95 protein-coding genes, 4 tRNA genes, 2 pseudogenes, 2 CRISPR repeat arrays and 2 riboswitches (2 of these 105 running past the window's edge) are annotated in these 115,022 nt (G+C 56.9%); of the genes and pseudogenes, 66 read left to right on the plus strand and 35 right to left on the minus strand.

The window, feature by feature from the left end:
• The 3 genes from cas1 to IEV00_RS08505 all read left to right on the plus strand — a co-directional run.
• Positions 1-100, plus strand: partial view of a type II CRISPR-associated endonuclease Cas1 gene (cas1, locus tag IEV00_RS08495; RefSeq protein ID WP_188359935.1) — the 3' portion only. Its footprint begins 806 nt before the window's first position; 100 of the gene's 906 nt are visible here — the last part of the coding sequence; its start codon lies off the left edge, out of view; the stop codon is at positions 98-100.
• The gene (gene cas2, locus IEV00_RS08500; RefSeq protein ID WP_188359936.1) at positions 93-410 is read left to right on the plus strand and encodes a CRISPR-associated endonuclease Cas2; all 318 of its coding nucleotides are present in this window, start codon (positions 93-95) and stop codon (positions 408-410) included. Before cas1 ends, cas2 begins: the two co-directional genes overlap by 8 nt.
• A gap of 227 nt (positions 411-637) precedes the next feature.
• A CRISPR array of direct repeats spans positions 638-1,057; the repeat unit is 36 nt; unit sequence TAAGTCTACCTGGGATCAGAGGTGAAGATTCCCAAC.
• A 327-nt stretch (positions 1,058-1,384) separates the two neighbouring features.
• Positions 1,385-1,720: a ribbon-helix-helix protein, CopG family gene (locus IEV00_RS08505; protein ID WP_188359937.1), complete on the plus strand. Its 336-nt coding sequence runs from the start codon at positions 1,385-1,387 to the stop codon at positions 1,718-1,720.
• Between the two features lie 256 nt (positions 1,721-1,976).
• On the opposite strand, the gene IEV00_RS08510 is transcribed toward IEV00_RS08505, so the two are convergent.
• On the minus strand, positions 1,977-3,014 hold the full coding sequence (locus IEV00_RS08510; RefSeq protein WP_188359938.1) for a FecCD family ABC transporter permease: 1,038 nt from the start codon (positions 3,012-3,014) through the stop codon (positions 1,977-1,979).
• Positions 3,011-4,063: a FecCD family ABC transporter permease gene (locus IEV00_RS08515; RefSeq protein WP_188359939.1), complete on the minus strand. Its 1,053-nt coding sequence runs from the start codon at positions 4,061-4,063 to the stop codon at positions 3,011-3,013. The genes IEV00_RS08510 and IEV00_RS08515 overlap by 4 nt, the downstream gene beginning before the upstream one ends.
• 88 nt (positions 4,064-4,151) lie before the next feature.
• Here IEV00_RS08515 and IEV00_RS08520 point away from each other — a divergent pair, with 88 nt between their 5' ends.
• The 6 genes from IEV00_RS08520 (at position 4,152) to IEV00_RS08545 (ending at position 10,031) form a co-directional block, all read left to right on the plus strand.
• Entirely contained in the window at positions 4,152-5,183 is a 1,032-nt protein-coding gene (locus IEV00_RS08520; protein ID WP_188359940.1) for an ABC transporter substrate-binding protein, read from the plus strand.
• 142 nt (positions 5,184-5,325) lie between these two features.
• Complete coding sequence (locus tag IEV00_RS08525) at positions 5,326-6,450, plus strand: ABC transporter ATP-binding protein (RefSeq protein WP_188359941.1); 1,125 nt, start codon at positions 5,326-5,328, stop codon at positions 6,448-6,450.
• The gene (locus IEV00_RS08530) at positions 6,451-7,125 is read left to right on the plus strand and encodes an ABC transporter permease (protein ID WP_188359942.1); all 675 of its coding nucleotides are present in this window, start codon (positions 6,451-6,453) and stop codon (positions 7,123-7,125) included.
• The gene (locus tag IEV00_RS08535; protein WP_188359943.1) at positions 7,122-7,790 is read left to right on the plus strand and encodes an ABC transporter permease; all 669 of its coding nucleotides are present in this window, start codon (positions 7,122-7,124) and stop codon (positions 7,788-7,790) included. The genes IEV00_RS08530 and IEV00_RS08535 overlap by 4 nt, the downstream gene beginning before the upstream one ends.
• Positions 7,787-8,707, plus strand: coding sequence for an ABC transporter substrate-binding protein (locus tag IEV00_RS08540; RefSeq protein WP_188359944.1), 921 nt, complete (start codon positions 7,787-7,789; stop codon positions 8,705-8,707). The genes IEV00_RS08535 and IEV00_RS08540 overlap by 4 nt, the downstream gene beginning before the upstream one ends.
• Positions 8,708-8,786: 79 nt before the next feature.
• Positions 8,787-10,031 (plus strand): ATP-binding protein, encoded by a 1,245-nt coding sequence (locus IEV00_RS08545; RefSeq protein ID WP_188359945.1) that lies wholly within the window; start codon positions 8,787-8,789, stop codon positions 10,029-10,031.
• A 73-nt stretch (positions 10,032-10,104) separates the two neighbouring features.
• On the opposite strand, the gene IEV00_RS08550 is transcribed toward IEV00_RS08545, so the two are convergent.
• The 4 genes from IEV00_RS08550 to IEV00_RS08565 all read right to left on the minus strand — a co-directional run bounded on the left by IEV00_RS08550 (position 10,105) and on the right by IEV00_RS08565 (position 15,893).
• Complete coding sequence (locus IEV00_RS08550; RefSeq protein WP_188359946.1) at positions 10,105-12,156, minus strand: PTS sugar transporter subunit IIABC; 2,052 nt, start codon at positions 12,154-12,156, stop codon at positions 10,105-10,107.
• 69 nt (positions 12,157-12,225) lie between these two features.
• Positions 12,226-13,869, minus strand: coding sequence for an alpha,alpha-phosphotrehalase (gene treC, locus IEV00_RS08555; RefSeq protein WP_188359947.1), 1,644 nt, complete (start codon positions 13,867-13,869; stop codon positions 12,226-12,228).
• A 26-nt stretch (positions 13,870-13,895) separates the two neighbouring features.
• A complete protein-coding gene (treR, locus tag IEV00_RS08560) occupies positions 13,896-14,606 on the minus strand; it encodes a trehalose operon repressor (RefSeq protein ID WP_188359948.1) in 711 nt (236 codons plus the stop codon).
• 93 nt (positions 14,607-14,699) lie between these two features.
• Positions 14,700-15,893 (minus strand): cobalamin-independent methionine synthase II family protein, encoded by a 1,194-nt coding sequence (locus IEV00_RS08565; protein ID WP_188359949.1) that lies wholly within the window; start codon positions 15,891-15,893, stop codon positions 14,700-14,702.
• 210 nt (positions 15,894-16,103) lie between these two features.
• On the opposite strand from IEV00_RS08565, the gene IEV00_RS08570 reads away from it, so the two are divergent.
• Positions 16,104-16,871 carry a hypothetical protein gene (locus IEV00_RS08570; protein ID WP_188359950.1) on the plus strand — a complete coding sequence of 256 codons (768 nt, stop codon included), beginning with the start codon at positions 16,104-16,106 and terminating at the stop codon, positions 16,869-16,871.
• On the opposite strand, the gene IEV00_RS08575 is transcribed toward IEV00_RS08570, so the two are convergent.
• Positions 16,866-17,639, minus strand: a complete 774-nt coding sequence (locus tag IEV00_RS08575) for a transposase family protein (protein ID WP_188359951.1) — start codon at positions 17,637-17,639, stop codon at positions 16,866-16,868. The two genes, IEV00_RS08570 and IEV00_RS08575, sit on opposite strands and share 6 nt — an antisense overlap.
• Before the next feature lie 230 nt (positions 17,640-17,869).
• Between IEV00_RS08575 and IEV00_RS08580 the strand changes: the two genes are divergently transcribed.
• The 5 genes and pseudogenes from IEV00_RS08580 (at position 17,870) to ilvD (ending at position 25,186) form a co-directional block, all read left to right on the plus strand.
• Positions 17,870-20,068, plus strand: a complete 2,199-nt coding sequence (locus tag IEV00_RS08580; RefSeq protein WP_188359952.1) for a glycoside hydrolase domain-containing protein — start codon at positions 17,870-17,872, stop codon at positions 20,066-20,068.
• Positions 20,069-20,393: 325 nt separating this feature from the next.
• On the plus strand, positions 20,394-20,990 hold the full coding sequence (locus IEV00_RS08585; RefSeq protein ID WP_188359953.1) for a hypothetical protein: 597 nt from the start codon (positions 20,394-20,396) through the stop codon (positions 20,988-20,990).
• Positions 20,991-21,151: 161 nt separating this feature from the next.
• Positions 21,152-21,343, plus strand: a complete 192-nt coding sequence (locus IEV00_RS11265; RefSeq protein ID WP_373868240.1) for a transposase family protein — start codon at positions 21,152-21,154, stop codon at positions 21,341-21,343.
• A gap of 763 nt (positions 21,344-22,106) precedes the next feature.
• Positions 22,107-23,156, plus strand: a pseudogene (locus tag IEV00_RS08595) (amino acid permease); the annotation flags it as partial.
• 182 nt (positions 23,157-23,338) lie between these two features.
• Positions 23,339-25,186, plus strand: a complete 1,848-nt coding sequence (ilvD, locus tag IEV00_RS08600; protein ID WP_188359956.1) for a dihydroxy-acid dehydratase — start codon at positions 23,339-23,341, stop codon at positions 25,184-25,186.
• Between the two features lie 53 nt (positions 25,187-25,239).
• Here the strand turns inward: ilvD and IEV00_RS08605 are convergent, their stop codons facing one another.
• From IEV00_RS08605 to IEV00_RS08620, 4 genes are all read right to left on the minus strand, one after another.
• Complete coding sequence (locus IEV00_RS08605) at positions 25,240-25,989, minus strand: Rossmann-fold NAD(P)-binding domain-containing protein (RefSeq protein ID WP_188359957.1); 750 nt, start codon at positions 25,987-25,989, stop codon at positions 25,240-25,242.
• A gap of 78 nt (positions 25,990-26,067) precedes the next feature.
• Positions 26,068-26,361 carry a putative quinol monooxygenase gene (locus IEV00_RS08610; RefSeq protein ID WP_188359958.1) on the minus strand — a complete coding sequence of 98 codons (294 nt, stop codon included), beginning with the start codon at positions 26,359-26,361 and terminating at the stop codon, positions 26,068-26,070.
• Positions 26,362-26,391: 30 nt separating this feature from the next.
• Entirely contained in the window at positions 26,392-26,682 is a 291-nt protein-coding gene (locus IEV00_RS08615; RefSeq protein ID WP_188359959.1) for a putative quinol monooxygenase, read from the minus strand.
• 7 nt (positions 26,683-26,689) lie between these two features.
• Entirely contained in the window at positions 26,690-26,983 is a 294-nt protein-coding gene (locus tag IEV00_RS08620; RefSeq protein WP_188359960.1) for a putative quinol monooxygenase, read from the minus strand.
• A gap of 168 nt (positions 26,984-27,151) precedes the next feature.
• Here IEV00_RS08620 and IEV00_RS08625 point away from each other — a divergent pair, with 168 nt between their 5' ends.
• The 10 genes from IEV00_RS08625 (at position 27,152) to IEV00_RS08670 (ending at position 38,039) form a co-directional block, all read left to right on the plus strand.
• Positions 27,152-28,222 carry a DUF8462 domain-containing protein gene (locus IEV00_RS08625; protein ID WP_188359961.1) on the plus strand — a complete coding sequence of 357 codons (1,071 nt, stop codon included), beginning with the start codon at positions 27,152-27,154 and terminating at the stop codon, positions 28,220-28,222.
• A 47-nt stretch (positions 28,223-28,269) separates the two neighbouring features.
• Positions 28,270-29,466, plus strand: coding sequence for an RNase H family protein (locus IEV00_RS08630; RefSeq protein ID WP_188359962.1), 1,197 nt, complete (start codon positions 28,270-28,272; stop codon positions 29,464-29,466).
• Between the two features lie 386 nt (positions 29,467-29,852).
• Entirely contained in the window at positions 29,853-30,995 is a 1,143-nt protein-coding gene (locus IEV00_RS08635) for a trans-sulfuration enzyme family protein (RefSeq protein ID WP_188359963.1), read from the plus strand.
• Between the two features lie 40 nt (positions 30,996-31,035).
• On the plus strand, positions 31,036-31,860 hold the full coding sequence (locus tag IEV00_RS08640) for a transporter substrate-binding domain-containing protein (RefSeq protein ID WP_229723155.1): 825 nt from the start codon (positions 31,036-31,038) through the stop codon (positions 31,858-31,860).
• A 12-nt stretch (positions 31,861-31,872) separates the two neighbouring features.
• On the plus strand, positions 31,873-32,547 hold the full coding sequence (locus tag IEV00_RS08645; protein ID WP_188359964.1) for an amino acid ABC transporter permease: 675 nt from the start codon (positions 31,873-31,875) through the stop codon (positions 32,545-32,547).
• Positions 32,540-33,289: an amino acid ABC transporter ATP-binding protein gene (locus IEV00_RS08650; RefSeq protein WP_188359965.1), complete on the plus strand. Its 750-nt coding sequence runs from the start codon at positions 32,540-32,542 to the stop codon at positions 33,287-33,289. The genes IEV00_RS08645 and IEV00_RS08650 overlap by 8 nt, the downstream gene beginning before the upstream one ends.
• 196 nt (positions 33,290-33,485) lie before the next feature.
• Positions 33,486-35,081 (plus strand): alanine/glycine:cation symporter family protein, encoded by a 1,596-nt coding sequence (locus IEV00_RS08655; RefSeq protein WP_188359966.1) that lies wholly within the window; start codon positions 33,486-33,488, stop codon positions 35,079-35,081.
• 210 nt (positions 35,082-35,291) lie between these two features.
• On the plus strand, positions 35,292-36,686 hold the full coding sequence (locus IEV00_RS08660) for an O-acetylhomoserine aminocarboxypropyltransferase/cysteine synthase family protein (protein WP_188359967.1): 1,395 nt from the start codon (positions 35,292-35,294) through the stop codon (positions 36,684-36,686).
• Positions 36,686-37,186, plus strand: a complete 501-nt coding sequence (locus IEV00_RS08665) for a CoA-binding protein (RefSeq protein WP_188359968.1) — start codon at positions 36,686-36,688, stop codon at positions 37,184-37,186. The genes IEV00_RS08660 and IEV00_RS08665 overlap by 1 nt, the downstream gene beginning before the upstream one ends.
• A 58-nt stretch (positions 37,187-37,244) precedes the next feature.
• Positions 37,245-38,039, plus strand: a complete 795-nt coding sequence (locus IEV00_RS08670; RefSeq protein WP_188359969.1) for a CPBP family intramembrane glutamic endopeptidase — start codon at positions 37,245-37,247, stop codon at positions 38,037-38,039.
• Positions 38,040-38,085: 46 nt separating this feature from the next.
• Here IEV00_RS08670 and hutC read toward each other — a convergent pair whose 3' ends face one another.
• A complete protein-coding gene (gene hutC, locus IEV00_RS08675) occupies positions 38,086-38,838 on the minus strand; it encodes a histidine utilization transcriptional repressor HutC (RefSeq protein WP_188359970.1) in 753 nt (250 codons plus the stop codon).
• 217 nt (positions 38,839-39,055) lie between these two features.
• On the opposite strand from hutC, the gene hutU reads away from it, so the two are divergent.
• From hutU to hutH, 4 genes are read left to right on the plus strand one after another with little or no spacing between them, the layout of a single operon-like run.
• A complete protein-coding gene (gene hutU / locus IEV00_RS08680; RefSeq protein ID WP_229723156.1) occupies positions 39,056-40,735 on the plus strand; it encodes a urocanate hydratase in 1,680 nt (559 codons plus the stop codon).
• On the plus strand, positions 40,735-41,943 hold the full coding sequence (gene hutI / locus IEV00_RS08685) for an imidazolonepropionase (RefSeq protein ID WP_188359971.1): 1,209 nt from the start codon (positions 40,735-40,737) through the stop codon (positions 41,941-41,943). Before hutU ends, hutI begins: the two co-directional genes overlap by 1 nt.
• A complete protein-coding gene (gene hutG, locus IEV00_RS08690; protein ID WP_188359972.1) occupies positions 41,936-42,952 on the plus strand; it encodes a formimidoylglutamase in 1,017 nt (338 codons plus the stop codon). The genes hutI and hutG overlap by 8 nt, the downstream gene beginning before the upstream one ends.
• Positions 42,945-44,486 (plus strand): histidine ammonia-lyase, encoded by a 1,542-nt coding sequence (hutH, locus tag IEV00_RS08695; protein WP_188359973.1) that lies wholly within the window; start codon positions 42,945-42,947, stop codon positions 44,484-44,486. Before hutG ends, hutH begins: the two co-directional genes overlap by 8 nt.
• Before the next feature lie 1,157 nt (positions 44,487-45,643).
• On the opposite strand, the gene IEV00_RS08700 is transcribed toward hutH, so the two are convergent.
• Complete coding sequence (locus tag IEV00_RS08700) at positions 45,644-46,465, minus strand: trimeric intracellular cation channel family protein (protein WP_188359974.1); 822 nt, start codon at positions 46,463-46,465, stop codon at positions 45,644-45,646.
• Between the two features lie 186 nt (positions 46,466-46,651).
• Here IEV00_RS08700 and IEV00_RS08705 point away from each other — a divergent pair, with 186 nt between their 5' ends.
• The 4 genes from IEV00_RS08705 to IEV00_RS08720 are packed head-to-tail and all read left to right on the plus strand — an operon-like array spanning position 46,652 to position 49,296.
• Complete coding sequence (locus IEV00_RS08705) at positions 46,652-47,743, plus strand: hypothetical protein (RefSeq protein WP_188359975.1); 1,092 nt, start codon at positions 46,652-46,654, stop codon at positions 47,741-47,743.
• Entirely contained in the window at positions 47,736-48,725 is a 990-nt protein-coding gene (locus tag IEV00_RS08710; protein WP_188359976.1) for a hypothetical protein, read from the plus strand. The genes IEV00_RS08705 and IEV00_RS08710 overlap by 8 nt, the downstream gene beginning before the upstream one ends.
• Positions 48,722-49,033 (plus strand): PadR family transcriptional regulator, encoded by a 312-nt coding sequence (locus IEV00_RS08715; RefSeq protein WP_188359977.1) that lies wholly within the window; start codon positions 48,722-48,724, stop codon positions 49,031-49,033. The genes IEV00_RS08710 and IEV00_RS08715 overlap by 4 nt, the downstream gene beginning before the upstream one ends.
• 47 nt (positions 49,034-49,080) lie before the next feature.
• On the plus strand, positions 49,081-49,296 hold the full coding sequence (locus IEV00_RS08720; RefSeq protein WP_188359978.1) for a hypothetical protein: 216 nt from the start codon (positions 49,081-49,083) through the stop codon (positions 49,294-49,296).
• A gap of 15 nt (positions 49,297-49,311) precedes the next feature.
• Here IEV00_RS08720 and IEV00_RS08725 read toward each other — a convergent pair whose 3' ends face one another.
• Positions 49,312-50,469 (minus strand): alpha/beta hydrolase, encoded by a 1,158-nt coding sequence (locus IEV00_RS08725; RefSeq protein WP_188359979.1) that lies wholly within the window; start codon positions 50,467-50,469, stop codon positions 49,312-49,314.
• Between the two features lie 190 nt (positions 50,470-50,659).
• On the opposite strand from IEV00_RS08725, the gene lysX reads away from it, so the two are divergent.
• The 3 genes from lysX to IEV00_RS08740 all read left to right on the plus strand — a co-directional run bounded on the left by lysX (position 50,660) and on the right by IEV00_RS08740 (position 55,407).
• Complete coding sequence (lysX, locus tag IEV00_RS08730; RefSeq protein WP_188359980.1) at positions 50,660-53,983, plus strand: bifunctional lysylphosphatidylglycerol synthetase/lysine--tRNA ligase LysX; 3,324 nt, start codon at positions 50,660-50,662, stop codon at positions 53,981-53,983.
• Positions 53,973-54,683: a hypothetical protein gene (locus IEV00_RS08735; RefSeq protein WP_188359981.1), complete on the plus strand. Its 711-nt coding sequence runs from the start codon at positions 53,973-53,975 to the stop codon at positions 54,681-54,683. Before lysX ends, IEV00_RS08735 begins: the two co-directional genes overlap by 11 nt.
• A gap of 157 nt (positions 54,684-54,840) precedes the next feature.
• Positions 54,841-55,407, plus strand: coding sequence for a phosphatase PAP2 family protein (locus IEV00_RS08740; protein WP_188359982.1), 567 nt, complete (start codon positions 54,841-54,843; stop codon positions 55,405-55,407).
• A 487-nt stretch (positions 55,408-55,894) separates the two neighbouring features.
• On the opposite strand, the gene IEV00_RS08745 is transcribed toward IEV00_RS08740, so the two are convergent.
• From IEV00_RS08745 to IEV00_RS08765, 5 genes are all read right to left on the minus strand, one after another.
• Complete coding sequence (locus IEV00_RS08745) at positions 55,895-57,109, minus strand: glucose-1-phosphate adenylyltransferase family protein (RefSeq protein ID WP_188359983.1); 1,215 nt, start codon at positions 57,107-57,109, stop codon at positions 55,895-55,897.
• A gap of 93 nt (positions 57,110-57,202) precedes the next feature.
• On the minus strand, positions 57,203-59,389 hold the full coding sequence (locus tag IEV00_RS08750; protein ID WP_188359984.1) for an AMP-binding protein: 2,187 nt from the start codon (positions 59,387-59,389) through the stop codon (positions 57,203-57,205).
• 17 nt (positions 59,390-59,406) lie between these two features.
• Entirely contained in the window at positions 59,407-60,309 is a 903-nt protein-coding gene (locus tag IEV00_RS08755; protein ID WP_188359985.1) for an ABC transporter permease, read from the minus strand.
• Complete coding sequence (locus IEV00_RS08760) at positions 60,309-61,349, minus strand: aliphatic sulfonate ABC transporter substrate-binding protein (protein WP_188359986.1); 1,041 nt, start codon at positions 61,347-61,349, stop codon at positions 60,309-60,311. The genes IEV00_RS08755 and IEV00_RS08760 overlap by 1 nt, the downstream gene beginning before the upstream one ends.
• A 39-nt stretch (positions 61,350-61,388) precedes the next feature.
• A complete protein-coding gene (locus IEV00_RS08765) occupies positions 61,389-62,189 on the minus strand; it encodes an ABC transporter ATP-binding protein (RefSeq protein ID WP_188359987.1) in 801 nt (266 codons plus the stop codon).
• 7 nt (positions 62,190-62,196) lie between these two features.
• Positions 62,197-62,304, minus strand: a riboswitch (SAM riboswitch).
• Between the two features lie 169 nt (positions 62,305-62,473).
• Positions 62,474-62,582: riboswitch (SAM riboswitch) on the plus strand.
• Positions 62,583-62,680: 98 nt separating this feature from the next.
• Here IEV00_RS08765 and IEV00_RS08770 point away from each other — a divergent pair.
• The gene (locus IEV00_RS08770) at positions 62,681-64,171 is read left to right on the plus strand and encodes an LLM class flavin-dependent oxidoreductase (RefSeq protein WP_188359988.1); all 1,491 of its coding nucleotides are present in this window, start codon (positions 62,681-62,683) and stop codon (positions 64,169-64,171) included.
• 186 nt (positions 64,172-64,357) lie between these two features.
• A complete protein-coding gene (locus IEV00_RS08775; RefSeq protein ID WP_188359989.1) occupies positions 64,358-65,086 on the plus strand; it encodes a hypothetical protein in 729 nt (242 codons plus the stop codon).
• Between the two features lie 10 nt (positions 65,087-65,096).
• On the opposite strand, the gene cls is transcribed toward IEV00_RS08775, so the two are convergent.
• Positions 65,097-66,584, minus strand: a complete 1,488-nt coding sequence (cls, locus tag IEV00_RS08780) for a cardiolipin synthase (RefSeq protein WP_188359990.1) — start codon at positions 66,582-66,584, stop codon at positions 65,097-65,099.
• A 94-nt stretch (positions 66,585-66,678) separates the two neighbouring features.
• Here cls and IEV00_RS08785 point away from each other — a divergent pair, with 94 nt between their 5' ends.
• The 6 genes and pseudogenes from IEV00_RS08785 (at position 66,679) to IEV00_RS08810 (ending at position 74,918) form a co-directional block, all read left to right on the plus strand.
• A complete protein-coding gene (locus IEV00_RS08785; protein ID WP_188359991.1) occupies positions 66,679-67,341 on the plus strand; it encodes a TetR/AcrR family transcriptional regulator in 663 nt (220 codons plus the stop codon).
• Between the two features lie 270 nt (positions 67,342-67,611).
• Positions 67,612-68,574 carry an NAD(P)-dependent oxidoreductase gene (locus IEV00_RS08790; protein WP_188359992.1) on the plus strand — a complete coding sequence of 321 codons (963 nt, stop codon included), beginning with the start codon at positions 67,612-67,614 and terminating at the stop codon, positions 68,572-68,574.
• A gap of 246 nt (positions 68,575-68,820) precedes the next feature.
• A complete protein-coding gene (locus tag IEV00_RS08795; protein ID WP_188359993.1) occupies positions 68,821-69,804 on the plus strand; it encodes an ABC transporter permease in 984 nt (327 codons plus the stop codon).
• Positions 69,804-70,823, plus strand: a complete 1,020-nt coding sequence (locus IEV00_RS08800; RefSeq protein ID WP_188359994.1) for an ABC transporter permease — start codon at positions 69,804-69,806, stop codon at positions 70,821-70,823. Before IEV00_RS08795 ends, IEV00_RS08800 begins: the two co-directional genes overlap by 1 nt.
• A pseudogene (locus tag IEV00_RS08805) lies at positions 70,820-72,955 on the plus strand (dipeptide ABC transporter ATP-binding protein). The gene IEV00_RS08800 and the pseudogene IEV00_RS08805 overlap by 4 nt, the downstream one beginning before the upstream one ends.
• A 241-nt stretch (positions 72,956-73,196) precedes the next feature.
• Positions 73,197-74,918 carry an ABC transporter family substrate-binding protein gene (locus IEV00_RS08810; RefSeq protein ID WP_188359995.1) on the plus strand — a complete coding sequence of 574 codons (1,722 nt, stop codon included), beginning with the start codon at positions 73,197-73,199 and terminating at the stop codon, positions 74,916-74,918.
• Between the two features lie 87 nt (positions 74,919-75,005).
• On the opposite strand, the gene IEV00_RS08815 is transcribed toward IEV00_RS08810, so the two are convergent.
• The gene (locus tag IEV00_RS08815; protein ID WP_188359996.1) at positions 75,006-75,671 is read right to left on the minus strand and encodes a VTT domain-containing protein; all 666 of its coding nucleotides are present in this window, start codon (positions 75,669-75,671) and stop codon (positions 75,006-75,008) included.
• A gap of 171 nt (positions 75,672-75,842) precedes the next feature.
• Here IEV00_RS08815 and IEV00_RS08820 point away from each other — a divergent pair, with 171 nt between their 5' ends.
• The 10 genes from IEV00_RS08820 to IEV00_RS08865 all read left to right on the plus strand — a co-directional run bounded on the left by IEV00_RS08820 (position 75,843) and on the right by IEV00_RS08865 (position 87,093).
• Positions 75,843-78,032 (plus strand): RecQ family ATP-dependent DNA helicase, encoded by a 2,190-nt coding sequence (locus tag IEV00_RS08820; RefSeq protein ID WP_188359997.1) that lies wholly within the window; start codon positions 75,843-75,845, stop codon positions 78,030-78,032.
• Positions 78,033-78,042: 10 nt separating this feature from the next.
• Complete coding sequence (gene tadA / locus IEV00_RS08825) at positions 78,043-78,534, plus strand: tRNA adenosine(34) deaminase TadA (RefSeq protein ID WP_188359998.1); 492 nt, start codon at positions 78,043-78,045, stop codon at positions 78,532-78,534.
• Positions 78,535-78,698: 164 nt separating this feature from the next.
• Positions 78,699-79,418, plus strand: a complete 720-nt coding sequence (locus IEV00_RS08830) for an ABC transporter ATP-binding protein (RefSeq protein WP_188359999.1) — start codon at positions 78,699-78,701, stop codon at positions 79,416-79,418.
• Positions 79,415-82,186, plus strand: coding sequence for a YhgE/Pip domain-containing protein (locus IEV00_RS08835; protein WP_188360000.1), 2,772 nt, complete (start codon positions 79,415-79,417; stop codon positions 82,184-82,186). Before IEV00_RS08830 ends, IEV00_RS08835 begins: the two co-directional genes overlap by 4 nt.
• Positions 82,186-82,854, plus strand: a complete 669-nt coding sequence (locus IEV00_RS08840) for a TetR/AcrR family transcriptional regulator (protein WP_229723158.1) — start codon at positions 82,186-82,188, stop codon at positions 82,852-82,854. Before IEV00_RS08835 ends, IEV00_RS08840 begins: the two co-directional genes overlap by 1 nt.
• 59 nt (positions 82,855-82,913) lie before the next feature.
• Positions 82,914-83,001: transfer RNA gene (locus IEV00_RS08845), tRNA-Ser, on the plus strand.
• Between the two features lie 406 nt (positions 83,002-83,407).
• On the plus strand, positions 83,408-84,046 hold the full coding sequence (upp, locus tag IEV00_RS08850; RefSeq protein ID WP_188360001.1) for a uracil phosphoribosyltransferase: 639 nt from the start codon (positions 83,408-83,410) through the stop codon (positions 84,044-84,046).
• An 873-nt stretch (positions 84,047-84,919) separates the two neighbouring features.
• Positions 84,920-85,705, plus strand: a complete 786-nt coding sequence (locus tag IEV00_RS08855; protein WP_188360002.1) for a winged helix-turn-helix domain-containing protein — start codon at positions 84,920-84,922, stop codon at positions 85,703-85,705.
• Positions 85,706-85,781: 76 nt separating this feature from the next.
• Positions 85,782-86,558, plus strand: a complete 777-nt coding sequence (locus tag IEV00_RS08860) for an alpha/beta fold hydrolase (RefSeq protein WP_188360003.1) — start codon at positions 85,782-85,784, stop codon at positions 86,556-86,558.
• Between the two features lie 10 nt (positions 86,559-86,568).
• Positions 86,569-87,093 carry a SixA phosphatase family protein gene (locus tag IEV00_RS08865; RefSeq protein WP_188360004.1) on the plus strand — a complete coding sequence of 175 codons (525 nt, stop codon included), beginning with the start codon at positions 86,569-86,571 and terminating at the stop codon, positions 87,091-87,093.
• Between the two features lie 183 nt (positions 87,094-87,276).
• Here the strand turns inward: IEV00_RS08865 and IEV00_RS08870 are convergent.
• Both IEV00_RS08870 and IEV00_RS08875 read right to left on the minus strand, forming a co-directional pair.
• A tRNA-Ser gene (locus IEV00_RS08870) sits at positions 87,277-87,365 on the minus strand.
• Between the two features lie 141 nt (positions 87,366-87,506).
• Positions 87,507-87,594 (minus strand) — tRNA-Ser (locus tag IEV00_RS08875).
• Between the two features lie 94 nt (positions 87,595-87,688).
• Here IEV00_RS08875 and IEV00_RS08880 point away from each other — a divergent pair.
• The 5 genes from IEV00_RS08880 to IEV00_RS08900 all read left to right on the plus strand — a co-directional run bounded on the left by IEV00_RS08880 (position 87,689) and on the right by IEV00_RS08900 (position 93,473).
• The gene (locus tag IEV00_RS08880; protein WP_188360005.1) at positions 87,689-88,681 is read left to right on the plus strand and encodes an NAD(P)H-quinone oxidoreductase; all 993 of its coding nucleotides are present in this window, start codon (positions 87,689-87,691) and stop codon (positions 88,679-88,681) included.
• A 101-nt stretch (positions 88,682-88,782) separates the two neighbouring features.
• Complete coding sequence (locus IEV00_RS08885; RefSeq protein WP_188360006.1) at positions 88,783-91,065, plus strand: carbon starvation CstA family protein; 2,283 nt, start codon at positions 88,783-88,785, stop codon at positions 91,063-91,065.
• Positions 91,066-91,341: 276 nt separating this feature from the next.
• Complete coding sequence (locus tag IEV00_RS08890) at positions 91,342-91,548, plus strand: YbdD/YjiX family protein (RefSeq protein ID WP_188360007.1); 207 nt, start codon at positions 91,342-91,344, stop codon at positions 91,546-91,548.
• Between the two features lie 85 nt (positions 91,549-91,633).
• On the plus strand, positions 91,634-92,128 hold the full coding sequence (locus IEV00_RS08895; protein WP_188360008.1) for a dehydrogenase: 495 nt from the start codon (positions 91,634-91,636) through the stop codon (positions 92,126-92,128).
• 142 nt (positions 92,129-92,270) lie between these two features.
• A complete protein-coding gene (locus IEV00_RS08900; protein WP_188360009.1) occupies positions 92,271-93,473 on the plus strand; it encodes an acyltransferase family protein in 1,203 nt (400 codons plus the stop codon).
• A gap of 10 nt (positions 93,474-93,483) precedes the next feature.
• On the opposite strand, the gene IEV00_RS08905 is transcribed toward IEV00_RS08900, so the two are convergent.
• Together IEV00_RS08905 and IEV00_RS08910 are read right to left on the minus strand one after the other, a co-directional pair.
• Entirely contained in the window at positions 93,484-94,116 is a 633-nt protein-coding gene (locus tag IEV00_RS08905; protein ID WP_229723172.1) for a response regulator, read from the minus strand.
• Complete coding sequence (locus IEV00_RS08910) at positions 94,110-95,378, minus strand: sensor histidine kinase (protein WP_188360011.1); 1,269 nt, start codon at positions 95,376-95,378, stop codon at positions 94,110-94,112. Before IEV00_RS08910 ends, IEV00_RS08905 begins: the two co-directional genes overlap by 7 nt.
• Positions 95,379-95,570: 192 nt before the next feature.
• Between IEV00_RS08910 and IEV00_RS08915 the strand changes: the two genes are divergently transcribed.
• Complete coding sequence (locus IEV00_RS08915; protein ID WP_188360012.1) at positions 95,571-96,674, plus strand: ABC transporter permease; 1,104 nt, start codon at positions 95,571-95,573, stop codon at positions 96,672-96,674.
• A complete protein-coding gene (locus IEV00_RS08920; RefSeq protein WP_188360013.1) occupies positions 96,674-97,426 on the plus strand; it encodes an ABC transporter ATP-binding protein in 753 nt (250 codons plus the stop codon). The genes IEV00_RS08915 and IEV00_RS08920 overlap by 1 nt, the downstream gene beginning before the upstream one ends.
• Before the next feature lie 5 nt (positions 97,427-97,431).
• Here IEV00_RS08920 and cas2e read toward each other — a convergent pair whose 3' ends face one another.
• From cas2e to casA, 7 genes are all read right to left on the minus strand, one after another.
• A complete protein-coding gene (gene cas2e, locus IEV00_RS08925; RefSeq protein ID WP_188360014.1) occupies positions 97,432-97,785 on the minus strand; it encodes a type I-E CRISPR-associated endoribonuclease Cas2e in 354 nt (117 codons plus the stop codon).
• Entirely contained in the window at positions 97,782-98,717 is a 936-nt protein-coding gene (gene cas1e / locus IEV00_RS08930) for a type I-E CRISPR-associated endonuclease Cas1e (RefSeq protein WP_188360015.1), read from the minus strand. The genes cas2e and cas1e overlap by 4 nt, the downstream gene beginning before the upstream one ends.
• Before the next feature lie 71 nt (positions 98,718-98,788).
• Positions 98,789-99,469 (minus strand): type I-E CRISPR-associated protein Cas6/Cse3/CasE, encoded by a 681-nt coding sequence (cas6e, locus tag IEV00_RS08935; protein WP_188360016.1) that lies wholly within the window; start codon positions 99,467-99,469, stop codon positions 98,789-98,791.
• Positions 99,466-100,173 (minus strand): type I-E CRISPR-associated protein Cas5/CasD, encoded by a 708-nt coding sequence (gene cas5e, locus IEV00_RS08940; RefSeq protein WP_188360017.1) that lies wholly within the window; start codon positions 100,171-100,173, stop codon positions 99,466-99,468. The genes cas6e and cas5e overlap by 4 nt, the downstream gene beginning before the upstream one ends.
• A complete protein-coding gene (cas7e, locus tag IEV00_RS08945; protein WP_188360018.1) occupies positions 100,173-101,294 on the minus strand; it encodes a type I-E CRISPR-associated protein Cas7/Cse4/CasC in 1,122 nt (373 codons plus the stop codon). Before cas7e ends, cas5e begins: the two co-directional genes overlap by 1 nt.
• Positions 101,295-101,312: 18 nt before the next feature.
• A complete protein-coding gene (casB, locus tag IEV00_RS08950) occupies positions 101,313-101,924 on the minus strand; it encodes a type I-E CRISPR-associated protein Cse2/CasB (protein ID WP_188360019.1) in 612 nt (203 codons plus the stop codon).
• Positions 101,911-103,641 carry a type I-E CRISPR-associated protein Cse1/CasA gene (casA, locus tag IEV00_RS08955; protein ID WP_188360020.1) on the minus strand — a complete coding sequence of 577 codons (1,731 nt, stop codon included), beginning with the start codon at positions 103,639-103,641 and terminating at the stop codon, positions 101,911-101,913. Before casA ends, casB begins: the two co-directional genes overlap by 14 nt.
• A 564-nt stretch (positions 103,642-104,205) precedes the next feature.
• On the opposite strand from casA, the gene cas3 reads away from it, so the two are divergent.
• Entirely contained in the window at positions 104,206-107,142 is a 2,937-nt protein-coding gene (gene cas3, locus IEV00_RS08960; RefSeq protein WP_188360021.1) for a CRISPR-associated helicase Cas3', read from the plus strand.
• Between the two features lie 72 nt (positions 107,143-107,214).
• Positions 107,215-108,586: direct repeats of the CRISPR family, unit length 28 nt; unit sequence GTGCTCCCCGCGTAGACGGGGATGAGCC.
• 168 nt (positions 108,587-108,754) lie between these two features.
• Here cas3 and IEV00_RS08965 read toward each other — a convergent pair.
• Entirely contained in the window at positions 108,755-110,650 is a 1,896-nt protein-coding gene (locus tag IEV00_RS08965; protein WP_188360022.1) for a hypothetical protein, read from the minus strand.
• Between the two features lie 182 nt (positions 110,651-110,832).
• Positions 110,833-111,792 (minus strand): aldo/keto reductase, encoded by a 960-nt coding sequence (locus tag IEV00_RS08970; RefSeq protein ID WP_188360023.1) that lies wholly within the window; start codon positions 111,790-111,792, stop codon positions 110,833-110,835.
• A gap of 135 nt (positions 111,793-111,927) precedes the next feature.
• Between IEV00_RS08970 and IEV00_RS08975 the strand changes: the two genes are divergently transcribed.
• The gene (locus IEV00_RS08975) at positions 111,928-112,779 is read left to right on the plus strand and encodes an HpcH/HpaI aldolase/citrate lyase family protein (protein ID WP_229723159.1); all 852 of its coding nucleotides are present in this window, start codon (positions 111,928-111,930) and stop codon (positions 112,777-112,779) included.
• 62 nt (positions 112,780-112,841) lie between these two features.
• On the opposite strand, the gene IEV00_RS08980 is transcribed toward IEV00_RS08975, so the two are convergent.
• A tRNA-Thr gene (locus IEV00_RS08980) sits at positions 112,842-112,913 on the minus strand.
• A 249-nt stretch (positions 112,914-113,162) separates the two neighbouring features.
• Between IEV00_RS08980 and IEV00_RS08985 the strand changes: the two genes are divergently transcribed.
• The 3 genes from IEV00_RS08985 to IEV00_RS08995 all read left to right on the plus strand — a co-directional run.
• Positions 113,163-113,897 carry a DsbA family protein gene (locus IEV00_RS08985; RefSeq protein ID WP_188360024.1) on the plus strand — a complete coding sequence of 245 codons (735 nt, stop codon included), beginning with the start codon at positions 113,163-113,165 and terminating at the stop codon, positions 113,895-113,897.
• 33 nt (positions 113,898-113,930) lie between these two features.
• Complete coding sequence (locus tag IEV00_RS08990; protein WP_188360025.1) at positions 113,931-114,755, plus strand: nitrilase-related carbon-nitrogen hydrolase; 825 nt, start codon at positions 113,931-113,933, stop codon at positions 114,753-114,755.
• 99 nt (positions 114,756-114,854) lie between these two features.
• Positions 114,855-115,022: the beginning of a DASS family sodium-coupled anion symporter gene (locus IEV00_RS08995; protein WP_188360026.1), read on the plus strand. It continues 1,311 nt past the right edge of the window; the window shows 168 of its 1,479 coding nt (coding positions 1-168); its start codon is at positions 114,855-114,857; its stop codon lies off the right edge, out of view.

Genomic DNA, 115,022 nt, shown 5'->3' on the forward strand with positions numbered 1-115,022 from the left:
TGAAGATTTTTGCCAAGAGTTTGCCTTATATGTTGAAGGCACTCGTGAAAACTTGAATGTTCCTATATGGAACGGGCGAGAAATTACAAAAGATGGCTAAATCGATGTGGCTTTTAGTGATGTTTGACTTGCCTGTGAAGAGCAAAGAGCAGAGGACGAGGGCAAATCAATACAGGAACTTGCTGAAAGATCGTGGGTTTGACATGGTGCAACTTAGTGTCTATTGCAAGTATTATCTGAACGGTAACTCATCTGAGCGAGATATTGGAATCTTGAAGCAGAACGTTCCAGTAAACGGCTACGTGCGTGTATTGAAAGTAGCTGATCAACAGTGGGCTTCTACCTTGTTATTTAAAGGTCCACGGCAAAAGAAAGCTGAAGCGCCTCCGGAGCAACTGACTATTTTTTGAATTTGATAAAACATAACCCCACACGTGCTATGCACGCATGGGGTTGATAAATCACATACTTTCGTATGCTTGTTAGGAATCTTCACCTCTGATAAATCCTAAAGAAAAATCTATCAGATTTTTCTTCGAGATGCATAAATCGTTATGTTGGACACGTAGGAAATTCATTTTTTCTGTTGAAAAAGTCGGAAAAAGATGCTTCTCACTAGGTGTTTTATGTAGTTATTTAAGTCTACCTGGGATCAGAGGTGAAGATTCCCAACTTCGGCCCTAATCATGATGTTGCGCCGGTAAGTCTACCTGGGATCAGAGGTGAAGATTCCCAACCTCATTTTGGCATAGCGTGTCGCCTGATTAAGTCTACCTGGGATCAGAGGTGAAGATTCCCAACTGCTCACTGATGATGGAGTGAAGCACCTTAAGTCTACCTGGGATCAGAGGTGAAGATTCCCAACCCAGCTTTGACCGTGTACCGGGCAATCTTAAGTCTACCTGGGATCAGAGGTGAAGATTCCCAACAGCGAGTGGCCCGCATGTTCCCTAAAGCTAAGTCTACCTGGGATCAGAGGTGAAGATTCCCAACTGCCGGGCTCTGTGGCGCCTGCCGGTGCTAAGTCTACCTGGGATCAGAGGTGAAGATTCCCAGCTGACGCTATCCTGGCTGCGTCAGCGGACTATAAGCCTATCTGGATTGAAAATGGAACTTTCATGGGTGGTTGGTTCTGGGCGTTTACTCGCCTGTATCTATCGTAGTTTTAATAACTGTAATACAATTAAGAAATGGAAATAGTCATCGCAGCTTCCGCCCTCAAACACGGGATCACTCGTGATGAGATTTTTGAAGCACTGGAGAACCACATCTATGTGATTGACAACTTCGATGAGTCCAGAATTCAAGGTTTACCTTCCCCTACTCTGCATATCGGGAAAACCTATCTTCGAGCAACGACAGCACTGAATGAGAGGTGAGCAAAGTGGAACAGAAAATGACTCCCCAAGACATTGAAGAGCTCAGCGAGAAAATGGCGGATTGGGCTGAATCTGATGACTTTTTTGAGGCATTTAAAGGTGCCCGGGTAAGAGCTAGAGATGAGAAAACTGTTGAGGAGATGAATAGACTTCTGGAAACTATCAGGCCGGGGCGTCCAGCTCATCAAGTTGAACAGAACCGAGCAGGAGCTTCTCCGACTGTGCAGTTTCGCATTCCGCCAGAAATCGAAGAGCTTCTTGAAAGGCGTGCCGCAAAAGAAGATAAAAGCAAAAGCGAGGTTGCCCGCCAGGCGCTCATTCAGTATCTTGCCACTGCCTAGAATGTTCGCCTATCCTACACTGTGTAGAAAATTTACTTGTAAAGTTAAAATGCTTGACTCATCAAGTAAATATGGCTTAGTGTTGGATGTAGGGTTTCATGAAGTGCTGAAGTTCCCCCTAAGTTTCAGCACAATCTAGATTTATATAGATTCCCCCATATATATGAATCCCCCGTTTCCGCACAGGAAACCCAGCGGGCCCCGGCACAGTTGCCGGGGCCCGCTGTGGTTAAGGCACCACTCGCGCAAAAGTGAGTTATCCCTTTCTCACAATAATCCACAGCAGATAGGCTCCGCCCAGCGCCCCAGTCACCAGACCAACCGGAATCTGGAATGGCGCCAGCGCATGCCCTGCTACATAATCAGCGGCAACTAGCAGAAGCGCACCGGTGAGAACTGACTGCCAAAGCGCAGCTCCGGGTGTTCTCCATACTCGGTGGGATAGTTGCGGGGCAATGAGTGCTACAAAACCAATGGGTCCTGCCAGTGAAATGGAAAGTGCGGTCAGCAGCACTGCGCCGGTCATCAAAATTCGAGTGGCAGCCTGCACCGGGAGCCCCAGGCCGGCCGCTAAATCCTCCCCGAGCTCTAAAACCCTCAGCATGCGTGAGAAGCAGAGCGCCAGGGGTACCGCAAGGCAGATAAGAACGGCGGGTAGCCACACGGAATTCCAGGTGAGCGCATTAAGAGAACCATAAAGCCAGGTCTTAGCAGATTCAGCCTGCTCTAAGTCCGCGCGGGTTAAAAGGAAATCGTTGAAGGCTGAGAGCATGGCCCCCACTGCAATGCCCACGAGTACCAGTTTGTGCCCCGCTGAAGAGGTTCCGCTTCGTGCAGAGAGCAGGAGAACCAGCGCGGCGGTCAGAAATCCGCCCGCTATAGCTCCCAACCCTGTTCCAATTCCCCCGCCTGTAGCGGCGGTTTCGGCATCTGCGCCAGCCTGGGTCAGCACCAAAACCACAAGCAGGGCCCCGGTAGCAGAACCGGTGGTGAATCCAATAATGTCTGGGGAGCCGAGCGGGTTACGGGAGACCGATTGAAAAATCGCGCCCGCTAAACCGAGGGAAGCACCTACCGCCAGTGCTGCCACCAGTCGTGGCAGGCGTTGATTGAGAACGATGTATCGATCGAGCCCTTCGCCGCCACCGGCAAGTACCTGCCAGACTCCGGCGGGGGTGATTTCGTAGGTTCCGAAAATTAAGGTGATGAGTGAGAGAGCAATGAGAAGGACGAGCGCTAGGCTCGTTATTGTGCGCGGGCTGCGGTAGGTGCCGGGTAGGGGAGTGCGGGTCATTGGTCCTTCCCCTCGGAGCGAGAAATTCTCTTGATTTTTCGTGCCCTGTGTGCGCCTGCTGAGTCAAGTCGGAGAACTAGGGCCAAGAGAAGTGGTGCTCCAATAAAAGCGGTTACGATTCCTGCTTCAACCTCTGAGGGAATGGCAATCACTCTACCCACAATATCTGCGGTAAGTACCAGAATGGGGCCACCAATCACAGAGAGTGGAAGCAGGCGAGAAAGCGAAACTCCTACGAGAAGCCGTAGCACATGCGGCACTACCAAACCCACAAAAGAAAGCGGCCCTGCAATAGCCGTGGCGGTTCCGCACAGTAGCGTAATTGAGAGTAGAGTGCCCGCCTGCACTAGCGGAACGGGCACGCCCAGCCCAGCGGCGGCGTCCTGCCCTAAGGCCAGTGCACCGAGGGGACGAATCAGCACAAACCCCAGTATCAGCCCCGCCAGCAGAAGCGGGGTAGAGGTGAGGACTACGGAGAGTTCTCTGCTCTCAAAGCCACCGACCACCCAGAAACGGTAGGAATCGAAGGCGCGAGAATTAAACATGGTAATAATTCCGGTGACTGCCGAGAGGCAGGCATTGAGGGCAATGCCTGCCAGTAAAAGGCGGGCAATGGATTCGCCTTTACCCGTGGCGCCAATGTAGAACACGGCGGTGGCGGCAAGTCCGGCGCCGAAAAGGGCCATCCACATTTGCCCGCTTGCATCGGTAATCCCCAGGGCGGCAATGCCGCTCACCACGAAAACCGCAGCACCAGAGTTGACCCCGAGTAGGCCCGGCTCTGCCAAGGGGTTGCGGGTTAATGACTGCATAAGAATACCCGCAACTGCCAGTGCAACTCCCACGGCGATAGCAGCAAGAGTGCGCGGAATGCGCAGTTGCCACACGATAATCGATGCGCTGCCGCTACCCGGTGTAAAAAGTCCGCTCAGGGCATCAATCGGGGAAATCATACGGGACCCCACCATGAGTGACAGAATAATCAGTGCCGCCAAAACAAGTAGTCCGGTGGTCAAAACCAGGGACGAGCGCGGCGCGTGGGAAATCATTGAACCTTCTGAGAGCTAATCAAGGCAGAGTGCTACCACAATAGTAATAAAGAGCTGGCTAACCTCAAAGTTAGGGTAGCCTATATAAATGCACGCTAATAAAAATGTAATACCAGCTCAGATGTCCCGCCGAGCTTTTGGAGGACTGGCGGTTACGGGTCTCGGCGCCCTCTTGCTGACCGCCTGCGGATCTTCCACCGAATCCGAGAGCAGCTCCGGCTCATCGGCATCGGCCGCCCCAGCGCCGTCCACGCTCCCCGACGGCATGGGAACTGACGCCGCTTCGGGCGAATTTCCGCGCACCGTTAAGCACTTTCGCGGCGAAACCACCATTGACGCTAAGCCCGAGAAAGTCGTGGTGATTGCCACCGGCCAGCTTGACGATGTTCTCGCTCTGGGGGTTGTGCCCATCGCCGCGGCAGCCGCAAAGGACGCCGACATTGTGCCCCAGTACCTGCGCGATGCCTACCCCGATTTTGACCTTGGCAAAATTGAGGCGGTCGGAACTCGCAACGCCCCCGATACCGAAGCGATTGCCAACCTCAAACCCGATTTGATTCTTCTCAACAATACCCAAGACGATGAATCGATTTACGAAGCTCTCTCTGCTATCGCACCCATTGTGGTAACCGAGGGAACCGGCGTGAACTGGAAGCAGGATTTCCAGTTGCTCGCCGCCGGTGTGGGCGATACTGACGCCGCCGCGAAGGCTCTGCAGGAATATCAGGATGACGCCGCAAGCCTGGGCGAAGCAGCCGATGATTCCACTACCTTCTCTTTCCTGCGCCAAAATTCAGGCCGTACCCGCATTTGGGGAGTTTCTTCTTTTGTGGGCTCGATTTGTGAAGATGCGAGACTCGCCCGCCCCGAGCCTCAGCAGATTGATAAGACTTCGGTGGATATATCGGCTGAGCAGTTGGATCAGGCCAATGGAGACTGGCTCTTCTATAGCGTGCAGGGCGGCGATACCTCAGCGCTGACTTCTGAAGCACTGTGGGAGACTCTGGAACCGGTGGCCAATAACCGGGCGGTTGAGGTTGATGACGAAATGTTCTTCATTAACGCCGGCATTACCGCAGCTCGGGGTGTGGTTGAGGCAATCAGGGAGAAAATAGGCTAGCTTCTAAATCGGTGCCGAGAGGTGGATTTTAGGCTTAAAATTGCGGGATTTAAGCCTAAAATCCACCGCTCGCGCAGAAACCGCAAATCTAAAAGTGCTACGGTTGCTTAGGAAACTTACTTACTATTTCTAAGGACCCCTCATGGACAGTCTCGTGCAAGAAAATGGGGACTCACAAGCTAGCCAAGCAGACCGACAGAAAGATCGCTCAGAAACCGGGGCTGCTATCGAATTCCGGTCGGTCACGAAAAAATACGGTTCCCACACCGTGGTGGAGAACCTCAGCCTGACCATTCCCAGCGGCAAAATCACCGTATTTGTGGGGCCCTCGGGCTGCGGCAAAACCACCTCGCTGCGCATGATTAACCGCATGGTGGAGCACACCTCCGGCGAAATTCTAGTCAAGGGGCAGCCCAATACGGAAAGTTCCCCGCACGAGCTCCGTCGCAGTATCGGCTACGTGCTCCAGCAGGCGGGGCTGATGCCGCACAGGAAAATCATCGACAACATTGCCACGGTTCCCTACCTGAAAAATGTGCCCAAGAAGCAGGCGCGGGCACAGGCAAAAGAACTGATGAAAACGGTGGGGCTCAGCGAAGACCTTGCCAATCGTTACCCCGCCCAGCTCAGTGGCGGCCAGGCCCAGCGGGTGGGTGTTGCCCGCGCCCTGGCCTCGGAGTCAGACATCATTCTCATGGACGAGCCTTTCTCAGCCGTTGACCCCGTGGTGAGGGCAGATTTGCAGCAGGAAATCCTGAGGCTGCAAGAGAAGTTCCACCGCACCATTATCTTTGTTACCCACGATATAGATGAAGCAATCCAGCTGGGCGACTACATTGCCGTTTTCGCCACCGGTGGCCGCCTAGCGCAGTTCGGAACGCCGGAGGAAATTCTGCGCGAACCCGCTGATGACTTTGTTTCGGGCTTTGTGGGCCGTGACCGCGGTATGCGCCGGCTGACCTTTGCCTCGGCGCAGAACCTGCCCATTCATCCGCTGGAAGCTCAGGATACTCCCTGGCAAAAGTGGCAGCTCAAGATCAAAGACGGTATGCCCGCCGGCTGGGAAACCGAGGGCCGCACCATTCCCGGTGGCTCCCTCTTTGTGGAGGGCGGTACCCTGCGCGATGCTTTGGACTCGGTGCTCTCCTCGCCCTCGGGCTGGGGCGTGGTCGTTGATAGGCAAGGTAAAGCCATTGGTCTGCTCAACTCCGACGATGTTCTCGATGCCACCGAAGAAGAACGCTACCGCCGCTACGGGGTTGCCTAGATGAACTGGTTTCTCAATAACACCGAATACGTGGGGCAACTGACCCTGCTACACCTGCTCCAGTCGGTGATTCCGGTGATTGCCGGTACGCTCATTGCCCTGCCCCTCGCGCGCTTAGCTGTAGGACGACGTCGTGACGGCCGCTCCACCGCGGTCGCCACGGGCGCGGGGAAGGCGCGCCGCGGCGTCGTCGTCAATTCGGCGGCTCTGCTCTACACGGTACCCTCGCTGGCGCTCTTTGTGCTGATGCCGGTGGTGCTGGGTACTTCGATTACCTCCCTGCTGAACGTTTACGTGGCGCTGACCCTCTACGTGGTGGCGATGATGACCCGCTCCGCCGTAGACGCCTTCGATTCGGTATCGCCGGTGACTCTTGAGGCCGCCACCGCCATGGGCTACCGCCCCACCCGCCGCTTCTGGGCGGTTGAGATGCCTCTGGCAGTGCCTGTGATGCTGGCGGGCCTGCGAGTGGCGCTGGTGTCTAACATTTCAATGGTTTCGGTAGGCGCGGTGATTGGAATTCAGTCTCTGGGCACCCTCTTTACCGACGGTCTGCGCCGCGACCTTCCCGCCGAAATCATAGTGGGCATCGTGGGTATCGTTCTGCTGGCCCTGGTGCTTGACCGCCTGTTAGCCCTGGTAGGCAAAGCCCTAACCCGCTGGAGGGCAGCATGAATATCTTTGAGAAAACCTGGCTCTTCTTCACTCAGGACGGCGCCTGGGCGGGCACCGGCGGTATCTGGCAGCGGGTTGCCGAGCACCTGGGCTACAGCGGGCTGATTCTAATCTGCGCGGCAGTGATTGCGGTGCCGATTGGTCTGCTGGTGGGCCACACCGGTAGGGGAGAAAACGCGGTGGTGGCGGTGACCGGTGCCCTGCGCTCGCTGCCCACCCTGGGTTTGCTGACCCTCTTTGCCCTTTGGCTTGGGCTGGGGCTTACCGCTCCGGTGCTGGCGCTGGTAATCCTGGCAATTTCACCCCTGCTTGCCGGGGTCTATTCGGGCATAGCTGCGGTGGATCGTGTGACCGTAGACGCCGCCCGCGCCCAGGGCATGACAGAATCTCAGATTCTTTTCCGGGTGGAACTACCGCTGGCACTACCCCTGATTTTTGGCGGCATTCGTAACGCTGCCCTGCAGGTGATTGCCACCGTCACTATCATGGCCTACATCAACCTGGGCGGGCTGGGCCGCTACCTTATCGACGGCTTGGCAGTGCGGGACTACCCCCGCATGGTCGCCTCGGTGATTCTGGTGGCAGCGCTGGCGCTGATTGTTGATTTGATTCTTTCTCTGATTCAGCGGGCAGTTACACCCGCAACCTCCAAGGAGCTCTCATGACCTCTCTCAACCGCCGCCGTTTCTTTGGCCTTGCGGGTGTTTCAGCTTCTGCTTTGGCACTCTCCGCCTGCGGAATTTCCGGAGAAACAGCCTTTGGCTCAGGCTCTACCGATGGCACCGTGGTGATCGGCTCAGCCGACTTTACCGAGTCGCAGATTATCGTTGAAATCTATGCTGCTGCCCTCAAAAAGCGCGGCTTCACCGCTGAAACCCGCCCCGCCATTGGCGCCCGCGAGGCCTTTATCGGCGCCCTGGAAGAGGGTGCCGTGGGGGTGGTTCCCGACTACACCGGTAACCTGCTGCTCTTCTTAGACACCTCCGCCACCGCGGTTACCGCCGAGGAGATTCTTTCTTCCCTCAAAGATGCCCTGCCCGAAGAGCTTTCGGTGCTTGAACCTGCTCCTGCCGAGAACAAAGACTCTATGGTGGTCACCTCTGAGACCGCCTCTTCGCTGGGGCTGCGTTCCATGGCCGACCTCTCCGCCCACCCCGAGCTCAAACTGGGTGCTCCGCCCGAGTTCGCCGAGCGCTCTTACGGTCTGCCGGGGCTGAAGTCCAAGTACGGTTTTGAGCCCGCCGAGTTTAGCCCTATTAATGACGGCGGCGGCCCGCTGACCGTGCAGGCGTTGCTGGACGACGATGTCCAGGTAGTCGACCTCTTCTCCACCGATCCGGCGATTAGTCGCAACAACCTGGTGATCTTAGAGGATCCAGGGAACAACTTTATTGCCCAGCAGGTGGTGCCGGTGGTCAACGGAAAACTGGTGTCGGTTGCCGCCGCCGATGTTCTCAACGAGGTTTCTGCCCTGCTCACCACCGAGGACCTAGTGGCCCTCAACGACAGGGTCTCGGGCGAGGAAAAGGCTAATGTGGCCACGGCAGCGGGCGACTGGGTAGAAGAGAAGTTCCCGAGCTAGTCCGAGAGGTTCTGCTAAAGGTAGCGTAGAAACCCTGCTAAAGGTAGTCTAGGAGCTCTGCTAAAGGTAGTCTAGGAGTATGAACTACCTTGCGAGAAGCCTAGATTTGGAGCTGGATGAACTGCTTCCTTACGTCTCTGCAGTTGCCATTGACGGACCGAAAGGCGTAGGAAAAACCGATACAGCGCGTCGTCGGGCTAAGCATCGTTTTTTTCTAGATAATCCCGATCAACGCCAGGTTATTGAGGCTGATTTAAATTTCAGTTTTATCAAGGACAATCAGCCCGTATTGCTTGATGAATGGCAGAAAGTTCCGGCTGTCTGGGATTCCGTGCGTCGCAAGGTAGATTCGGGGGCTACCCCGGGACAGTTTCTGCTTACCGGTAGCGCAACTCCCACTGAAGAAAACGATACTCACAGCGGGGCCGGAAGAATTCTTTCGCTCCGCATGCGACCGTTGACCTTCTATGAGAAATATAGGAACGAAGAAGCCATTGGTTTAGCAGACCTGCTTCAGGGAAGGGCTAAGATTGCGGGGAAAAGCACAGCTGGTCTTACAGACTATTTTGATGCCATTGTAGAAAGCGGTTTTCCCGGAATCTACTCTCTTCCGCCTCGTGTCCGACGGGCTCAGCTCGATGCCTATATTCAAAGAATCATCGATAAAGATCTGCTGGAATTGGGATATAAGGTCAGGCGCCCAGAAACCTTGCTCAGGTGGTTGAGAGCTTATGCTGCTGCGAGCTCAAGTACTACTGCTTACTCCAAATTGCTCGATACAACCACAGCTGGTGATGGCCACCAGCCAGCTAAGACAACCACTATTGCTTACAGGGATTTCTTGAGTAAGCTCTGGCTACTTGACCCGGTTCCTGGTTGGTTGCCCGTGGGGAACGAGTTTACGAGACTCGCTACTGCCCCTAAACATCAACTTGCTGATCCAGGCCTTGCTGCCCGGCTCTTACAGGTTTCTTCTGCCCAACTTGTCGCCGAAAAATCTCACCTAGCAGGGCCTCTTTTTGAGTCTTTAGTTACTCTCAGTGTAAGAGTTGCTGCTCAGGCAGCTGAAGCTACGGTGAGCCATCTAAGAACTAAAAACGGTGATAGGGAGGTTGATCTGATTGTTCAGGGAGCGGGGGGAGAGGTTCTCGGCATCGAGGTAAAGCTGACACCGCAGGTTTCAGACGAAGATGTGAAGCATCTGCTGTGGTTGAGGGAAAACGTACCTCAGGTTGTAGATACCGTGGTGGTTACCACGGGTGCCCAGGCCTATAGGAGACCCGATGGGGTTGCTGTTATTCCTCTAGCTTTGCTTAGTGATTAAAGAGCCGAGTGGTGGATTTTAGGCTTAAAATCGCGAGATTTAAGCCTAAAATCCACCGTTCGAGGCAGAGGGGCTAGCGCTTACCCAGGCGCTTCTTCTCTACGGTGCGGCCGTGAGCGAGGTCGGTGTCTTTGAAACCGAAGAGGTAGACCAGGGTAAAGGAGACAATCACGGTGGCTGCCGAGGCAATCCAGAAGCCGTACCAGGAGTTGTCGAAGCCGCCGTCGGGGTTAATGAAGCTGGTAAAGCCAATCAGGGAGCCTACGAAGCCCCACATGTTCACGTTCATTAGGCCGGTAATAAAACCGCCTACCGCTGCGCCCACAGATGCCAGCATGAAAACACGGCCGTACTTGAGGTTGATGCCGTACATGGCGGGCTCGGTAATGCCACAGAAACCGGCAATGGCAGCGGAGCCGGAGAGGCCCTTCATCTGTTCGTTCTTGGTCTTTGCAAACACAGCCAGCGCACCAGCACCCTGTGCCACCATGGTTGCTGAGATGATTGCGTTCAGGTAGGAGTAGCCCTGCGAAGCAATGGAGTCAGCAATGAGCGGGATTACTGCCCAGTGCAGGCCGAAGATCACCAGGCACTGGTAGAAAGCGCCGATAATGAGACCGGAGATAGCGGGGTTGAGGTCGTAGACCCACTGAATGCCAGCTGCCAGACCGTTGGAGATAAACATGATGATGGGGCCCAGGACCACCAGAATCAGGGCAGAGACCACAAAGACTTCAATCAGAGGTACGAAGATCATGCGCAGAACTGCGGGAATCGCCTTCTTCAGCGCGGGCTCAATCTTGGCACAGAGCCAGGCCGCCACGATCATGGGGAAGATCGAGTAGGTGTAGGAGGCCATGGGGAAGGGAATTCCGAAGAATTCCGCGTTGGTAGAGACGCCCAGAATTGATCCTGAGGGGTCTGACGCCGCCATCTCGACCAGGGCGGGGTAGGCCAGTACGCCACCGATAATGGAGACGATAATCGGGTCTGCTCCCAACCGCTTGGCCGCGGTGAAGCCCACGAAGATGGGCAGGAAGTAGAAGACCGCATCGCCCATAGCGTTAATAATCTGGTAGGTCTGTGACTCTACGTCAACGACTTCGTAGATGGTCAGCAGGGTCAGAATACCCTTGAGCACACCCGATGCCGCCAACAGACCGATTACGGGCATCATGGAGCCGGTGATTACGCCAATCAGTGAGGAGAAGCCCCACTTGAGCCAGCCCAGGGCACCCGAGGGGCGTTCTTCCGGTTCGACTTCTGATTCGGTTTCGCCACCTGCCTTGCCGCTGGGGAGCTGCTTGACCACGGCGTCGTAGACATCTTCCACAGCGGGACCAATCACTACCTGGTACTGGCCGCCGGCGCGGGCAACATCAATCACGCCGTCGAGATTAGAGACAACCTCATCCTTGGCCTTGGAATCGTCTTTGAGGTAGAAACGCACGCGGGTGATGCAGTGGATAACGCTCTTGACGTTCTCCGCACCACCGATGTTGTTCAGAATGTCCCAGGCCAGGGCATCGTGGCCCTTGAGGTGGCCGGGGCGTTCTGCGCCTGCGGCGCTGGTTGAGGACGACGCCGCTGCGGCGCCTCCTGCTGCGGCGGTGGAACCTGCCCCTGCCGAGGTAGCCGAGTCAGCGGCATCCTGCCCCTTAACAGTGGCGGTTGCCGCCGAATCGCCGGCGCTTACGGTGCCGGTGTGAACGTCAAGGTTTTCTAGGGCCTTGGGGGTGTTGGTGACCGCGAGAATTGCGGTGGTGCCCTTACCCGCCTGGCGTACCTTCGCTAGATCCATGGTGGCAATGGGCTGGCCCGCTTCAACGCGGTCGCCCTTACCCAGATCGTTGATGAAGGGCAGACCGTCGAGCTCAACGGTGTCGATACCCAGGTGCAACAGAATCTCCAGGCCGGAATCAGCCTTGATACCGATAGCGTGCTTGGTGCCCGCCACCATAGAGACCTTGCCCGAGACCGGGGCAACAACCTGGTCGGCGGTCGGATTCACACCAAAGCCTGAACCCAGCTTGCCGCTAGAGAAGACCGGATCGTCAACCTGATCCAGGGGAACAACCTCGCCCGCCATGGGAGCAAGAATGGAAACAGTCGGCTCATTCGCCATGACTGTACCTCTTTTCTGGTGAGTGTGACCGGAAGCGGTGGTGCTCCCGACTGTGCGGTTTATAAAGTTTTAGAGCTTAATCGCTAGGGTCTGGTAGGGCGCCAGCTTAAGCTTTTCTTCCAGTTCAACGGAGTCGTAGTTAGAAATTAAGACTTCTCCCCGCGCAAACTCGGCAGGAATCTCAATCTCGGTTTCTTCACCGTAGAAGTTATTGAGCACCAAAAGGCGGGTTCCCTCATGCTCGCGCAGGTAGGCATAGACTGCCGGATGCTCCAGCTGATAGGGGGCGTAGGAACCGCGAGAAATAACCGGTTCTTCGTGGCGCAGCTGCACCAGGCGGCGGTAGAAGGGCAGAACCTTGCCGCTCTTCTCTTCTGCCTCAACGTTGATGGTCTCAAAGGTGGTGGGGCGCAGCCAGGGCTCCCCGGTAGTAAAGCCGGCATTCTCCTCAGCCGACCACTGCATGGGGGTTCGCGAATTATCCCGTGCCTTGGAATGAACTATCTCGAAGGCACGGTCTGCATCCACGCCGTCCTCAGACACCAGCTTCTTGAAGGCGTTGATAGCTTCCACATCCACGTAGTCGCCCATGTGCTCGTAGGCGGGATCAACCATGCCGATCTCCTCGCCCATGTAAATGTAGGGGGTACCGCGATGCAGGTGCACCATAGCCCCCAGCATGGTGGCAGACTCAGCATGAAAATTCATCGGGTCGCCAAAGCGGTTAATAGCGCGCGGCTGGTCGTGGTTATTGAGGAACATGGCGTTCCAGCCATTGCCCGCTTGCATACCCTCAGCCCAGCTATTGAGGAGAGACTTCAGCTGCTCAAAATCAAAGTCAGTCTTAGACCACTTCTCACCGTCCTCATAATCCACCTTCAGGTGGTGGAAGCTGAAGACCATAGAGAGCTCTTTGTTCTCGGGGTTGGTATAGCCGATGGAATTCTCGATGGTGGTCGAAGACATCTCGCCCACCGTAATGGCGTCGTCATACCTACCGAAGGTCTCCCTGTGCATCTCCTGAATCCAGGGATGGACGCGCGGGGTGTCGGTGTAGAGGGCCTTATCAACTGTTCCCGGAGCGGCGTCCTCAAGGAACTCTGACTTGCCGATCACGTTCAGCACGTCAAAACGCAGGCCCTTTACGCCCTTCTCGAGCCAGAAGTTCACCACCTTGTAGAGCTCCGCGCGAACCTCGGGATTGTGCCAGTTGAGATCAGCCTGGGTGCGGTCGTAGAGGTGCATGTAGTAGAGGTCGGTATCGCCGAAGACCTCCCAGGCGGGGCCACCGAACTTAGACTCCCAGTTAGTGGGGTAGGAGCCGTCTGCCTGGCCCTCGCGCAGGTAGAAGAAATCCTGATACTTCTTTTCCCCCGCCAGGGCGTGCTGGAACCACTCGTGCTCGGTGGAAACATGGTTGAGCACCATATCGAACATTACGCCAATGCCATGCTCCTTGAGGCCGGCAATCAGCTCTTCAACATCCTCCATGGTGCCCATATCGGGGTTGATGCGGTAATAGTCGGCAACGTCGTAGCCGTTGTCATTCTGCGGTGAGACGAAGAAAGGATTGAACCAGACCATGTCTACGCCGAGGGACGCAATGTAGGGAATCTTCTCGATGACGCCGCGGAGATCGCCCAGACCATCGCCGTTGGAATCATAGAAAGACTTGGGGTAGACCTGATAGATCACTTTGTCGTGGAAACTCATAAAAATCCCTTTCGGGGTTGGTTGCTTTAGCGGCGGCGCGCGAAATCCTGGTAAATGAACTTATCGGCTCTGTGGCGGGACTCGGTGTACTCGAAGGTGGTGGTGTCTTCAAGGCTGGTAATAGAGACGGTCACCGCCACGTACTCACCCTTGGCAAGTTTCATGAGCTCGCGGTCGCGGGCTGTGGCGGGTTCAACCTTAATCTGCTTGGATGAGTAGGCAATATGCAGGCCCAGGCCGTTCTCGAAGTACTCGTAGAGGGAATCTTCGGCAGCTTCGCGCGGGATATTTGGAACCACCGAGGAGAGTACGTAGGTGTTGTCAACAATGGCGGGTTCGCCGTCCAGATAGCGCACGCGGCCCACATGGATGGCGGGCAGGGGTTCTAGGTCGGGCGCAAGGTCTTTGAAGGGGGCCGTGGGAAGGTTGGTTTCCTCCAGGGCAAAGACGTCGCTGCGGGAGCCGGTTCCGGTGTTCGCCGAGAACTCCTTGTAGCTGACAATGTTGCTCACCGGCAGGGCATACTGCGAATGGTTGATCACCACTGAGCCCTTGCCCATGATTTTTTGAATATAACCGCGGTCGGTCAGCAGGGCCAGTGCCTTGCGGGCGGTTTCGCGGGAGACTCCGTAGGTCTCCGTTAGCTTTTTCTCGCTGGGGAGGAGGCTACCTACCGGGTAGGTGCCGTCGTCAATTTTTGCTGAGAGGTCTTCAAAAACCCGCTCGTATTTTCCCATGCTAATCCTTAAAAGAAGCACCTGCCTGTACAGGACTTAACTATAATCCTGTACAGACAGGTGTGTCTATTGCGATTCCCGCGAGAGGAAAATTTAGAAGAGGCGTTCGCTCGCAATCGCCGCTCCCTCGGTGAGCGAGCGTAGCTTAGCCCAGGCAATATCTTCGTGCAGGCGGCCACCCAGGCCACAGTCGGTGGAGGCAACGATGTTCTCCTTGGGTACCACCGAGGCGAACTGCTCAATGCGCTGAGCCACCAGTTCGGGGTGCTCAACCACGTTGGTGGAGTGGGAGACGCAGCCGGGGTAGAGGATCTTCTTGCCTAGGTCGACCTTTTCCCATTCTTTCCATTCGTGGGCGTGGCGGGCGTTGGCAGCTTCGAAAGTGAAGCCGCCTACCTTGAGTTCAAGTAGGGTGGGCAGAATGTGCTTGAGTTCAATATCGGTGGAGTGGGGGCCGTGCCAGGAGCCCCAGCACAGGTGAAAGCGCACCTGGTCTTCGGGGATATCTGCCAGTGCGTAGTTCTGTGCTTCAACTGCCAGTTCGGTGAATTCGATGTACTGCTCAATGGTAGGTTCGGGCACCAGCTGGTCCCAGGATTCAGCGAAAGAGGGATCATCAATCTGGATGCTTAGTCCGGCACCGGCGATAGCCTTGTACTCTTCCTTGAGTACATCGGCCCAGGCAAAGAGCCACTCTTTATCGGTCTTGTAATACTTATTGCCGATGCGGGCAGCGGAACCGGGAGAGAGGGCTGCGACAAAGCCCTCGGTTGCGCCGGTTGACTTGACGGCATTTGAAACGTTGCGGACGTCGGCGGCTACGTCCTCCTGTCCGATGTAGGTGAGCGGGCCCGTAGCAACGGGGAAGACACCGTCATTCTCATTACGCAGGTTTAGAGTGGAATAAAAATCAGCATACTTGTTCCAGTCCCGACGTACCTTAAAAGAGTTCAGTCGGCCGTTGCCGGGTGTAGCAAACAGCTCTTCTTCGCTGGTGTCAGTTAGTTCCAGGCCGCCTGTGCGTAGGAAAGAGTAGGTCCACCATGAGCCAAAGTCATTGTTGCGGGTAGTAGAGTGCCCGTACTCGCCGTCATTGACAATATCGATGCCGGTTTCAACCTGCTTCTTCACCACGGCTTCGACTTCTTCTGCGAGAACCTTCTGAAAATCATCTTCGCTCAATGAACCGTTCTGGCGGTCTGTGTTAGCGCTGAGCAGACGCTCGGGGCGGGGCAGGGAACCCACGTGGGTGGTCAGAATACGGTCGGTGCTGTGGTGTAAGGCCATGATGCTTCCTTAATGTCTGTGAAATCGAGCCGGCTAGCTCTAGAAATTAAGGTAGCCGGTGAAAATAGCCCGTGCCACAGAAAAAAGAATTGAGTAGCCATATTGCAAGTGAGTCAGTTTATGACAGGTCTGAGTCATAAAAAGAACGCTGAGGGAACTCAGCCGGTGTTACTTTAACTTTTGGAAACAGTAAATTCACTAAGGTAGCCCATGAAAAAACCACTTACTTTTGCCGTGCTCGGCCTTCTTGTTCTTACCGGTTGTGGTGCTCATCAGACAGCAGAAGAACCAGCTAATTCTGAAACAAACACTGCTAACCCTTTCGAGCAAACTTCCGCGGAATCGTCTGAGGCTACCGAAGAACCTTCAGCAACTTCATCCTCAAGCTCTGGCGCAGCAAGAAGCTCCTCAGCCGGTTCAGGTATGGACGAACTTAGTGCCCTGTTAGAAGAGGACCCTCAGGTGCCCGAGTCTGCCTCGGCAGAGGATAAGAAAGTGCTTGAACCCCTCATGAAAACTTATGATGAGCTCAATGAGCAGGGGCTCAAAATGAGCGACAATAATCCAGACCCAATACTTGAATTCGTAGATAATTTGGTTGCCGATGTGGACAACGGCATTAAGGCTAAAGGGGAGCAACCCGGTAGCGATGTAATAACTTATACCGACCTCTACGCCTTTCTTGCGAGTAACACCGGTGAAAAGAAACTCGACCTCAAAGGTTATAACGGTGAAGCACTAAAACACCTGCCACTGCGGGAATATATCTACTATTCACCCGAGATGAGCGACATTGAAGTAGCCGCCTTCAACTTTTACTGGGGAGAGCTTATGGCCTATACCTACTCAGCAGACGAAGAAGGAAACCCCTCAGACCGCTTCTACACCGACCCTGTTCTGATTGAAGGTAAGTACCAGGTGGTTGATTCAAACACGGTAATTATCAACAAAACTCAGTTCACCGAGGCTTATTCATAAGGGGTCCAAAGCCGTAAAAAATATCAGCCTCCACACCACCGAAAACACCCGCAAATAAACACCGAGCGGCCGACGGAAGCCCGTATGTAAAACCCGCCAGGTCTTCACCTGCGCAATCGTCCGTTCAACCACCAAACGTAACCGATTGATCCTACGATTATTCTCCTTCACCCTAGCCCTCATCCGTGCACCCGCTTTTCGTTTAGTCGGTGTGAGCAACCCCAGCCCGATGTACCCCTTATCTGCCAAAGTGGACTCATCCAAGAACCTCCCTAGCTGGTGAAAGCGAAAAGCATAAACATCATGCCTAGCCCCCGGCACCGGGTCGGTAATGGCTAGCAATCTCCCGTCTAAAGTACAGATGACTTGGTGATTGAAACCGGTTCTTCTGTGCTTCCCTGAAAACAGTATTTGCCCTTGTGAAGACCAGTTCCAGATGGGAATTAAGGTGCCGTCTACTACGAGTGAGCCAGGGACATTCTTGAGTGATTCAAGCTCGGGAACCTTCAACTCAGTCAGCTTCAATAAGGCACTTTCGATGCGGTTGATGATTCTAGAAATGGTGGCTTGAGAGAGACCAAAGATATCAGCTAAGAGGTCTTCGGTGATGTTGTGGCGTAGATAGATGAGGGTAATTTTCAGGGCTTGTGTCAGGCTGGTTTTGTGAGGTCTGGTGCCTGGTTGATTCCAGATAAGGTTCTTGTTCAGGGCTGTGGTGAGTGTGGCGAATTGTGCGCTAGTGAGCCCGGTTGTACGATTGTTGTGCAACGGTTCTTCCGGTTTGGCTTGAGGTTATTTGTGATGATTTAACGCTCATTTTTGCCTTCGGTGGGACCGTTGTCTAGTTGGTGGGTTTTGCCCCTTATGAATAAGCCTCAATATATTTGATCCCCAGACAACGTGCGACAAGTTTAAGCTACTAATCATCTCAGATCAGCTCGCATACGACCTACACCACGTATCGTTAACTCTAATCAATCTAAAAATCTGGAGGCTCAATGAGCGACCTAATGGTACTAAAAGCACAACAATTCATCAATTCCACCTATAACAAGGGCGCTACGCTCGGAATCGCAGCTGTACCAGAAAACGGAAACACCAGCTGGACCGTCATGTACGCTCTCACGAGAGCACTACAACACGAACTAGGAATCACAAATTTATCCGACGGCTTCGGCCCAACGACCCTTTCTACTTTGCAAACAAAGTTTCCCGTTATCAATGCAAGTACAAAAACCCCCGAAAATATCCTCAAAATTATCCAATCAGGTCTTTACTGCAAAGGTTACGACGGAGGAAAAATCGACGGGACGTATAATCCCACCGTCCAAGCTTCAGTGACTCAATTAAAGAAGGACATGGGTGTCTCCAGCGCTCTGCCAGGATCAGGAATAGAGCCTAAAGTATTTAAAGGGTTACTTAACATGGACCCTTATGTCTTAATCTCCGGAGGAAATCCTTCCATCCGTCAAATTCAACAGTGGTTGAATGGACGATATGTTAAAAGAAGAGATTTTCAAATCATTCCGGCAGAAGGCTATCACTCCCGAACCGTAGCGCAATGCATGCTGTTCGCCATTCAATATGAGGCTGGAATGGCTGATGGGGTAGCGAATGGAGTCTTTGGCCCTGGTACCCAGAGTTCTCTGAAAAATCACGTACTTCAAGTGGGCAGCACTGGTATCTGGGCTCAGCTGTTCACAGCAGCGATGATTCTCAATAAAAGAAGTGTAGCGTTTGGATCTTTTACAGCAGAGGTCTCAACAGCTGTTACTGCGTTCCAGACATTCGCTAAGCTTCCAGCAACAGGGAAGGCTGATTTTGCCACATGGAGCTCTTTGCTTGTTTCCTATGGAGATCAGAGCAGAGCAGGTTCTGCTTGTGATGGCGTTACTAAAATTACTGATGCCAGAGCTAAAGCTTTATATGCGGCAGGGTATAGATATGTAGGGCGCTATCTCTATAATCCTTCTACAAAGAATCTCTTAGAAAAGCAGATACAACCTGGGGAACTCGCTACGATTGCATCAAATGGTTTGAGATGTTTCCCCATCTATCAGACCTTTAATAACTCTGTAGACTATTTCACCCCTGCTCAGGGTGCTCAGGATGCTGAAGATGCAACTTTCTGGGCTAAGAAGTTTGGTTTCAAAGACGGAACGATAATCTACTTCTCGGTTGATTATGATGCTTTAGACGGTGAAGTCACCTCTAATGTTCTTCCGTATTTCCGAGCACTCAATAATGCGCTTCTTTCAAGTTCGGGTTACAAGGTGGGCATATATGGTGCCAGGAATGTCTGCCAACGAGTTTCCGATGAAGGGCTCTCTTCGACTAGCTTTGTGTGTGATATGTCAAGTGGATTCTCCGGTAACTTAGGGTACCCTTTACCCACTAACTGGGCTTTCGATCAGATTGATACAGTAAGTGTTGGAACTGGTGACTCTTTGATTGAGATTGATAAGAATATCTCTTCAGGTCGAGATATTGGGCAAAATACCTATAACCAAACTTCTGTTTCATCAAAACTTGATGTTTTCTTTAACGAAAAACTATATAAAGATGCGCTACTAAAAGATTTACAAAAATATCTAGTATCCATTGGAGTGCCTGAAATTGGGGGCGATGGTTGGACAGACAGAGATTGGGCTACTTTAGGTGGAGTGACTACCACCATGGCCTTTAACCGCATCCTCTCAAAGGATATTTTAATTACAAATCTAGCTCGAGAGCTGGGTATCAGAAAGGCCTTGATACAAGCCCCGGTTCTTTGGGAGTCACGTAAGTGGAATCCTACTGATATCGCAGCTGACGATGCAGTCATCGTGGGTGCCAAAAGTGAGTCGTCAACCGGATGGGGACAAATTTTTGCATCTTCAGCAATATCTGGGTGGAATTATTGTGTATCTAAGAAAATAATAAGCGGTAATTTGTTCGATCCAATAAAAGACTTAAGAACTGTTTGGTTTAAATTAAAAGATGATATTGATTTTAATATTAAATGTACTGCATATTTGCATTTTTGGGATGCGAACGATATTGGGGTTCCCAGACCTAGTCTCTCCATGAAGCCAGCGGATATTCAAGCGCTCATTGGACGCTATAACGGAGTCGGACCTAAGGCCGAAGTGTACTCTAAAGAAGTAAAAGGCGTTTATGATGTTCTGGAAAATTATAATACTCTTTGCCGAGGCTAATTCGCAATGAAAATAAGATATGCTTTAGGTTGGGTATTAGGAAATATAGCTTCCAGCTTATTACTCATTATTCCATCTTTTATACTAGTCCAGTATTATATAGAATATATTGGTCCTTTGAATAATTACTATGTGTCCGACAGGTTAGAGAATCCTGTTTTATATATTTTTGTATTCTTCTTACCCTCTCTCCTCTTGGCAGTAAGTGTTTTTTACATCGCCAATAGAAAAATTTATAAAATATATCGAAATTTATTCATAAAACTACTGGCTTATATAATTTTTCTAGCTCCCTCAATTTTTCTTATTTGTAAAGGTGTTGCAAGTGTTTCTTAAATATTTAGATCGTAGACAATTTATTGCGGGTTCATTGACTGTTGCAATATGCTCAGTTGTTTCTTCTCAACCCCCTGCTCAGGCGAGCCAGTTAAATCAAGATAATTATGAATTTTCGCTCAATGGATGGCCCGTGCAAAATCCAGCTGATGAAGTTTCGACAATTGAAAAATGTGATATTTCAGGGATCAGCTCCAGCTGTGAGATGAGAATCGGGGATGTGAACATCATTCTTTCGGATTTGGTGCGTCAGATGCATTACCGAGTGAAAGATATTAAACCCGGGGAAATTTCGGGATGGAAAGCTAAAACCGAAGAGGCGATTCAAACCCCTTACTCTAATTTATCATCCGGTACTGCGCTTCAAATCCGACCTTCTATGCCTATTGACTCCTATTTTGCATATGAAATTAAGATAATTCAAGAAGTACTCAAAGACTATGAAGGGATAGTTTCCTGGGGTGGAGATATGACTAATAAAGATGAGTCTCTCTTTTATATAAATGCTTCACCTGAGGACCCTCTGTTTTTAGAAGTTGCTGAAAAAGTAAGGGTGAGAAACTTTGCAGACGTGAGAATTAATTAATTCCCAACTCAGAGGCTTATTCCTAAGGGGTGCCCCCAACTAAACATCGGCCCCACCAGTGGCACAATGAGAGTTAAATCTTCGACTAAATAAACTCAGCCAACCAGAGAAGACCATTGCCACACCAGCGTACAACCGGCCTCATCCACCAGCAATTCACCATGTTGCTCACAGCCCTCACCCACCACATCACCTGGGGCAAGCCAGGCGGCAGCCCAACAGCACTCACCCTGCCTCAAGCTCAGAAAGCGACTCTGCTCTATCATCGGAATAACATAACCGAAGAGCTCCTTGCGGAACTGTTCAACACCTCCCCGCCGACCATCTCTCGGACCATCAACACTCTTGAATAAGCTTTGAAGAAAACCCTCTCTCCGATGGTCAATTCTTTGCAGGAGGAATTGGGGCCAGCTATATGATTACGGGCGAAATTCCTCTACCTGTTTAAATTATTAGTCATTCATTATATAAAGGTTTAGTGATGTTAAATCCTTTCAAATATGTAAATCTTCCATTTTTTCCTTAGTTGGCTAGGGTTTATGGGATTATCTTTTCTTTTGCTTCCTAGAGTCCCTGTGGGAAGTACTGGGTACTATGTGGGGCTATGCGGAGTAATTATCTGCTTCTTATTTTTTATATGGCAGTGCGTACGTGGATTCATGAAGTTGGCAAAAGATGCTACAAGAGGCGCACAGAAACCAGGAGGGAAAGATTAGAAGCATATCTCTAGAAGGAATCTTCTTGATTATTGAGGAGATACCTTCGGGGTGTTAGGAGGACAGCTAAAAGATGGTGATATGGATAGGATGATTTCCGCTATAGGGAATTAGATCATATAAAATAAATTTTAATAAATCGTCTAGCAAAAAAGAAAAACATCAGAAATACTGTTAAATATATTATATTTAACGCATTTGTTATTATAATATTTCAATATATATCTTTTAGATAATATTTAGTTAAGCGAGCATCATGTAATTCAATGATGCTCGCTTTTATTTTTCTAAGCGGTTTATTTGAGTGTAAAAAGACCTGTCTGACACGGCTGTTTCCTAATGGATGATGGGTTGGTGGGTTTTGCCCCTTATGAATAAGCCTCACCGTCATCGTGAAAGAAGCGTACATTCCTCTCTGATCTCTGTGAAGGTCTTTGGCGAGCTGGAATTCTGGTTCGCACTGATCAAGGTTGCCGCTCTGGTGATCTTCCTGATTCTGGGCATTTACTTCGTAATTTTTGGAACCCCCACTCACTCCGAAACCGGCCTGCACCTGATTACCGATAACGGCGGCTTCTTCCCGAACGGCATTATGCCCGCCCTGGTGATTATGCAGGGTGTTGTTTTTGCCTACGCCTCCATTGAGCTGGTGGGCACCACTTCGGGCGAAACACGCGATGCTCGCAAGGTGATTCCTAAGGCAATCAACACCGTGATCTGGCGTGTTGCCATCTTCTACGTTGGCTCGGTAGTTCTGCTGACCCTATTGCTGCCCCACACCGCCTACTCGGCAGACGAGTCGCCCTTCGTGACCTTCTTCTCCAGCATTGGCGTGGATTTTGCCGGCCCCATTATGGAACTGGTGGTTATCACCGCGGCACTGTCTTCTTTGAATGCTGGCCTCTACTCCACCGGCTGTATTCTGCACTCCATGGCGGCTGCTGGCTCAGCCCCCAAATTCGCCCTGAAAATGTCAAAGAGCGGTGTTCCCTTCGGCGGCATTTTGCTCACTGCGGGCGTGGCTTTTCTGGGCGTTCTGCTGAACATGGTGGTTCCCGCTCAGGCCTTTGAGATTGTGCTGAACCTGGCTTCACTGGGTATTATCTCGGCGTGGGGTGCCATTGCAATCTGCCACCTAAAGTTCGTTTCGCTGGCTAAAAAGGGCGTATACGCTCGCCCCGCCTACCGCATGCCCGGTTACCCGGTCACCGACTGGATTGTGCTGGTATTCCTGGCAGGTGTGCTGGTACTCATCGGTCTAGATTATCCCGTGGGCACCTACACCCTGGGTTCGCTCATCATCGTGATTCCTCTGATGATTATCGGTTGGTTCGCCTGCCGCGATAATGTTCGCCGCATTGCTGCCGAGCGCGAAGGCTACACTGGTATTGCTCCGGTGGTAGCTAGCCGCCGCGATGCCGAGTACCTGAAGAACCGCAAGTCCCGTTAACCTCAGTTAGGTAGGTAAGGACGGCGCCACCCACCCCTCGCGATTCCCTCACCGGGCGCTGGGAGCGAGCGAGCGCCGTCCTTGCCCTTTCACATAGTGATACGCCGTAATACTCTCTGGAAGCCCCTGCGCAGGCAGGCGTAGACTAAACCCCAAGCATCACAGTAGAAGGAAGAAGTATTATGCCTGAGTTACGTTCACGCACTTCAACCCACGGTCGCAACATGGCGGGCGCTCGCGCGCTGTGGCGGGCAACCGGCATGGGAGACGGAGACTTTGGCAAGCCGATTATTGCCATCGCTAACTCCTTTACCCAGTTCGTGCCCGGCCACGTGCACCTGAAAGATATGGGCTCTCTGGTGGCCAGCGCGATTGAAGAAGCCGGCGGTGTTGCCAAGGAGTTCAACACCATCGCCGTGGACGACGGTATCGCCATGGGCCATGACGGCATGCTTTACTCCCTGCCCTCCCGCGATTTGATTGCTGACTCGGTGGAGTATATGGTCAATGCCCACCGCGCCGATGCCCTGGTCTGTATCTCTAACTGTGACAAGATCACCCCCGGCATGCTGCTGGCGGCAATGCGTCTGAACATTCCCACCATCTTTGTTTCCGGCGGCCCGATGGAGTCGGGCGAGGGTATCGAGGGCGTGGTGGAGCACCGCCTTGACCTGGTGGATGCCATGGTCATGGCCGTTGACGAGTCTGTTTCTGACTCTGACCTGGCTCAGATTGAGAAGAACGCCTGCCCCACCTGTGGCTCCTGCGCCGGTATGTTCACCGCTAACTCCATGAACTGCCTCAACGAGGCAATCGGTCTTGCCCTGCCCGGTAACGGCACCACCCTGGCAACCCAGATTGCCCGCAAGGATCTCTTCCTGCAGGCGGGTAAGAAGATTGTTGATCTCGCTAAGCGCTACTATGAGGGCGACGACGACTCGGTTCTTCCCCGTTCTATTGCCACCAAGGCTGCTTTTGAGAACGCTATGGCCCTGGACGTCGCTATGGGCGGCTCCACCAACACCGTGCTGCACATTCTGGCTATTGCCAATGAGGCTGAGGTGGACTTCACCCTTGACGACATCGACGCTATCTCCCGCCGGGTTCCCTGCCTGGCCAAGGTGGCGCCCAACTCCACCAAGTACCACATTGAGCACGTGCACCGGGCCGGCGGTATTCCCGCCCTGCTCGGGGAGCTCGACCGCGCCGGTCTGCTGAACCGCGACGTCCACTCTGTTCACGCCGACTCCCTCGAAGAGTGGCTGGGCGCCTGGGACATTCGCTCGGAGTCGCCCTCGCCCGAGGCCGAAGAGCTCTTCAAGGCAGCCCCCGGTGGTGTGCGCACCACCCAGGCTTTCTCCACCGCCAACAAGTACGAGTCGCTGGAGAAGGACGCCGAGAACGGCTGCATCCGCTCGGTGGAGCACGCCTATACCAAGGATGGCGGTCTGGCGGTTCTGCGCGGAAATATCGCTGAAGACGGGGCTGTTATTAAGTCCGCTGGCATTGATGAAGAACTTTTCCACTTTGTGGGTAAAGCCTTTGTGGTGGAGTCCCAGGACGAAGCGGTCTTTGAGATTCTTTCAAAGAACGTGAAGGAGGGGGACATCGTGGTGATCCAGTACGAGGGCCCCAAGGGTGGCCCCGGTATGCAGGAGATGCTCTACCCGACCTCCTACCTGAAGGGCTTGGGCCTGGGTAAGACCTGCGCTCTGGTGACTGACGGCCGCTTCTCTGGCGGTACCTCAGGTATCTCCATTGGCCACGTTTCCCCTGAGGCTGCCGCCGGTGGAGCCATTGGTCTGGTGCAGACCGGCGATGAGATTGAGATTGACGTTCACAACCGCATTCTGCGCGTGAACATCTCTGATAAGGAGCTTGAGGCTCGCCGGGCTGCTAAGGGCCCCGCCCCCTGGAAGCCCACCAAGCCGCGGGAGCGCCAGGTATCTAAGGCTCTGAAGGCATACGCCATGATGGCATCCTCTGCCGATAAGGGCGGCGTGCGAGTGCTGCCGGAGGAGTACCGTTAATTTTCTCTCTCGCCGAGCGGTGGATTTTAGGCTTAAAATCGGCGAATTTAAGTCTAAAACCCACCGTTCGCCTTTGTAGCAAGGCCAAAGAGTTTCATCACCAGCAGGTGTACCTGGGCCTGAGTCAGCACGTAGAGGGGCCAGGGAAGAGCCGGCTCAAAATCGTGGATGCTAATAAAGACCTGGTCTTGGCGCAGAATCTTGCGGAAGGTTAGCCGTGCCCTGCTTCCTTTACGCGCCCGGGCAAGCTTTCCACCGACTATGCGATAGATAAAATAATCCTCGCGACTCTGCTCTGAGTCGTGTTCGAGCTTTAGCAAAGGCTCTTTGAGAAAACGCAGACCGATTTCAGCTGTCTCGGAATCGGTGCGGATTTTAACCAGCCTCAGACCGGTGCGAGCCAGCCAGTGCAGGTAGTAGTCTGCGGTGGCCTCGGGGCTCCAGTGGGAGGGCACCGTGATTCGCTGAATCGAGCGAACGCCCCTGCGGGGTGTGTGGACGCCGCTCTGCTTGGGTGGCGCTGCTGGCTCGGCTTCACGCGTGGTAAGGGGAATTCCTTGAGCAGCCAGAATTTCTTTACACTCTTGGTTTTCAGGGCTGTCTTGAGCTACATAGATAATCTCTCGCGCACCCTGGTTTTTGGCTGCGCGGGCGAAATTATCTGCAATGAGGGCTAGCATATCGGCTCGCCGGGCCTGGGTGAGCTTTGCCTGCGAGAGGTGCTCGGGAACCTGGAACACCGCCCGGTCAACGCCGTGCAGGCTTCGCTCAAGATCCTCAGGGTCAAATAGGTCAGCTTTCATGAATTCCTTGCCGAACGGTGGATTTTAGGCTTAATTCATAAGAATTTAAGCCTAAAATCCACCGTTCGGCAAAGTCTCCTAGTGCTCGTAGTCGTAAATGCGCACCTCGGGCTCGCCCGCCAGATACTCGGCCCATTCCTCGTTAGCTCGCACGTGGTGCTCTGCTGCCATGTGGGCGTCTAGGGCCTCCCGGGTCATCCAGCGCTCAAGAAAGGCATATTCGCCTTCGGGGCCGTCTACTCGCTTGCCAAAATCGTAGAAAACACAGCCTTCGTCGTGGGCTACGGTGTCTTGAACCAAACGCTGGGCGATGCTCTCCCAGGCCTGGGCATATTCGGGTTTGACGGGTATGACTGCGTAAACGCCAATCATGGGGTCTCCTTTGACCTTAAGAAATATGTATTAGAACTGGAAGATATTAACTTCTAGCGGTTCTGCTAAGTAATTCTCCCACTCTGCGGTGGCGGTGGTGAAGTGTTCCTGGGCCATGTGGGCTTCAAGGTCGGCTTCGCTGTGCCAGCGCTCGATGAAAGCGTATTCGCCTTCTGCACCTTCTTCTACGAGGGCGCCGAAGTCGTAGCTGTCGAGCCCGGCGTCTTTGCTTCGGGTTGCTTCTACGAGTTTTGCTGCTGATGCCTCAAAGTCTTCGATGGACTCTGCTTTGATAGAGGCTTTTGCGAACACACCAATCATGGTTCTCCTAAATTTCGTAGATGCTAATTTGCATGGGGGTTGCTAGGTATTCCTGGCACTGGGCATCAGCTTGCACGTAGTGGTCGGTTTCAAGGTGCGCTTCGAGTGCTTCGATGGAGTCCCAGCGTTCTATGAATGCGTACTGAGGGTCTTCGGGGCTCTCGGGGTTGATGAGCGGGCCTACTTCGTAGCTGACGACTCCTTCTTCTTTGATAGATGCCTCAGCAAGTTTTTCAGCCAGTTCTTCGAAGTTGCTCACGTGCTCGGGTTTAACGTGGGCGTGGGCGTAGACGCCGATCATGGGTGCTCCTTTGTGAGGATTTGTGGTGGTTTCACGCTACCACTGAGCCGCACGGGGTGCGACGTTCATATCAGTGGGTGGAATCGCAACGTGATGTAACAGCTATTGAAGAGCCAAGATATAAAAGTTATAAAAGATATAAAGGATTTTTAAGAAGATTGGGAGCTCATGAACGCACAGCCTACCGTTGAGTACGCCGGTGTTGCCTACCCTCTCAAGGGGCGCGACGCCGAGCTTTCTGCGTTTGAAGCCCGTTTCGATACCGGCAACTGGTCTACCCCCGTGGTGGTCACCGGCCCCGCAGGTATTGGCAAGACGGCGCTAGTGAAGGCTTTTGAGGCAATTGCCTGCGAGCGCGGCTGGCGTGCGCTCTATGATGCCCCCAGCAAGGGGCTTACCCAGCGCATGAGCGGAATCTACCTGCCCGGCATCCATGAGAATCTCACCGGTAAAATCTGCGATGACTTCGATTGTATGTCGCTGGAAGAGCAGCTGAAAATGGTCGCTGAGGGCCTGCAAACCTTGGGTGAGGGTCTGCTGATTACCATCGACACTCTACCCCGCGGAGCAGCGGCGAACCTGCGCGAGCTGGTGAGCGCCGTCGTCCGTGTAACGGAGCTTGGGTTGCCCGTGCAGCTGGTGCTGGCCGGTCGCGGGCAGGACGCGCGGGACCTCCTGGCTGCCGAGGGTATGGAGGCTCTCGCCTCGGCTGAGCAGATTGACCTGGGGGCGCTGACCCGGGCGCAGACTGAGGAGACTCTGCGACAGGTGTGGGAATCCTGCCGGGTCCACAGCGGTAAAACCTGCGAGGTTACCCAGGAGCTTCTGCAACGGGCCAGCCTTGCCACCTACGGCTACCCCTATATGGTGCAGCTGGTGGGGGAGAGGATTCGCCGCAAAGCGGTTGATCAGCAGCTCACCGAAGAGCAGCTCATCTGTGAACTTGCCGCCGCCCAGGAGGCTCTGGGCGCTCTGGTTCTGGGGCCCCTTCTTGAAAAACTTTCCGCCGGCGACCGCGCTTTTCTTGAGGCTATGGCTGAGGACGACTCTTCCAGCAAGATGAGCGATATTGCCGCGCGGCTGGGAAAGAACCCGCAGTACGCCGGGGTCTACCGCAACAGGTTGGTGGAGGCGCAGATTATCCGTGCGGCCTCCTACGGCAAGGTCACTTTTGTGATTCCCCACTTGCGTGACTACCTGCGTGCTCACCGTGCCGAAGACAGCTTCGACACTTTTTAGATTTGCAATAAGAAAAAAACAATAGAGAAGAAAAGGAGGTGGAAATAATGAGCATATCGCCAGCACAAATCAAGAAATGTACCCTCACGTGGGAGGCTCCTGACTACACTTCGAGCTACCCGGCAGGTTTCGTGGATCAGGGTGTGGCAGTGGTTGCCATCATGATGGAGACTGTTCAGTCTAAAAGCATGTGTTACACCGGGCTTTCCAGCATGATTTTTATATCGCGGGAAAACGGTGATCGCGAGGTAATTGAGACTGAACCCATTACGGATTCGGTGGCCCACTCTTTGCTGGACCCCTGCGATGAGGTGCATGTTGACATGCTCGGGCGCGCGATTCTGCGGGCTTGGGAAGTAATTCCTGAGGAATATAAGCAGAATCTTATTACGGTGGCAGCCGATAGGCACTACCTGAAGTTGCTCTTCCGCCAGTTTGGATCTCTCAAAGAGATCATGGAGTACCGTTCCATTGATAAGGTACTCAACCCCTATGAGTCCCACTCCTTGGGTGAGCAGCACGTGAAGCTGGTGGGTACCCCCGCCGGTGAGATTCTGCCGCACTACATGGAGGAGGCCTCACGGCTGGCCTACGCCGAGCAGGAGCGCGACCAGGCCCAGCAACCGGTGGAGAAGCTGGTGGACTATAACGTCTTTACCGACTGCTCATTCCGTTCTACCAACAACAAGAAATTTGCCCGCGGTGGTCGCATGGGAATTGGGGGTGTGGCTGAAGACGGTTTCTACTTCCACTCCCACTACGATGCCACCAACATTATGACCGGCGAGCTTTCTGCCATGTTGGCTGCCTTTACGCTCTTCTACCACGGTGGTCGGCGCCTGGTGATTCATACGGATTCCCTGGGCGCGCTGACTTTCGTGCTGAGGCTGGCGCACAACCGCTGGTCTTTTGAGCACTGGGCTAATGAGGGCGTGCAGGATCCCCGGGTGCTGGCCGAGATGACCTCTCTGACCGAGGCTATTCGGGAGCGCCGCGTGATCGTCAAGCACGTGCCCGGCCATACCGGACACGGCCTGCAGGAGGCCTCTGATTCGGTTTCGAAGATGCACCGGCATTTCCCCGGTCAGATTGTTGAAAAGTGCAACCTGCTCGAGTTCAACCGCCGCTGCGATTCCATCATTACCGCGCTTTCGGGTTGCGAGAAAACCTTTAGGCTGGACTGCCCCGAGTGGATGCAGATTCGCCCCTCGGCTATCCACGCCCGCAACCGGCTCTGGAAGTAGGTAGATGCCCGAGTGGCCATTTTTATACCGTTTTTCTTTGATATTCGGTACAAAATTGGCCTCTCGGAGGAACCCTGGTAGGGAAGGTACAAGCTCATCCTTGCCGGGCTACCGAAGGTACACGTGAAGTCCCTAGGTACAAGTATTGTCTTGTACCTAGGGACTTCACGTGTACTTTTGGCATCTCAGTTGGCCTTTGCTTGTACTAAGAGCCTGTTGTAGCGCAAATATAGAAAGTAGGTTCGGGGGGCACTCAAGCCTGCGTTACGCAGTGTTACAAAGGCGTGAGACCCACCGCAGATGGCTCCCAAAACCTACCTGTCTAGTCACCAACCGGGTAGTGTTGAACCGTAAGCTCAAGCAACTTGAAAGAGAAAGTAAAAGCAATGGCAGGTTTCAACACCACCGCGATTCATGCAATTGACCCTCGAGACAATGAGTATCGGGCAATTGTGCCCCCGGTTCACATGGCATCGACCTTCGGCCAGCCCACCGAGGGCGGCGAGGGACCTTTCGAGTATTCCCGCGGTGGCAACCCCACCCGCTCTAAGCTAGAGGAATCCCTGGCCAAGATTGAGGGCGCTAAGCACGCCTCCGCCTACGCCACCGGCATGGGAGCCTCCGCAGCCGCTATGGGCATTTTGAAGTCGGGCGAGACCCTGCTGATGGGCATGCCCGTCTACGGCGGTAACTACCGCTTTGGCACCATCGAGCTACCCAAACGCGGCGTAACCACCCGGTTTGTGGCCGACATGGCCGAGCTCTCCGATGAGGACTTCGACGAAACCGTCAAGATGGTCTTTCTCGAAACCCCCACCAACCCCACCCTGCGGGTTTCAGATATTGAGCGTATTGCCGAGCTGGCCCACCGCAACGGTGCCCTGCTGGTCGTAGACAACACCTTTATGACCCCTTATCTACAGCGGCCCCTGGAGCTGGGCGCAGATATTACCGTGCAGTCCGCCACCAAGTACCTGGGCGGCCACGGCGATCTGCTGGCTGGCGTGGCTGCCACCAACAGCGATGAGCTGGCAGATGAGCTTTTCAAGTCTCAGCTCATCAACGGCAATATCATGGCACCCACCGAGGCCTACCGCCTGCTACAGAACGTCAAGACCCTGGGTATCCGTATGGACCGCCAGCAACAGAACGCCCTGAAGGTGATGGACTTTCTCAAGGGGCATGACGGCGTCGCTGAAGTCATCTACGCCGGTTCGGCTAACGAGCGGGAGCGGGAAATCCAGCAGCGCCAGGCCCAGGGTTTGGGCGCCCTCTTCTCCTTCAAGCTGGCGCCGGGTGCTAACACCAAGGCCTTCTTGGACTCCCTGGAGGTCTTTACCTTTGCGGTCTCGCTGGGCGGCATCGAGTCGCTGATTTGCCTGCCCGCCACCATGACCCAGGGTGCCTACTCCGAGGAGCACCTGAAAGAGTTTGGCGTGGACACCGACCTGATTCGAGTAGCCGTGGGTATTGAAGATGTAGAGGATCTCATTGCAGACCTCGACAAGGCCCTGTCAGCTGCCTTCTAATAGCTTTTATAAGAAAAAACTCTCTGATAAGGAAATCACCATGAACATGTCATCCTCCATGACTCGCCGTTCCGCCTTTGCCCTGACCGGCGCTCTCTCGCTGGCGGGCGTTCTCGCCGCCTGCTCGCCGTCCTCGTCCTCATCGTCTTCCGAGGATAAGCTGCAGGCCATTAAGGACGCCGGCACCATCCGCATCGGTATGGAGGGCACCTTCCGCCCCTGGGGTTACCACGACGAAAAGACCAACGAGCTGGTGGGCATGGAAAAGGAAATCGGCGATTTGATTGCCGCCGACCTGGGTGTCGAAGCCGAGTACATTGAAACCCAGTGGGACTCCCTAATTGCCGGTGTGGACTCAGACCGCTATGACATCGTGATTAACAACGTTGCCCCCACCGAAGAGCGCCAGCAGAAGTACGACTTCTCCACCACCTACGTGGCCTCTAAGGGCAAGGTTGCCGTGAAGAAAGACTCCGAGCTGCAGAAGGTGGAGGACATCGCCGGCCACACCGCGGCGTCGTCCGAGACCTCTAACTTCCGCACCCTGCTGGAGGGCCAGGGCGCAACTATCGTGACCGTGACCGGCTTTGACGAGGCGATTGAGCAGGTGCTCTCGGGCCGCGTGGACTGCTGCGGTAATGACGCGGTGACTTTCGCAGCCTACGACCAGGAGCACCCCAACGCTGACTACCGCCTGCTGGAGGGCGAGCTGGGCGATGCCTCTGAGTCTGCAATCCTTATGCCCAAGGGCCAGGACGCCCTGAAGAACGCCATCAACGACTCTCTGAAGAAGCACACCGATAACGGTGACCTCAAGGCAATCTACGAGAAGTACGTTGGTATGGACCTCACCCCGAAAGCCTAGGTCTAGCACTTTATGGATCGGTATATAGAACTCTGGGTGGACTCCCTGCCGCAGTTGCTCTTGGCAACCGCCAAGATTACGCTGCCGCTGTCTGCTATCGCCTTTGTGCTGGCGATTCTCATCGGCATTATCTCGCAGGTCTTTCGCTCAAATAAGTTCCGGCCGTTGGCATGGTTGGCCAACGTCTACGTGTGGCTCTTTCGCGGCACTCCGCTGCTGGTGCAGCTCTTTCTGGTCTTCTACGGCCTGCCGCGGGTGGGGATCACCCTTGACCCCTGGACCTCGGCAATTATTGCCCTCTCGCTCAACACTGGTGCCTATGTGGCAGAGACCTTCCGTTCGGCGGTAGCCTCGATTCCCCGGGGCCAATTCGAGGCGGCAAGAACCCTGAACTTCACCAAGATGCAGACCTTACGCCACGTGATTATTCCCCAGGCGGTGCGTATCGCGCTACCGCCGCTGGGCAATGATCTGATTGACCTGATTAAGGGCACCTCGCTGGTCTCTACCATTTCTCTGGTCGATCTCTTTCAGTCGGGCAAGCAGGTGGCGGCGGCTAACTTTGAACCGCTGGCCATGTACCTTGAGGTTGCGGCAATCTACCTGGTGATCTTCACCGTGCTGTCTTGGTTGCAGTCCCTGCTAGAGAAGCGCAGCAACCGCTACATGAGGAGCGTTCATGCTTAGAGTTGATTCCCTCACCAAAAGTTTTGGCAGCCAGACGATTCTGCACGACATCTCGCTTTCTCTTGAGGACGGCGAGACCACGGTGATTCTTGGGCCTTCGGGTTCCGGTAAGTCCACCCTACTGCGCTGCCTGAACCTGCTGGAAACCCCCGAGTCTGGTTCTCTTACCATTGAGGGCGACACCGTGGAATTTGGCGGGAAGCTCTCCGACGATCAGGTGCGCACCATGCGTCAGCACTCGGCCATGGTCTTTCAGCAGTTCAACCTCTTTCCCAACTACACCGCCCTGAAAAACGTGGCGCTTGCCCCGGTGCTCAACGGCAAGATGGGTAAGGCCCAGGCCGATCAGCTAGCGCGGGACCTGCTGGTCAAGGTGGGGCTGGAACACCGCATTGATTCCTATCCCGAACACCTCTCTGGCGGCCAGCAGCAGCGCGTGGCGATTGCCCGGGCGCTCGCCGTCTCGCCCGACTACCTGCTCTTTGACGAGCCCACCTCAGCCCTTGACCCCGAGCTTGAGGCGGAGGTTATCAAGGTGCTGGTAGACCTGGCGCGGGAGCGGCGGTCTCTGGTGGTGGTCACCCACAATATGGCCTTTGCTCAGAAGGTGGCAGACCGGATTATCTTCCTTGACGGCGGGCAGGTGACCTACAACGGAGCGCCGTCCGGCTTCTTCTCATCCGATGACGAACGAATCCGTAAGTTCCTCAACGTCTACGAGATGGTGGACTACACGATGTAGGATTTTTCGGACGACGCCCGCGCGGGTGTTTGTTTGCAAACAAATAGCAGGCGATGTGTTGCCCTCTCGTACGAGAGGGCAACTTTTTTGCCCGAAAGTATTGACACTTTTTGTATAGACAGGCGAAACTAAATGTCATTGCATATGGTGACTTGAGTCACTTCAATATCATCACCTCATCGATGGAGTTTGAACGGTGTCAGCATTTTTCGAGACCCTCAACGGTCTAATCTGGTCACCCGCCCTGGTTTTTCTCTGCTTGGGCGCGGGTATCTACTTCACGATTGTTACTAAGTTCCTGCAGATTCGCTGCATTCCAGACATGCTCTCCCAGCTCAAGGGCGGGGATAAGTCAGAAAACGGTATTTCCTCTTTCCAGTCGCTGATGATCTCTCTGGCAGGCCGTGTGGGCGTGGGTAACATCGCAGGTGTTGCCACCGCTATCGCTTTCGGCGGCCCCGGCGCTGTCTTCTGGATGTGGGCGGTGGCCCTGCTGGGTTCAGCCACCTCCTTCATCGAATGTACCCTGGCTCAGATTTACAAGGAGCAGGATAAAGATAGCGGTGAGTACCGCGGTGGCCCCGCCTACTACATCGAGAAGGCCTACCGCCACACCAAGGCAGCACCCCTGTGGCTGATTTACGGCATTGTCTTTGCTGTATCTATGGTGCTGGCCATGTCTTACTTCATGCCCGCTATCCAGTCCAACTCGGTGGCAGCGGCAATCGACCAGGCCTGGGGCTTTGACGTGGTGTGGAGCGGCGTCTTCATGACCGTCATTCTGGCAATCATCGTGATTGGCGGCGTCAAGCGTATTGCAAACTTCGCCTCGCTGGTGGTTCCGCTCATGGCGGTTCTCTACATCGCCTTCGCCGTGGTGATTATGGTGGTCAACTTCTCGCAGATTCCCGAGGTCTTTGGTCTGATCTTCAGTTCTGCTTTCAACATGAACGCAGGCTTTGGCGGCATGATGGGCGTGGCAATCATGTGGGGCGTGAAGCGCGGCATCTACTCCAACGAGGCAGGCCAGGGCACCGGCCCCCAGTCGGCAGCAGCTGCTGAGGTTTCCCACCCCGCTAAGCAGGGCTTCGTGCAGGCTTTCGCTGTTTACGTAGACACCCTCTTCATCTGCTCGGCAACCGCCTTCATGATTATCTCCACCGACATGTACAAGGTCTTCGAGGGTGAATCTGAAGAGGGCGTTGTCCGTTACGCAGGCTCCATTGCAGACGGCATTGCGGTAGGCCCCGGCTACACCCAGGAAGCTCTCAATACCCTGTTGCCCGGCTTTGGCCCCTCCTTCATTGCCTTTGCCATTATGTTCTTTGGCTTCACCACCGTGCTGGCCTACTACTACATGGCAGAGGTCAACCTCTACTACTTCAACCGCTGGATTAAGTCCCGCGTAGCCCGCCGCGCCCTGATCTGGATTATGCGCGTGCTGATTCTCTGGGCAACCTTCAACGGCGCAATTTCTACCAGCACCGACTCCTGGATCTTCGGTGACATCGGTGTGGGCATCACCGCCTGGCTGAACGTGATTGCGATCCTGATTCTGCAGGTTCCCGCCCTGAAGGCGCTCAAGGACTACACCCGCCAGAAGAAGGCAGGTCTGGATCCCGTCTTCGATCCCGAGGCACTGGGTATTCGCAACGCTGATTTCTGGACGGCTCGCAATGCTGCTTCCTCCCGGGCAGGTTCAGCCCCTGCTGGCGTGGCTAGCGGCTCGGCGGCAGGTTCAGCGGCTGGCTCTGTTGCCGGTTCGCAGCGAGGTGACCGCCCCGGCGAGTAGCCTGCGCCAGTCTAAGGTACACGTGAAGTCCCTGGGTACAAGTATCGACTTGTACCCAGGGACTTCACGTGTACCAAAGCGGGGTAGAGCCCGACACATTGCGCAACCTTCGCAACCTTCAGACACAATGGTGACCCTTTCAGGGATTTCCAGCACTATGGAGACTAACCATCCCTGTGTGTGCAGGGGAGCCTAGTCAAGGAGTTGCTTGTGGCTGAACATACCTTTGGTTTCCGCACCCGCGCGCTACATGCCGGTGGCACGCCCGATGCTGAGCACGGGGCGCGGGCGGTGCCGATTTACCAGACCTCGTCCTTCGTTTTTAAAGACGCCGACGACGCCGCCAATCTGTTTGCCCTGCAAAAGTACGGCAATATCTACTCGCGCCTTTCTAACCCCACCGTTTCTGCGCTGGAGGAACGTATTGCTTCCTTAGAAGGCGGTATCGGCGCGGTGGCAACCGCCTCGGGTATGGCAGCCGAGTTCATTACCTTTGCGGCCCTGTGCCAGCAGGGCGACCACATCGTCGCTTCGTCCCAGCTCTACGGTGGCACCGTAACCCAGCTGGACGTTTCCCTGCGTCGCTTTGGTATTGACACCACCTTCGTTGCCGGTACAGACCCGGCCGATTTTAAGGCGGCACTGACCGAGAACACCAAGGCAATCTACACCGAGATCGTGGCAAACCCCTCGGGCGAAATTGCCGACCTCGAGGGTCTGGCCGAGGTCGCCCACGAGGCGGGCATTCCGCTAGTGGTTGACGCAACCCTGTCCACGCCCTACCTGATTCGGCCCTTTGAACACGGGGCAGACATCATCATTCACTCGGTCACCAAGTTCCTCGGCGGCCACGGCACCACCCTGGGCGGCGTCGTCGTTGAATCGGGTCGCTTTAACTGGGGTAACGGCAAGTTCCCCGCTATGACAGAGCCGGTGCCCTCCTATAACAATGTTTCCTGGTGGGGCAACTTTGGCGAGTACGGTTTTCTGACCAAGCTGCGTTCTGAGCAGCTACGCGATTTTGGCCCCTCCCTGCAACCCCAGGCAGCTTTCAACCTGCTCCAGGGCGTTGAAACCCTGCCCCAGCGCATGGATGCCCACCTGGCCAACGCCAAGGCCGTGGTGGAATGGCTCAATACCGACCCGCGTATTTCCTACGTGAACTACGCCGGACTAGAAGACCACCCCCACTTTGAGCGCGCTCAGAAGCTGCTGCCCCTGGGTGTGGGCTCGGTCTTTTCCTTCGGTGTTGCCGCTACCGAGAAGGCAAGCGGCCGCGACGTAGGTGCTGAATTCATCAAGAACCTGCAGCTGGCCTCGCACCTGGCCAACATTGGCGACGCCCGCACCCTGGTGCTGCACCCGGCGTCCACCACCCACCAGCAGCTCACCGCCGAACAGCTGGTTGCCGGCGGTGTGAAAGAAGACCTGATTCGTATCTCGGTGGGACTTGAAGATACCGAGGACATCATCTGGGACCTTGACCAGGCACTGACCATTGCCTCGGGCCGCGACCGCTCCGGCGCCGTCGTCGGCGAAGCAAGCGCAGATACCCGCGCTGCCGAGCGCGCCGCCGCGGAGTCCGGTGAGAAGGAGGAGAAGTAATGACTGAACGAAACTGGGAAGGCCCCTCAGCACCTGAACGTCTGGCGATTCTGCGGGCTACCAAGTCGATTGCGATTGTGGGCATGTCAGATAAAATTTCGCGCGCCTCGTATTTTGTGGCGACCTATCTGCTGTCGTCCTCCCGTTACAAGGTTTATTTTGTGAACCCGATTCTTGCCGCCAAGGGCAAGGAGGTGCTGGGCCAGCCGGTCTACGCCTCGCTGGCTGACCTGCCCGAGGCCCCCGACATGGTGGATATTTTCCGCCGCAATGAGGATTTGCCCTCGGTGGTGCAGGAGTCTATTGACGCCGGTGCTAAGACTGTCTGGATGCAGCTGGGGTCGTGGAATGAGGACGCCGCCGCCCTGGGTGAGTCTGCCGGGCTGAACGTGGTGATGGATCGCTGCGTGAAAATTGAACACGCCCGTTTCCACGGCGGATTGCACCTGGCGGGCTTCAACACCGGGGTGATTAGCTCTAAGCGGCAGGTGCTGGCTTAGCCCGCGCCGCTCTAACGCCGAGCCACCAGCAACTGACTGAATCACCAGTTGGTTGCTGGTGGCTCGGTCACTTTCCGGTGGTTGGGTAATCTGCGGGATGAGGACGGCGCGGTGGCGGCTGGGCGCGAAAAAGCTTGATAATTTGGTGGGCATGAGTAATTTAAGAAGCACACCTCATGTCACTGGAAAGCAACTTTTTCTAGCAATTCTTGCTCTGCTCTTCGTTTTAATTTTGGGCTTTGGCAGCTACATCGTATTTGCTCTGACTGCTGGACTCTCAGGTGAAGAAGTAACCCAAACGATCGTATGGTCGATTCTGATAGTCAGTGTTCTTGCTCTTTTGGGGCTCATCGGAGTTGCCTATAAATGTAAGATTTCCTGGAGCTCACTCGGTATCGTGAAGCCTCGGCTCCGGCTGCTTCATGTTCTATGGCAGATTCCGGTTTTGTTTCTGGGGATACTCGCTGTCCAAACTATCTTCGTGTTTTTATTTTTCAGCGGGAATCCGCCTGAAACAAATTCTAGTTCTAAGATGCTTCCGCATCTTGGGGCTGGTGCAAAAATCGCCCTAATCTTTGCAACAGCTATCATTACACCGCTGTGGGAAGAACTCTTCTTTAGAGGGTTCCTATGGAGCTATTTGCGAGGCAAGTTCTCCATAATCTGGGCTGTACTCCTTACTGCGGTTATCTTCGCGCTAGGCCACGGCATTCCCGTCCTTCTGCCCTACATGATTTCGGTGGGGCTGTGCTTAAGCTACCTACGATGGTTCCACCAATCAATCTGGGGAGGAGTCCTCTTGCACATGTTTATTAACGGGCTGATTTCCTTATTGGGTCTATTAGTTCTCTAGCTTCTTTGTTGTGTAAGGAACACCCCAAGGCCGAGCCACCCAAGCCCTAGTTCCCGAACTCTCCTTCCAGGCGGATCCGCGAGCCAGGGTGCAGCAGACGGGCGGCGGAAACCAGCCCGGCATCTGAGTAGGTGTAGCGCTCAATGCGCAGGCAGGGCTGAGAGGGGTCGATACAGAGAAGCTCACTCTGGGGATCAGAGGCCAGCACCGCCTCCACCACGTGCTTTCCCCGGGAGAGGGGAGCTACCCGGGTGAGGTAGTCGTTGGGGGTGGAAGTAGAAAAATCCTGGGCCAGGTAGTCTGGCGCCAGCTCCGGGGAGACAAAGCGTTCTTCCAGCTGAAAAGGCTCCTCGTTCTCATAGTGGAGGATGACCGAGTGAAAGGCGTGGTCGCCGAGTTCGGCGGGGATTTGGCCGGGACCCCACCCGGCGTCGTCCTCGGTGAAAAGTTCTTCGAGCGCAATCACGCGGGTGGAGTGTACGTGGCCGCGCTCTTTGATTTCGTCTGCGATGTTGTGGACTTCAAAGAGGGAGCCGGGGGCCTTGGGTGAGGCGATGAAGGTGCCGACGCCGCGGGAGCGGGTGAGTATGCCTTCGCTGGTGAGTTCGCGCATGGCGCGGTTGACGGTCATGCGGGAGATTCCCAGGGCGTCTACGAGTTCATTTTCTGAGGGAATCTGAGAGCCAGGAACCAGGCTGCCCTGGGAAACCAGCTGCAGAATCATGTCTTTGATGCGCTGGTAGGCGGGCAGGGCAGTGCTGGTCTGCTCGTAGTGCGGAGCAAAATCTTGAATTTTCATGGGGCTCCCTTGACAGTCAACGAAACATCTAGTTGTATATACAATATATGCAGTGTGACGCTCGCCTCAAAAATGGGCGGTGCTTACCCAACAGACTAGCTAATTAATTGACTCACCTGCGGAATTGTGTCCAGAAAGCAAGAAAATGGCGCTCAATAGGCGCGAGACAGCGCCGCGACACGGCTTCCGCACAGTGCAGAGCAAGGAAAGGAACGCCATGATGAATGTTTCTTCTGAAGGCCACGAACCCCGCCCCGTCTCCGCCCCGCGCGGTACTGAACTCAACACCAAGGGCTGGCAGCAGGAAGGTGCCCTGCGTATGCTCATGAACAACCTCGACCCCGAGGTGGCCGAGCACCCCGATAACCTGGTGGTCTACGGTGGCACCGGCCGCGCAGCCCGCTCCTGGAAAGCATTTGACGCCATTGTTGCCTCTCTAAAAGATCTCGAAAAAGACGAAACCCTGCTGGTGCAGTCTGGCAAGCCCGTGGGCATTTTCCGCACCCACGAGTGGGCGCCCCGCGTGCTGATCGCTAACTCTAACCTGGTGGGGGACTGGGCCAACTGGGAGCACTTCCGCAAGCTGGAATCTGAGGGCCTGATGATGTACGGCCAGATGACCGCCGGGTCCTGGATTTACATTGGCACCCAGGGAATTTTGCAGGGAACCTATGAGACTTTCGGCGCGGTTGCCCGCAAGCGCTTCAACGGCACCCTGGCAGGCACCATTACCCTGACCGCCGGTATGGGTGGCATGGGTGGCGCCCAGCCGCTGGCGGTGACCATGAACGAGGGCGTGGCTATCTGTGTGGACGTCGATGAGTCCCGTATCGACCGCCGCATTGAGCACAAGTATCTCGATACCAAGGCAAAAGACATCGACCACGCCCTAGAACTGGCTATCGAGGCCCGCGATAAGAAGCAGCCCCTCTCAATCGGCTTGGTGGGCAACGCCGCCGAAATCTTCCCCGAGCTGCTCAAGCGTGATGCTCCCATCGATATTGTCACAGACCAGACCAGCGCCCACGACCCCCTGAGCTACCTGCCCCTTGAGGTGGAGTTTGACCAGATGAAGGCAGAGGCCGCCCGCGATCCCGAGCTCTTCACCAAGCAGTCCCGCGAGTCTATGGCCCGCCACGTTGAGGCAATGGTGGGCTTTATGGATAAGGGTGCTGAAGTCTTTGACTACGGCAACTCGATTCGCGATGAGGCCCGCAAGGCAGGTTTCCAGCGAGCCTTTGACTTCCCCGGTTTTGTGCCCGCCTACATCCGCCCCCTCTTTGAGGAGGGCCTGGGCCCCTTCCGCTGGGCAGCGCTCTCCGGCGACCCCGAGGATATTAAAAAGACTGACCAGGCAATTCTCGAGCTCTTCCCCGAGAACGAGCACCTGGCCCGCTGGATTAAGATGGCCGGCGAGAAGGTACACCACGAGGGTCTGCCCGCCCGTATCTGCTGGCTGGGCTACGGCGAGCGCCACAAGGCCGGTCTGAAGTTCAACGAGATGGTCAAAAACGGTGAGCTCTCGGCTCCGATTGTGATTGGCCGTGACCACCTGGATTCGGGCTCGGTGGCTTCTCCCTACCGCGAGACTGAGGGCATGAAAGACGGCACCGATGCCGTGGCTGACTGGCCCCTGCTCAACGCCCTGGTCAACACCTCTTCGGGTGCCAGCTGGGTTTCCCTGCACCACGGTGGCGGTGTGGGCATGGGCCGCTCCATTCACGCGGGTCAGGTGTGCGTTGCCGACGGCACCGACCTGGCTGCCCAGAAGATTGAGCGTGTGCTCACCAATGACCCCGGTATGGGCGTGATTCGTCACGTGGACGCCGGCTACGAGCACGCTGCCGAGGTTGCGGCTGAGCGCGGGGTTCGTATTCCGATGAAGGAAGCGGACTAATGTCTACTACTCTTCTCACGGGTATCAAGACCCTGGTGACCAATTCGCCCGAGCTGGGCGATGCCGGTTCAGAGACCGACAGGCTGGGCATTATTCACGATGCCGCTGTGGTATTGGACGGCGAGTCTGTGGCCTGGGTGGGTCGGGCGGCTGATGCTCCGGCGGCTGATAGCGCTCGGGACCTTGAGGGCGGGGCGGTGCTGCCGGGCTTTGTGGAGTCGCACTCGCACATGATTTTTGCCGGGGATCGCTCCGAGGAATTCTCGGCGCGCATGCAGGGTAAGAAATACGAGGCGGGCGGTATTCGCGGTACGGTGGCAAAAACCCGCGCCGCCAGTGCAGAGGAGCTTCATTGTAATTACAAGAACTTGCTCAGTGAGTCTCTGCGGCAGGGCACCACCACGGTTGAGGTGAAGTCCGGCTACGGCCAGTCCACCGAGTCTGAGCTGCGCAGCCTGCAGGTTGCTGGCAGAGAAACCGATGAGGTTACCCTGCTGGCGGCCCACGTTGCCCCGCCGGAATTTGCCGGCCGAACCGACGACTATGTTCAGATGGTTGTCGACGAGATGGTACCCACCTGCGCTCCCTATGCCCGCTGGATTGATGTTTTTTGTGAGAAGGGTGCCTTCAACGAAGAGCAGTCCCGCGCGGTTCTCACCGCGGGGATCAAGCACGGCCTCACCCCGCGCGTCCACGGAAATCAGCTCAACCCAGGCCCCGGCGTGCAGCTGGCGGTGGAGTTGGGCGCGGCGTCCGTAGACCACGTGGTGCACCTGAGCGAGGCCGACATTGACGCGCTGGCGCAGTCCGCAACCGTGGCCACGGTTTTGCCCGGCGCGGATTTCTCCACGCGCAACCCTTATCCACCGGCTCGGAAGCTCCTCGACGCGGGGGCTACCGTTGCCCTGGGTGCTGACTGCAACCCGGGCACCAGCTTCACCACCTCTATGCCCTTCTGCATTGCCATTGCGGTGCGGGACTTGCATATGAGCCCTGATGAAGCTGTTTGGGCGGCAACCGCCGGGGGCGCGGCCGCCCTGCAACGCGAGGATGTTGGCGTGCTCCGCCCCGGAGCCCGCGCCGACCTGAGCGTGCTTGACGCCCCCAATCACTTGCACCTGGCTTACCGACCGGGGGTTCCTCTGGTGTCCTCGGTGTACTCGCACGGTGAGCTTGTCTACCGGGCAGCGGGGGTGCTCAATGGCTAAAGTCTCTGACTTCATTGATGCGCCACCCGCTGCCTGGACTGGAAGACACGACGGCGCGGGTGAAGAGCACCTGCGCTGGCACGAGCGGGTGCGTCTGCTGGGGGAGGACTCTCAGAATGACGCCGCTGATGTTACGGTACTCGGCTTCGCCAGCGATGAGGGGGTAGAGCGGAACCAAGGACGCCGCGGGGCAGCTGAGGGCCCGGCGGCGATTCGGTCTGCGCTGGGGTCGCTGTCTCTGCTGGCCCCGGTGGCTTCTATTGACCTGGCTGATGCCGGAGATGTCACCGTCACTGACGATCGCTTGGAAGAGGGCCAGGAGCGCCTGGGCCAGGCGGTGGCTGCCGTAATCGATAGTGGCTCACTACCGATTGTTTTGGGAGGTGGCCACGAGATTGCTTTTGGAACCTACCGGGGCGTGGCCCGGTCGGCCCGCCGCAGCGCGCCCGGGCAGGGGAGCGAGAACAAACCCGCCAAATTCGGCGTCCTGAATCTCGACGCCCACTTTGACCTGCGCTCGGCACCGCGGGCAACCTCGGGCACGGGCTTTCGCCAGCTGCTGGAACTCGAAGAAGAGCAGGGCAGCGAGGTCAGCTATGCCGTAGTGGGTATCTCTGAGGCTGCCAACACGCAGACCCTCTTCGACACCGCAGAGAAATACAGGGTGAAGTACCTGCTCGATACTGACTGCGGTGTCACCCGCCGGGCAGAGGTCCTGGACTTTGTGCAGAGCTTCCTGGCAGAAAACGACCTCATCTACCTCACCGTAGACCTGGACGTTCTTCCCGCCGCTACCGCCCCCGGCGTGAGCGCCCCGGCGGCCCGCGGCGTCCACCTAGAAATCATCGAGGCCGTGTGCGACCTGGTGGCCGCCAGCCCCAAGCTCGCCGCCGCCGATATTGCCGAACTCAACCCCGCCTTTGACCTTGACGGGCGCACGGCAAAGACTGCCGCCAGACTTGCTCATCGTATAGCAACCCACCACTTTGAGAGGAAAATCCATGACTGAAGTAACCGTAGGAATCGGCCCGGTCAGCTTTGAAGAGCTGCTGGCGGTTGCCCGCGAGGGTGCCACCGTAAAAATCTCCGAAGAAGCCCTGGCCGCCATTGCCGACTCCCGCCAGCGCATTGAAGAGCTGGCCGAGAACCCCAAGCCTGTCTACGGGGTCTCCACCGGCTTTGGCGCCCTGGCAACCCGCCACATTCCCCAGGAGCTCCGCAAGCAACTACAGCGCTCGCTGATTCGCTCCCACGCTGCCGGTTCTGGCCCCGAGGTGGAGCGCGAGGTAATTCGTGCCCTGATGCTGCTGCGTCTCTCGACCCTGGCCACCGGCCGCACCGGTGTGCGTGCCGAAACCGCCCAGGCCTACGCTGATTTCCTCTCTGCCGGCATTACCCCGGTGGTACACGAGTACGGTTCGCTGGGCTGCTCGGGAGACCTCGCGCCCCTGGCCCACTGCGCGCTGGCCATTATCGGTGAGGGCGTGGTGCGCGATTCCTCCGGCGAGTATATGCCCGCCGCCCAGGCACTGGAAGCAGCGGGGCTGAAGCCCGTTGAACTGGCAGAAAAAGAGGGGCTGGCTCTCATCAACGGAACCGACGGTATGCTGGGCCAGCTGGTGCTCGCCCTGGATGATCTGCGGCAGCTCTTCAAGCTGGCAGACCTCGCCACCGCCATGAGCGTGGAGGGCCAGCTGGGCACCGACCGGGTCTTTGCCCAAGACCTGCAGGAGCTGCGCCCCCACCCCGGCCAGGCGTCGTCCGCGGCAAATCTGCGCACCCTGCTGGCAGACTCGGGCATCGTGAAGTCGCACCAGGGCGAGCACTGCGCCTTTGTTCAGGACGCCTACTCGCTCCGCTGCTCACCCCAGGTTGCCGGTGCCGCCCGCGATACCGCTGACCACGCTCAGCTGGTGGCGGAGCGTGAGCTGCGCGCCGCCGTCGATAACCCGGTGGTGACCCCGGACGGTCGCGTGGAGTCCAACGGCAACTTCCACGGCGCTCCGGTGGCCTACGTGCTGGACTTCCTGGCGATTGCTGCCGCCGACCTCGCTTCGATTTCTGAACGTCGTACCGACCGCTTCTTGGACGCCGCCCGCAGTCGTGGCCTGCCGCCCTTCCTGGCCGATGACGCCGGGGTGGACTCGGGCCACATGATTGCCCAGTACACCCAGGCGGCGATTGTCTCTGAGCTCAAGCGGCTGGCGGCTCCGGCTTCGGTGGACTCGATTCCTTCGTCGGCTATGCAGGAGGACCATGTTTCCATGGGCTGGTCTGCTGCCCGCAAACTGCGCAAGTCGGTGGACGGCCTGCGCCGGGTACTGGCAATTGAGATTCTCACTGCCGCCCGCGGTATTGAGCTGCGGGAGGGGCTGGACGCCGCCCCTGCCACCGCCGCCGCTATTGAGGCTATTCGCGCCGCAGGTGTGCAGGGCCCCGGAACAGACCGGTTCCTGGCACCCGAGATTGAAGCGGTAGTTCAGCTGCTGGAAACCGGCGACCTGTTAGCTGCCGTAGAGAAGGTAGCGGGAAAGCTCGCCTAGCGTTTTGCCGTGAGCCACCAGAAAGTGACCGACCCGCTTTCAAGGTGCTGGTGGCTCAGTCACTTTCTGGTGGCTCGGCGCTGAGAGGTAATCCGCGAAAGGCCATTTTTATACCGAAATTCCACGAAAAATGGTCTAAAAATGACCTCTCGGCAATCGAGACGGCCCCTACAGCTAACCTTTTTCATCGAGTCGCCGGTATGGGACCGGCGAAATGTCGCTGAAACGGCGACTCGGTAAATTCGTGCCTTTGGGTACAAGCAAGTTCCTGCCGATTTTCCTTCAATGTACAAGCACAGTCCGTAGGGTACAAGCATAGTCCCCAGGTACAAGACAATACTTGTACCTGGGGACTATGCTTGTACCTTCCTCACAGAGCTTTTGCGAGAGGCCAATTATTGACTGTTTTTCGTGGAATTTCGGTATAAAAATGACCTCTCGGCAGGCAAAGCAACTTGAGTAGCTACCCAGCATATTAAAGAAGGCGCTTTTTGCTCTCCTCTCGGGTGACATGCCCGGGAGGGGGACATACTTTTTGCTCTATAACTTGAGAGGTAAAAGGAAAATGGCCTGCTTCATCTCGATGAAGCAGGCCATTTTCATGGTGGGAACCGCGAATATCCCCCGATAACACGGTTCTTCAAGACGGTTTGCGCTCTAGCTAATCCCCTAGACGCTACAGCGTGCGAGCCGGGTCAGATCCCCCAACCTTTACCGACTACCAAACCGTGATAGAGCATAAAAACTAATTGTCTGTTTCTTTGCTCGCCTCCTATTGAGGCTGTGTCAGTCGTTTGACTGACCAAGAACTAGTTTACATATTTACAAAGGCTCTGCGTAGAACCCCTTTTACCGGTAGACAGGGCAAACAGCGCCGGGGGAGAAGATAAAAACCTGTCCTGGCAAGTAGTTTTATTTCAAATTTTATATATCCTGGAGGGGAGCTGGGAGATTCTCGTTGAACCTGTGAGTTTGAGCTGTAAAGTATTTTTACGTTCTGGCGCATGCGCCATAAGGGTGTTTGAGCTGGTCAAGGTTTGGTTTGAGCTCGGGAATGTGAAGTTGAGAAATTGTCTAGAAATTTTCAAAAAATTTTTCATTTTGAAGACATTCTGTTCTCAAGTTGGCAACATTTTGTTAGGTATCTGTCTAAAAAACTAGAAATCTTTGGGGGAGTGACGGTGTTGTTGAATCTGCTCATCGGTCAGCACCTCAAGATTTTCTGTCAGCGGCTGGCCGGGTTCCCAGGTGCGAACACTGCGACCTGCCTTTTTCTGCCCCGGTGCAGACCAGCCCTTGCGGAGGGGGCGGGAGGAGCGTCGTCCTGACATAAACCGCGGGCGGGGCACCTTCAGCGTAATCGGCTCGGGAAGCTGCCAGTTGCGGGTGCGGGCCGCGATACCAAAAATGAGGCAGGAGGCGATAGAGACCGCCATAGCTAAATTGGGTCGGTGGAAAACCTCGCTGATAATCGCGGTCTCGGCGGCTCCCACAAAAGCAACCGTGGCGTAGAGGGAAGAGCCTCCCAAAATGGAGGGGATACGGTTGACCATGATGTCGCGCAGTACGCCACCGCCCACCGCCGTGACAATACCCAGGGCAATGGCGGGCAGCCAGTGCAAGCCAAAATTCAGGGCCTTGAGAGTGCCGGTGGCAACCCAGCAGCCCATACCCAGAAAGTCCACAATCATCAGAAGCCAGTTGGCCCAGCGGGTGCCAAGATCAATGGTATAGGCAAGCAGGGCGGCGGTGAGCGCTCCCGCCCAGTAGGCCGAGTCGGTGAGGGCGATAGGAAAGTCGGCGTTGAGTAAAACATCGCGGATAATGCCGCCGCCCATGCCGGTAATTACCGAGAGCAGAATAAAACCCACCATGTCGAAGCGGAAAGCACGGGCGACTGCTCCGCCGAGTAGCCCCGAAGAGACAATCGCGGCAACATCGACAATGCGGAATACCGTGGTGGGGTCGAGGGATTCCATGAGGCTCCTGGGGTGAAAGTTTCCATGTTTTAGAGAGTTGGGGGCAGGCAGTTGCAACTCTCTGGGCCGGGAATCTTATTCTACCGAGAGGGCTTGCCTAAAAATCCATACTAGGTAAGAATTTTACTTAGTAGAAGTTTTAACTTAGGCCACCGCAGTCTTGAGCTAAGCAAGGAGCTGATTCCCATGACAGCTGACCAGACCCCCGGCGCCCCGGAGGAAAACCGACTGACCGACTATTCGCTGTGGAAGGAGCAAGACCGGCAGTGGGCAGCCCGTTTCACCTATGTGCTTGCCTTCAAAACAAACCTGCCCGCAGGCAAGATTGAGACGGTGGTTGAGCGTACTCGAAGCACCACCTTGGATGCTGACCTTCCTGCCCAGAAGCTATTTGGCGATCCTGATAAGGCTGCCCGGCTCGCCGCCTTTCAGGAAACCAGCCACGAAGACCGCTCTGAGACCCGGATTCTGCCGGTGACAGAGGCTACCTCGGCGGCTCTGATGCAGGTGGGTTTTTTAGTTTTTTTGATGACCTGGTTTGTTACCGACTACGGTTCCTGGCGGGTTGTACATCCCTATAACCTGGCCTTTGTGGCGGCTATGGGTCTGCTGATGGCTCTGGGCGGCACCCTCGTTTGGTCTGGTATCTCCCGCGGTAGATTGCTTGCCGCGACTGTGATTGGTGCCCTGGCGCTGGCCGGCTTTGTGGTGCTCGCGTTCACCCTGGGGCCGCTGATGGAGAGTCCTAACCAGCCTTCTCTTCCCATGTTCCTTGGACTTCTGCTGGGGCTTGCTCTGGGTGGAGGCGGCCTGCTGCTGGCTGTTGCTGGAGGGTGGGCTTCTGCCCGCCAGCGTGAAGATAGTCGCGACTGGTTTACCCAGCTTGAGGGCTATCTGCGCGGTCAGCACGCCTTCCGCGCTCGGGAGGCGCGCGGCGTCGTCCGCGAAACCCGCGATCATTTGGTTTCGCTTCAGGACGCGCGGGGTACGGCGGTGGACCCCGAGACTGAGTTTGGCCCCGCGGCGGCTTTCGCGCAGGCCTATGCGGGGAACTCGGTGCAATCCATTAGGCGTAAGGGTTGGCTGAAGCAGACTTTTATCGCCCTGCAGTTTCTGATTTTTGTGGCGGTGATGCTGAGCCTGATGTGGGATTCTGGCTGGCTTGGCTCTATCTTCTGGGGAGTGGGAATTCTATTTTTTGCCCTCCGTTTCAGAGGGCAGTCTCGGGATAATAGGCGGCAGGTTAAACAACGTTTGAAGGAAGCGCGGGATGACTAAGTTACCCTACCCGGGCTTTTCACCCCGGGACAACGACTGGCTCTATGTCTATGACCGGCAGCTGGTCTACTACGGTGATAACACCTCGGCGGGGAGCCGGAACCTTCTGCTGAAAGAGACTATGCAGCAGATCAAAGATTCGGGGACTGAGGCATATGAGCTCTTTGGCGACCCCGCGGCTAAGGCTGAGCAAGATTTGGCGCAGAGAATCCCCGCGCGGCTCAAAACCCGGTATGGCCTGGTTGCTTCACCGGCAGCGGTGCTCGGTGCGGGTGCTACCTATCTGGGGATGCTGGGGCTTTTTGCCAGCGTCCGCCTGCTGATTTATTCGGGACTTAGCTTTGATTTAACAGCCCGCGATCTTGCTGTTCCGCTGGTGCTCACCCTCGGGATCACCACCCTCTTGGGTTTCTATGCCCTGCTCACTTCTGGTCTGCCCACACATGCTTGTGCGGTGTTGGGAGTCGGGGCAGTTCTGGTGAGCCTGGGCCTTGCTGTCGTGAACAACTCTGTGCTGGTTTCGGGCTTTCCCACCCCGGTATTCTTCCTTCTTCTTGCTCTTCCGGCGGTTCTCTGGTGGCGCTGGCGGGCTGTCGGTCCGCAGTTTGCCCCGGTCTTGGATTCCTCTGCCTGGTACCGCCGTTTTGCCGGAGTTTTACGGTTTCGTTACCGGGTTTCTCCGCAGAAATACCTGGCTGAGGTGCGCGAGCACTGCTCACTTACCGCTGCAACCCCTCAGGAGGAATTTGGCCACCCCGAGCTCTACGCCTACGAGCTAGAGGGAGTCTATCCGCAGTGGGGCAAAAAGCGTCGAACTACCGCAATCGCTACCGTGACAGTGCTGGCCTTGGTAGCCCTGGTGGGCTTTGGCTTCTTGGATAACGAATGGGCTAATCCGGCCTTCTTTGCCCTGACCAACCTGCTCTTCTTTGGCCAGTACACCAACCTCAACCGCAAAATTCCCGAGGTGAGCGCACGATGAACTCGCCCGAACCTTCTTCCTGGCAGCGCGCCGTCCTGCCCCTGCTCTTGCTCCAGGAACTTTCAACCGGGCCCGCCCACGGCTACGCCCTTGGTCGGGCTATTGCTGAGCGCGGTTTTGCACCGCTGAAGGGGGCTACCCTCTATCCGGCGCTAGCCCGACTTGAGGAGTCTGGCCTGGTCAGCACCCACTGGGAGCAGGGCGAGGGAGGGCCCGGCCGTAAGGTCTACGAGATTTCGAGTGCAGGACGTCGCGAGCTTGAGTCCCTGAGCGCCGCCTGGGCTACCTTCGCGGCGCGGGTAGGCTGATAGAAAGCATACTGTTTATCTAAGATAAGTATGCGTATGATTGGGGTATGGGATTTTTTACTAGAACTTTTCTGCCAAACAAGGTTCGCCGGGTCATCAACCCGGTGGGCCACGCTAAGTATTCTGCCCGTCGCAAGTTTGTGCCGAAGCCGGTGCGCCAGTTCCAGCACCTCACGAGTGCTTTTCGGAACCCCACCGGCTACGCCAAGCGCCGGGCCAGCTACTCGCTGTCTAATGCAATTCGCCGGCGGCTCTTCAAGTAAGTTGCAGAGCCGGAACTAACTGGCGTGCGCAAAGTAGGGGGAGCGGTGGGCAAGCCAGTCTAGGCCCTGGCCAATGCCGGGAATCCAGACATCTACGCGGTGGCCCCCCACCGGCACCGTTGCCACCACTAATTCGGTGGGTGCCTGCACTGCCTCTTTAAAGGTTCCCAGGGAAGCTTTGGGAAGATCGTCTTCGGCGCTGGTGTAGAAATAGATACCAACTTCAGGTTTATCTTTGGCAACAATATCTCCCAGCAGGTAGCGGGGATCCTTGGAGTCAAGCCACTGCTGGCCATCGGTGTAGATGGGCTCGAAATAACCTGCCTGTACCAGCGCCGAGCCAAAAATATCGGGGTGTTTGACCGTAAACATTGAGGCGCACCAGCCTCCGGCACTGTAGCCGCTGGTAGCCCACGCCCCGCTATTCTCAATGGCGCGCAGGTTATTTTTGATCCAGGGAACGAGGTCTTGGGTCACGTAGGTTTCGGTGTGGGGTGGCTCCATGGTTGAGGTACCGGCATCGGAGTCTACACACTCGCTGTCAAAGGTACCGGGGTAGACATCGGGAACCACCAGAATTGCCTGCCCCATCTCCCCGGAATTGAACTTGTCTTCCAGCATTTTTCCGTAGTCGATGTCCTTGCTATAGGTGGTAGACGAGCCCGGAAAACCGGGAAACCCCATAATCACGGGGTAAAACTGATCGCTGTTCTGAAGGTAGCCAGCGGGTAGGTAAACCATCACGTCCATGCTCCTGGAAGAAGCTGATCCCGGAACTTTAACCGTAAAATACTGCCCCTGGTCTGTATTCTTCACCTGCCCGCTAAAAGCCGGGTTGGTGATCGGGTTTTTCTGAATTTCGCTGGCGGTCTGATTGACGTGAGCTGCGGGGAGAACACTATCGGCCGCCCCAAAGTTTTCCACGCTGGAAGTATGGGCGGCAGAAGGGTCAAAGAGCTCCTGCCAACTGGTGTACCACTGGTTTTCCTGGTTGAGCCAGGCGGCAACCGAGGCAATGGCTAGCACTATGGTCACTAGAAAAACGAGGGCCTGAGCCAAGTATTTTTTCAGCCCCGGCCTACGGCGGCGGGGAAGAACCAGCACCCCAAAGAGAAAGAAGAGGGCGCTGATAACGGTTATTCCCCAGACAAAGGGGGCATCTGTGATTCCCATGAATGGTTGAGTTCCTTTGAAAATAATGAGGGTGCTCTCAAGCTAAGAATGCTTGTTCAAACTGTGAGTCTGCTGTGTGAAAGCAGGATGTTTAGAATGAGCACTTACAAAAACCGCTTGAAAACAATGAAAGGGCGTATTCTCAAAGCAAGATAAAGAACCGCATCCATAACGCTAGGAAAGAAAGCCCATGCCGAATCGGTCAAACAAACCCAGCAGGGTAGCTCCTGAGAGAGTCGCAAAAATTCTGATTGCCGTCTACGCGGCGGGCACCCTGATTTCCGGTTTTGCCTGGCTACTTTCACCCCTTCGTGGACACCGGGGCTTCACCTGGTGGGAGTCAGTTTTCAGCCTGCTCAATATACCGGTAACTCACACCCTGCTGTCTGCGGTGGTCATGGCTTTGATAACCACCGCGCTGATTCGGCGCAAGCGCATCGCCCTCTACGTGACTATGGCCTTTCAGGTTCTGGGCACCCTCTGGAGCGTGCTGAGTTTTATCTACCACGTGCAGGTGGAAGTTCCTAACGAGCTCTTCACCAGCCTGTCTTTCTACAATCCCATCCTCGATGCTTTCTCCGCCGTCTGGGGTATTTTTGCCCTGGTGATGCTGGCTAAGGCAAGGAGTTCTTTCCCCGCAAAAGTCCACCGCACCTCCTGGCTGGGCGCGGCACTTACCCTACTGATCGGCGTCGTCATTACGGTGGGCGCTATCTGGCTTTTCGCGCCCACCCAGGGCCTTTTACCCTGGCAGATTAGCCTGCATACGCTGGGCCTGGCCCCCTCGCCAGTGCAGCGCAACCACCACGGGTACTGGGTGCTGCAACTTGCCTCAACCCTGCTGGGCATTACCCTGCTGCTTGCTGCCATTATCTTTCTGCGTTCGCCCGCTCGCGAAACCGAGCAGACCGCCTGGAACCAGGAGCGGGAGGTTCAGCTACGCTCCCTTCTACAGGAATTCGGTGGGCAAGATTCGCTGGAATACTTTGCTACCCGCCGGGAGAAGTCCCTGGTGTTCTCTCCGGACGGGAAGGCAGCGGTTGCCTTTCGAGTGATCAACTCGGTCTGCCTAGCCTCGGGCGACCCGGTGGGTAAGAAATCCTCCTGGGCGGCTGCGGTCGCCGAGTGGAAAGCTCACGCCCGCGAAAACGGCTGGGTGGTTGCGGCGCTGAGTGTGAGTGAGGCCGGCGCCCGCGTGTTCGCCGATTCGGGTCTCTCCATTGTGACGATGGGGGACGAGGCGATTCTTTACGCGGATCGGTTCAGCCTCAACAACACTTCTCTCACCGAGGTGCGCCACGCCGTGAACCGCCTGCGCAAGGCGGGACTGAGCGCCGATATTAGCTACCACGCAGACCTCACCGAGGCTGAACGCAGTGAAATGCTCACCAAGACTGATGCCTGGCGCCACGGAGCCACCGAGCGCGGGTTCTCCATGGCTCTGGGCCGTTTGGGTGACCCCGCAGATTCCCGCTCGGTTCTGGTGGTTGCCCGCGATTCCTCGGGTGCGCCGGTGGGCCTGCTCTCCTTTGTGCCCTGGGGTAAGACCGGGCTGTCCCTCGACGTCATGCGCCGATCACCCGAGGCCCCCAACGGCGTGGTGGAGTTTATGGTGGCGGAGCTGATGGAGGCTGCCGCCGACTTTGGTATCTCGCGGGTCTCTCTCAACTTCGCCATGTTCCGCGAGGTCTTCGCTAGCGCCGAAAAGTTCGGGGCGAGCCCGCTGACCCGCCTGGCGTCGTCCACCCTGGGCGTGCTCGACCGCTTTCTACAGCTGGAACGACTCTACACCTTCAACCAGAAGTTCGCGCCCGAGTGGCTACCGCGCTACCTGGCTACCGACTCCACCGTTTCGCTGGCGCAGGTGGCCACCGCCGCCGGTATCGCTGAGGGCTTTCTGCCCGCCTGGTTCGACCGTGCCTCGAGAGAGACCCGTTCGCTGGACGACGCCGCCCTGGCGCAGGTGCGCGAGATTGAGCGCCGTCGGGTGGAGGCGGGGGATTTGGAACCGCGCTGGTCTGATCAAACCAAGCACCGAATTCGCCACCTGCGCGCGATGGAGTCTGCGGGCATGAGCCCCTATCCGCTGGGTCTGCGGGCGCGTTTTACGGTGGAGCAGCTGCAGGAATTTGCTACCGCGGTGGCAGCCCCCTGGGCCGCAACAGTTAGCCTGCCGAGCCAGCAGATTACCGTGGCGGGCCGGGTGCGGTCGTTGCGTATTCACGGTGGCGTGGTCTTTGTGACCTTGGTGGACGGCGCTTTCTCGGCGCAGGTGGTGTGCGAGCGCTCGTCCTTTGAAGCGGAGAACTACGGGCTGCTGCGCGCCAACCTCGATACCGGCGATATTGCCGCCTTTACCGGCCGGGTGGGAGTCTCGCGCAAGGGCACCGGCTCCCTGCTGGCAACCAGCTGGACGATGGCGGCTAAGGCCCTGCACCCGATTCCTTTCACCGACTTCTCAGACCCCGAGGCGCGCCTGCGCCGCCGCTCAACAGACCTGCTGGTGAACCTCGACCAGGTTTCCAACCTGAAGGTGCGCTCGGCAACCATCTCTTCAATTCGTAAAACCCTGGATTCCGACGGTTTTACCGAGGTGGAAACTCCGATTCTCAACACCGTGCACGGTGGCGCTTCGGCCCGGCCCTTCAAGACCTTCATCAATGCCTATGGCGCTGATTTGACCCTGCGCATTGCCCCGGAGCTCTACCTCAAACGCCTGGTGGTAGGCGGCATGGGAGCGGTCTACGAACTGGGTCGCGACTTCCGTAACGAGGGAGCTGACGCCACCCATAACCCCGAGTTCACCGTGCTTGAAGCCTACAAGCCCTATGCCGACTACACCACCATGCGCCTGCTGACCGAGATGCTCATTAAGAACGCTGCCTACGAGGTCTTTGGCGAAGAGGTTCTGCCCCTGGGCGCTAAGAATTCCACCGAACGGGTGCTCACTGACGTCTCCGGCCCCTGGAAGGTGCGCAGCGTATTGGAGGCGCTCTCCGAGGCTGTAGGCTTTGAGGTCTCGCTGGAAACCGACTTTGAGGTCTTGCTCCGCCTGGCACGGGAGAACGAAATCCACGTGCGCGACGACATGGGCCCCGGCGCCGTCATCGAAGAACTCTACGGCGAACTGGTTGAAGCTAACACCGTTGAACCCACCTTCTACACCGACTTCCCCGAAGAAACCTCACCCCTGGCAGGGCCCCACCGCTCCAAGCCCGGTCTGGTGGAACGCTGGGATCTGGTCATCAACGGTATGGAAATCGGTACCGCCTATTCTGAAATGGCCAATGCCCTTCAGCAGCGCAAGCGGCTCACCGAACAGTCGCTGAAAGCCGCCTCGGGCGACCTCGAAGCCATGCAGATTGACGAAGACTTCCTCTACGCCCTAGAAACCGGCATGCCGCCCACCGGCGGGCTGGGCATAGGCATTGACCGCTTGGTGATGCTCCTGGCCCAGACCCAGATTCGCGGAGTACTGGCCTTTCCCTTCGTGAAACCCAGTAATGTCAACTAGCTCCTTTCTCGGGCTCCTTTTTCCGCTGGGGCTGGGTGGCTTTGACCCCGCCCCTGCCCTCATCGCGGCCGTCTACCTGAGCGGCGGCGGTGGCTCTGCGCTCGTAAGCCGCCGCCGCGGCGTCCTGCTCTTTGGGCTAATCCTCATGGGAGGCACCGCAGCCTGGGGGTTGGCGCTGACTGCACTTGTGGGTGCCTCGATCGCGCAGATTCCCTGGTCGGATATAGTTCACCTGGTGCTTCACGCAGGGGTCTGGACGGCGCTCGGCAAGGGCCTGCTGGCGGTGGGGCTGGTTGCGTTTGGGGTCTATAAACTTCGGTCAAAACCGAGCCCTGAAACCAAGAGCCGCGGCCTCTGGGGCCTGCTGCTGGTTGCCTTGGGTTTCATAGCTATTGTCACCGCTGACCTGCCCTTCATCGCCACGGTGGCCCTGGCCGCCGAACAACCATTGTGGATGAGTGTGCTGGCCTTTATTCTTTGGAGCCTTATCTCCCAGTCGCCCCTTTTTCTTCTGTGCCTGGCAGTGCTTCTTCACCGCGATGCTGTGTTCACGGTCTGGCTCAATAGAGTTTGGTCTAGGGTGGCCCCGCTGGTGGGCCTAACTGTTGCGGTGCTCTGCCTGGGAGTCGGAATTAGCCTGGGAATTGATGCCCTGCTCTATCCGCTATGGGGTAATGCTTTACCAGGGAACTTCCAGTAAATGCATGCCCCGGGCATAGGAGAAACCGGGCTCTTCTCTGAAAGGCCGGGGGCATGATGGAAATATGAACTTTACCGAGCAAGCTTTGAAGAAACCAAGGGCACTTTTACTGCTGGGAATTTGTTTTCTAGCAGTGGTAGTGGTTCTTGGGTTTTTCTTGAAAAATAGTCTGATTAGCGCCGAAGACACAGACGTTCTCGGCGACTTCGTAGTCCGGCGCTCCGATAACGCGACCTCCTTCTTCACCTTTGTTTCCAGTATCTTTGACCCTCTGGGCACCATTATTCTGTCGATGTTGGCAGCAGGAATCTTCTGGCTTGTTACCCGAAACTGGCGCTACCCCGGTTTTATTTTTGGCTCGGTGGTGGCCTCGGCCGCATTCACCTACGCTCTGAAGTTCGCCTTTCACCGGAGCCGCCCGCCCCTGCTCGATCACCTGGTAGATGAGACGGACTTTAGCTTTCCCTCGGGACACGTTACCGGTACAAGCGCCCTGCTCTTTTCCCTAGCGGTGGTTCTTACCCTGCGGGCAAGCTCGCGTAGCGTTCGCATTCTCACCTGGCTAGCGGCTGCTTTACTGGTGGCCGCGGTGGCGGCATCCCGCCTCTATCTGGGCGTTCACTGGTTTACCGATACCGCTGCGGGAGCGCTGGTTGGCACCGGAACCGTGGCGATCATGAGCGCAATACTGTTTTCGCAGACTAAGCAAATCCCGGCTTCTTGAGAGGGAGAGGCATGTGGAGAAAGAGTCAGTTGGAGGGGAATATAGCCGAGAATCTGCTGGTAGACAGGGGAACCTGCATCTTCTAAACTGGTAGCAAGCTTTTGAAACATAAAGCGGGGTAGCCCCTCGCGCTGCAACGCGAAGAACTACCCCTAATGCCGGGAGAGCTATCGAGATACCTTAACCTTCGATAGCCTTCCAGAGTTCAGCAATAGCCCGTAGGAGCTTCGCAATAGGGTCAATCCAGTTGCGAGCTTCGCGGGCTATTTTCATGCCTTTGCCCTTTTTCACAGCACTCACCCCCTTATCTGGTCTCTCTAGACGGCGAGTTCAGTATTTTTGATCCGTAGAGAGCCGTTAAGAGGGGGTAGGTATATTTTACTTACTCGTGTTGGTAACTGCCTCGAGCCACCAGCAAGCGACCGAGCCCACCAGTAATGTGCAAGTGGTTCGGTCGGTTTATGGTGGCTCGGCGCCGCTGGGCAGCCTAGCCTCCCAGGGTCTGGTCTTCCCCGCCAGCTTCAGGACCTCGCCGGGCTGGTTCAAGCACGGTGAGATTACCGGGGCCGGGTTTCGTCTCCCCCACCTTCGCGGCGGGAACCTCAGCGGCGACGTCCGCAATAACAGACTCCAAATCCGCACCCGAAGGAACCATCGTATCGCCCAGCAGCACCGACCGGTAGACGCGGGCGCCAGCCTCTACCACCACGCCCGGGCCAATAATAGAGTGCTCAACCTCGCCGTGGATCACCGCGCCGTGGGAAATCATCGAGTTCTTCACCGAGCCAGAAGAAGAAACCCGGGCGGGGGAGTAGGGCTCGGGGTGGGGAATAATCTGCCAGCCGGGGCGGTCGAGCTCCAGGCCCTGATTTTCCAGAAGATCCATGTGGGCACGGTAGTAGGAATCCAGGGTGCCAATGTCGCGCCAGTAGCCCTCCATCCGGTACTCAAAGGCTTTACCGTCGGCCACCAGGGCAGGAACGATGGTCTCGCCGTAATCACCCAGCGAGTTACCCTCTGGGTTATCGGAATCCTCCCGGTGGTTGAGGGCAGAAACCAGTTTCTCCGCAGCCTTCTTGAGCGCGGAAACCCTAAAGATAAAGACCTCGGTGGCCACCAGGTTGCCCTGAGGGTCAGAGGGCTTGTAGTCGTAGGCGGTCACGGCACCGGAAGAATCGGTCTGCACCACCCCGTAGCGGGAGACATCTTCGGAGTGCTCGGTGGTCACAATGGTCAGATCGGCATTGGTCTCTTGGTGCTGGGCCAGGGCGGGGCGATAGTCCATCTGGTAGAGGTGATCGGCGCTGAGCACCATCACGTTCTCGGCACCGAAAGCCTCAAGAAGCGGAATCTGCTGGTAGAGGGCATGCCCGTTGCCCGAGGCAAAGCCCTCTTCATCGCGGCCCTCGGAGGGAGGAAGAATCCGCAGGCCGTGGCGGGTTCCGTCTAAATCCCAGGGGCGGCCCCCGGCCAAATGTTGGTTGAGGGTGAAGGGCCGGTACTGCTCAACAATCCACACATCGCGTAGCTCGGAGTGGGCAAGGTTCGAGAGCACCACGTCAATAATGCGGTAAATTCCGGCAAAAGGAACCGATGGCTTAGACCGGGTATCGGTGAGCGGCGAGAGCCGGGAACCCTTACCGCCCGCTAAAACCAGCGCAACAGTTTTGGGAGAGTGAGTCTTGGGAAACGGATCAGCCATGGGTGCCTCTCGGTTGGTCTTTTACACAGATAAAGCCTTACCCAGAGTCTAACGGCTGGTTCTTGGAAAGAACATACCGGCCGCTAACAGAAGCTACCGCGCCGCCAGCACCTTCTCGATAGCTTCCAGAGCCTCTTCATTTTGTAAGGACGAACGATCCCCCAGTGCCTGCCCCTGGTAGAGCTGGCCCAGCAGGCGGCGGGTAATTTTGCCCGAGCGGGTCTTGGGAATATCCGCTACAGCTACCACGTCCTTGGGTTTGGCGATGGGGCCGATTTCCTTACGAATGTGCTCGCTCAGAGCCTTCTTCAGCTCCTCTGCACTGAGCGCCTGGCCCGCCTCGGTCAGGGTCACAAAGGCAACTGCCTGGTGGCCGGTCAGCTCGTCTTCCACCGGGCAGACTCCGGCCTCAACTACCGCCTCGTGGGTAACCAGCGACGACTCAATCTCAATGGTGGAGAGGCGGTGGCCCGAAATGTTAATAACATCGTCAATTCGGCCCAGAATATAGGTATCGCCCTCTTCGTCCACCTTGGCGCCATCACCGGCAAGGAACCAGCCGCGTTCACCGTAGTGCTTCCAGTAGGAATCCAGGTAGCGCTGCGGGTTGCCCCAGACGGTTCGCGCCATAGAGGGCCCAATTTTATCGACCACGATAAAGCCCTGTAGCCCGGGGGCAACCTCGTTGCCGTACTCATCGACCACGCGGGTTGAAACCCCCGGAACCGCCCGCGTGGCACAGCCGGGCTTTACGCGGGTGTGGGGGGCGTCGTCGTCATAGGTGCCGGACGGCGCGAACTGCGGGTCGTGCGGGCGCGGCGAGCAGATGGTGGAGCCGGTCTCAGACTGCCACCAGGTATCGATAAAGCTGGCGGTGCCTCCGCCCACGTTCTCTCGCAACCAGCGCCAGGCCTCGGGATTGATGGACTCGCCCACAGAACCCAGCAGGCGCACCGAAGAAAGATCAAACTTACCCTGCTCAATACCGTTGGGGAAAGCTCCCATGAGCGAACGGATCAGGGTGGGGGCGGTGTAGTAATTGGTCACACCGTAGCGTTCAAGAACCTCAAAGTGGCGCTCGAAGGTGGGAGTGTTGGGGGTGCCCTCGTAGATCACCTCGGTCACGCCGTTGACCAGCGGCCCGTAAATCTCATAGGTGTGGGCGGTGACCCAGGCGAGGTCGGCGGTGCACCAGTGAACGGTGGATTCGACCTTGGCGGGGTCATTGACGGCGGAGAGCTCGTCGGGGCGCAGAACGCCCTGCTCATCTTCATAGTCCGGCAGCAGGTCATAGAGCAGAGCGTGGGTGTAGGCGGTCTGCACCAGGTAGCCGCCCATGGTGTGTACCAGTCCCTTGGGCTTGCCGGTGGTGCCCGAGGTGTAGATGATAAAGAGCGGATCCTCAGCATCGTGCAGGGGAGCATCGTGGCTGTCAGGCACATTGGCAATAAGCTCGTGGTACCAAACATCGCGGCCCTCAGTCCAGGGAACCTCAGCCCGCGCAGCCTCGGTCTGGGCGGTTCTATCCACCACAATCACGTGCTCAATCGCGTTCTCGCCAGCACAGGCATCGTCAGCATTGACCTTCACCGGCACCACGGTGCCGCGGCGGTTCTGGCCATCGGTGGTAATGAGCACCTTGGCGCCGGTATCTTCAACGCGGAACTTGAGGGCCTCGGCGGAGAAGCCACCAAACACCAGCGAGTGAATCGCACCAATACGGGCACAGGCCAGGGTGAAGATGATGGTCTCGGGAATCACCGGCAGGTAAATCACCACCCGGTCGCCCTTCTTGACTCCCAGTTTCTCTAGGCCGTGGGCTGCCCGAGCAACACGACGCTGGAGCTCGGCATAGGTGATAGCCTCGCGGTCACCTGGCTCACCTTCAAAATAAAGGGCAACCTTCTCGCCCTTGCCCGCTTCTACATGCCGGTCAACACAGTTAAAGGCAACGTTGAGCTTGCCGCCGGCAAACCACTTGATTTCGGGTACCGAAAGCTGCTCCACGCCGTCCTCATCCACACCGATTACCTCGGGCTTCTTGAAGCTGTGGGTGAGCTCCTCGGGCCATTCCTGACCCCAGGTGATGCGCTCGCGGGCCTGCTTGGCCCAAAAGGCAATGCGCGCCTCGTCAGATTCCAAGGCGGGGTTAGGCGTGGGGTTATAGGGGTCTGAGTAGGAAAAGTGCTGGGGCTGTGCCACGGGAACTCCTGAAAGTTTGTAAGGGGTCTGCGCGCGAGCGGCCAAAAATGTACCGTTTTCTGGGGAAAAACGGTACATTTTTGGCCTCTCGGTACCTAGTTAGAGGGGAACTTTTTCTTTACCCAGCCCTCGAAGAGACCAACGAGAGCATCGGTAATTTTGCCCAGAATTGCCAGAAGAACAATTGCTAATAGCAGGCGGTCGGTGCGGCCGTTGTTCTGGGAGTCGGTGAGCAAGAAGCCCAGGCCCATTGAGGCGCCCAGTAGCTCGGCAGCAACCAGAAAGAGCCAGGCCTGGGCCAGAGCTAGTCGTAGACCCGAGACTACCGAGGGAAGAACCGCCGGCAGCTGTACGCTGCGAAAGAGGGAAATCCCTCGAACGCCGAAGGAGCGAGCCGCCTCAACCAGCTTGGGATCAACGTGGGCCAGGGCCGCTGAGACGGTGGTATAGACCGGGAAGAAGGCGCCGATTGCCACCAGAGTCACCTTGGAATCTTCGCCAATACCAATCCAAAGCAGAAGCAGGGGAACCCAGGCCAGCGAGGGAACGGCGCGGAAAGCTCCGATAATCGGGCCTCCTAAGGTTTTAGCCCAGCGGGAGAGGCCAATCAGCGCGCCCAAGACCAGGCCCAGTACAGCACCAATAACAAAGCCGAGCACTACGCGCTGGGTTGAAATTGCTATGTGAAGTCCCAGGTCTCCGCGAGTCCACAGGTCTGCTGCGGCGGCGAGAACCTTCGAGGGTGCCGGCAGCTGAACCGCTGAAAATACGCCGGTTGAGCTGAGAAACTGCCAGAGGGCCAGCAGGGCAATCGGCAAGAGAGCGCCGAGAATCCATGACCAGCGAGACTCCAGCAGGGACTTTCGGGGCTTGCGTGAGGGGGCTGTATTTTTGAGGACGGCGCTCTGCGGCTTTTGCTCAGGCGCCGACTGCCGCTGCGTTTCGGGTGCAGGGGAGGGCCGGGAGACAGGGGCTTTATCTAGGGTGGAGGTCTTCATTACTCAACCACGCTCTCAACCTTTGAAGCGTCTGCTGCTTCGGCGAACTTGGGCTCAACGATGCTTTCCAGGGCGTTATCAACGTCGTCCTGAGAAGCTACATCGCCGGATTCCACCAGAATGGGGCCTACACCTTTAAGCACTGAGATTTGCTGGTCACCGGGTACAGGGTCGATGTCTAGATGGGTGCGTTTCCAGACAACCTTGGCGGTTTCGGGGGTAATTCCGGCTTCTTCGGTGAAGATAGCCAGTGCCTCTTCCTGGTTATTCAGGGCCCAGTCTCGTGCATAGGCGTAGACATCTACCACGGTCTGAGCAGCCTCAGGGTCTTCAGAGATGAAATCTTCGGTGGCATTGAGAAAACCGTAGGTGTTGAAATCGAGGTTGCGGTAGAAAAGCCTGTCTGATGATTCAACCTCGGCGGAGCCCATGATGGGGTCGAGGCCGCTCCAGGCATCGACTTCGCCATTATCCAGGGCGGTGCGACCGTCGGCGTGCTGTAGGTTTTCAATGGTGACATCATCTGCTGAGACCTCTGCTTCATCCAGGGCCTGGAGCAGCAGGAAGTAGGGATCGGTGCCTTTGGTCACTGCCACAGACTTACCGGCGAGATCTTCTACCGAATCAATATCGGAGTTTTCGGTGGTGACCAATGCTGACCATTCGGGCTGGGAGTAGAGGTCAATCACCTGAATGGGGGAGCCGTTAGCGCGGGCCAGTAGGGCGGCCGAGCCCGCGGTGGATCCTACATCGATGTTGCCAGATCGCAGGGCTTCGTTTGCCTTATTAGAACCGGCAGAATTAACCCATTCGAGGTCTTTGCCCTGGTCTTCCAGCGCGGTTTCCAGCCAGCCCTTTTCCTTAATAATCAGGGAAAGGGGGTTGTAGGTTGCGTAGTCTACGGTCACAGTGGAATCCCCGCTGGCAGCTGCGTTGTCGGCGGAGTTGCCGCTGCCCTCACCCGCAACGCAACCGGTCAGAGTGAGGGTAGCAACCGCGGCGGTAGAGGTAAATTTAGCCAGCTTCGATACGAAAGTCATGAGAGAAAATCCTTGGAATCAGTGGGTGTGAAAGAGCGCTTAGTGGGCTTCTACGCCGAGTTCTGCCAACAGCTCGTTGCGGAGCTCAACCAGCTGGTGGTCGGAGCGATCGCGGGGTCGGTGCCCCGGAACGGTGATAATGCGCTGGATCGTTGCCGCGGCGTCGTCCTCGGGCTTACCCAACACCACCACGCGGTCGGAGAGGTAGAGGGCCTCTTCGACATCGTGGGTCACCAGCAAAACGGTGGTGGGGTCTTGGGCATGAACGTCTAGCAGCAAATCCTGCATCTTGATTCGGGTAAGAGCGTCAAGAGCACCGAAGGGCTCGTCCAGCAACAGGATGCCGGGGGTACGGGCCAGAGCTCTCGCCAGCGACGCCCGCTGGGCCATACCGCCGGAAATTTCACGGGGGCGGTGGTGGGCGTAGGCAGCCAGCCCCACAAGATTCAGCAGAGAATCCACGGTTGCCCTGCCCTCAGCCTTGTTTATTCCCCGCGGCAGGCCAAGAGCAACATTCTTTTCTACGGTGCGCCAGGGCAGAAGCCGGGGTTCCTGAAAGCCCACGGCCACACGAGAATCAAGTCCATAGACAGTCTCGCCGTCAATCCGTACAGCTCCGGCAGTTGCGGTACTCAGTCCAGCCGCTGCCCGTAGCAGGGTGGATTTGCCGCAGCCGGAGGAGCCAATAATAGAGATAATTTCCCCGGGCTCAACGGTAAAAGAAACTCCCTCGAGCACGGTGCGGGTTCCGCGGGAATCGGGAAAGGTCTTACCCACATTGTCAAAGCTAATCTCGCAGGCCCGGGTCGTCAGCGCGCTCGTAAAAGAGGGTGCAGTCATGCAGTTCACTCCATCGGTCTTGGCGTTAGCACCACTTTCCGCAGAACTGATGTTGATGCGGAGAAGGTTGCTGCGACGTCCTTGAGCCAAGTCTCTCGGTCGCTCTGGATGGTCAGTTGTTGGTTACAAAATTACGGCTATTTGAAGGGGAGAAGCAAGGAAATTACGCAGATGAAGCACCGGGCGTAATGTGACGGCTCGGGGCGGGTAACAAAAGTTTATAGACTTCTATCTTCGCAACATTTCACCCCCGCTACCCCTACCTGTCATACAGTGGGTGCAACGATCATGAGTCCCAACGCTAAGCTCTGGCTGGTTGGGCGGCAACCCTCTCCCGTAGCGGGGTGCCCCAGATGAAGATCAGGCTGATATAAATCATGGCAAGTACGGCGCGTTGCGCCTCCCAACCGGTTGATCTGAGGACGCCGCGCGTTCGGCTCCGGTGGGCATGCCACCCGAGGTGCGTCCCGGGAGACCCGAAAGGATCTCGCATGGCTGAGAACGTTGAAACCACTGAGAGCTCTGAGAAGAAGCGCATTGTTGTTAATGCCTTTGATATGACCACCACCAGCCACCAGAGCTTTGGTACCTGGCGCCACCCCCGTAACCGTGCTGATGAGTACAACACCATTAAGTACTGGACTGATTTGGCCAAGGTCTGCGAGAAGGGCCTCTTTGATGCGGTCTTTATTGCCGATGTGGTGGGTGTTTACGATGTTTACAAAGATTCGGTAGCTCCGGTTCTGCGAGACGGCGCCCAGGTTCCTGTGGGCGATCCTTTCCTCCAGATTTCTGCAATGGCAGCTGTGACCGAGCATTTGGGCTTTGGCGTTACCGCCGCCGTCACCTATAACCAGCCCTACACCCTGGCCCGCTCTTACTCGACTCTGGATCACCTGACCGGCGGTCGCGTGGGCTTCAACGTGGTGACCTCCTACTTACAGTCTGCTGCTGAGAACCAGGGTCTTCCCGGTCAGATTGAGCATAATGAGCGCTATGAGATTGCAGACGAGTTCCTTGATGTGTGCTACAAGCTCTGGGAGGGCTCCTGGGAAGAAGGTTCCGTGCCGCGCGACCGCGAAAACGGAATCTTTGCTGACCCCGAGAAGATTCACCCCATTCTGCACAAGGGCAAGCATTTCCAGGTGCCGGGTATCGCCCTGTCTGAGCCCTCGCCCCAGCGCACCCCGGTGATTTTCCAGGCGGGTGCTTCTTCCCGGGGCCAGGATTTCTCGGCCCAGCACGCTGAGGCTATCTTTATCACCGCCCTGCGCCCGCACCTGACCCGCTATCTGACCGACCGTATTCGCGACAAGGTGGAAAAGGCGGGCCGTAAGCGTGATGACGTAAAGATTCTTGCCATGCTCTCGGTGATTGTCGATGAAACCGACGAGAAAGCACAGGCCAAGTTCGAAGAGTACAAGAAGTATCAGGATCTTGAGTCGTCCCAGGGCATTATCGGCGGCTGGTCTGGTGTTGACCTCTCTGAGTTTGATGAAGAAGAGGCTATTAAGTACGTCAAGACCGAGGCAATCCAGTCTTTCCTGACCCCCTTTACTATGATGGATCAGGAGAACGAGTGGACCCGCAAAGATATTGCCGCCCACTGCTCCACCGGTGGCATGGGCGAGGTGATTGTGGGTTCGCCGCAGACCGTTGCTGACGAGCTGGAACGCTGGGTTGATGAGGGCGGCCTTGACGGCATTAATCTCGCCTACCACGTTTCTCCCGGCTCTTTCGAGGACTTCGTGGAGTACGTCGTCCCCGAGCTACAGAAGCGCGGTCGCTACCGCACCGCCTACGAGGGTTCAACCCTGCGCGAGAACCTCTACGGTGAGGGTCATACCAGGGTGGACGACCGCCACCCCGCCGCCAAGTACCGCGGCGCCTACGTGGGTAAGCCCTCCGCGGCGGATACTCCCGCCCGTGACTTCCTGAAGCTAGCGACTGAGGCCTATGAGGCTGAGCTGGCTCAGCAGTAAAGAATTGCGCCCCGTGTGCGAGGGCGCGTGTACGGTGTGTTCCGTGCGATTTTGAAAAAGTGAGGACGGCGCTGCGGCGGCTTTCGCGAGTGAAAGTGGCCGGGGCGCCGTTTTTGTGCGCGATAACTAAGAGGGCTTAGTTTATGATGGGGTGTGCATCACACTAATGAAATGAGGTAATCCCCCATGAAAACTCGCAAGTCTATGGCAACTCTGGCAATTTTGCTTTCTGCCGGTTTTGGTGTTTCTGCATGTTCATCCGGCGGCGATTCTGCAAATTCCGGTGATTCTTCGAGCTCTCAGCAGGAGCAGCAGGGCATCACCGATGAGCAGAAGCAGCAGCTGGAGCCTGCTGTTCAGGACTATTACAAGGCCCTGGGCGAAATTTCCACTAACGATGCCGAGCCTAATCAAGAGCAGCAGGACGCTCTGGATGCCCTACAGAATTCTGAAGGGGGCACCATTGATGAAATCGTTTCTTCTATCGATGAGTCTATGAATGACCAGCAGAAGAGCGACCTTCTCGATTTCTACAACCAGGTTCTGCCGCTGGATAAGGTAGACACCAGCGACCTCTCTGACTCCGAGAAGATTGTTGCGGGCACCTTTATGGTCTACACCGTGGGCATGCTCGAAATGACCGAGCAGGACATGCCCGAGGTTTCCTCGGTAGACCTGGATAAGGTGGAGTTCGGTGAGGACGACGCTACCATTCCCGCCTACGCCCTGGATATTAGCAACGGCGCCTCGGCTTCTGCTTCTGAGTCAGCTTCTGCCTCAGCTTCATCAGAGTCTATCGATGAGGCAAAGAAGAATGGCCAGTACGATGTCTTCAAGCTGGTGGATGGTCAGTGGAAGGTAGACGGCCGCACCATGCTCGATAAGTTCGATGTGCTGGTCAATCAGGGCCAGTAGACCGCTGATTTTAGAGAAGCGATGACCACAGGCGGCAGAGGTTCTCTACGATCTTGACCCGGTTGGGGCGGTTGATCCATTCATCGTAACTGAGGTTTTTTGACTCGGCGTAGTATTCTTCGGATACTGCGTCGAGTTCTTTAACCATGCCGTCGTCAAAAATAAAGGTGGAAACCTCTAGGTTCAGCGCGAAGGAGCGCGGATCCATGTTGGAGGAGCCGATGAAGGTGTAGCGGTCGTCCACAATCATGTACTTGGAGTGCAGCACGGTGGGGCCGGGGTACTGCTTAATTTTGACGCCGGCGGCCATGAGCTGTTCGTAGTAGGAGCGCTGGGCCATGTTGGGCAGAAACTGATCGCCCTTTTCGCAGACAATCAGGGTCACGTCAATGTTTGACAGAGCTGCGGTGGTTAGCGCCTGGAGCAGGGTTTCTTCGGGGATGAAGTAGGGGGAACAGATCACGATGCGGTGCTCGGCGTTATAGATGAGGTAGTTGATGAGCCGCAGGTTGTTTTCAGTTTCAAAACCGGGCCCCGAGGGGATAATCTGCGCCAGCTGGCCGTCGTTGACGGCGGGAATGCTGGTGTTGATTTCTGAGAGGGGCAGCTCTTTGGACTCCGAGTACCAGTCAGAGATAAAGACAGCGTTGAGCTCGTCTACCACGGGGCCGGTGACGGAGAAGGTGAGGTCTTTCCAAAGCAGGCCCTTCTTGATGTTTGACTTCAGATCGTAGCTGGCGTCAATGGCGTTCTGGGAGCCGGAGAAAGCCACGCGGCCATCGACCACCAGGATTTTGCGGTGGTTGCGCAGATCGGGGCGCTGCCACTGGCCCCGCCAGAATTTCAGGGGCAGCATGAGGTACCATTTAATAGACGATTCGTTGAGCCGCTTGCAGAGCTGTTTGAAGGTGGGGTACTTGCGGGAGCCGATGTGGTCGAGCAGAACCCTTACTTCCACGCCTCGTTCGGCGGCGGCAAAGATGGAGTCCCAGAGAGGCTCTGAGGCGCCGTTGTAGGCGGTGATGTAGAACTCGAAGTGAACGTAGCTCTCGGCCTTATCGATTTCCCGTGCCATTTCGAGCATGGCCTGGTGGTTGTCTTTGTGCAGAGTGAACTGGTTGCCGCCCACCAGGGGCAGGGCGCCCAGCCTGTAGTTGAGGTTTGCCGCTACCCGGGCGGGCTCGGTGAGTTTGATGTGCTGACCCAGTACGGGGTGGGCCTTGAGGTCATCGGAATAGTCGATGGTATTGCGAATCATCTCGTTCATGGCGCGCTGGCGGGCACGGCGGTGCTTGGGTAGGTGCGATGAGCCGAAGAAAAGAAAGGCGATAAATCCCACGTAGGGCACCAGGAAAATCGCCATGAGCCAGCCCAGGGCAACCACGGGTTTGCGGTTGTAGGGCAACCAGCAGATGGCGATAATGCGGATGATGATATCCACAATAAAAAGCGTGAGCTGGAGCCAGTTGGGTAAGTGGGCGGCATTGAGAAAGTTCACCCATTAAGTCTATAGAAAATTGCCTCTGATGAGGGCGTGAGGACTAGCACTGTTGCAGGCGTGCATTTTTTCACCGAGTGCATAAAATGAAGGTATGAGTGAAATTGACTATGCTCCCTCTCTGCGCGAGCGCCGCAAGGAGCGCACCTGGAATGCCATTCATCAGGCAGCGGCAACCCTGATGGAAACCAAGGGTTTACGGGGCACCAAGATTGATGAGATTACCGAGATGGCCGGTGTCTCTCAGCGCACCTTCTTCAACTACTTTGCGTCTAAGGAAGACGCGATTTTGGGCTTTAGGGAGCCGACGGTGAGCGCCCAGATGCTAGAGGCCGATAGCAAGCGGCAGAACACCTATATTTTTGAGCGCATTACGCATCTGATGCTGGACATGGTGTTAGAGACCATTCCCGAGGGTAAGTACAGCGACTACCGCAAGCTCGCCCGCGAGTACTCGGTGTTTCAGGAGCGCTCGAAGCGGCACATTATGCACTGCGAGACCGTGCTCCAGGATTTTCTGCTGACTATCGACTGGAAAACCTTCAATGCCCAGGGCCGCAAGGGTGCTTTCACCTTTCTGCCCGAGGGTGTGGAGCTGAGTGAGGATGCCGCTACCCGGGCTAAGACCGCGGTGCTGATTGCTGCCGCGGTGCTGCAGTTCATGAACTTTTCGGCGGGCCTGCCGGATTTGAGGCAGCGTCAAAAGCTGATTTCTGAGGCGGTCAAGACTTTCCAGTACCTGCTGAGGGATGAGTGAGAGGCTAGCTTCAAGGCGTAAAGCGACCGCCCGAGAGGGGCAGCCAACTGGCATCGGGATGAAGCGACACGGGTGCGAGCTTGCGAGCACTCAGGAGTGAGCGGAATCGCGAAGCGTGCGTTTAAGGGAGGTTGGCCAGCGCGCTCAGGCTGGATAACCTCACCTTATGAGCAGGCTTCCTAGGCTACTCACAGGGTAATCAGCTTTGTTTGGTGTGCCTGAAAGAATAGGCTGAGAGGGCATACTGTTCTATTTCAAGGGAGCGTTTCAATGAAGATTCTTGCACCGAACATTATTAGCCTGGACGAATCTAAGCTGGGCCTTACCACCGACGACACCGTGGTGCTCTACGACCCCACCCAGCCTATTGCTGAGGCTGATACCGATGCGGATGTGCTGATTTCTTGGGGTAATACGAATGATCAGTTGAAGGACGCCGCCTCTCGGCTGAATCGCGTGCAGCTGGTTCAGGCTCTGCTGGCTGGGCCTGACCAGGCGCGGGCTGCGGGTTTCCGCGAGGAGGCAATCATTGCCTCAGGTAGCGGTCTGCACTCTGTGACCGTGGCGGAGCACGCCCTGGCGCTGACCCTGAACCTGGTGCGCTTTCTGCCGACCCTGGCCGATGCCCAGGATGAATCACGCTGGGCTTCTGAGCTGGGGGATGAGCAGGAGTTGCACCCCGAGAACCAGGTGACCACTCTACTTGACGCTCGTGTTCTGATTTGGGGCTTTGGTTCGATTGGTCAGGCGATGGCTCGACTCTTCACTGCTTTTGGCGCGCAGGTTACCGGTATTGCCCGCTCTGCCGGTGAGCGCGCTGGCTACCCGGTGATTACCGAAGACCAGTTGCCCGACTACCTGCCGAGCACCGACGTCCTGGTGATGGTGCTGCCCGCCAGCGACGAAACCAAGGGCGTTCTCAACGCCTCAATTCTGGAGCAGTTGCCCAACCGCGCCTACCTGATTAACGTGGGTCGTGGTGTGAGCGTTAATGAAGCCGACCTCATTGCGGCTCTGGAAGAGGGACATATTGCCGGCGCTGCCATTGACGTTGCCTCGCAGCAACCCCTGCCCGCTGATAACCCTCTCTGGGGCGCTAAGAACCTGGTGATTACTCCCCATGCTGCCGGTGGTCGCCCGGTCAATCCCGAGGAATTGATTGCCCACAACCTGCAGGCCTTGCGCGATGAAAACGCCGGTGAAAAGGCTGACTGGCGCAATAAAATGAACTAGAAAGGCGATTCCGAGCAATCATTATAAATGCGAACCCCTGGTGGGGTTCGCATTTTTTGTATCTCGGTTTGTTCTTTACGCTCGCCCGGTATTGCAGGGCACCCTTGCTTGCTTCGCTGTGACCGGGGCTATAGAATTTCCTCAAACCTAAGTGACTGTGCTCACTTGAGGGGATAAAAGTTGAATAGCCCAGAAGGCAGACACACATGAGACACACAAGCAAGAAACGCGCTGAGGAGGGGCACCGTGGCTAGGTACTTGCTCAAGCGCATTGTGACCTACCTGGTCATGATTTTTCTGGTGACCACCGCGGGCTACTTCCTGGCGGTCAAAACCATGAACCCCGCTCTTTTGGAGCAGGAGCGAATCCCTCGCCCCACAGACGAGCAGATTCAGCAGAACTTTGCTTCGCTGGGGCTTGACCCGCAGATGAGCGCCTGGGATCGCTATGTGCAGTGGCTTTCCAACATTGTCTTGCACTGGGATTGGGGCCGGTCGCCCAACGGCGCTTATATCAACAGCGAGTTTGGTCAGCGTATCTGGGTCTCTACCAGGCTGTTTCTGGCGGCGGTGATTCTCTCCCTCATCATCGGCGTCATTCTGGGCGTTATTTCAGCAGCCCGCCAGTACAAGGTATCTGACCGCCTGATTACCGGCTATTCCTACCTGGTGTACATCATTCCCGCCCCCATCGGCTACTTCCTGGTGCAGCTGGGTGCGGTGGCTATCAACCAGATGGCGGGGGAACGAATCTTCTACGTGACGGGCATATCCTCGCCCGGGGTGGCACCGGGGTGGCCCACCGTCGTCGATATGGCGGCGCACTACCTGGTTCCCACCTTCTGTATCACCATCATGTCCTGGGGCGGCTACCAGATTGCCCAGCGCCAGTACCTGCTCGATAACGTCAATGCCGACTTTGTGCGCACTGCCCGGGCTAAGGGCTTGACCCGTAACCAGGCGATTTCCCGCCACGCCCTGCGAGTGTCTTTCATTCCGGTGGCGCAGTCCATTGCTTTTACCATTCCCAGTATCTTTGCCGGCGGCTTCTTCGCGGAGGCAATTTTTGCCTGGCCCGGTATTGGCCTCTGGTCGCTGGAAGCAATTGGTAAACAGGATGTTAACGCGGCAACAGCAACCCTGGCCTACGGTGCCGTGCTCTTTGCGGTGGGTGCAATTATCGCCGATATTGCAACCACTATCGTTGACCCGCGAGTGAGGATTCAGTAATGACTGTGGCTCCCGATGCAGAACACAATGCGGCTCCTCCTCGTGAGTCGAGCCCCGAGACTCCGCTGGGGCTCAGCGATGAACAGCTGGCCCAGCCCGATTTCAAGATCATCAATAAATCCGCCATTATCACCCGCCGCTTCTTCCGCAACAAGACAGCGGTGGTGGGTCTGGTCATCTTTATTCTGATGGGCCTCTTTGGTCTCTTTGGCGGCTTTATTTCTCGGTGGGATACCAACACTATTGACCCGCTCTGGATGGCCACCGGCCCCAGTGCCGAGCACTGGTTCGGCACCACCAGTGCCGGTACTGACCTCTACGCCCAGGCGGTAGAGGGCGTGCGCACCTCTATGGCAATCGGCTTGATTGTGGGTGGCCTGACCGTGCTGATCTCAGCCATGTACGGCTGCGCTATGGCCTACTTTGGCGGCAAGATAGACGCGGTCATGCTCTTCATTCTGGAAACCATGATTATGGTTCCCAACATTCTGATTGTGGCAATCGTTATTAACGGTAATGCTGGCAAGCAGATTCGAGAGGCGCTACCGGGCTGGCTGATTCTGACCATCGTGCTGTTGATTTTCAACTGGATGTATGACGCCCGCGTGATTCGTTCAATGTCTATGTCCCTGATTCAGCGGGACTACGTGAAGGCGGCGCGGTACATGGGCGTTGGCTCCATGAAAATCGTCTGGCGGCACCTGATTCCCAACATCGGCTCCCTGCTGGTGCTGAACTTTACCCGCGGTATTACCGCAGCAATTCTTTCCGAGGTCGCCTTTACTTTCATCGGCATTGGCGTCAAGTACCCCAACTACTCGCTGGGTTCGCTGATTGCCCAGGCATCGAGCCAGATTAATACCCTGCCCTGGATGTTCTGGATTCCCATGATTCTGTTCTTCCTGCTGGTAGCTCCGCTATCGATGATGAACGACGGCCTGCGCGATGCCTTTGACCCAACCTCTCTCTCGGTGGGTAAGGCGAAGAAGAAAAATAAGAAGGGTAGGGCAAAGAAGTGAGCCAGACACCGGTACTTTCCGTCAAAGATCTCAACGTTTCTTTCAACACCGAAAACGGTGTGGTTCATGCGGTGCGCGGTATTGACTTTGACCTGCACGAGGGTAAGACCCTGGGTATCGTGGGTGAGTCGGGCTCGGGCAAATCCGTGGCTTCAATGGCAATCATGGGCCTGCACCCCACCACCGCAGAGATTACCGGCTCGATTAAGTACAAGGGTACCGAGCTGCTGGGCTTATCTGACAAAGAGATGGGCCGTTACCGGGGCAATGAGATTGCTATGGTTTTCCAGGATCCGCTGAGCTCTCTGACTCCGGTTTTTACCATCGGCGATCAAATTGCCGAGGTGCTGAAAATCCACAATAGGGGTATGAGTAAGCAGGCGATTCGCGACCGCTCGGTGGAGCTCATGCGCCTGGTGGGTATTCCAGACCCCGCCAACCGTCTGCGCTCTTTTCCCCACGAGTTCTCCGGCGGTATGCGTCAGCGCGTGATGATTGCTATGGCAATTGCCAATAATCCCCGCGTGCTGATCGCCGACGAACCCACCACGGCCCTTGACGTCACTATCCAGGCTTAGGTGCTGGAGGTCATGGAGAAGGCCCAGGATGAGACCGGCGCTGCCATCATCATGATTACCCACGATCTCGGCGTGGTGGCGGGTATGGCAGATGACATCATGGTGATGTATGCCGGCAAGCCCGTAGAAAAAGCCCGCGCCGCGGATCTCTACGCGCACCCGGCCCACCCCTACACGATTGGCCTGCTCGGCGCCGTCCCGCGCGTAGACCGCAAAGATAAGGTCTCGCTGGTGCCCATCGAGGGTACCCCGCCCAACCTGCTCAACGAGGTCAAGGGTTGCTCCTTCCGCGACCGCTGCCCGGTGGCGAAGTCCGGTGGGGTCTGTTGTAAGGACGACGCCGCTGAGCCGGAGTTGCGCCTCATCGCGGGTGCCGGTGAGGAGCACTATGCTGCCGCAGATATTGCCGAGCAGCTGGTGGAGACCCGCCCTGAAGACCTCTACCCGGTGCCCGAGGTTCCCGAGTCTAAGTACTCGGCGCTGGAACGCGCCGAGCGCAAGCCGGTGATTGAGGTGAAGAACCTCAAGAAGCACTTCCCGCTGATGAAGGGCGCCCTGGTCAAGCGCCGGGTGGGCACCGTCAAGGCGGTCAACGGCGTGAGCTTCGATATCCGCGAGGGGGAGTGCTTCTCTATCGTGGGCGAATCTGGCTGCGGTAAGACCACCACCCTGCTGGAAATCATGGAGTTCTCCAAGGAGACCGAGGGAGAAATCGTCGTCAACGGTATCTCCACTGCCGACGGTGTTTCTTCCTCAGAACTGACCAAGCTGCGCAAGAACCAGCAGATGGTCTTCCAGGATCCCACCGGCGCCCTTGACCCCCGCTTCACCGTCTTTGAGGTGCTGGCGGAACCCCTGCAAAACCAGGGCTGGAAGAGGGCGGACATCAAGAAGCGGGTGCTTGAACTCATGCGCATTGTGGGTCTGCAACCCGACCACGTGAACCGCTTCCCCAACCAGTTCTCCGGCGGTCAGCGCCAGCGTATCGGTATTGCCCGCGCCCTGGCGGTCAACCCCAAGCTGGTGGCGCTTGACGAACCGGTTTCGGCTCTCGACGTGTCGGTGCAGGCGGGCGTGATTAACCTGCTGGAAAAACTGCGGGCCGACCTGGGACTGAGCTACCTGATGGTTGCCCACGACCTTGCGGTGGTACGCCACGCCTCAGACCGGGTGGCGGTGATGTACCTGGGCCGCGTGGTGGAAATCGGCCATGTGGATGAGGTCTTTGACCGCCCGATTCACCCCTACACCAGGGCGCTACTTTCAGCGATTCCGGTGCCCGACCCGCAGGTGGAGGCAAACCGCGAGCGCATTATTCTTGAGGGCGACCTGCCGACCCCGCTCAATGCCCCCGAGGGCTGCCCCTTCAGCAACCGCTGCCCCATCTTCAAGCTGCTGCCGGAGGAGAAGCAGCAGGTCTGCACCTCTGCCATGCCGCCGGTTACCGAGGTGGACGCCGCCGACCACGGTTACGCCTGCTACTTCCCCGAAGAGGAAATCGAGGTGACCGAGCACGGGGAGCAGCATGCGGCGTCAGGTTCGGTGGCTGTGTAGAGGATTTATTGAAAAGGATTGCTTTCAGTCTGAGGGGCGGCCAACCTCCCTTAAACGCCAGCCCCGATGCCAGTTGGCCGCCCCTTCAGACTGTCGCTTTATGCCTTTAAATAAATACCTATGATGCAAAAATATGACGTGTCTAACTTGTCATACGCGCTTTCTTGAGATTAGATATAAACACTGAAAATGAGATATAGGTTACACCTATATAAAAATGTTATTTTGAACGGAGTTTTCTATGTCGAAGAACTTTCTTTTGACCCGCCGTAGTCTTTTCACTGGCTCCGCTGTGCTGGGTGGTCTTGGGCTGCTGACCGCCTGCGGTGGTGGTAATGAGGCCGGCGGGGCGTCTAATGCTGAATCTGCATCTGCACTGGGCGTGGGTGAGGATATTGCTTCGCTCATTAGCGTGAATCCTAAGGAGCGCTCTGAGCTGCAGGAGGGCGGCGAGCTCCGTCTGCCCTCCACGCAGCTGGGCCCCGACTTCAATACCAACTCTGCAAGCGGTAACTCCTCCTACACTGCTGTGATGATTTCGGCCCTCTCTCCGATTACCAACACCGGTCTATGGCACAGCGACTATGAGGGAAACTGGACTCCTAACCCTGACTTCTGTGAGTCTTTCGAGGAAGAGAAGCAGGGGGATAAGCAGACCCTGGTTATTAAGCTCAACCCCGACGCCAAGTTCAACGACGGTACCCCCATTGATATTGAGGCTCTCCGCACCACCTGGGAGATTCTTGGCAAGGGTGGCGAACGCGGCTTCAACATTGTTGATGCCGGCCCCCACGAGTACATTGAGTCTATTGAGCAGGACGGCGAGAATATTCGGGTCACCATGTCAAAGACCTACTACCCCATCTCCGATATTTTCGGCTCGGGCGTGTTCCACCCGGCCCTCAATGACAAGGAAGTTTTTAACAACGGCTTCATTGACGATGTTCATAACGAGTGGCAGGCTGGCCCCTTCAAGCTGGAGAAGTGGAACTCTTCAGAAAAGGTCGCAACTCTGGTTCCCAACGAGAACTGGTGGGGCGAGAAGCCTCTGCTGGAACGCATTACCTTCCGCCAGATGGAGGCATCTGCGGCCCGAGCAGCCTTTAAGAACGGTGAAATCGACGTCATCGGTGCCTCCACTCTGACCGCTTACAAGGATGTGGAGGGTACGGAAGGCACCGAGGTGCGCCGCGGCCAGCGTCTCTTCTCCGGTGGTTTGAATATGTCTTCCTTCCGTCTACCTCTGGAGATGCGTAAGGCTATCTTTGCCGCCGTCGACCGCAAGGCGCTGGCAGATGTTCGTTTCAACGGCCTGAACTGGACCGAGGAGCTCCCTGGCTCCATGATGCTCATGCCTTTCTCCGAGTACTACGAAGATAACTTCGGTATGGTCACCGAGAATTGGGACGCCGGCCAGATTTTGGAGGAAGCCGGTTACACCAAGTCCGGTGACTACTACCAGAAAGATGGCAAGAACGCTAAGTTCGCTGTGACCATCTTCGGCGATGACCCCGTTTCGTCAGCGCTGGCTCAGACTCTGTCACAGCAGATGAAGGACGCCGGTATCGAGTGCACCGTCGACAACCAGCCCGACGCTAACTTTGGTACCGTGGTTGGTAATAAGGAGTTTGACCTGACCTTCTCGGGCTACACCGTAGGCTCTGACGCAACCCTGGCTGCTAAGCAGTACTACGACTCTTCCAACAACGATGGTGAGGGCTCCGGTGAGATTGACCAGATGATTGAGGAGATGGGGGCAATTCAGGACGACGTTGAGCGCAATAAGAAGGCTAACGAGATTGAGCGCAAGCACATGGAGGAATTTGCCATCATGGGTACCGTCTTCAACACCCCGGACATCTATGTGGCAAAGACCGGTCTGGCAAACTACGGTGTTGGTCTCTTCGGCGACCCCAAGTACAACCCGCAGATGTGGTCGAACATCGGCTGGGTAGCTGAGTAACCCCACCACTCGCTGAGTACACATTGAGAGCGCCAGTACACATCTAGATGTGTACTGGCGCTCTCAATGTGTACTCAATAAAGGGTGTTAGGCCTTCTTGTTCTTGCGGCGTTCCTTGAGAATTTCAAAGACCACCGGCAACACCGAGACCAGCACAATCACAATTACGATTGCCTCAACGTTGTTGCGAATGAAGGGAATACTTCCCAAGAAAACCCCGGCAAAGGTGAGAATGAAAACCCAGGAGATTGCACCGGTGATGTTCCACTTGGCAAAGTCGCGGTAGCGGTAGCTTGCCATACCCGCCGCCAGTGGAACGAAGGTTCGCACAATGGGAACGAAGCGGGCCAGTACCAGGGCTTTACCGCCGTACTTGGCAAAGAAATTCTGCGCAGCTACAAGGTTAGCGGTGTTCAGAACACGAGCATCAGGCTTGAAGAGCTTACGACCAAACTTGTGCCCCAGCCAGTAGCCCACCTGGTCTCCCAAGATAGCTGCGATGCAGAGGCAGAGCAGCATCACCCAGAGATTCAGCCCCAGCTGGGTGTGAATCAGCCCCAGAGTAAAGAGCAGGGAATCGCCCGGCAGGAAAGGGAAAAGCACGCCCGACTCAATAAAAACAATGAGGGAGACAACGCCCAGCGCCCAGGGGCCAGCGGCTTCAAGAATCTGCTCAATGTCTAGGCCCAACAGCGCTAGCGGGGCATGGGGGGCGTTAGCGGCTAGATTTGCCGCTAGAAGAAGACTGCTCATAGTGCACTTTCTCATCTGAAAATATCAGTTTGATTCTACCCTTAGGTTTTCTTAACAAACTGTGCCCTGGCTGTGCAGTTGGCAACTGTTTGCCAAACTGTCAGAATCGGTTGAATCTGAGTGTATTTTGAGCCTTAAGTTACCTCTTGTGTGGGGGGATAGACTGGTTTCATGACTGCGCACTCCAATTCTGAACTCCATGCCGAGGCTCTTGAGCTCTTGCAGAAGCTCACCGGTAACCCGCACGCCGTCTTTCATCAGGGGCAGTTTGAAGCTATTGAGGCGCTGGTTGCCGACCGTCGCCGGGCCCTGGTGATTCAGCGAACCGGCTGGGGTAAGTCAGCCGTTTACTTTATCGCTGCCCTGCTCATGCGCAGGCGAGGGGCCGGGCCAGCCCTGATCGTCTCGCCCCTGCTGGCTCTAATGCGCGATCAGGTGCAGGCGGCCGAGCGGGCGGGTGTGCGCGCAGAGATGGTCAATTCCTCTAACGTGACCGACTGGGATCGTGTTCAGCAGGGGCTGAACAATAACGAGATTGATGTGCTCCTGGTGGGCCCCGAGCGTCTGAATAATCCCCGGTTCATCACCGACTGGATGCCCCGCATCGTCAGCAGCATGGGTTTGCTGGTGGTAGATGAGGCCCACTGTATTTCTGACTGGGGCCACGACTTCCGCCCCGACTACCGCCGCATTCGCAACCTGATTGCCGAGCTACCCGCCAGTGTGCCGGTGCTGGCAACCACGGCAACCGCTAATGAGAGGGTGGTTGAGGACGTCGCTGAGCAGCTGGGCGTGCACGCGGCGGGGGAGCGCGCAGCCGCGGCGTCGTCCTCAGAAGAAAGGCGGGCGGAGCAGGTCTTTATTCTGCGCGGTCCGCTGTCTCGAAGCTCCCTGCGGCTGGGCGTGCTGAGTTTGCAACACTCGCAGCAGCGGGTGGCTTGGCTGATAGAGCACCTCAATTCCTTCAAGGGCTCGGGCATTATCTATGCGCTAACGGTTTCTGCGGCGGAGGATACCGCCGCCACCCTGCGCCAGGCGGGCTTTGACGTGCTGGCCTATACCGGTAAGACTGACCCCGAAGAGCGCCTTGAGGCAGAGACGGCGCTGAAAGAGAACCGGGTGAAGGCCCTGGTGGCAACCAGCGCTTTGGGTATGGGTTTTGACAAGCCAGACCTGGGGTTTGTGGTGCACCTGGGGGCGCCGTCGTCGGCGGTTGCCTATTACCAGCAGGTGGGCCGTGCGGGCCGCGGCGCTATCGACGCCGATGTTTTGCTCATGCCCGGTAGCGAAGACCGGGAAATCTGGGAGTACTTTGCTACCGCCTCGATGCCCACCCGGGAGAATACCGGCCAGCTTTTAGCCGCCCTGGAGGAAGCTACGGCTGGCGGGCAGGCGCTGTCTGTTCCGGCTCTGGAACCCCGGGTAGACGTGCGGCGTAATTCCATTGAGCTACTGCTGAAAGTGCTGGCGGTTGAGGGGGCGGTGCAGCGGGTGGACGGCGGCTGGGTCTCCACCGGCGCCCCCTGGACCTACGACGCCCAACGCTATGAGCGGGTGGCTGCCGCCCGCCTCAAAGAGCAGGATGAGATGCTCGCCTACGAGGCCACCTCTACCTGCCGCATGGTCTTTCTGGCGCAGGGTCTTGACGATATGACGGCCCAGCCCTGCGGTATCTGCGATAACTGTGCCGGGCCCTGGTACCCGGCTGACTTTAGCGAGCAGGCGGCTCAGCTGGCGGGGCAGAACCTGCACCGGGCAGGCGTGCCCATTGAGCCGCGCCGCCAGTGGCCCTCCGGCCTAGACCAGCTGGGTATCGAGGGGGTGCGAGGCAATATCAAGCCCGCTCTGCGTGCTGAGGAGGGTAGGGCCCTGGCACGCCTGTCTGACTTGGGCTGGGGCAACCGCCTGCGCGAGATTTTTGCCCCCGACGCGCAGGGTAATCCGCAGGACGGCGCTGTTCCGGCTGATCTGGGCCGGGCCTGCGTGCGGGTGCTCGGCGAATGGGAGTGGAGCCAGCGCCCGGCTGCTGTGGTTTCTCTTCCCTCACCGGTGCGCCCCCAGCTAGTGGATTCGCTGGCGCGGGGCCTGGCGCAGGTGGGTCAACTGCACGATTTGGGGGCAGTCAACCTGGTGGCAGACCCCGCCCATTATGGCGGTAACTCGGTCTTTCGCTGTGCCGGGGTTTATAGGGCTTTTGAGCTGACTGATTCTATCAAGCAGTATCTGGCGCAGAGCCCGGTGCCGGTGCTGCTGGTCTCCGAAGAAGTAGATTCGCGCTGGAGCTTTACCGTGGTGGCGCAGCAGCTGCGGCAGGCGGGGGCCTCTGCGGTGCTGCCCTTCGCGCTGGCGGCAAACCACTAGGGGAAGATATATGGACTTTCCGGAATATACCCGAGCCACTATCAAAGCCCCGCAGCAGGCGGGGGAGTGGATGGGCCTTGCCCTTGCCCAAGCCCAGCGAGCCCTGGCGAGTGAGGACGTGCCGATCGGCGCCGTCGTCCTCGATGAAAGCGGGCAGGTGATCGGCACCGGCTTCAACCGCCGCGAAGCTGATCGTGACCCCACCGCCCATGCCGAGGTGCTGGCCATTCGTCAGGCTGCCGAGCACCTGGGTAGCTGGCGGCTAGAGAACTGCACCCTGGTGGTGACCTTAGAGCCCTGCCTGATGTGCGCAGGGTCTATTCTGCTGGCGCGGATTCCCCGGCTCATTTTTGGTGCCTGGGAAGAGAAAACCGGGGCGGTGGGCTCCCTCTACGATGTGCTGCGCGACCGCCGCTACCCCCACTGGGTAGAAGTGTTCTCTGGCGTGCGGGAGCAGGAGTGCGCGCAGCTGCTCAAGGATTTCTTTAGGGAACAGCGCTAGTCTGACTTAGCCCCGGAGCGTTTTACCTTGTCCCGGGTCACACAGTATTGCCTAAAACTTCACATTCCCTCTATTTGAACTGACCAGTCAGTTTTACTTAGAATCAAGTGTACTGTTCCGAAACTAAAAGATTCGGAATCGGCCACAACGCGAAAGAGGGAAACATGCTCGTAGTGAGAGACATCTGGGCCTCGGGGCGGCACAATCCGCTTTTTGGCCCCACCAGCTTTGAAGTGGAACCCGGTGAAGTGCTGATTATCCAGGCAGACAGCCAGCTGGAACGCACCGCTTTATCTCTGACCCTGACCGGGCGTATGAAGCCCTCGGGCGGGTCGGTAACCTTTGAAGATCCTGAGACCGAGCAGGAGAAAAAGGTCAGCATGAAGTTGCTGCGCAAGAGGTCTGAGCTGATTGATTCACCCAACGTCAACGAACCCGAGAACCACATGCGGGTGCGCGACTACGTGTCAGAGATGCTCAGCTACACCATGGGCTCCCTGCGCAGGCCCCGTAGCGCCAAGTGGCTGGCAGAACACGACTTAGCAGACCTGGATAACCTCTGGAACGAGCAGCTGACCGGCGATCAAAATATTCGTCTGATGAGCGCCCTGGCCTGTAGTTACACCCACGCCGATGTGCTGGTTTTTGATACTCCCAGCCGCCACCTGAACCACACAGAATTTTGGCTGCCCTACCTGCGGCGACTGGCCGAAGACCCAGACCACCCGCGGATTGTGATTGCCGTGGTGCCCCATATTTCGAGCAAGTGGCACGGCAAGCGGGCCGTGGTGGGGGATGCCCACCAAGATACTTCACTGAGTGCTAAATCCCAGACCGGAATACTAGAGACCGTTGATGAGACTGTAGAGGAGCGAGCATCATGAGCGCTTTACGGGTGGCTCTTTCCGAGCTAAAACGCATGTCAGCGGGCATTTTGCCCAAGCTGGTTCTGATTGCTATGGCGTGTATTCCGCTGCTCTACGGCGGTATTTACCTCTACGCTAACTGGGACCCCTACGGCAATGTAGACGAGGTGAGCGGTGCCCTGGTGATGCAGGACGCCGGCGCGCAGAACTCTGACGGTGAGCACGTGAACACCGGCCAAGACGTAGCGGATAACCTCAAGGAGTCTGCGGACTTCGACTGGCACGATGTTGCCACCCGCGATGAGGCCGTTCAAGAGGTTACCGATGGGGACTACGACTTTGCCCTGGTGATTCCTCAGGACTTTTCGGAGAACCTGCAGTCGGCGGGCTCTTTTAAACCCGATGAGAACGGTAATACCGGTGAAATCGACCCCCGGGCCGCCGGGCTTGAGGTGATTACCAACGATGCCAACAACTACATTCTGACCAACATTGTCTCTAAGGCGGGTACCTCGGTACGCGACACCGTGGCGTCTGAGGTGGGCAACGAAACCGCCAACACCCTGCTGGCAAGTTTTACCGATATTCACAATAACCTGCAGGATGCCTCAGACGGCTCCGCCCAGCTCGCCGACGGTACTGTGCAGCTCAATGACGCTATTGGGCAGGTTAAAGACGGCACCGCCGACCTTTCTAACGGTACGGTGACCCTCAAAGACGGCACCGGTCAGCTGGTAGATGGCTCAGACCAGCTGGTGGACGGCCAGCAGCAGCTTGCCGACGGCTCCTCCCAGCTCTCCGACGGCGCTGATACTTTGGCGGGCGGTGCGTCCGACGCTAATGACGGCGCCCAGCAGCTTTCCGCCGGTGCAGATACGCTGAGCACCAACATGGCAACCGCCGCCGGTGGCGCCGCTGATCTTGCTGACGGCGCTAAGACCCTGCACGACGGCACGGTCAGTCTCAAGGACGGTACCGGCCAGCTCTCCGACGGTGCCAACCAACTTGCCGACGGTACCGGCCAGCTCTCCGACGGAGCAAGCCAGCTCGCCGATGGCACCGGCCAGCTCACGGACGGCGCCAACCAGCTAGCCGACGGCACCGGCCAGCTCTCCGACGGCGCAACCCGGCTGGCAGAGGGAACCCAAGAGCTCAACACCAAGCTCTCTGAGTCTGGTCTCAACGATATTTCCTCTGCCCTGACCCAGGTCTGCACCGACCTCTCGGCCGCCGAGAACCAGCCGGGGGCGGCGTCGTCCCTGACCGATCAGGTGACCGAGCAGCTCTCTAAAGACCTTAGGGCAAACCTGGCACCGCTGGTGGCAGACGGCACCCTGACCCAGGCACAGGTTGACCAGCTGGCGGGCGATCTCACCAGCCAGCAGACCAAGCAGCAGCTGACCGAAACCAACCAGCGGGCCCTGGATCAAATCAGTGGTCAGCTCACCGATTTGGGTAGCTCCTGCGCCACCGACGGCACCTCCAAGGTTGCCACCGACATCGACTCGCTGACCGGTGCGGTTGATCAGATCAACACCGGTGCCCAGGATCTCGCCACCGGTGCCTCCGACCTCAACACCGGTGCCCAGGATCTAGCAGACGGCGTGGCCGAAGCCAACACCGGTGCCCAGGATCTCGCCACCGGAGCCTCGACCCTCGACGAAAAGATGGGCGAGCTGGCAGGCGGTGCAGACGACCTCGACAAGGGCGCCACTGACCTGGAATCCGGCGCTGCCGCCCTTGAGACCGGAGCCAACCAGCTAGCCGACGGCACCAGCCAGCTCTCTGACGGCTCGGCCACCCTGGCAGACGGCGCCGGTGAACTTGCCGACGGCACCAGCCAGCTCTCCAGCGGTTCCTCCTCCCTGGCGGACGCCGCGGGCCAGCTGGCAGACGGTGAGCAGACCGCCCTGGACGGCCAGAAGCAACTGAACTCCGGCGTGCTCAAGGTCGATGACGGCGCGGGCCAGCTCAAATCCGGCGCCTCAGACCTTGACTCCGGTGTGGGCCAGGTACAGGATGGCTCCGCCGACCTTCGGGACGGCGCCGACGAGCTGAACACCGGCCTGCAGGACGGCGTCAAGCAGATTCCCTCCCTGTCAGAGGCCGACCAGAACAAGGTAGCCGATACCATGTCTGACCCGGTCAACCTCGACGAGACCTCGCTGGCATCGGGCTCCAACTACGGTGAGGGCATGGGCCCCTTCTTCATCGTGCTCGCCCTCTGGATTGGTGCGCTGATGCTGGTACAGACCATGCGCCCCTCCAACACCCGCGCGCTCGCCTCTCAGGCGCCGTCCCTGCGCATCGCGCTGGGCTCCTGGGTGCCCTTTGGTGTGGTCGGCTTCTTGCAGACCGTTCTGCTCTACGCGGTAGTGCGCTTTGGCCTGGGCTTCCACTTCGAGCACCCGGTGGCGGTCTTCTGGTTCCTCGCCCTGGTCTCCCTCAGCTACACGGCGGTGGTCTGCGGACTAGTAGTGCTGCTGGAATCGCCGGGTAAGCTGCTGGCTCTGGTGATTCTGATTCTTCAGCTGGTGACCGCAGGCGGTATGATGCCCGTGGAAACCCTGCCCAAGTCAATCCAGTGGATGCACGACTTCTTCCCCATGGGTTACGCGCTCTCCGGCGTGCGTCGCCTGGCCTACGGCATTGATCTCTCGGCCCTACAGACCGACATCACAGCGCTACTTCTGTGGCTGCTGGTGGGCCTGGGCCTGAGCCTGCTGGGTACCATTAAGAGCCGCACCTGGAACCTGAAAAAACTCAACCCGGAGATTACGGTCTAATGCACACACCAGCCAAGATGACTGACAACCGCGCGGAGCAGGGCAGCTACAGCTTCCCCGCTCCCGCCGCAGACGCCGCAACGCGCCGTCCTGGCCGCACCAACCGCACCCAGCACAAGCTCTTCAACGCCGCCCTGGCCATTATGAGCGTCAAGGGCCCCTCTTCCACCACGGTGGAAGAGGTGGCGCTGGCAGCGGGAGTCTCCAAGGGAACCGTCTACTACAACTTCGGTTCTAAAAAGACCATGGTTGACCAGCTGCTCCAGTACGGCGCGCAGCTGCTGGCTGACCAGGTGGTTCATGGTGCCCAGGACGACGACCCTCGCGCCGCCGTGCGGGGCGGGGTGCTGGCGGCCCTGCGGTATCTTGAGGAACATCCTGGGTTCGCCCGGCTCTGGATTGCCGAGACCTGGAAGGGGCCCGAATCGTGGTCAGCGACCCTGATCGAGATTCGGGGCCAGCTGATTGAGGCGATTGAGAAGATGCTTCAAAGGCTCTCAAGCCGCTACAGCGTGGATTCCAGCCAGGATATTCGAACTATGTCTGTGGCTATCTTCGGCTCAATCTTCATGCTCTCGATGGACCGCGAGGTGCACTCCTCGCCCCGATCTGCCGAAGAATCGGTGCTACCGGTGATGCTCATGATTGACTCCTATATAAAGGCCTAGGCTTTTTACCGGTCTTAAATTTGTGCTGGCTGGCTACAGCGGGTAAAGTTAGCCAGGTTGGTGACGTGTCCGAGCGGCCGAAGGTGCAACACTCGAAATGTTGTGTACGGTAACCCCGTACCGAGGGTTCAAATCCCTCCGTCACCGCTTCAAAGAAACCCGCGGTTTCCCGATGTACTGGGAGGCCGCGGGTTTTTTGCACGGGCTGCCATGTTCGTCGAGAGGCCAATTTTTGACCGTTTTTCTCCAATTTTCGGTATAAAAGTGGCCTTTCGAGGAAGCTCGATAGGTAAAGTACACGTTTCTTATTGTCTGGCTGGCGTAGGTACACCTGTATTCCCTGGGTACACATCTAGATGTGTACCCAGGGAATACAGGTGTACCTTTGGCCTTTCAGCCGGGCTTTGCGTGTACCTTTGGTGTCCCCACAGGAATCTAGGTGTACCGAGAGCCTGTTTCAGCTCAAAATTCAAGAATGTTCCATACCGCAGGTGCTGGGACACAGATTTGTTCTATAACCCACAAGTGACCGCCGGGGACATAGGATGAAGGTATGCATCTAACAGTTCTTGACCACCCCCTGGTGGACCATAAGATTTCAGTCCTTCGCAACAAGAAGACCCCCTCGCCGGTTTTTCGCCAGCTGGTAGGCGAACTGGTTGCCCTGCTGTCCTACGAGGCAACCCGCACTATCCGTACCGAGGAGCGGGAGATTGAGACCCCAGTGGCTGCAACCACCGGCCGAATGCTCACCAAGCCCCGCCCGCTGGTGGTTCCCATTCTGCGCGCGGGCCTGGGAATGCTAGAGGGCATGACCCAGCTGATTCCCACCGCCGAGGTTGGCTTTCTGGGCATGGCCCGCAACGAAGAAACTCTCGACATCGTCACCTATGCCGAGCGCCTGCCCGAAGATCTAACCGGTCGCCAGGTCTACGTACTCGATCCCATGCTCGCCACCGGCGGCACCCTGATCGAGGCTATTAAGTTCCTGCGTAAGCGCGGAGCAGATCACATTACCTGCCTGTGTATTATCGGTGCCCCTGAGGGCATTGCCGCCCTGGAAGCCGGTGTTGAAGGCATGGATAACGTTGACCTCTTTCTGTGTGCTCAGGATGAAAAGCTCAACGAGAAGTCCTACATTGTTCCCGGTCTGGGCGATGCCGGTGACCGTCTCTACGGCCTGGCTGAGTAGAGGTACTCGGCAAAATCTCAGTTTCTGAGATTTTCCTGGGCAAAAACCGCTGCCAAGCGCGGTGGCTTTGCTCACACTAAAATGCGGAAGGCTCTTGAGCCCTCCGCATTTTTTCATTCCTAAAAATGCATAAACCGTTCGTTTTATGCACGATTGCGGGGCTCTGTCGCTTTAGAGACTGCCCTTTTTGGGGTGGAAATCGGGGCTCCACGTGGCTGTGGGGGCTGACTCGGGTGTGGCTTCGGCCGGGGAGGAAACTGTAGGATGTCGCCGGGTTGGGTGGGTGAAAAATGTCGGCTGGGTGGGCGGGCAATTTGGTATGTGGTTTGCTGGAAATTGACCAGTGTGCTCGAAAAACCGCGAAATATAGCTGAAGTAAACCGACATAAGCCTGTAAAAGTATCTACTTGAAGTGTCATAAACAAATAACTTTTTGGTCTTTGGGAGCATGTGGTTGTGCATGGTTTTGGTGGTTTTAGTGACCGTTTTATTGGGATAAAAACAAAAGTCTGCCAGAGATTGGGCAGAGTGTGATAGATGTGCTTGACATTACGATTTTCTTCTGAATGAAGGGGTGAAATGAACGGTTTTTGCGCTGAAAATTGTCGGAAATCCGGCTTTGGTGTGAATAAACTACGCTTTTATGTATATCTATTCACTATATAGTGAGACGAAAAATTCCTGTCTAGACTTCCCGGAGAGGTTGCGACACTCTCGCGCATAGAAAAAGACAAAATTATTACTTGATTTATCCACTAAAAGCTATAACTATTGAAGATGTAAAGTGATACAGCACTAGCTAACAAACGGTGGTTTTTCAATACTATTGACAACACGGCTGTATCCCACTTCGCGATAAGGCAGGTAGAAAAAATGTCCGGTGCACCAGGGTACGTACACATCTCACAGCGTAGCCGCTCGGCAGCAGCAGCCAAGCGCGCCTATGGCCACTCTCATCAGGGCCAACATCCTGCCTCTAAGCAGCCTGCTAACCTGCGCCCCATGACCGTTGCCCACAGCGATTCCGCTCCGCAGCGTTCTGCCCAGGCCGAGAGCGAAGCACGCGGCTTTGTGATTTACGTGGGTCTTTCTGAAGAGGCAGCGGCCGCCAACGGCACCTCTCTGGTGCGGATTGTTCAAGATCTGCGCGCCTACGCCCACAACCTGGCTCCCGAGTCAGACTCCTACGCCGCTGTGGCGCTTGCTCCGGCAGATGCAGAGGGTACCGATCTTGAGGTTGTTCGCAACGCGCTGGGCGACCCCACTGCCGTGCATCACCAGCCCGAGGTCTTCAACCCGACCTCCAACGCAGCCGCAGATTCCAAGCCCACCCACAGCGTCGGCGTCCTCATCGACCTTTCCCGCCGCGAGGTCTTTCTTGACGGCGAGGTTCTCAACCTCACCTACAAGGAGTTCGAGCTACTCAACTATCTGGTGGAAAACGGTACCCGCACCGTGGGCCGTGAGGAACTGCTGACCAGCCTCTGGCGCGATGCCGAAGAAATCCCCAACGAGCGCACCATTGACGTTCATATTCGTCGCCTGCGTTCTAAGCTGGGCCGCTTGGCTAACACCGTGCGCACCGTGCGCGGTCAGGGCTACCGCTTCTACGAGCACCCCGAGGTTGTTGTTTGGGCAGCCCCCGAATACTCCATCTAAACTTCACTGAATAACCCCGCCGGTTCGCCCCGGCGGGGTTTTAGTATGCTTGAAATGAAGAGAGGTAGGGGAGCGTATGCAGGAATTAGCCACCGAAACCGTAGGTAGCGGAGAGAACCGTCTAGTGTTTTTGCACGGGCTCATGGGTCGAGGCAAGAACTTTGCCACCATCGCCAAGAAACTGGGCGATGACTTCACCAGCCTGCTGGTAGATCTGCCCAACCACGGTGCCTCGCCCTGGACAGAGACCTTTGACTACGATCAGATGGCTGACCAGGTGGCCCACACCCTGCAGGCTGACTTTGCCTCAGCCGGGCCGGTGAACGTGGTGGGCCATTCTATGGGAGGCAAGGTCGCCATGCGCCTGGCGCTGCGCCACCCCGAGCTGGTGAGCAAGCTGGTGGTGCTCGACATTGCCCCCTCAAGTTCGCGGGGAAACTTCGACCACCTGCTCGGTTCTATGCTGAAGCTACCCATTCAGGAGTTCACCACCCGGGGGCAGGCAAACAAGGCGCTGGCGCCGGCAGTTCCGCAAGACGGTACCCGGGGCTTTCTGCTACAGAACCTCAAGAAAACTGACCGGGGCTTTGTCTGGGAGCCCAATTTAGAAATGCTCTACAGTAGCCTGAACACAGTCATGGACTGGACCTCCACCGACCTCAGCTTTGACGGCCCGGTGCTCTGGGTCGCTGGTGCCGAATCCCACTACATTCAGCCCGAAGATTCTCAGACCATGCGGGCCCTCTTTCCCCGCGTGCGCAAGCTGACCCTCAAGGGGGCGGGCCACTGGGTTCACGCCGATAAGCCCGCCGAAACTGTCTACCTCTTGCAGCAGTTTTTGCTCGATCAATAGACTGGTGACTATGTCTGAACTTTCCCGCCGTCATGACTCCAGACTGCTGATTATCATGCGCCACGCTGAAGCTGACTGGGGTATGGATGATTTCAACCGCCCTCTGACTACCCGCGGCCACAGCCAGGCCCCGCAGGCGGGAGCCTGGTTGCTCGAGCAGGGCTTTGTGCCCGAGATGATTATTTCTTCGGCTGCCCTGCGTACTCGCCAGACCACCACCTGGGTCTCCGATGCCCTGGGCGAGAAGGCCCCCACCGCCTCTTTGGACGAGCGTCTCTATAACGCGCCCGCCTCGGCTATTACCACCGCCATTAATTACGCTCCCGATACCGTGAATGCCCTGATGGTGGTTGCCCACCTGCCCGGTGTCCAGGACGCCGCCTTGCAGCTGATGCGCCCTGACTCTGACTACGAGGCGTCGATGGAGATTTCCTACGGCTTTGCCCCGGCCTCGGTGGCGGTGTTTGAGGTGTTGGGGGAGTGGGATCAGCTGGTGGACGGCGAGGCCCGGCTGATTGCCTTCAAGACCTTCTGAGCAGGTCGGGTGTGCAGCTGGTTTGTGAGCAATTTAGAAGACCATAACCCACTTATTTTGTACAGGCTTGTCTCTGACGTACAGAGATACCGCTGTACAGAAGAGATAACCCTGTACAAACCGAGGTTATTGGATACAGAAAAGCCCCGGATTCCCTGAGGAACCCGGGGCTTTTAGCATCTGCGGAGACGGGGGGATTTGAACCCCCGGCCGAGTTTAACCCCGGCCCTTCATTAGCAGTGAAGTCCATTCGGCCGCTCTGGCACGTCTCCACGCCTGCATCGAGTGTGGCTCGTCAAAAACCACGTTCAACACAGTATTGACAATACTAACGGGTTAAAGGGAACAGGTCAAAATCGGCAAGCGCAAACAAAAATCCCCGGGCTCCACAGAACCCGGGGATTTTGATAACGCGGATGGTAAGGGATTTGAACCCTTGAGACGGGGTTGCCGCCTACTGGTTTTCAAGACCAGCTCCTTCGGCCGCTCGGACAACCATCCAGACGAGGTAAAACTCTACTAGATGTTGCGCGCATTGCAAAGTGGGCGACATTAAAAGTGGCGGATTCCACGGTGCCACGAGAGAATGGGGAATATGCGAGCTGTAGTAGAAAACGAACACGGTGATTTTCACGTACTGGCTGTAACCGATGAGCCGGTGCCCGAGCTTGAACCCGGCCAGGTGCTCATCAAGGTGGCTGCCGCAGGCATCAACCGCGCAGACGTGATGCAGCGTCGCGGACTCTACCCGCCGCCGTCCGGGGCGTCGAACATCTTTGGGCTGGAAGTTGCCGGCACCGTGGAGAAGGTCGCGGACGGCGTCGATTCGGCTCTGGCCGGCCAGGAGCGGGTAGCCCTGCTGGCAGGTGGCGGCTACGCCGAATACGTGGCGGTCGATGCTGATCATACTCTTCCCGTGCCTGCGGGAGTCTCGATTGAAGAAGCCGCCGGTCTGATTGAGGTGGCGGCAACCGTTTATTCTAATCTGGTGCCCACCTGCGGTATGTCAACGGAACTGGCGGAAAATCAGGGTAAAACGGCTCTGGTGCACGGCGGTACCGGCGGTATTGGCCAGCACGCAATTCAGTTTTTGCAAAACATGGGTGTGAAGGTTTTTACCACCGCTGGAACCCCTGAAAAGTGCGCTTTCCTGCAGAGCCAGGGTGCCGAAGCCATTAACTACCGGGCCCAGGATTTCGAGCAGGCTATCAAGGAGCAGGCCCCCGAGGGTGTGGACTTTATTCTCGATGTGGTGGGAGCAAAATACCTGAAGCAGAATCTCAGCACCCTAAAAACCGGAGGACACCTGACCATCATTGGTTTGCAGGGTGGTGCTGAAGCAGAAATTGATCTGCGGCAGATGCTCTCGCGCCGTTTGAACCTGCACGCCACCTCTCTGAGATCGCGCCCGGCGCAGGAGAAAAAAGAGATTCTTGCCGGGGTAGAAAAGACGGTCTGGCCGCTGGTGGAAAAGGGCCTTATTAAGCCCAATCTGGGCAAGACCTTCCCGCTGGAAGAGGTTGCGGCAGCTCACGAGTATTTCGACTCGGGAGAGCACACTGGAAAGGTTGTTCTGACCCTCAGCTAAACACTCGGTAATGGTCTGACCATACTTTTGCTGTGCATCCGGTCACTCGGCTATGTTTTATATGACACATTCATATTTTTCGTTGTCTGTAAGGATGCATCATGAGTGAATCTTACTCTCAGCATGGTTCAACTGATGTGCTCGATCGGGAGCGGCCCGCCGCCTACGTTGACCCCGAGGTTCTCGACCGTGAGCACGAACGATGGACTCCCAAGAAAATCGCTATCTGGGTAGCAATCGCCCTACTGGGCGGAGTCTCCTGGTGGATGGTCGCCCTTGTGCGTGGCGAGACCGTTAACGGCATCTGGTTTGTTTTTGCCGCGGTCTGCTCCTACCTCATCGGCTACCGCTTCTACTCCCGCTTTATCGAAGCCAAGCTCACCCAGCCCGACGACCGCCGCGCAACTCCTGCCGAGTATGACGCCGACGGTAAGGACTACGCGGCAACCGACCGCCGCGTGCTCTACGGCCACCACTTTGCGGCAATCGCCGGTGCAGGCCCCCTGGTTGGCCCCGTGCTCGCAGCCCAGATGGGCTACCTGCCCGGCACCATCTGGATTATCGTGGGCGTGATCTTCGCCGGCGCCGTCCAGGACTACCTGGTGCTCTTCTTCTCCATGCGCCGCGGCGGCCGTTCCCTGGGCCAGATGGCTAAGGAAGAACTGGGTACCGTGGGTGGTTACGCCGCTATTCTGGCAACTCTGGCGATTATGATCATCATTACCGCTATTCTGGCGCTGGTGGTTGTCAACGCTCTGGGCGAATCCCCCTGGGGTGTTTTCTCGGTGGGTATGACCATTCCGATTGCGCTGTTTATGGGCATTTACCTGCGCTACATTCGCCCCGGTAAGGTGGGCGAGGTATCCATCATCGGTTTTGTGCTGCTCATGGCTGCCATTATTGCTGGTGGTTGGGTTGCAGAGACCTCCTGGGGTGTCGAATACCTGACCCTCGACCGCGTAACCCTCGCCTGGGCCGTGATTATCTACGGCTTCATTGCAGCGATTCTTCCCGTGTGGCTGCTACTGGCTCCCCGTGACTACCTCTCCACCTTTATGAAGGTGGGCACCATCGTGCTGCTGGCAGTGGGTATTGTGGTGGTTCGCCCCGAAATCTCGGTTCCTGCCTTCTCCGAGTTTGCTTCCCGCTCCGACGGCCCCGTCTGGGCAGGCTCCCTCTTCCCCTTCCTCTTTGTGACCATCGCTTGCGGTGCGCTCTCGGGCTTCCACGCGCTCATCGCTTCGGGTACCACCCCCAAGATGGTTGAGAAGGAGCGCCAGGTTCGCTTCATCGGCTACGGTGGCATGCTCATGGAGTCTTTCGTCGCCATCATGGCACTGGTTGCCGCTATTACCGTTGACCGTGGCATCTACTTCGCCATGAACGCCGGAACCGGTGCAACCCAGGGAACCGTTGAGGGCGCCGTCGCTTTCGTGAACTCGCTGGGCCTGACCGGGGTGCACCTCACCCCCGACCTGCTGACCGAAACCGCAAACCACGTGGGTGAGCAGTCTATTGTCTCCCGCTCCGGTGGCGCCCCCACCCTGGCTGTGGGTATGGCGGGCATTATGCACAACATGATGCCCTCGCTGGATTTGATGAGCTTCTGGTACCACTTTGCCATTATGTTCGAGGCCCTCTTCATCCTCACCGCGGTGGACGCCGGTACCCGCGTGGCCCGCTTCATGCTCTCCGACACCCTGGGCAACTTCTTCCCCAAGTTCCGCGACCACAACTGGCGCGTAGGTGCCTGGATTACCACCGCAGTAATGGTGGCAGGCTGGGGCGGAATCCTGCTTCTGGGTGTGACCGATCCGCTGGGCGGTATCAACACCTTCTACCCGCTCTTCGGTATCGCCAACCAGCTTCTGGCAGCGGTTGCCCTGGCGGTCTGCCTGGCAATTGCGGCTAACAAGCGCAAGTTCAAGTACCTCTGGATTATCGCCCTGCCGCTGGCCTTCGACCTGCTGGTTACCGTGGTGGGCTCCTGGCAGAAGATCTTCAGCTCCAACCCCGCCGTGGGTTACTGGGCCAACCACAACCTCTACAAAGAGGCCCAGGCATCGGGCGCTGAAAGCTTCAAGGCCGCAGCCACCCCCGAGGCAATCGATGCGGTAGTGCGCAACACCTTCGTGCAGGGAACCCTCTCGATTGTGTTCGTGGTGCTGACCCTAATCGTGGTGCTCATGGCAATTATCGAAGTTATTCGGGCCGCCAAGGGCCACGAAAAGGAATCCAACGAGAATCCCTACATCGAGTCAAAGATTTATGCCCCCGCCGGCATGATTGAGACCCGGTCGGAGAAGGAACTCGAAAAGGAATGGAGGGCCTACTACGCCAAGCATCCCGAGGCTATCTCGGGTTCGGCGGGCCACGGCCACTAGGACGACGGCCGCCGCGGGGGAGAGCTCCTGCGGCGGCTGTTCTCTGCGTCGAGCTCACTCCCCGCAGGTGGCGGCGGCTGGCAGCTGGCATCGGGGCTGGCGTGAATCGCGGTGAGAGTGAAGCGATCCCGCGAGAGGGAGTGCTGCCAGCTGCCGTCGCCTGCGGGGGGGGGCAGAATAGCTAGCACCGCGAGCGCACCAACCCGACAGGCGCACTCGCCCGAGAGGCGTACCGTCGCAGTAGGATTAAAGAAAGGCCTAACCTAGGAGGCACTCATGAGCACCCCGGTTCTCGATACCGTCAAAGATGCTTTCTCCAAGTTCACCTGGTTCGCCAACGGCGTTCTCGGCGGCGACAAGTACGAGAAGTACCTGGCGCACCACCGCGCCACCGGCTGTACGCACGCTCCCATGACCGAGCGCGAGTTCTGGCGGGACTATACCGACCGCATGGAGAAAAATCCCGGATCCCGCTGCTGCTAGTCACCGGTGGGTGACAGTGTGTCAGCAAAAGAATTTAGGGTAACCTAAGAAAGGTATAGGGTAGCTGACAACGAAGGAGCGTGCCGTGGGTCTGCGAGATTTTTTGCAGGGGCGTAAGGACGACGCCGAGCTGGGGCAGGGCATCTGGCGGCGGTCGCATGATCGTTTTAACCGCGGTCTTGATCGCTTTCACCAGATTTTAGAGAAGCTACCCCGCGACGAAACTTTCGAGCTGCTCATCCCCGAGGCCAATGCCCTGGCTGATTTGCTGCCCCGGGTGCGCTCCGTGGCGGTGCAGGCGCAGATTCTGGCTCCCAGCGAGGGCACCGATATTCCCTATTCACCCAAGGGCTATTACTCTGACCTCAACCGCAGCCTGTCGCGGGCGGGCAATGCGGTGGCGCTGTGTGCTGAGGCGCTTGCCATGACCCGCTGTGCCGGTAACTGCCGGCTAGAGTGCAACCGCAAGCTGGCGGTGAGTAGGCGCGTGCAGACGGTCATCGAGCATATAGATGCCGCCGAGGCAGTCCTGGCGCAGGCGCAGCGCGCCGCAGCCGAACCCGCAGCACTGGCCGACTAGCGCCGTCCGGTGAGCGGCGCCTCAAAATAAGTGTGGACAAAACCCTCCCCGATTCACGGCCCCGGCAGTGGTAGATTCAAGGTTTCAGGGAAATTTTCAGGCTCTCGCGCGCCTGTTTGCAATAATTTGCTTTGGGGAATTCATGAATCGCTACGCTCACATCGACGCCTTGCGAGCATTTGCCGTGCTCCTGGTGGTCTTTGCCCACGCCGGTCTAACTTTTGTGCCCGGTGGCTCCGGCGTAACGATCTTTTTTGTAATTTCAGGTTTTATCATCACCTTTTTGCTGCTGCGGGAGCGGGAGAAAACCGGCGGTTTTGATATTTTCGGCTTCTATCTTCGCCGCCTGATTAAGATTGTGCCGCCGCTGGCGCTGGTGGTTATTGTTCCCACCCTGATTTATATGGCGCTGGGTGGGTCCATTGACGTGCTGGATTTCCTGGGGCAGATTTTCTTCTTTATCAACTGGCGCTACCTGGATTCCCAGATTTCGGTGCTACCCGGTACCCATGTGACCTGGTCGCTCTCGATTGAAGAGCAGTTCTACCTGGTCTTTGCCCTGATTTGGCTCTTTGCGGTGAAGTCCCGCCACTACCTGAAGATTGTGGTGGGCATTGCTGTGGTGGCTATTGTCTACTCGATGCTGGCGCGTTTCTTCCTCTTCTTAGATGGCGCCAGCACAGACCGAATCTACTTCGGCACCGACACCCGCGTTGAGGCAATCGCGGTGGGCACCCTGGTGGCGGTCTGGTTCTTTACCCACCGTTCGTCGGAGAGCGTGCTGGGTAAGCCTTTGGCTGGACGACGCTATGCCCACCAGCTGCAGGAGCGTACGGTGCCGATGCTGGGCCGTGACTGGGTGATGATTCTTGCGGTGGCAATGTACCTGTTTTCCCTGGTCTACCGCGATGAACTCTTCCGCGAGACCCTGCGCTATACCCTGCAGGCAGTGGCGGCTGCCCTGATGGTGCTCTGGGGGCAGGTGGCTAGCCGCCAGGGTCTGGGCAACCTGGTGATGAGCATTTTGCAGTGGAGGTTCCTGCAGGTGCTGGGCCTCTCCAGCTACTCGATTTACCTGGTGCACGATGTGCTCTACAAGCTACTTGAACCCCACCTGCACTTTCTGCCCAAGCCTGTGCTGGTATTGGTGCTGGTTGCCATTGGCCTGGCTACCGGAATTCTTCTGTGGAAGGTGGTGGAGGTTCCCGCCCTGGCCTGGAAAGACCGCCACTTTGCCTCCGCTAACACCAAGAGCGAGATGGCGGCAGCCAACAGAGATTCTACTGCTTCCGTGGCAACCGAAGATCCCGATGCTGTCAACCTCGAACGCCGTGAGGCCCCCTAACTGTCCATAACTAAATCAGGCCCAGCTCCCGTGCCCTAGCAAGGGCTGAGGTACGGTTATCGACCCCCAGCTTGGAATAGATGTGTACCAGGTGGGTTTTGACCGTTGCCTGAGAGATAAAGAGCTGTTCCGCCAGCTGCTTGTTGGTGGCGCCGGTTGCCAGCGCTTGCAAGAGTTCAACCTCGCGGGGGCTCAGCACCGGGGTGGGCTCACGCATGTGGTCCAGCAGGGCCGCGGTGATATCGGGGGAGAGGGTACGCTGCCCCGCCACCGTTGCCTTGACTGCCTGCCGCACTTCTTCGGGCGGGGCATCCTTGAGCAGGTAGCCCAGCGCCCCCGCCTGCACCGCAGCCACAATGTCGCTCCGGGTATCAAAGGTGGTGAGCACCAGCACCGGCGGCCCACCGGCGCGCGTGATTTCCCGCGTTGCGTCAATGCCGTTCATGGGCTTCATCTGAATATCCATAATGACGGCGTGCGGCGGCTTTCCTGCCTCGGTGAGGCCGCGAAGGATCTCAAGGGCCTCGGCGCCGTCCCCGGCCTCAGCCACCACCTGCATATCGTCAAAAGCATCAAAAACGGCGCGTAGGCCAGCGCGCACAATCGGGTGGTCATCCACTAACAGCAGCGAAATAGTCACGATTCCTCCTTCACGAGAGCCGGGCGGGGCAGGCTCACAGACACCACGGTACCCTCACCCGGAGCCGAGTCAATGCTCAGTTCCCCACCCATCTGCTCAGCCCTCCTGCGCAGGGAAGTAAAGCCAAAACCGCTTTCTCCGCCGGGCTTCTCCGCCGAAATGAGACTGGGACTAAAACCGCGGCCGTCGTCATAAATATCGAGGGTCACGCTGTGCTCCCAGACCCCCAGCGTGACCACCGCGCGCTGGGCGCGGGCGTGGGCGGTCACGTTCGCCAGAGCGCCCTGGGCAATGCGCATGAGGGTTTCCTGAATTTCGGGGGCAAGCTGGCTAGAATCGGCGTCGCCGTCGGGGCGGAAAATACACTCGAGCCGGTGGCCGCGGGCGGCCTCCTGTTCCTCGGTGGTCTCGCAGAGCCGCTTTAGGGCAGGCGCTAGAGAATTGGTGAGCTGTGGCGACGACAGGTCGCGAATAAACCTCCGCGCCTCGGCGAGGTTCTCTGAAGCAACCCGGTTAATCACCTGCACCTGCTCGGCGGCCTTGTCGTTTTCTCCGGTGCTCAGGCTCTGGGCCGTTGCCCGCGAAATCAGCACAATCGACGAAAGCCCCTGCGCCAGGGTGTCATGAATTTCGCGGGCCAGACGCTCGCGCTCCTCGATACGGCCCGATTCATGCTCGCGCAGGGCAAGCTCGGCCCGGGTCGCGCGCAGCTTCTCGGCGGTGCGCTGGTGCATGAGCGAATCGGCATAGAGACTCCGGTAGGCGAAGGAGATGACCACCGCCAGCAGGGTGCCCATGACCGGGCCAATCACCGTTCCCGGAGAAAAATCATGTTGGGGAGCAACAATCGGCCAACCGATGGAAAAGAGGGTCAGGGTCAGTACCGCTACCAGCCCCAGCGCAGGGGGCAATAAATGCAGCAGAAGGAATACAATCGGGAACATGAGCCAGGTAAAGCTCAGATGCTGAAGGAAAAGAACCGCCCAGAGCCCCACAATAAGAACCAACCAGAGATAGGCCAGGCGCGGTTTAGAGGCCGCCAGATTAGCGCCGGGTGAGCCCCCGAATGCACCGTGGGCGAAGCGGTTTTCTAGAACCGTGCCGCAGAGATAGACCGCCCCGAGCAGAAGAACCAGGCAGATGAGCACGGCGGGGGCAGACCCATCGCGCAGCGCTAACACACAGCCGGTGACCAGCAGAAACGCAAACATCACGTGCAGGCTAATACGCAGCACCTGTAGAACTGAGGACTCCTCGGTACGCACCCTCTGCCCCTTCCTAACGCTTCACCGCGGCACTGCTCTCAAGACTAGCACCGCCGACTTATCTTGCCAGAGCGGTTGATAGAGGGCATCAACCTTTTGGTTGATTCAGGTTCAACCCTATGCGCGATGTGCATTTTCGCCTGCCCCGGAAGAATTGAAATATCACATCTTGCTGAGACGAAAGGGCGCACCGTGTTTCTGGGAATCAGAGATATTTTCTTTGCCAAAGGCCGCTTTGTTTTGATTGCGTCGGTGGTGGGGCTTTTGACCCTGCTGCTGGTGATGCTCACCGGCCTCACCGGCGGACTGGGCAAGCAGAACACCGCTGCCCTTGAATCTTTTAAGGCTGACCGATTTGTGTTTGCCGCCAGCGGCTCCGGCGAGCCCGAGGTTTCTTTTACCTCTTCTGCGGTCACGGCTGAAGACCAGGCTGCCTGGGCTGGTTCTGACTCTGTTGATTCTGCCACCCCGGTGGGCTTTGCCCAGACTAAGGTGGACGGCGCGAGCTCGGCCAGCGCCGCGCTGATCGGTATTCCCGCCGATTCTTCCCTCATGGCTGACTCGGTGGGGCCTGCCAAGGCCGGTTCTGAAGAGCTTGCCGAGAACACCCTGGTGATCGGTGAAACCGTGGCAGAAGAGGCGGGGGTAGCCCCCGGCGATAAGGTCTCGGTTTCGGGAATCGACTTCACCGTGGGTGGTGTGGTTGAAGATACCTACTACTCCCACCAGCCCGTGATTTGGGCAAACACTGCTGGTTGGCAGCAGGTGGCCCACCAGCCCTCCACCGCACTCGGCACCGTTCTGGCCGTTGCGGCACCGGCGGCGAGCGACGACGTCCTGCAGTCCCTGGCCGATGAAACCCACACCATCGCCACCAGCACCGGCGACTCCTTCGCCGGGCTGCCCGCCTACAAGTCCGAGCAGGGCTCGCTGAAGGCAATGCAGGGTTTTCTCTACGGAATTTCGGCGCTGGTGACTTTTTCTTTCTTGACCGTCTGGACTATTCAGCGCACCCGCGACCTGGCAGTGATGCGGGCCCTGGGCGGCTCCACCGGCTACCTGCTGCGTGATGCCCTGGTGCAGGCGGCAATCGTTCTGCTCATCGGCGCCGCAGGCGGTCTACTCATCGGCTGGGGTCTGGGCGCTCTGGCTGCCGGAACCGTGCCCTTTACTCTCTCGCTCGCCACCGTGGCGGGCCCGGCGCTGGGTATCTGGGTGCTCGGTATTCTTGGCTCCTTCATCGCCACAGCCCGCGTAACCAAAATTGACCCCATGATTGCCCTGGGAGGTAACTAATGACCCTGCTCGCTCACGCTTCTGAATCTTCTGTTTCTTCTGCTTCGCGGGAAGTTTTGAAATTACAAGAAATCACCCTCGAATATCCTGACGGCGTTGATTCCGCCGGTAACCCCGCCACTCTTAAGGCGCTGGACTCGGTGAGCTTCTCTGCCTCTGCCGGGGAGATGACGGCGATTGTGGGCGCTTCGGGCTCCGGTAAGTCGTCGTTGCTGTGGGTGGCCGCGACCCTGGTGAAGCCCACCGCCGGAACCGTGCTGTTGGACGGCGCCTCGGTCGGCTCCCTTTCCGACCGCGAGCGGGCGCAGCTGAGGGCAGAGAAAATTGGCATTATTTTCCAGCAGCCCAACCTGCTGCCTTCGCTGACCGCCCGGGAGCAGCTGGTGCTGGTGGCGCACATGAACGGTGCCCGGGGTAAGGCCCTGCGGGCAGCCCGCTCCCGGGCAGATGACCTGCTCGATATGGTAGGTCTTTCCGCGGCAGCTGACCGCCGCGCCCACCAGCTCTCCGGCGGCCAGCGGCAGCGGGTCAACATCGCCCGGGCACTCATGGGCTCGCCCTCGCTGCTTCTGGCAGACGAACCCACCTCAGCCCTAGACGCCGAGCGCTCAGCCTCGATTGTCTCCCTGCTGGCCGATGTCACCGGCGAGTTCGGCGTAGCCACCGTGATGGTCACCCACGACCTCACCATGACCGACTCCGTAGACCACGTGGTACAGATGAATGACGGCGTGGCGAAGGTGCTGAAGTAGGGGAGTTAGGAGGAGCGGCGTCGTCCCATCCTGTACTTACTTGCATTTGACCAACCTTTCTTCACGAAGGTTGGTTTCTTGCTTTCAGCCGTGGGACGGCGCATCAGGGTCACTCCGTCAAAATCAACGGTTTCCCACTGGTGGCGGTGAACCTTGAAATCTAGGCCCTGCTCGTTATTAGCCGAGAAGACCATCAGGGCTCGCCCCGACTGCACCGAAGCGGTGATTCGTTCCCACAGGTGCTCCCTAATCCGGGCACTCACTTTCCCAACGTAGACCCCGGAGCTAATCTCCAGCAACCAGCGCGTTAAATCCCCGCGAAGAGCCGGCGGGCAGTTTGAAAGCACAACCACAATCATGCGCTTTCACCGCCGTAGTTCTGCCCGCCCTGAAGAAGCTCTCCATTCTCGCCCCACAGCGAAAGTACCTCCGCGTACCACTCGTTTTCCTCAATTTGATCAGGTATAAGTAGCTTCTGGATATCCCGCGCGCACTGTTGCAGTATCTTGCCGTCTTTAATCTTCTCTCGAACGGCGCGCCGAGTTCGTGGCCCAATATCCTCAGTGCTTTCAGCTACCACCTCGAAAGAAGCTGGAATCGTAATTTCGGCTTTATAAAGGTCCGCAATATCGTAGATAAAAGCTCGGGAATGGCCCGTGTGCACGAAGCCTAGCCCGGGCGAACAACCCAAAGAAACCACTACCGCGTGCACCACCCCGTACAGGCAGGCGTGAGCAGCCGAGAGAGCTTTATTAATGGGATCTGAACCATCGAAATTATTGGGGTCGTATTTTAGAGAATTCCAGGCAACTCCAGTTCGTTCTGAATGCTCACGATAGATTCTGCGAACCCTAGCCCCTTCTTCGCCACGAAGCTGTTGCATGGTCAGCTCCGAAACATCTTCATCGGGGAAACGCATGTTATACATCTCCCGCGCTACCTCCAGCCGCTTGCGCACGTTGCTGACTTTGTCAGCCTGCACCTGAAGTAACCGAGCGGTTTTGGCCAGCGAAGAGCCGTGGGCGTAATAGCGTACTCCGCGCTCGCCAACCCATACGGCAGTAGCCCCGCATTCAGCGAGTAGCATCATGGCATGGTGGGTTACTCGCGTGCCCGGCCCCAGCATCAGGGCACCCAGCGAAGCCGCCGGTATATGCACGGTGCCCTGGGTATCGGTGGCAGTAATCGCGCTATCTTCGCGGTGTATTACGCTGTGCTCAACGTAGATAAATGAAAGTCTCTCTGAGCTCCGGGTGAGCTCCTGTGACGTGGGTGGGGTAGCGCCAATCATGTGTCTCGCCTTTGAAACGATGGGGAAAACTCCGGGGCAGAGGCCGGTACATGCTTCTGCCCCGGGGCTAACTACGAGTTATTTCGCAGGGTGAGCAAGCCGCAGCCGTAGGCCTTGCCCTTGCCCATACCCTTAAGCACCGACTCTTTAAAAAGCTCAGAGTCGGTAATCTCCAAGACTCCGGTGAACTGAACCTGGCGTAGAGTAACCGTACCGCGGCGTCCTTCATCATGGGGGTTCTTGCGCGAGAACTTTTGGTCCAGGCGTTCACCCACATTCACCAGGGGAGTCTCTAGCTCTGGGTCTGTAGCTATTCGAAAACCCCACTGTGGAGCTTTATGAATCAGCCAGCCGATCTGCTGTTCTACCGTAACGTGGGGAACCACGCGCCCGCGTTTCCCGCTTTCTACAGGCAGGGATTTTACAGGGTTACCCGTGTAGCGGAAGGCCCACTGCTGACCATTTTCTAGTTTCTGCAAGAGCCTGCCCAGGTGGACGGTTTCAGCCGGCTGAGTCTCCCAGCCAGCGGCCTCCTGAAGATGTCGCAAATCCGGTTGCTCGGGGCTCTGCACGTAGAGCACAAACCCGTGCCCCTGGCGGTCTAACCGCCAAAGAACTCGGCTATCGGAGCCAGCTTCTTCGCGCGGGGGAAAGGCTGCTAGCACCGCGGCGTGCATAGCCTGGGGGCTTGCAATGAGTTTGCGTGCTTCACGCCGCTGGGGGTTGAGAAGAATTCTTGAGAAGTAACTCATGCCTCACGCACCTCCTGCATGTAGTCGTCATTTTCTAGCGCTTGCCCCAGCGGGTTCTGAACTTCTAGGGGCTCGGCTCGAAAGACGGACCGCAGAGCATACTGACGATACTCAGGGTTAAAGCTCACCGGCGTATCTCGCAAAGTATCAGAGGGCTCTCCTGGCTCGGCATCTCGAGAGATAGGTAGAGAAACCAGCTGAGGAAGCTGCTTCTGCACCCATTCGGGAGCATGCCACTCAGCGGCGCGAAGCCTCTCTTCGCCGTCGCCCGCCTCGATACCAAGCACGAGGTCGGCGTTGGCGGGGCAGGACCGTCGTCCTAAATACAGAGGGTAGTAAGGACGCCGCAGGGCGGCTTCAACCTCTTCGAGCAGGGCTTTATCGGGGGAGGAAAGAGCGACGAGAAAAACCGCGTCTGCAAGATAGTAGCGGTTGCTCAGCTGTGAGTTCTTTTCGCGGGGATCAAACCAGTTGCGGGCGGTTTGATAGTCTCTCTCTAATGTTCCTGGATAGTCCGTGCGAACAGCGAACCTAAGCTCTGCTATATCGTCTACAGACTCATCTCTACCCCGGCCTAGAGCCGCCGCTACCATGCCAATAACCCCTGACTTAGTGGGCTCATTGTTGGTAGCGCGAGTTTTAAAGCGGCTATCAGCTCCCCAAGCCTGTAACGGTGCCTTGAATTTGAGAAGCAGGGAGTACATTAGTTCGCCAAAACCTTAGAGAGATCGGTGGAGAGGGATTCAAGAAGGACCTTGAGGTTAGTTTCCTCGCCCAGGCCCTCGAGGGCAGTCTTGAGGTCGCCCACGGCGAGAACGTAGCTTTTGACGGGTTCCATGCCATAGGTTTCTGAAAGTTCCTGAGCCTCAGCAGCGAGAGCTTTGGCTGCTTCGTAGCGACGACCGTGTTCAGCGGATTCCTTGACGGGGGTTTCGAAAGCGTTGACGTAGGAAACGGGGCGGTCATCGCGGAGGGAGACCACTACAGCCTCGGGCAGAGTTCGGTTGGCAAAGCTGTTCTGCTTGCCGGTGGGCATGGCGGTGATAAAGCTCTTGATGAACTGAACCGCTACAGCAACAGCTGCCTCAGAATCGTCAAGATTCTTGACCAGACCGTTGAGGTTGATATTAGCGTAGCGGTAGAGGGTAGAGGACATCATTTCCACAGTACCGATCATGCCGGCACCCGATTCTTCAGCCTCTTTCACCACATCATCGACTGCGGTGTAATAGTCGAATTCGGGCTCTGACTCGTGCACTCCCAGGGCGTGGGCTACCTGGCAAGAGGCATCGACGTTGAAGTCAGGAGCATCGGCGAGCATACGGCCGAACAGGGCGATATCTGCACTGTGCTGGGTATCAAGGATTTTTGCAACGTCTGCCTTTTTGAGCTTTTCACCATTGGCTTCAACGATTGCCTGGGCCAGGCGGTTAATCTGCTGGTTGCTGAGCAGAAGCAGGTAGCCAGATTCTAAGGTCGAATCTTCTTCCTCGTTCTTCTTCTTTTTGGGTTCTGCCAGAGAAATTCCCACTGTCTTAAAAGCTGCGGCAACCTCGGAGAGCGCTTTTTCTTTGTCGTAGCCCTCAGAAAGCTGCTCAATCTGTTTGACGACTTTTTCAGCCACACGCTTGGTGCGCAGACCCAGCTGGGAGGAGTCTAGACTTTCTGAAAAATCCTGTCGGATTGAAGACTTCCAGGCCTGCGAAGAGACCCGCTGGCGGGGTACGCCGCCAAAGGTGGCTGTCTTGGGGGCGCCGGTGTCATCACGGTTGATGTTAGAAGGGGGCAGGGTCTGTAGCGCGTGAATGTCGATGAAGGTGCTCATTATAGTTCTCCTTTGAAGCTAGTTTTCGTCTGTGTTTTTGGGTTGGTATGAGAAGCCGTAGGTAAAATCTCGGCTCCAACGGGTGATAACCTGAGCTTTTGTCTTGGGATTTTGCAGCTTAGCGAGATCCGCTGCAAATTTTCCGTAGTCAAAAGGAATTTCCTGCTGCTTGAGAAGTTGCACCAGGGTGCGGGCATGGTACATGATTCCCTCAAAGGTTCGGGCCTGCATTAGCGAGTCGAAGCGGCGTTTGATGGACGGCGTCCCGCGGCTCACCAGCTGCCCCACGGCTGTGCCGAAATAGTGGCCAGCGGCGTGCATTTTGCGCTGTTCAGAGTGCTGATGTACCGCGTAGAGAGCCAGCGCAGAATAAGCAGCCAGTTCTTTACTGGTGGGCTGATCCTGTTGCCGGTATTTTGTATCTTCGGGGAAGGCCTCATCTTCTTCGGGGCTAATCACATACTGCCAAGCGAGGGGATTCTTGGCGGGGTTTTGGCCCACGGCGCGTCTAAGGTCGCTGAGTTGCTTTCGCGCTGATGAATTCCCTGCTTGGTACGAGGCGTAGAGTCGATGAATTTTGTGTGCAACAAAGTCTTCGAGGCCGGTAACGGCGCTGTTACTCGTGCTCATCGGGGTTCTCCTTTCGGGTGGTGGGGTAGGCGAGGGGAAAGGTGTCCTTCAAGATTTTTGCGTAGAAACGGTAAGCTGTAGCGGCATTGGTCAGCACAGTTTTTCCGTTGTCCTCTTTGAGAGTGCCGATATGGACTTTGGGAGGAGCCGCTTCAATCAGCCGCTCAGCCTCTCTCTTGAGGAACTTCTGGGCCTGCACATGCCAGCTACGCTTCAGTTCTTCGGGATGACTTTCGTGGGAGATAGTTGCTAGCCACTCCCTAAACTCGCCCTCGAGCCGGTGCAGGGCTGATTCGGTGGGGTCTGCCTGGAAAACGTATTCTTTACCTGCTGCCACCAGAAGCTGGCCGGCGAGGCTACCCAGACGAACCGATGCCTCAACGGCTTTTTCAGCGTTTTCGGTGATGACCGCTTTGTGTTCGGCAAACTCTTCGGTGAGAAGAGCCAGCTCAATGGGTAGGGACTCATCAATCGTTGTTTCAATGACGGCGTTCTGGGTGCCGTAGACAACCCCTACCAGCTGAACTTTTACCTGCTTCGAACGGGGGAAGTATCTTAGACCGTCGAATGTTCTGGGCTTAATGGGCTTTTTATCTTGGCCTCCGGGAGCAGATGACTGGGCGAGCAGAGCGTCGATGCCCTTCCAGAGAGTCCGCTCCTGTGCATGTTGCAGGGGCATCCAAATATCTGTTTTGCCCTTGGACTGGTTCTTGCTATAGCGGTAGCTGGTCCAGGGGTCAAAGAGGTTAGTGCCATCGATGAACTTATCTGAAACCTTGTCGCCGTTAGAGACTAGAACGCCGGTGACAGAGTCTGCGTTAGGAAATAGTCTGATGCGGCGGGACTGCCAGGTGAGGATGTCGCAGACACCGGTGGGCTGAACGGTTTCCTCTGCGGGCTGCCGCTGGGCGGCGCCGTCTACTGGGGTGCGTTCCCACACGGGCAGGTCGGTATTGATATTAATAAATTCGGAGTAGCCCTCTTCATCCAAGCCCGTTGCGAAGACCTCCGTGAAGGGGAAGTTCAGCAACAGGGTCTCAGCCATGTTTTGTCCGTGCAGGATCACCTTGCCGGTAGCCCCGTGCCAGCCGGTGCCAATGGGGTAGCCCTTTCCACCTTTAACTCGTGGGTCACCAATAGCGCCGGATTTAATGCCCGAGTAGTCGTAGGCGTGAGCGGTGATGAGGCGCCGGGCCGCATCGGCGAAGGTCAGGGAGTTCTTACCTTCGGCTGCGCGGATGGAAAAGTGGTTGGACTCAGAGTCGAAGATAATCCTCGATGCCTCAGAGTGCTTGCCTTGCTTAGTGTGCAGGTCGGCTACCTGCATAAAGGGGTGTTCCGGATGGAAAAGGTCGAACCGAGGTTTAATTTCAGGGTCGTTGAGGTAGTCAAGAACAGGCTGCAGGTTGCTGTCATTCGGTTGAAGCGCATGCTTGAGCCAAGCCTGGATATCAACTTGACCCTCGTCGTCAAAAAACGCCTCGGCGTCTTCGCTACTATCCAGATACCTGAGAAAGCCTCGGATAAAACATGCCTCTAGCATTGCAAAAACTGCTATATCAATAATCGCATCCTCATGGGCCAGCCGTTTGATGCGGTAGGCGTTCTCAAAGAAGCCGATGAGAGATACTTCTTTGACGTCTCCATCGAGATACTGAACTCTAATCCAGGGCTGATCTACGAGGCTAAAACTCGGTGGCCTCTCGGCGCTGTTCATCAGGTCTCCCTCTCAAAATCTTCGTTGATTTTCAGTAATGGAGCAGAAAATGGCTTATTTTGTCTTACCCAGTCTGCACACTGTTCTTATAGCAAGAAGATACGCGCCTGAAGCACCAAAATCAATACCCTTAAAAGAAAAATTCACAAGTTCAATAAATATAGGCTTTGAAGAAGAGAGAGAGAGCTTCTCGTCTTCGCGAGTATTATGAATCAACCTTTAGGAAAGAGCAAAATCCACAAAGGCTCATCGCCGCTCGTGCAGCGCTTCTTCTAGCCTAAGCTACCGAGGTCAACTATGGAAAAGCATGAGTGCCAGCTCTTATAGGGGCAGGGTGTTGTTTCTGAGCCAGCCTGCGGACAGGTAGAGAATCATTGGAAAGCAAGGGCCTTGTTAACTTCCTCGAGCTGGTCTAATACCTCGTCAAGAGCTTCAGTAAAATTTGTCTCAGAGAGCATCTGGTTTTCGTTGAGCTGCGCAGTCATTGTTCTCCCTTTCCTCGCTTCGTAGACTACCGAAATAAGCGGCGGATCGTATAGAAGAGACTCATCACGCAAAGGAGCTATGGGTACGGTGGATAATCCTCAAAATAATCTTTCGCAACAGGTTCAGTCATTTTGGGCTAAAACAGGAGATGAGGAAACCCCAGCTCAGGGGATGAGCCTGGCCCAGCACATGGTGGATAGTGCCCAGGTTGCCCAATATCTCTGGCGAAACTGGATATCGCAGGGGAGCAAAGCTCTTATTTCTAGCACTCTCAATCTATCGGAAAGCGAAACCGAAGCCTTTGTCGCATGGGTAGTTGGCACCCACGATATCGGTAAGGCAACCCCGGAGTTCGCAGGGCAGCTGGATGCTTGGGCAAACCAAGACTTGCTTGTCTATCGCCAAAGAATCGAAGATTGCGGTTATATTTTTCCAGCGGACCTCACCACCGTTCAGGGGCGGTGCCCCCATTCTCAGTACAGTCAAAGTATTATCTTCAGGTGGCTCATGGAGCAGTACCAGGTTGAGGAAGATGCGGCAGTATGGAGCATAGCTCAGGTGAGTGGGGCCCACCACGGTATGCCTGCTGAGTATGCGGAAACCCCCAATCGTGGCCGTAGAGACGAGCAGCTACTCGACCGAGTTTTTCAGTGGCCAGATCAGCAGAATTGGGCAGATGCCTGGGACGAGCTTCTTACCTTTATCACACATGAAACGGGGGCCGCCGATGCCTTGCAAAAATTAGTAGCGGGCAAGGGGCTTACTCCTGAAGTTCAATTCTTTCTCACCGGTCTCACCATTATGTCTGACTGGATAGCCTCTAACCCAGAGTTCTTCCCCTATGAAGAGTCGAAAGACCAGCAGGCTAGAGTTCAAGCCGGCTTTGAAACCCTTAGTCTAAGCCGCCCCTGGCAGCCGGAAGATTTTACCGACCTCACCGCCGAAGAAATCTACCGCACGAGATTCGGCTGGGGGAGCGGCGTCGTCCTGCATCCCATGCAGAAGGTAGCGGTGGACGCCGCGTGCTCACTTGCCCACGGCGGGCTCGTTTGTATTGAGGCGCCTATGGGCCAGGGAAAAACCGAAGCCGGACTGGTAGCTGCTGAGATTCTTGCCCATAATGCGGGCAAAAACGGCATGATGTTTGCAGCCCCTACTCAGGCAACGGCTAACGCCCTTTTTGACCGTATCGATCAGTGGGCACAAAATGCGGCTAGTAGCAGTGAAGTTGTATCAATGTTTTTGGCGCATTCTAAGAACCAGCTAAATGAAAAATATAACCGAAAGCGGTTCGCGAAAGTTCAAACCTTTGAGCCTTACAGCGGCGAAGAAAAGGTTAAAGCTAACGTGATCGCCCACCAGTGGTTTTCTAAGAAAAAAGGTGTGCTCTCAAACTTTGTTGTGGGTACCGTTGACCAGGTGCTGATGATGGCTTTGGCATCGCGCCACGTGATGCTCAGACACCTGGGTCTGGGCGAAAAAGTGGTGGTTATTGATGAGGTTCATGCCTACGACGCATACATGAATGTTTATCTTGAGACTGCCCTGAGGTGGCTGGGGAAAATGCAGGCACCGGTTATCTTAATGTCCGCAACTTTGCCTGCCCAGGCAAGGCAAAAACTAATGCGCGCCTATGCTGAAGGGCGTGTGAAAGCGAAGGGGCGCCGTCCGAAAAATAAAAGGAAACCGGCAGAGCCTCCACGCTCCGCCGAGGTAGATCTTTCGTATCCCGTTATTCATACTGTTTCCGCGGATGGGGGAGCGGTGAAAAAATGGGAGATCGAACAGCCTCAGGAACACAACCAACTTTCACTTCGCATTATTGACGACTCCTTTGCTGAACTAGACCGGGTGCTAGCTCCGCTTGAGACAGGAGGGGGATGCGCTGCGGTTATCTGCAACACCGTGGGTCGGGCTCAGGAGGTTTATTCGCACTTACAGGGTCTCTTCTTAGCTGAAGAGTTGATGCTTGTTCATTCGCGTTTTATTGCTTTGGACCGCGTTGCTCAAGAGAAAATTCTGGTTGAGAAACTGGGGAAGAAGGCAAACAGGAAAAACGGTCGGCCGTACCGGTTCATCGTGGTGGGCACCCAGGTTATCGAACAGTCTTTGGACATAGATTTTGACGTGATGGTTACTGACCATGCACCGGTTGATTTGATATTGCAGCGTGTGGGGCGTTTACACAGGCATGGTCGAGATGGTGAGCGTCCGCCTCAGTTTGCTAGGCCAGTTTGCTATGTCAGGGGAGTTAAAGAATTGGGTAGCTCTGATACTGCGCCGGTATTTCCTGACGTCGCTGAGTTGATTTACAATAAAGCGCTGCTTCTTTCTAGTTATGCGCAGCTCCTGCCTTTCTTTGAAGGGCGAGATGTGCAACTTCCCGCAGATATTTCTGCGCTAGTTCAGGGAGCCTACAGCGGTATGCCTGACCTGTCCGAAACATGGATTGAAGAATGGCAAGCGGCACGTTCTGACTACGACGGAAAGATGAGCAGTAGCAGACGTAAAGCCGAGGGTTATACGATGAACCCTCGTAATGGAAAAATGCTGTATGACTTCTTTAAAGGCGCTCAGCTAGATGGTAAAGATAGCGATGAGCTAAAAGCCGAAGCAAAGGTTCGCGATACCGATGACACGCTAGAGGTAATTGTGGTTCAGTCTGATGACGACCAAACCTACAGGCCGCTTCATGACGATTATGCAGATCAGATGCCTTTTGATAGGGACAGTCCCGATAAACCTGACTGGAAACTAGCGAATACTTTGGCGGCATCAACGATTCGGCTACCTCATCAATTTGCTGATAACGGTAAACCTGCTATTGCTAACCCCTTCGATAAAGCACTGGATGAGCTAGAGAGAAACCAGTTTTCATCCTGGCAAAAGCATTACCTGCTGAAGGGGCAGCTCGCCTTAGTTCTAGATGCGAACTTTGAGTGCGTTCTGGTTGGTAAAACTGTTCGTTACTCGAAGGAACTGGGCCTACAAGTGATTCGAAACGACATGAGCTAAAATTTAGTCAGGGCTATTGGCAAACCGAATAGGTTTAGCTTGTTGATTGGAAGTTTCCGCATGTCAGCAAGTGTGCTCCCCGCGTAGACGGGGATGAGCCGGAGATTGCGGCGGCGAAGCTATCCTCCGTGTGGTGCTCCCCGCGTAGACGGGGATGAGCCCCGTATCCCTATTCGCTTCTCCACCTCGGTGCCGTGCTCCCCGCGTAGACGGGGATGAGCCCACCCGACGTCTCAACCCAAGTCTTAGACTCGAGTGCTCCCCGCGTAGACGGGGATGAGCCCAGCCGTCAAAGCGCCTGCCCTCACCCCAGATTGTGCTCCCCGCGTAGACGGGGATGAGCCTTTCGCTTCTATGGGCACCGGGTGAGCAGATTAGTGCTCCCCGCGTAGACGGGGATGAGCCGAAGCCTACGACCTCGGTAAGAAGCACCGCGACGTGCTCCCCGCGTAGACGGGGATGAGCCGAAGCCTACGACCTCGGTAAGAAGCACCGCGACGTGCTCCCCGCGTAGACGGGGATGAGCCTGAGGGTTTTGAGGCCGCGGGCGTTGGCGGCGTGTGCTCCCCGCGTAGACGGGGATGAGCCTCCATGTCCTGCCTGACCTGCGCAAATTTCGCGGTGCTCCCCGCGTAGACGGGGATGAGCCCACGACAAGAAGGCATGGCTGGTCGTCACAGATGTGCTCCCCGCGTAGACGGGGATGAGCCACAAGAAAAAGAGTGAAAAGACCGTGACCGCATACGTGCTCCCCGCGTAGACGGGGATGAGCCTCAATCAAACTTGAAGCATGGGAACCACGGCCCGTGCTCCCCGCGTAGACGGGGATGAGCCTCGGTGGGGGAACCGCTACGGAATTTTTTCACCGTGCTCCCCGCGTAGACGGGGATGAGCCGGGGGAGCGTGCCGGGGGCACACCCATTCTTGAGTGCTCCCCGCGTAGACGGGGATGAGCCTCGTTCAGTGCCTTAGCCGCTTCCTTCTGATAGGTGCTCCCCGCGTAGACGGGGATGAGCCGCCTGAGGAAGTGAAGGTGGCGAATCCTTTTGAGTGCTCCCCGCGTAGACGGGGATGAGCCGTCTCAGCCTGCCGCATCGTCTTCACACCAGAAGTGCTCCCCGCGTAGACGGGGATGAGCCTGCGCACTAGTGTTGCCCCCGGGGCGGGAAAGAGTGCTCCCCGCGTAGACGGGGATGAGCCCGGGGCAGGGTGAGCGTGCCCGGCTCAAGTTTTGTGCTCCCCGCGTAGACGGGGATGAGCCTTCGTAATCGAAGCAGAAGGAACCCTCTACGGAGTGCTCCCCGCGTAGACGGGGATGAGCCCCGCTCCGCCAAATCATTGAACCCACGCGCAAGGTGCTCCCCGCGTAGACGGGGATGAGCCCGAGATATTGTCATGAAGGCACATGAAGCCGCAGTGCTCCCCGCATAGACGGGAACGAGCCCTCTCATTTTCTCTATGAATACTTATAGTCGACTATATGTCGAGATACCCCAAGGGCATAAAAACAAGGCCCTCCCCACTACCTCTAGCGAGAGAGCCTTTTTTAAAAGGAGAGAGCACTTAGTGTTGCAAAGCAGAATCCCCTAAGAGAATCCTGTCTGTTCACGTCCTAGGAAAGAGTCGAGGTATCGACGGTGTAAGCGCCAGTTTGAGGAGTCCACAAGATAGTCTTGCCGTTGGAGAAATCCTGTCGAGTCTTACCCTGGTAGCCGTGCTCTTCGTTTGTTGGGTAGCCTAGCTTATTGGCACCGCCCTCAGCGACCCACCTCCAGTAAATTCCACCGTTACCGTTCATCTTGTGAACCTTAGCTTCAGCGTTATTCCAGGTGTAGAGGGTTCGCTCGCCGTTCGCCTTCTTGAACATTACCGATGCGCCGTTGTTGCCCAGCGCTTGCTCGTCGGTTACAGGGAAACCAACACCTTCGGTGTAACCGCTATTCACCCAGCTCCAGTAAATACCATCTCTTGAGTTAATAGCGTGAGTACCAGTCCAGTTGGAGTAGTAAATTCCGGTCTCCCACCCTCTGCTACCGAAGTACTGCACGTAACCGCTACCGGTTTTCACTTCGTCAGTGATGGGCTTACCGTAACCATTGAAATCCCCCGCTGCTGCCCACTTGGCAAGAATCGCACCGTTCTGGTTTGAGGTGTGAGTGCCGTATTGAGGGGACCAATAGGCAGCGGTTGTATAGCCTGTCTGGGTGTTCTTGAATACCTGCTTTGCGCCGTCACGGAAGCCCTGCTCGTCAGTCACAGGGAAACCCAGACCCGCCTCCCAACCGCTCTGTTCAAATCGATGTCCGATACTACCGTTTCGGTAAATGGAGTGAGTACTGGTTGAAGGTGACCAGTAGAGGAAGAAGCGATGACCGCTGCCGTCCAACTTATTGAACTGCTGAGCTGCACCACCGTAACGAACTGCGTACTCGTCGGTTGCCGGAAAACCGTATCGGTTCTCGTAGCCATCAGCCTTGTACTTTGCACCAATACCCATGTAGAAGGGGACGCCGTGAGTACCGAACTGAGGAGTCCAGTAGATTGAGGAGTTCCGAGAGAAATTCTGCGCTACACCACCGTCACGGAGTGGGAACTCATTGGAGGTCGGCACGCCGTAGACAGAAGCTCCGTTGTGCGAGTAGTAGTAAGCACGAATACCGTTCACGAGAGAAAAGCCGCTAGATGCAGTAGATGACTTCTTGGCTACCCCGGCACGATTGAAGGAGTCGCGTAGATAAGCTGCAAAGTTGTAATGGTAGTGGTCTACACCTTGCTGCTCATAAACGTGAGCATTGGTGAATCCAGACCTCTTGTAGACCCCGTTTCCCTGGTAAGCGGCTCCAAATGCCGACCAGGTTGTAGGCCACGTAACGCCCTTACCGTCCGCTGTACCTGCGTACCAGTACCAGGGCATATTGCGAGTAGCGCTGTCAGGGGTGGTCTGCATTCCATCGGAACCACCGCCACCGATGATGAGATTGCCGCCACCTGACCGCCATTCCCACTGACGGTCTGCACCGAGTTCAAAAGTCTGAAATTCTGCACCGCCTGAATACCCAACGGTCCATACGTTTGAACGGTCGATACCTTTCGATGCGATGAAGTCTTTTGCAAACGCTCGGAACCAATTACCGTTAAAGTCTGCGTTCTCCCACCAGGTGATACCGTCACCACCTGCGTTCTTATCGGGGCTAACTACCGGAACGAAAACCATGTTGCGGGAATTGGCTTCGGCAGCCATCGCTTTGAGGTCGCTGTTGTTGTAGTTGTAAATCTTAGACTGGGAGGTGTTCCAGTAATCGCCGTCGAAGTAAAAGACAACTCCGACTTTCTGGTTCCAGTCAATGTTGTTCGCGTACACGTGGTACTGGGAGGCAACGCCGTACTGGGAGGTGGTGTAGAACTGACCGCTGTTGACCTGAGCGTTAGCAGGTGCTGCTCCTAGGCCCAGAGAACCGATCGCTACTGCGGCTGTCGTCAGAGCTGTTACCAGCTTCTTCTTTTTCAAGAGGGCTCCTAAAGATGCGAATGTTGGTATTAACGAGGTGTGTGTGACACGTTTTCTTTTTCCCTCTCTATATTATGAACGTGCTCCCCGCATAGACGGGCGAGCCACCAGTTTGTAACTGAGTTACAAGTAACGTACTGGTGGCTAGGCGGGGGAGGACGACGGCGCGGTGCGGGAGACCCCTACGGCACCCTGTGCCCCGCCGCCTTGAAGAGGGCGTACCATTCGGGGCGGGTGAGGCGGATGTCGGCGCCGGCGGCAGCCGATTTCAGGCGGTCGGGGGAGGTAGTGCCCAGAACCACCTGAATCTCAGCCGGGTGCCGGGTAATCCAAGAAACCGCAATGGCCTCGGGCGAAACAGAGTACTGAGCGGCCAGGGAATCAAGGAGCGTGTTAAGGGAAGGGAAGCGGTTCCTGTCAAAAATCAGCCCTGCTTCGCCTCCTGCCTGGAAAGGCGACCAGGCCTGTAGGGTGATACCCGCTAAGCGGGCGTGGTCGAGCAGGCCGCCGCCGTCCAGCACAACAGAGTCCGAGGCCCCAGCAATATTGGCGTTAATTCCCTGGGCAATCACCGGCGCGTGGGTGAGGGAGAGCTGCATCTGGTTAGCTACCAGCGGCTGCGTGACCGCAGTTTTCAGTAGCTCAATCTGGCGCGGGGTGTAGTTAGAAACCCCGAAGGAGCGCACCTTGCCCGCAGATTCCAAAGCGTCAAAGGCACGGGCTACCTCTTCGGGCTCCAGCAGGGCATCGGGGCGGTGCAGCAGAAGAACGTCGAGGTAGTCGGTTTTCAGGGCAGCAAGCGAGCGGTCAACCGAGGCCACAATGTGCTCATAAGAGGAGTCGTAGTAGGTGGTTTCACCAATCACAATGGAGGTCTTGGTCTGAAGAAGAATCTCCTCGCGGTCAGCAGAAGACAGGCCCAGGGCCGAACCGAAGCGCTGCTCGCAGTAGTGGTAGGCACCGGCAGCGGCAGGGGAGTTGAAGCCGTAAAGATCGGCGTGGTCGAAGAAGTCAATTCCGGCTGATCGGGCGCTGTCGTAGAGCGCACGAATTTCGGAGTCGGATTTATCGGCAATGCGCATCTGCCCCGAAATCACCTGGGAAACAGGGCGGGCGCCCGGGCCAAAAGGAATTTTTCTCATACAACCACCCTACGCTGACAGCAAGCAGAAACACATAAGTTTCGCCTGTTCGCTGGTTGGTAAACAGGTGCGGGTGGCCATGACACAAACTAAACTGAAAGGCGAGTTTAAACCGTTACCCGTGAGGAGTCCCCCGTGGTCCAATTTCACCGCAATGAACGTGCCGCGAATCTGCCGGCTCGTCTTTCCCGTTCCTGGATGCTCTTGACCGCCACCGCCGATGAGCAGCGCCTTGAGGAAACCCTGGAATCTGAAGCTGATTCGATTCTGATTGACCTGGAAGACGGTACTCCCGAGCCCCAGAAAGACGAGTGCCGCGAGAAGGTGATGCACTGGCTCAACAACGGTGTTGAAGCCTGGGTGCGTATTAATAAGTTTGCGACCGAGCACTGGCAGAAGGACGTCGCGGAGCTGCCGAAAGCCAAGGGGCTGCGGGGTGTGATGTTGGCTGAGGTGGAAGACCCCAACATGGTGACCCGCACCGCCATGATGCTGCCCCCGGGAACTCCGATTATTGCGCTGATTGAGTCGGCCGTGGGTATTTTGAATGCCCCCGAGATTGCTAAGGCTCCCGGGGTTTTCCGCCTGGCTTTCGGTATTGGCGATTTCCGCAAAGACACCGGTATTGCCGCTGATCCCATGTCTTTGGCCTACGTGCGCACCCAGCTGGTGCTGGCATCTCGTGCCGGCGAGCTGCCCGGGCCCATCGACGGCCCCTCGGTGGGTAAGCACGGTTCTGAGCTCTTCGCCGACTGCGCAATTACCTCCAACGCGGGTATGACGGGCAAGCTGACTCTTGACCCTGCCCAGGTTGATACCATCAACCTGGCGCTTGCCCCCAGCGAGGAGGAAATTCAGTGGGCCCGCGATTTGCTGAATAAGGCTGAGGGCGATTCCATTCCCAAGGACGGTTCCTACCTGCCCCGCCTTGCCCGCGCCAAGAAGGTCTCGCACCTGGCCAAGACCTACGGCCTGTGGCGTAGCTAGGACGACGCCCCGGCGGGTAGAAAAACGCCGCTACCGGATAACGGTAGCGGCGTTATTTTCAGAGCCCCCAGTCGGATTTGAACCGACGACCTTTTCTTTACGAGGGAAATGCTCTACCCCTGAGCTATGGAGGCACAATTGCGCGTGAGCGCAACGGTTGCAACAATACCAGAATTTTCGGGTTTTTAGCCAGTCAGCGCCCCAAGGCGCGGGCCAGACCGAACCCCACATAACAGGCAGGCTCAGTCTTAGAGTCGCCACACCCCAAACGTAATCTGACGGCACGTGCCTAAAAACCCTGTCTCTAGCGTGTCAGGCTAGAGTCAGTAGAGTGCGCCCCGCAGCGGGCTTTTCTGTGAAGAGGAAACTTCGGAGAGGAAACCATGTCTGATTCGCTTCTTGATTCTGTGCTGGCTCGTAGCCTGAGTCGCCGCGGTGTGTTTGGCTCGGCAGCTGCGCTGGCTGTGTTGGGGCTGGTTGCCTGCGGTTCGGAGGATTCATCCTCTTCGAGCAGCGCCGAAAACAGCTCTTCAGATAACAGCGCTGAGGAGTCCGGTGCCAAGGAAACCAACCTGCGCGATGATCAGGGCTACCACCTCAATGATCTGAGCGAGGGCGCGCCCACCGTGACCCTCTTTACAGACTATCAGTGCCCCTACTGCAAGCGCGGTGAGCCCGCCTACGAAGAGGCCGCCGGTATGTTGGCGGGGCAGATGAATGTGACCGTCAAGCATTTTCCCTTGCCCATGCACCAGTTCTCGGTGCATTCTGCCCAGGCGGTGCAGGCCGCTGAGAAGCAGGGCAAGCACCTTGAAATGGCGCACAAGGTCTTTGAAGGCCAGGAGAAGTGGGCCGAAGAAACCGATGAAAACGTTGTTTTCTCCGACTACTTCCGCCCCTACGCTGAGGAACTGGGCCTAGACGTTGAGCAGTTCACCAGCGACTACAACAGCGATGAAGTATTCAAAACCGTTGAGAGCGACTACAAGCAGGGCGTTGACTGGGGCGTGAAGGGTACCCCCAGCTTTGCGGTTGAGGGCAAGGTGCTCGATAACGTTGACTCGGGCACCAGCGCTGAGGATATGGTTAAGGCATTCAAGGCGGCAGCCGGCCTCTAGCCCACCCCGCCGCAGCAGAGAAAGGCAGGGATTATGCGCGTTGCTCTAGGCCAGATAAGTTCTACCAAGGATCTTGAGACCAACCTGAAGCAGGTCTCATCCGCCGCTGAGCGCGCGGCGCAGGCGGGCGCCGTCGTCATTATTTTCCCCGAGGCGGCCATGCTGGCCTTCGGCGGGCGTTTGCACGACGACGCCGCTGCGGGCAAGCGCCGCTGGGAAGAGGGACTGGCCCGCGTGGCGGCCCAGCACGAGATTACCGTGGTGGCGGGCGGCTTCACCCCCGAAGAAAACACCGACCCGCAGGCGCCACGAGTCACCAACGAGTTGCGGGTGGTTACCCCCGAGGGGCAGCAGACCGTCTACACCAAGATTCACCTCTATGACGCTTTCGGCTTTCAGGAATCCGAGGGCGTGGCAGAGGGCAGCGAGCCGGTGACCGTCGAGATCGCCGGGGTAACTTTTGGGCTGACCACCTGCTATGACGTACGCTTTCCCAAACTCTACGCCGAGCTTTCGCGGGCGGGGGCGCAGGTGATGGTGGTGGCGGCCTCCTGGGCCGGGGGAGAGGGCAAGCTCGCCCAGTGGCAGTTGTTGACTAGCGCTCGCGCACTTGACTCCAATTCCTTTGTGATTGCGGTGGATCAGGCAGACCCGCGGGCCTCTGAGTTCCAGAGCCCCGATACCGACATTACCGGCCCCTATGGGGTGGGCTTTTCGCGGGTGGTTTCGCCCTTTGGCGTGACCGTAGCGGAGCTCGGTATGGAGCCTGCGGTTGAGGTGGTTGACCTTGACCTTTCCCTGGTTGAGAAGGCGAAAGAATCCCTGCCTATTTTGAAAAATGCCAAGCTTGGCTACTAGTAACACTGGCCGGGAGTAGCCCTGCCAGCTGGGTGGTCAGCAATATTTGGTGACATAATTAAAACGACACAAACCCATGAATTCGGCGATTGAGGCATCATGAGCACAGCTACACCGGCTGGAAAGACTACCGCTACTCCAACAGACGATCGCAAGCGCGCCAAAGCTAAAAAGTCTATGGCGATTAAGGTGGCAATTATCGCCATCGTGACTCTTGCGATTTACTTTTTACCGGTTCCCGAGGGCGTTGACCCCCGCGGTATGCAC

The organism is Rothia aerolata, assembly GCF_014635585.1.
Taxonomy (GTDB): Bacteria; Actinomycetota; Actinomycetes; order Actinomycetales; family Micrococcaceae; genus Rothia; species Rothia aerolata.

What these genes read in the sequence shown, in the direction of transcription:
- IEV00_RS08880 (WP_188360005.1), top strand. Translation starts at nt 87,689, where the DNA reads ATGCGAGCTGTAGTAGAAAACGAACACGGTGATTTTCACGTACTGGCT.
- hutG (WP_188359972.1), top strand. Translation starts at nt 41,936, where the DNA reads ATGGCTAAAGTCTCTGACTTCATTGATGCGCCACCCGCTGCCTGGACT.
- IEV00_RS08765 (WP_188359987.1), bottom strand. Translation starts at nt 62,189, where the DNA reads ATGACTGCACCCTCTTTTACGAGCGCGCTGACGACCCGGGCCTGCGAG.
- IEV00_RS08610 (WP_188359958.1), bottom strand. Translation starts at nt 26,361, where the DNA reads ATGATTGGCGTTTACGCAGTCATACCCGTCAAACCCGAATATGCCCAG.
- IEV00_RS08650 (WP_188359965.1), top strand. Translation starts at nt 32,540, where the DNA reads ATGCTTAGAGTTGATTCCCTCACCAAAAGTTTTGGCAGCCAGACGATT.
- IEV00_RS08545 (WP_188359945.1), top strand. Translation starts at nt 8,787, where the DNA reads ATGAACTACCTTGCGAGAAGCCTAGATTTGGAGCTGGATGAACTGCTT.
- IEV00_RS08565 (WP_188359949.1), bottom strand. Translation starts at nt 15,893, where the DNA reads ATGGCCTTACACCACAGCACCGACCGTATTCTGACCACCCACGTGGGT.
- treR (WP_188359948.1), bottom strand. Translation starts at nt 14,606, where the DNA reads ATGGGAAAATACGAGCGGGTTTTTGAAGACCTCTCAGCAAAAATTGAC.
- IEV00_RS08800 (WP_188359994.1), top strand. Translation starts at nt 69,804, where the DNA reads ATGACTGTGGCTCCCGATGCAGAACACAATGCGGCTCCTCCTCGTGAG.
- cas2e (WP_188360014.1), bottom strand. Translation starts at nt 97,785, where the DNA reads ATGATTGTGGTTGTGCTTTCAAACTGCCCGCCGGCTCTTCGCGGGGAT.
- treC (WP_188359947.1), bottom strand. Translation starts at nt 13,869, where the DNA reads ATGAGTTTCCACGACAAAGTGATCTATCAGGTCTACCCCAAGTCTTTC.
- cas6e (WP_188360016.1), bottom strand. Translation starts at nt 99,469, where the DNA reads ATGAGTTACTTCTCAAGAATTCTTCTCAACCCCCAGCGGCGTGAAGCA.
- IEV00_RS08890 (WP_188360007.1), top strand. Translation starts at nt 91,342, where the DNA reads ATGAGCACCCCGGTTCTCGATACCGTCAAAGATGCTTTCTCCAAGTTC.
- IEV00_RS08615 (WP_188359959.1), bottom strand. Translation starts at nt 26,682, where the DNA reads ATGATTGGTGTGTTCGCAAAAGCCTCTATCAAAGCAGAGTCCATCGAA.
- lysX (WP_188359980.1), top strand. Translation starts at nt 50,660, where the DNA reads ATGCCGAATCGGTCAAACAAACCCAGCAGGGTAGCTCCTGAGAGAGTC.
- IEV00_RS08900 (WP_188360009.1), top strand. Translation starts at nt 92,271, where the DNA reads ATGAATCGCTACGCTCACATCGACGCCTTGCGAGCATTTGCCGTGCTC.
- casB (WP_188360019.1), bottom strand. Translation starts at nt 101,924, where the DNA reads ATGAGCACGAGTAACAGCGCCGTTACCGGCCTCGAAGACTTTGTTGCA.
- IEV00_RS08840 (WP_229723158.1), top strand. Translation starts at nt 82,186, where the DNA reads ATGCACACACCAGCCAAGATGACTGACAACCGCGCGGAGCAGGGCAGC.
- IEV00_RS08885 (WP_188360006.1), top strand. Translation starts at nt 88,783, where the DNA reads ATGAGTGAATCTTACTCTCAGCATGGTTCAACTGATGTGCTCGATCGG.
- upp (WP_188360001.1), top strand. Translation starts at nt 83,408, where the DNA reads ATGCATCTAACAGTTCTTGACCACCCCCTGGTGGACCATAAGATTTCA.
- IEV00_RS08700 (WP_188359974.1), bottom strand. Translation starts at nt 46,465, where the DNA reads ATGGAATCCCTCGACCCCACCACGGTATTCCGCATTGTCGATGTTGCC.
- IEV00_RS08830 (WP_188359999.1), top strand. Translation starts at nt 78,699, where the DNA reads ATGCTCGTAGTGAGAGACATCTGGGCCTCGGGGCGGCACAATCCGCTT.
- IEV00_RS08735 (WP_188359981.1), top strand. Translation starts at nt 53,973, where the DNA reads ATGTCAACTAGCTCCTTTCTCGGGCTCCTTTTTCCGCTGGGGCTGGGT.
- IEV00_RS08705 (WP_188359975.1), top strand. Translation starts at nt 46,652, where the DNA reads ATGACAGCTGACCAGACCCCCGGCGCCCCGGAGGAAAACCGACTGACC.
- IEV00_RS08920 (WP_188360013.1), top strand. Translation starts at nt 96,674, where the DNA reads ATGACCCTGCTCGCTCACGCTTCTGAATCTTCTGTTTCTTCTGCTTCG.
- IEV00_RS08715 (WP_188359977.1), top strand. Translation starts at nt 48,722, where the DNA reads ATGAACTCGCCCGAACCTTCTTCCTGGCAGCGCGCCGTCCTGCCCCTG.
- IEV00_RS08570 (WP_188359950.1), top strand. Translation starts at nt 16,104, where the DNA reads ATGAAAAAACCACTTACTTTTGCCGTGCTCGGCCTTCTTGTTCTTACC.
- IEV00_RS08535 (WP_188359943.1), top strand. Translation starts at nt 7,122, where the DNA reads ATGAATATCTTTGAGAAAACCTGGCTCTTCTTCACTCAGGACGGCGCC.
- IEV00_RS08785 (WP_188359991.1), top strand. Translation starts at nt 66,679, where the DNA reads ATGAGTGAAATTGACTATGCTCCCTCTCTGCGCGAGCGCCGCAAGGAG.
- IEV00_RS08540 (WP_188359944.1), top strand. Translation starts at nt 7,787, where the DNA reads ATGACCTCTCTCAACCGCCGCCGTTTCTTTGGCCTTGCGGGTGTTTCA.
- IEV00_RS08835 (WP_188360000.1), top strand. Translation starts at nt 79,415, where the DNA reads ATGAGCGCTTTACGGGTGGCTCTTTCCGAGCTAAAACGCATGTCAGCG.
- hutH (WP_188359973.1), top strand. Translation starts at nt 42,945, where the DNA reads ATGACTGAAGTAACCGTAGGAATCGGCCCGGTCAGCTTTGAAGAGCTG.
- IEV00_RS08970 (WP_188360023.1), bottom strand. Translation starts at nt 111,792, where the DNA reads ATGAGAAAAATTCCTTTTGGCCCGGGCGCCCGCCCTGTTTCCCAGGTG.
- IEV00_RS08640 (WP_229723155.1), top strand. Translation starts at nt 31,036, where the DNA reads ATGAACATGTCATCCTCCATGACTCGCCGTTCCGCCTTTGCCCTGACC.
- IEV00_RS08760 (WP_188359986.1), bottom strand. Translation starts at nt 61,349, where the DNA reads ATGACTTTCGTATCGAAGCTGGCTAAATTTACCTCTACCGCCGCGGTT.
- IEV00_RS08865 (WP_188360004.1), top strand. Translation starts at nt 86,569, where the DNA reads ATGTCTGAACTTTCCCGCCGTCATGACTCCAGACTGCTGATTATCATG.
- cas5e (WP_188360017.1), bottom strand. Translation starts at nt 100,173, where the DNA reads ATGTACTCCCTGCTTCTCAAATTCAAGGCACCGTTACAGGCTTGGGGA.
- IEV00_RS08630 (WP_188359962.1), top strand. Translation starts at nt 28,270, where the DNA reads ATGAGCATATCGCCAGCACAAATCAAGAAATGTACCCTCACGTGGGAG.
- tadA (WP_188359998.1), top strand. Translation starts at nt 78,043, where the DNA reads ATGGACTTTCCGGAATATACCCGAGCCACTATCAAAGCCCCGCAGCAG.
- IEV00_RS08605 (WP_188359957.1), bottom strand. Translation starts at nt 25,989, where the DNA reads ATGAAAGCTGACCTATTTGACCCTGAGGATCTTGAGCGAAGCCTGCAC.
- IEV00_RS08745 (WP_188359983.1), bottom strand. Translation starts at nt 57,109, where the DNA reads ATGGCTGATCCGTTTCCCAAGACTCACTCTCCCAAAACTGTTGCGCTG.
- IEV00_RS08820 (WP_188359997.1), top strand. Translation starts at nt 75,843, where the DNA reads ATGACTGCGCACTCCAATTCTGAACTCCATGCCGAGGCTCTTGAGCTC.
- IEV00_RS11265 (WP_373868240.1), top strand. Translation starts at nt 21,152, where the DNA reads ATGTTGCTCACAGCCCTCACCCACCACATCACCTGGGGCAAGCCAGGC.
- IEV00_RS08810 (WP_188359995.1), top strand. Translation starts at nt 73,197, where the DNA reads ATGTCGAAGAACTTTCTTTTGACCCGCCGTAGTCTTTTCACTGGCTCC.
- ilvD (WP_188359956.1), top strand. Translation starts at nt 23,339, where the DNA reads ATGCCTGAGTTACGTTCACGCACTTCAACCCACGGTCGCAACATGGCG.
- IEV00_RS08665 (WP_188359968.1), top strand. Translation starts at nt 36,686, where the DNA reads ATGACTGAACGAAACTGGGAAGGCCCCTCAGCACCTGAACGTCTGGCG.
- IEV00_RS08525 (WP_188359941.1), top strand. Translation starts at nt 5,326, where the DNA reads ATGGACAGTCTCGTGCAAGAAAATGGGGACTCACAAGCTAGCCAAGCA.
- IEV00_RS08515 (WP_188359939.1), bottom strand. Translation starts at nt 4,063, where the DNA reads ATGATTTCCCACGCGCCGCGCTCGTCCCTGGTTTTGACCACCGGACTA.
- cas3 (WP_188360021.1), top strand. Translation starts at nt 104,206, where the DNA reads ATGGGTACGGTGGATAATCCTCAAAATAATCTTTCGCAACAGGTTCAG.
- hutI (WP_188359971.1), top strand. Translation starts at nt 40,735, where the DNA reads ATGTCTACTACTCTTCTCACGGGTATCAAGACCCTGGTGACCAATTCG.
- IEV00_RS08635 (WP_188359963.1), top strand. Translation starts at nt 29,853, where the DNA reads ATGGCAGGTTTCAACACCACCGCGATTCATGCAATTGACCCTCGAGAC.
- IEV00_RS08990 (WP_188360025.1), top strand. Translation starts at nt 113,931, where the DNA reads ATGCGCGTTGCTCTAGGCCAGATAAGTTCTACCAAGGATCTTGAGACC.
- casA (WP_188360020.1), bottom strand. Translation starts at nt 103,641, where the DNA reads ATGAACAGCGCCGAGAGGCCACCGAGTTTTAGCCTCGTAGATCAGCCC.
- IEV00_RS08710 (WP_188359976.1), top strand. Translation starts at nt 47,736, where the DNA reads ATGACTAAGTTACCCTACCCGGGCTTTTCACCCCGGGACAACGACTGG.
- IEV00_RS08855 (WP_188360002.1), top strand. Translation starts at nt 84,920, where the DNA reads ATGTCCGGTGCACCAGGGTACGTACACATCTCACAGCGTAGCCGCTCG.
- cas7e (WP_188360018.1), bottom strand. Translation starts at nt 101,294, where the DNA reads ATGAGCACCTTCATCGACATTCACGCGCTACAGACCCTGCCCCCTTCT.
- IEV00_RS08645 (WP_188359964.1), top strand. Translation starts at nt 31,873, where the DNA reads ATGGATCGGTATATAGAACTCTGGGTGGACTCCCTGCCGCAGTTGCTC.
- IEV00_RS08985 (WP_188360024.1), top strand. Translation starts at nt 113,163, where the DNA reads ATGTCTGATTCGCTTCTTGATTCTGTGCTGGCTCGTAGCCTGAGTCGC.
- IEV00_RS08520 (WP_188359940.1), top strand. Translation starts at nt 4,152, where the DNA reads ATGCACGCTAATAAAAATGTAATACCAGCTCAGATGTCCCGCCGAGCT.
- IEV00_RS08775 (WP_188359989.1), top strand. Translation starts at nt 64,358, where the DNA reads ATGAAAACTCGCAAGTCTATGGCAACTCTGGCAATTTTGCTTTCTGCC.
- IEV00_RS08720 (WP_188359978.1), top strand. Translation starts at nt 49,081, where the DNA reads ATGGGATTTTTTACTAGAACTTTTCTGCCAAACAAGGTTCGCCGGGTC.
- hutU (WP_229723156.1), top strand. Translation starts at nt 39,056, where the DNA reads ATGATGAATGTTTCTTCTGAAGGCCACGAACCCCGCCCCGTCTCCGCC.
- IEV00_RS08550 (WP_188359946.1), bottom strand. Translation starts at nt 12,156, where the DNA reads ATGGCGAATGAGCCGACTGTTTCCATTCTTGCTCCCATGGCGGGCGAG.
- cas2 (WP_188359936.1), top strand. Translation starts at nt 93, where the DNA reads ATGGCTAAATCGATGTGGCTTTTAGTGATGTTTGACTTGCCTGTGAAG.
- cas1e (WP_188360015.1), bottom strand. Translation starts at nt 98,717, where the DNA reads ATGATTGGCGCTACCCCACCCACGTCACAGGAGCTCACCCGGAGCTCA.
- IEV00_RS08860 (WP_188360003.1), top strand. Translation starts at nt 85,782, where the DNA reads ATGCAGGAATTAGCCACCGAAACCGTAGGTAGCGGAGAGAACCGTCTA.
- IEV00_RS08750 (WP_188359984.1), bottom strand. Translation starts at nt 59,389, where the DNA reads ATGTACCGTTTTTCCCCAGAAAACGGTACATTTTTGGCCGCTCGCGCG.
- IEV00_RS08755 (WP_188359985.1), bottom strand. Translation starts at nt 60,309, where the DNA reads ATGAAGACCTCCACCCTAGATAAAGCCCCTGTCTCCCGGCCCTCCCCT.
- IEV00_RS08530 (WP_188359942.1), top strand. Translation starts at nt 6,451, where the DNA reads ATGAACTGGTTTCTCAATAACACCGAATACGTGGGGCAACTGACCCTG.
- IEV00_RS08510 (WP_188359938.1), bottom strand. Translation starts at nt 3,014, where the DNA reads ATGACCCGCACTCCCCTACCCGGCACCTACCGCAGCCCGCGCACAATA.
- IEV00_RS08620 (WP_188359960.1), bottom strand. Translation starts at nt 26,983, where the DNA reads ATGATCGGCGTCTACGCCCACGCCCACGTTAAACCCGAGCACGTGAGC.
- IEV00_RS08770 (WP_188359988.1), top strand. Translation starts at nt 62,681, where the DNA reads ATGGCTGAGAACGTTGAAACCACTGAGAGCTCTGAGAAGAAGCGCATT.
- IEV00_RS08625 (WP_188359961.1), top strand. Translation starts at nt 27,152, where the DNA reads ATGAACGCACAGCCTACCGTTGAGTACGCCGGTGTTGCCTACCCTCTC.
- IEV00_RS08725 (WP_188359979.1), bottom strand. Translation starts at nt 50,469, where the DNA reads ATGGGAATCACAGATGCCCCCTTTGTCTGGGGAATAACCGTTATCAGC.
- IEV00_RS08580 (WP_188359952.1), top strand. Translation starts at nt 17,870, where the DNA reads ATGAGCGACCTAATGGTACTAAAAGCACAACAATTCATCAATTCCACC.
- IEV00_RS08815 (WP_188359996.1), bottom strand. Translation starts at nt 75,671, where the DNA reads ATGAGCAGTCTTCTTCTAGCGGCAAATCTAGCCGCTAACGCCCCCCAT.
- hutC (WP_188359970.1), bottom strand. Translation starts at nt 38,838, where the DNA reads ATGAAAATTCAAGATTTTGCTCCGCACTACGAGCAGACCAGCACTGCC.
- IEV00_RS08790 (WP_188359992.1), top strand. Translation starts at nt 67,612, where the DNA reads ATGAAGATTCTTGCACCGAACATTATTAGCCTGGACGAATCTAAGCTG.